Source organism: Mesorhizobium sp. P2_F8 (genome assembly GCF_056403655.1).
This window is the reverse complement of sequence record NZ_JBFUFB010000012.1, coordinates 168348-261121: the sequence shown is the minus strand read 5'-3', so window position 1 is coordinate 261121 and position 92774 is coordinate 168348. Positions and strand designations below refer to the sequence as shown.

78 protein-coding genes (1 of these 78 only partly in view) are annotated in these 92774 nt (G+C 63.5%); 46 read left to right on the top strand and 32 right to left on the bottom strand.

Annotated elements, in window-relative coordinates; all coding sequences use genetic code 11:
- Nucleotides 1-3499 (bottom strand): DUF5801 repeats-in-toxin domain-containing protein (locus tag AC1DZP_RS27495; protein ID WP_477306736.1); only part of this gene is annotated, 3499 nt, incomplete at its 3' end.
- Between the two features lie 362 nt (nt 3500-3861).
- Between AC1DZP_RS27495 and AC1DZP_RS27490 the strand changes: the two genes are divergently transcribed.
- Complete coding sequence (locus tag AC1DZP_RS27490) at nt 3862-4806, top strand: transglutaminase-like cysteine peptidase (RefSeq protein ID WP_477306734.1); 945 nt, start codon at nt 3862-3864, stop codon at nt 4804-4806.
- Nucleotides 4807-4911: 105 nt separating this feature from the next.
- Here AC1DZP_RS27490 and AC1DZP_RS27485 read toward each other — a convergent pair whose 3' ends face one another.
- From AC1DZP_RS27485 to AC1DZP_RS27465, 5 genes are all read right to left on the bottom strand, one after another.
- The gene (locus AC1DZP_RS27485; RefSeq protein WP_477306732.1) at nt 4912-5553 is read right to left on the bottom strand and encodes a ribbon-helix-helix domain-containing protein; all 642 of its coding nucleotides are present in this window, start codon (nt 5551-5553) and stop codon (nt 4912-4914) included.
- A complete protein-coding gene (locus tag AC1DZP_RS27480) occupies nt 5543-6832 on the bottom strand; it encodes an HlyD family type I secretion periplasmic adaptor subunit (protein WP_477228084.1) in 1290 nt (429 codons plus the stop codon). Before AC1DZP_RS27480 ends, AC1DZP_RS27485 begins: the two co-directional genes overlap by 11 nt.
- 41 nt (nt 6833-6873) lie before the next feature.
- Complete coding sequence (locus AC1DZP_RS27475; RefSeq protein ID WP_477306730.1) at nt 6874-9006, bottom strand: type I secretion system permease/ATPase; 2133 nt, start codon at nt 9004-9006, stop codon at nt 6874-6876.
- Between the two features lie 39 nt (nt 9007-9045).
- Nucleotides 9046-10494 carry a TolC family protein gene (locus AC1DZP_RS27470; protein ID WP_477306729.1) on the bottom strand — a complete coding sequence of 483 codons (1449 nt, stop codon included), beginning with the start codon at nt 10492-10494 and terminating at the stop codon, nt 9046-9048.
- A gap of 359 nt (nt 10495-10853) precedes the next feature.
- Complete coding sequence (locus tag AC1DZP_RS27465) at nt 10854-11891, bottom strand: LacI family DNA-binding transcriptional regulator (RefSeq protein WP_477306727.1); 1038 nt, start codon at nt 11889-11891, stop codon at nt 10854-10856.
- A 274-nt stretch (nt 11892-12165) separates the two neighbouring features.
- Between AC1DZP_RS27465 and AC1DZP_RS27460 the strand changes: the two genes are divergently transcribed.
- The 7 genes from AC1DZP_RS27460 (at nt 12166) to AC1DZP_RS27430 (ending at nt 18286) form a co-directional block, all read left to right on the top strand.
- Nucleotides 12166-13173 carry a sterol desaturase family protein gene (locus tag AC1DZP_RS27460; protein ID WP_477306725.1) on the top strand — a complete coding sequence of 336 codons (1008 nt, stop codon included), beginning with the start codon at nt 12166-12168 and terminating at the stop codon, nt 13171-13173.
- Nucleotides 13174-13273: 100 nt separating this feature from the next.
- A complete protein-coding gene (locus AC1DZP_RS27455; protein ID WP_477228079.1) occupies nt 13274-14254 on the top strand; it encodes a sugar ABC transporter substrate-binding protein in 981 nt (326 codons plus the stop codon).
- Between the two features lie 228 nt (nt 14255-14482).
- Complete coding sequence (locus AC1DZP_RS27450) at nt 14483-15433, top strand: ABC transporter permease (RefSeq protein WP_477306751.1); 951 nt, start codon at nt 14483-14485, stop codon at nt 15431-15433.
- A complete protein-coding gene (locus AC1DZP_RS27445; RefSeq protein ID WP_477306723.1) occupies nt 15430-16254 on the top strand; it encodes an ATP-binding cassette domain-containing protein in 825 nt (274 codons plus the stop codon). The genes AC1DZP_RS27450 and AC1DZP_RS27445 overlap by 4 nt, the downstream gene beginning before the upstream one ends.
- 114 nt (nt 16255-16368) lie before the next feature.
- A complete protein-coding gene (locus AC1DZP_RS27440; RefSeq protein ID WP_477306721.1) occupies nt 16369-16680 on the top strand; it encodes a MocE family 2Fe-2S type ferredoxin in 312 nt (103 codons plus the stop codon).
- A gap of 1 nt (nt 16681) precedes the next feature.
- Nucleotides 16682-17464 (top strand): TIM barrel protein, encoded by a 783-nt coding sequence (locus AC1DZP_RS27435; protein WP_477306719.1) that lies wholly within the window; start codon nt 16682-16684, stop codon nt 17462-17464.
- Nucleotides 17465-17473: 9 nt separating this feature from the next.
- The gene (locus AC1DZP_RS27430; protein WP_477306717.1) at nt 17474-18286 is read left to right on the top strand and encodes a 3-methyl-2-oxobutanoate hydroxymethyltransferase; all 813 of its coding nucleotides are present in this window, start codon (nt 17474-17476) and stop codon (nt 18284-18286) included.
- Between the two features lie 25 nt (nt 18287-18311).
- On the opposite strand, the gene AC1DZP_RS27425 is transcribed toward AC1DZP_RS27430, so the two are convergent.
- Nucleotides 18312-19235: a LysR family transcriptional regulator gene (locus tag AC1DZP_RS27425; RefSeq protein ID WP_477306749.1), complete on the bottom strand. Its 924-nt coding sequence runs from the start codon at nt 19233-19235 to the stop codon at nt 18312-18314.
- Nucleotides 19236-19359: 124 nt separating this feature from the next.
- Here AC1DZP_RS27425 and AC1DZP_RS27420 point away from each other — a divergent pair, with 124 nt between their 5' ends.
- The 4 genes from AC1DZP_RS27420 (at nt 19360) to AC1DZP_RS27405 (ending at nt 23434) form a co-directional block, all read left to right on the top strand.
- On the top strand, nt 19360-20271 hold the full coding sequence (locus AC1DZP_RS27420) for an alpha/beta fold hydrolase (RefSeq protein ID WP_477306715.1): 912 nt from the start codon (nt 19360-19362) through the stop codon (nt 20269-20271).
- Between the two features lie 256 nt (nt 20272-20527).
- Complete coding sequence (locus AC1DZP_RS27415; RefSeq protein ID WP_477306713.1) at nt 20528-21991, top strand: phospholipase D-like domain-containing protein; 1464 nt, start codon at nt 20528-20530, stop codon at nt 21989-21991.
- A gap of 110 nt (nt 21992-22101) precedes the next feature.
- Nucleotides 22102-22902, top strand: a complete 801-nt coding sequence (locus AC1DZP_RS27410) for an endonuclease/exonuclease/phosphatase family protein (RefSeq protein ID WP_477306711.1) — start codon at nt 22102-22104, stop codon at nt 22900-22902.
- A 112-nt stretch (nt 22903-23014) separates the two neighbouring features.
- Entirely contained in the window at nt 23015-23434 is a 420-nt protein-coding gene (locus AC1DZP_RS27405; RefSeq protein ID WP_095084469.1) for a hypothetical protein, read from the top strand.
- A 50-nt stretch (nt 23435-23484) separates the two neighbouring features.
- On the opposite strand, the gene AC1DZP_RS27400 is transcribed toward AC1DZP_RS27405, so the two are convergent.
- Nucleotides 23485-23658 (bottom strand): hypothetical protein, encoded by a 174-nt coding sequence (locus tag AC1DZP_RS27400; RefSeq protein WP_477306709.1) that lies wholly within the window; start codon nt 23656-23658, stop codon nt 23485-23487.
- Nucleotides 23659-23739: 81 nt separating this feature from the next.
- Between AC1DZP_RS27400 and AC1DZP_RS27395 the strand changes: the two genes are divergently transcribed.
- The 5 genes from AC1DZP_RS27395 (at nt 23740) to AC1DZP_RS27375 (ending at nt 33571) form a co-directional block, all read left to right on the top strand.
- The gene (locus AC1DZP_RS27395) at nt 23740-25113 is read left to right on the top strand and encodes an efflux RND transporter periplasmic adaptor subunit (protein WP_477306707.1); all 1374 of its coding nucleotides are present in this window, start codon (nt 23740-23742) and stop codon (nt 25111-25113) included.
- Complete coding sequence (locus AC1DZP_RS27390; RefSeq protein ID WP_477306706.1) at nt 25110-28226, top strand: MdtB/MuxB family multidrug efflux RND transporter permease subunit; 3117 nt, start codon at nt 25110-25112, stop codon at nt 28224-28226. The genes AC1DZP_RS27395 and AC1DZP_RS27390 overlap by 4 nt, the downstream gene beginning before the upstream one ends.
- A complete protein-coding gene (locus tag AC1DZP_RS27385) occupies nt 28223-31507 on the top strand; it encodes an efflux RND transporter permease subunit (RefSeq protein WP_477306704.1) in 3285 nt (1094 codons plus the stop codon). Before AC1DZP_RS27390 ends, AC1DZP_RS27385 begins: the two co-directional genes overlap by 4 nt.
- 171 nt (nt 31508-31678) lie before the next feature.
- Nucleotides 31679-32554 carry a hypothetical protein gene (locus AC1DZP_RS27380; RefSeq protein ID WP_477306702.1) on the top strand — a complete coding sequence of 292 codons (876 nt, stop codon included), beginning with the start codon at nt 31679-31681 and terminating at the stop codon, nt 32552-32554.
- A 150-nt stretch (nt 32555-32704) separates the two neighbouring features.
- Complete coding sequence (locus AC1DZP_RS27375) at nt 32705-33571, top strand: hypothetical protein (protein ID WP_477306700.1); 867 nt, start codon at nt 32705-32707, stop codon at nt 33569-33571.
- A 48-nt stretch (nt 33572-33619) separates the two neighbouring features.
- On the opposite strand, the gene amaB is transcribed toward AC1DZP_RS27375, so the two are convergent.
- The 8 genes from amaB to AC1DZP_RS27335 all read right to left on the bottom strand — a co-directional run bounded on the left by amaB (nt 33620) and on the right by AC1DZP_RS27335 (nt 46442).
- Complete coding sequence (amaB, locus tag AC1DZP_RS27370; protein WP_477306698.1) at nt 33620-35134, bottom strand: L-piperidine-6-carboxylate dehydrogenase; 1515 nt, start codon at nt 35132-35134, stop codon at nt 33620-33622.
- Nucleotides 35135-35319: 185 nt separating this feature from the next.
- Nucleotides 35320-36594 carry an RNA polymerase sigma factor gene (locus AC1DZP_RS27365; RefSeq protein ID WP_477306696.1) on the bottom strand — a complete coding sequence of 425 codons (1275 nt, stop codon included), beginning with the start codon at nt 36592-36594 and terminating at the stop codon, nt 35320-35322.
- Nucleotides 36591-36965, bottom strand: coding sequence for a YciI family protein (locus AC1DZP_RS27360; protein WP_095084477.1), 375 nt, complete (start codon nt 36963-36965; stop codon nt 36591-36593). Before AC1DZP_RS27360 ends, AC1DZP_RS27365 begins: the two co-directional genes overlap by 4 nt.
- A gap of 109 nt (nt 36966-37074) precedes the next feature.
- The gene (locus AC1DZP_RS27355) at nt 37075-38166 is read right to left on the bottom strand and encodes a DNA topoisomerase IB (protein WP_477306695.1); all 1092 of its coding nucleotides are present in this window, start codon (nt 38164-38166) and stop codon (nt 37075-37077) included.
- A 99-nt stretch (nt 38167-38265) separates the two neighbouring features.
- Entirely contained in the window at nt 38266-39150 is an 885-nt protein-coding gene (locus tag AC1DZP_RS27350) for a transglutaminase family protein (protein ID WP_477306693.1), read from the bottom strand.
- A gap of 67 nt (nt 39151-39217) precedes the next feature.
- Nucleotides 39218-41629, bottom strand: a complete 2412-nt coding sequence (locus AC1DZP_RS27345) for a circularly permuted type 2 ATP-grasp protein (RefSeq protein ID WP_457153363.1) — start codon at nt 41627-41629, stop codon at nt 39218-39220.
- Nucleotides 41630-41635: 6 nt separating this feature from the next.
- Nucleotides 41636-44995, bottom strand: coding sequence for a transglutaminase family protein (locus tag AC1DZP_RS27340; RefSeq protein ID WP_477306691.1), 3360 nt, complete (start codon nt 44993-44995; stop codon nt 41636-41638).
- A gap of 256 nt (nt 44996-45251) precedes the next feature.
- Nucleotides 45252-46442, bottom strand: a complete 1191-nt coding sequence (locus tag AC1DZP_RS27335; protein WP_477306689.1) for an acyl-CoA dehydrogenase — start codon at nt 46440-46442, stop codon at nt 45252-45254.
- A 154-nt stretch (nt 46443-46596) separates the two neighbouring features.
- On the opposite strand from AC1DZP_RS27335, the gene AC1DZP_RS27330 reads away from it, so the two are divergent.
- Nucleotides 46597-47487, top strand: coding sequence for a LysR family transcriptional regulator (locus AC1DZP_RS27330; protein ID WP_477306687.1), 891 nt, complete (start codon nt 46597-46599; stop codon nt 47485-47487).
- On the opposite strand, the gene AC1DZP_RS27325 is transcribed toward AC1DZP_RS27330, so the two are convergent.
- From AC1DZP_RS27325 to AC1DZP_RS27290, 8 genes are all read right to left on the bottom strand, one after another.
- Nucleotides 47488-49812, bottom strand: a complete 2325-nt coding sequence (locus tag AC1DZP_RS27325) for a Tex family protein (protein WP_477306685.1) — start codon at nt 49810-49812, stop codon at nt 47488-47490.
- A 124-nt stretch (nt 49813-49936) separates the two neighbouring features.
- A complete protein-coding gene (locus AC1DZP_RS27320) occupies nt 49937-51118 on the bottom strand; it encodes a serine hydrolase domain-containing protein (RefSeq protein ID WP_477306683.1) in 1182 nt (393 codons plus the stop codon).
- Between the two features lie 91 nt (nt 51119-51209).
- Nucleotides 51210-52406, bottom strand: coding sequence for a serine hydrolase domain-containing protein (locus AC1DZP_RS27315; protein WP_477306681.1), 1197 nt, complete (start codon nt 52404-52406; stop codon nt 51210-51212).
- A 62-nt stretch (nt 52407-52468) separates the two neighbouring features.
- Nucleotides 52469-53503, bottom strand: a complete 1035-nt coding sequence (locus AC1DZP_RS27310) for an ABC transporter substrate-binding protein (RefSeq protein WP_477306679.1) — start codon at nt 53501-53503, stop codon at nt 52469-52471.
- A 23-nt stretch (nt 53504-53526) separates the two neighbouring features.
- On the bottom strand, nt 53527-54327 hold the full coding sequence (locus AC1DZP_RS27305) for an ABC transporter permease (RefSeq protein WP_477306677.1): 801 nt from the start codon (nt 54325-54327) through the stop codon (nt 53527-53529).
- Complete coding sequence (locus AC1DZP_RS27300) at nt 54320-55240, bottom strand: ABC transporter permease (protein WP_477306675.1); 921 nt, start codon at nt 55238-55240, stop codon at nt 54320-54322. The genes AC1DZP_RS27305 and AC1DZP_RS27300 overlap by 8 nt, the downstream gene beginning before the upstream one ends.
- Before the next feature lie 2 nt (nt 55241-55242).
- The gene (locus AC1DZP_RS27295) at nt 55243-56343 is read right to left on the bottom strand and encodes a polyamine ABC transporter ATP-binding protein (RefSeq protein WP_184876476.1); all 1101 of its coding nucleotides are present in this window, start codon (nt 56341-56343) and stop codon (nt 55243-55245) included.
- A 139-nt stretch (nt 56344-56482) separates the two neighbouring features.
- Entirely contained in the window at nt 56483-58162 is a 1680-nt protein-coding gene (locus AC1DZP_RS27290; protein ID WP_477306672.1) for an amidohydrolase, read from the bottom strand.
- Nucleotides 58163-58419: 257 nt separating this feature from the next.
- Between AC1DZP_RS27290 and AC1DZP_RS27285 the strand changes: the two genes are divergently transcribed.
- Together AC1DZP_RS27285 and AC1DZP_RS27280 are read left to right on the top strand one after the other, a co-directional pair.
- Nucleotides 58420-59073, top strand: a complete 654-nt coding sequence (locus AC1DZP_RS27285) for a TetR/AcrR family transcriptional regulator (RefSeq protein ID WP_095084491.1) — start codon at nt 58420-58422, stop codon at nt 59071-59073.
- Between the two features lie 23 nt (nt 59074-59096).
- Nucleotides 59097-60128 (top strand): histone deacetylase family protein, encoded by a 1032-nt coding sequence (locus tag AC1DZP_RS27280; protein ID WP_095084492.1) that lies wholly within the window; start codon nt 59097-59099, stop codon nt 60126-60128.
- A 92-nt stretch (nt 60129-60220) separates the two neighbouring features.
- On the opposite strand, the gene AC1DZP_RS27275 is transcribed toward AC1DZP_RS27280, so the two are convergent.
- The gene (locus tag AC1DZP_RS27275; RefSeq protein ID WP_477306670.1) at nt 60221-61414 is read right to left on the bottom strand and encodes a TMEM43 family protein; all 1194 of its coding nucleotides are present in this window, start codon (nt 61412-61414) and stop codon (nt 60221-60223) included.
- Nucleotides 61415-61477: 63 nt separating this feature from the next.
- Nucleotides 61478-64387 (bottom strand): M16 family metallopeptidase, encoded by a 2910-nt coding sequence (locus AC1DZP_RS27270; RefSeq protein ID WP_477306668.1) that lies wholly within the window; start codon nt 64385-64387, stop codon nt 61478-61480.
- A 506-nt stretch (nt 64388-64893) separates the two neighbouring features.
- On the opposite strand from AC1DZP_RS27270, the gene AC1DZP_RS27265 reads away from it, so the two are divergent.
- Both AC1DZP_RS27265 and AC1DZP_RS27260 read left to right on the top strand, forming a co-directional pair.
- Nucleotides 64894-65604, top strand: a complete 711-nt coding sequence (locus AC1DZP_RS27265) for a helix-turn-helix transcriptional regulator (RefSeq protein WP_477228060.1) — start codon at nt 64894-64896, stop codon at nt 65602-65604.
- Nucleotides 65601-66371, top strand: coding sequence for a helix-turn-helix transcriptional regulator (locus AC1DZP_RS27260; protein WP_457151607.1), 771 nt, complete (start codon nt 65601-65603; stop codon nt 66369-66371). The genes AC1DZP_RS27265 and AC1DZP_RS27260 overlap by 4 nt, the downstream gene beginning before the upstream one ends.
- A 147-nt stretch (nt 66372-66518) precedes the next feature.
- Here the strand turns inward: AC1DZP_RS27260 and AC1DZP_RS27255 are convergent, their stop codons facing one another.
- The 6 genes from AC1DZP_RS27255 to motA are packed head-to-tail and all read right to left on the bottom strand — an operon-like array spanning nt 66519 to nt 71358.
- Nucleotides 66519-66956, bottom strand: a complete 438-nt coding sequence (locus AC1DZP_RS27255) for a hypothetical protein (RefSeq protein ID WP_477306666.1) — start codon at nt 66954-66956, stop codon at nt 66519-66521.
- Nucleotides 66953-68035: a flagellar biosynthesis protein FlhB gene (gene flhB / locus AC1DZP_RS27250; protein ID WP_095084498.1), complete on the bottom strand. Its 1083-nt coding sequence runs from the start codon at nt 68033-68035 to the stop codon at nt 66953-66955. Before flhB ends, AC1DZP_RS27255 begins: the two co-directional genes overlap by 4 nt.
- Before the next feature lie 9 nt (nt 68036-68044).
- On the bottom strand, nt 68045-69055 hold the full coding sequence (locus tag AC1DZP_RS27245) for a flagellar motor switch protein FliG (protein WP_457151605.1): 1011 nt from the start codon (nt 69053-69055) through the stop codon (nt 68045-68047).
- A gap of 43 nt (nt 69056-69098) precedes the next feature.
- Nucleotides 69099-69485: a flagellar motor switch protein FliN gene (gene fliN / locus AC1DZP_RS27240; RefSeq protein ID WP_477306664.1), complete on the bottom strand. Its 387-nt coding sequence runs from the start codon at nt 69483-69485 to the stop codon at nt 69099-69101.
- Nucleotides 69486-69502: 17 nt separating this feature from the next.
- Nucleotides 69503-70450, bottom strand: coding sequence for a FliM/FliN family flagellar motor switch protein (locus AC1DZP_RS27235; protein ID WP_477306662.1), 948 nt, complete (start codon nt 70448-70450; stop codon nt 69503-69505).
- A gap of 32 nt (nt 70451-70482) precedes the next feature.
- Entirely contained in the window at nt 70483-71358 is an 876-nt protein-coding gene (gene motA, locus AC1DZP_RS27230; RefSeq protein ID WP_095084502.1) for a flagellar motor stator protein MotA, read from the bottom strand.
- Between the two features lie 147 nt (nt 71359-71505).
- Between motA and AC1DZP_RS27225 the strand changes: the two genes are divergently transcribed.
- From AC1DZP_RS27225 to AC1DZP_RS27110, 24 genes are all read left to right on the top strand, one after another.
- Nucleotides 71506-72627 carry a DUF1217 domain-containing protein gene (locus tag AC1DZP_RS27225; RefSeq protein ID WP_457151602.1) on the top strand — a complete coding sequence of 374 codons (1122 nt, stop codon included), beginning with the start codon at nt 71506-71508 and terminating at the stop codon, nt 72625-72627.
- Nucleotides 72628-72634: 7 nt separating this feature from the next.
- A complete protein-coding gene (flgF, locus tag AC1DZP_RS27220; RefSeq protein WP_477306659.1) occupies nt 72635-73357 on the top strand; it encodes a flagellar basal-body rod protein FlgF in 723 nt (240 codons plus the stop codon).
- Nucleotides 73358-73360: 3 nt separating this feature from the next.
- A complete protein-coding gene (fliI, locus tag AC1DZP_RS27215) occupies nt 73361-74779 on the top strand; it encodes a flagellar protein export ATPase FliI (protein WP_477306657.1) in 1419 nt (472 codons plus the stop codon).
- Nucleotides 74760-75629: a hypothetical protein gene (locus AC1DZP_RS27210; protein ID WP_477306655.1), complete on the top strand. Its 870-nt coding sequence runs from the start codon at nt 74760-74762 to the stop codon at nt 75627-75629. Before fliI ends, AC1DZP_RS27210 begins: the two co-directional genes overlap by 20 nt.
- Nucleotides 75630-75711: 82 nt before the next feature.
- A complete protein-coding gene (gene flgB, locus AC1DZP_RS27205; protein WP_256751541.1) occupies nt 75712-76092 on the top strand; it encodes a flagellar basal body rod protein FlgB in 381 nt (126 codons plus the stop codon).
- Nucleotides 76093-76094: 2 nt separating this feature from the next.
- The gene (gene flgC, locus AC1DZP_RS27200; RefSeq protein ID WP_095084507.1) at nt 76095-76511 is read left to right on the top strand and encodes a flagellar basal body rod protein FlgC; all 417 of its coding nucleotides are present in this window, start codon (nt 76095-76097) and stop codon (nt 76509-76511) included.
- Entirely contained in the window at nt 76511-76837 is a 327-nt protein-coding gene (fliE, locus tag AC1DZP_RS27195; protein ID WP_477306653.1) for a flagellar hook-basal body complex protein FliE, read from the top strand. Before flgC ends, fliE begins: the two co-directional genes overlap by 1 nt.
- Before the next feature lie 11 nt (nt 76838-76848).
- On the top strand, nt 76849-77637 hold the full coding sequence (gene flgG / locus AC1DZP_RS27190) for a flagellar basal-body rod protein FlgG (RefSeq protein WP_095084509.1): 789 nt from the start codon (nt 76849-76851) through the stop codon (nt 77635-77637).
- Between the two features lie 5 nt (nt 77638-77642).
- Nucleotides 77643-78179 carry a flagellar basal body P-ring formation chaperone FlgA gene (gene flgA, locus AC1DZP_RS27185; protein ID WP_477306651.1) on the top strand — a complete coding sequence of 179 codons (537 nt, stop codon included), beginning with the start codon at nt 77643-77645 and terminating at the stop codon, nt 78177-78179.
- Nucleotides 78176-79417: a flagellar basal body P-ring protein FlgI gene (locus AC1DZP_RS27180; protein ID WP_095084511.1), complete on the top strand. Its 1242-nt coding sequence runs from the start codon at nt 78176-78178 to the stop codon at nt 79415-79417. The genes flgA and AC1DZP_RS27180 overlap by 4 nt, the downstream gene beginning before the upstream one ends.
- A gap of 3 nt (nt 79418-79420) precedes the next feature.
- Entirely contained in the window at nt 79421-80005 is a 585-nt protein-coding gene (locus AC1DZP_RS27175) for a MotE family protein (protein ID WP_477306649.1), read from the top strand.
- Nucleotides 80002-80709: a flagellar basal body L-ring protein FlgH gene (gene flgH, locus AC1DZP_RS27170; protein WP_477306647.1), complete on the top strand. Its 708-nt coding sequence runs from the start codon at nt 80002-80004 to the stop codon at nt 80707-80709. The genes AC1DZP_RS27175 and flgH overlap by 4 nt, the downstream gene beginning before the upstream one ends.
- A 19-nt stretch (nt 80710-80728) precedes the next feature.
- On the top strand, nt 80729-81223 hold the full coding sequence (locus AC1DZP_RS27165; protein ID WP_477306645.1) for a flagellar basal body-associated FliL family protein: 495 nt from the start codon (nt 80729-80731) through the stop codon (nt 81221-81223).
- Complete coding sequence (gene fliP, locus AC1DZP_RS27160; RefSeq protein ID WP_095084514.1) at nt 81220-81951, top strand: flagellar type III secretion system pore protein FliP; 732 nt, start codon at nt 81220-81222, stop codon at nt 81949-81951. The genes AC1DZP_RS27165 and fliP overlap by 4 nt, the downstream gene beginning before the upstream one ends.
- Before the next feature lie 232 nt (nt 81952-82183).
- Nucleotides 82184-83185, top strand: coding sequence for a flagellin N-terminal helical domain-containing protein (locus AC1DZP_RS27155; protein WP_095084515.1), 1002 nt, complete (start codon nt 82184-82186; stop codon nt 83183-83185).
- Nucleotides 83186-83464: 279 nt separating this feature from the next.
- Complete coding sequence (locus tag AC1DZP_RS27150) at nt 83465-84532, top strand: flagellin N-terminal helical domain-containing protein (RefSeq protein WP_095084516.1); 1068 nt, start codon at nt 83465-83467, stop codon at nt 84530-84532.
- A 135-nt stretch (nt 84533-84667) separates the two neighbouring features.
- Nucleotides 84668-86314 carry a flagellar basal-body MS-ring/collar protein FliF gene (fliF, locus tag AC1DZP_RS27145; RefSeq protein WP_477306642.1) on the top strand — a complete coding sequence of 549 codons (1647 nt, stop codon included), beginning with the start codon at nt 84668-84670 and terminating at the stop codon, nt 86312-86314.
- Between the two features lie 3 nt (nt 86315-86317).
- The gene (locus tag AC1DZP_RS27140; protein ID WP_477306641.1) at nt 86318-86944 is read left to right on the top strand and encodes a hypothetical protein; all 627 of its coding nucleotides are present in this window, start codon (nt 86318-86320) and stop codon (nt 86942-86944) included.
- Nucleotides 86941-88341, top strand: coding sequence for a MotB family protein (locus AC1DZP_RS27135; protein ID WP_477306639.1), 1401 nt, complete (start codon nt 86941-86943; stop codon nt 88339-88341). Before AC1DZP_RS27140 ends, AC1DZP_RS27135 begins: the two co-directional genes overlap by 4 nt.
- Nucleotides 88338-89717 (top strand): chemotaxis protein MotC, encoded by a 1380-nt coding sequence (locus tag AC1DZP_RS27130; protein ID WP_477306637.1) that lies wholly within the window; start codon nt 88338-88340, stop codon nt 89715-89717. The genes AC1DZP_RS27135 and AC1DZP_RS27130 overlap by 4 nt, the downstream gene beginning before the upstream one ends.
- Before the next feature lie 272 nt (nt 89718-89989).
- Nucleotides 89990-91138, top strand: coding sequence for a flagellar hook-length control protein FliK (gene fliK / locus AC1DZP_RS27125; protein WP_477306747.1), 1149 nt, complete (start codon nt 89990-89992; stop codon nt 91136-91138).
- Nucleotides 91068-91655, top strand: a complete 588-nt coding sequence (locus AC1DZP_RS27120) for a transglycosylase SLT domain-containing protein (protein WP_457150823.1) — start codon at nt 91068-91070, stop codon at nt 91653-91655. The genes fliK and AC1DZP_RS27120 overlap by 71 nt, the downstream gene beginning before the upstream one ends.
- A 221-nt stretch (nt 91656-91876) precedes the next feature.
- Nucleotides 91877-92545, top strand: a complete 669-nt coding sequence (locus AC1DZP_RS27115) for a response regulator transcription factor (RefSeq protein ID WP_111547800.1) — start codon at nt 91877-91879, stop codon at nt 92543-92545.
- A gap of 100 nt (nt 92546-92645) precedes the next feature.
- On the top strand, nt 92646-92774 hold the beginning of the coding sequence (locus AC1DZP_RS27110) for a flagellar hook protein FlgE (protein ID WP_477306635.1). 1128 nt of this gene lie beyond the right edge of the window; 129 of the gene's 1257 nt are visible here — the first part of the coding sequence; the start codon lies at nt 92646-92648; its stop codon lies beyond the right edge, outside the window.

Genomic DNA, 92774 nt, shown 5'->3' with positions numbered 1-92774 from the left:
TCACCGTCGCCGTCACGCCGATCTTGCCGGCCAGCGTCAGCGCATCGTTGTAGGCCGCCGCCGTCGAACCATCGACCAGGTGCTCCAGCGCGACGTTCTGCACCACCGTCAGCTTGCCGTCCGAGCCGATCGACACCGTGAACGCCGTGTGCGTCGCACCGTCGTTGTACTGGCCCTCGATCGTGTTGCCGACCTGCACCAGCGTGATCGCATGRTCGCCCTGTGCCGTTGCCAGCCCGGAGTTCGCCTGCGTCACCGACAAGGCATAGGTGGTCGTCCCGGCGCCGTCGGCGCCATAGTTCGACGTCACCGTCACGATCGCCGCAGCACTCGTGGCCGTCATCAGCGCCGGGGTCAGCACCCCGTCCGTCGTCGCACCGTTGTTGGTCTCGTCAAGCGTCACCGAGCTGCCGACTACCGCGCTCGTGATCGACGGGCCGTCATCCAGGAAGGTCAGGTTGTTACCGATATTCAGCGTCGCCGACTGATGATCGCCATCCGCATCCGTCACCGTCGCCGTCAGCGTCACCAGATTGTCGGCGTTCAAGCTGACCGGCTCGTTCGGATCCGTCGTCGGATGGACGACCGCCCGCTGCTGGTCGAGCGTCACATTGCCAGACGCATCGGTGCTGACCGTGAACACGATCACGCCGCCGACGCCCGCACGGCCGACCACCTGGCCAGCCTCGAGGCTCAGCACCACCGCCTGGCCGCTCGCCGTGTCGACCAGCCCGGTCGCCCCGGCATTGAAGCCCAGCGCGTAGGTGATCGTGCCGGCGCCATCGGCGCCATAGTTGGACGTGAAGGCGCTGGCGAAGCTCTGCGTGTCGTTGGTCGTCAGATCCGTCTCGTCGACGCTCAGCGACGGCAGCTTCACATCGGCCAGCGCGACCGTCGGAGCATCATCGTTGAACGTTATGGTCAGCGTGCCCGGTGCCGTCGAGCCATCGGCGTCGGTGATCACATAGCCGAGGTTGACCGTCGCATTGTTCTCGTCGTTAGGACCCTGTGCCTGAAGCACGTTGTCGAGCAGCGTCACCGTGTAGGCGCCGGTGGCCGGATCGGTCACATGCACCGTGAACAGGTCGCCGCGTGGACCCGTCGCCGTCAGCGTGTCGCTGGCGGCGTTCCAGCTGTAGGTGACGTTCTCCTGGCCGACCGTCCCGCTGGTGCCGTCCAGCGTCGCGAACGAGAAGCCGTTGGAACCGGCGCCGTCGCCGCCGACGCTGCCGCCCAGCGTGCCGTTGTAGGTTGCTTCGCTGGCGCTGAGCGGAACCTCGCCGGCATTGGCGTCGATGTCGCCCGCCGTGCTTGCCGCATTGCCGCCGGCAAGCCCGTCATCATCGACCGTGGCCGCCGCCGTGCCGGTCGTCGGATGGTTGGCGTCGGTCACCGCAAAGCTGATGCCGGCCGTCGCCTTGTCGCCATCGCCGTCCGTCACGGTATAGGTCGCCGAGGCCGCACCGGCCCCAATGACCGGACTGTTGGCCGTGAATGAATAGCTGCCGTCGGCCTTGACCTTGATAAAGCCGTCACCGATGTCGATCGCCTGCGAGTAGCCGTCGCCGCCGAAGACCAGGGCGGTGGCGCCAATATGCGTCACCGTGGCGCCGTCGGCGTCGGCGACGAAGTCCAGCGTGCCGGTGATGGTCGCGCCTTCCAGAACATTCTGCGAAGCCTCGGTCGTGGCCGTCGGCACATCGTCGACGATGTTGACCGACAGCGTGCCGTTGACGCTCTGCGCGTCCTGGTCGGTGAGCGTGACGGTGAAATTCTCGAACAGGCTGTTGGTGCCCTGGACGGCGGGATGCGCCTCATTGTCGAGGAGCGTGTAGGTGTAGCTCACCTGACCGGTCGCGGCGTCGTAGGCCGTCACCGTCAGCGTGTTGCCCAGCGCCGTCGTGAACGAGCCCGCCGTGAACACGCCATTGGTGATGAAATTGTGGCCGTCGATCGCCAGCGAGGCGATGCCGTCGGGCGACGAAATGGCGAAGGTGCCGCCTTGTGTGGTGCTTTCCTTGGCAGTGTCGGAGCCGTCCGACTCACCGGATCCACGGTTGGCCAGCAGGTCATTTTCGTTGACGACGACGTCGCCGCCACCGGCCGCCGGCGTCAGGTCGCCGATCGTCGGTGTCGAATTGCCGATCGAGATCGTCAACGTCGTGTGCGAAAGGTCTCCGTCGCCATCCTTGATCGTATAGGTGAACACGTCGTGGACGCCGCCAGGCGTGCCGGCATCGCGCACATAAGTGTAGGAGCCGTCCGCCTGCAGCGTCAGCGTGCCATAGGCGCCATGGATCGGCGTGTTCAGTGTGACCCCGCTGTCCAGATCGGCATTGGTCGTGCCGGCGGCAACGCCCGCAACCTTCGCGTCATCGGCGCCCTTGGTGTCGGCGCCTGCCGCATTGCCGTCGCTGCCGGCGCCGCTTATCACATTGCCGCCTATAGGCGCGTGCGAACCCGCCGCCACCGCGTCGGTGTCGGCAACTGCCGTCGGTGCGTCATCGATGATGTTGATGACCAGATTGCCGCCCGGGGCCGGATTGCCATTTGCATCCGTCACCGCGACCGGGAAGCTCACATTGGTGGCGTTGCCGGCGGTGTTGTCGAGAAGCGTGTAGGTGTAGTGGATGGTGCCGATACCGGTCGCCGCATCGAAGACATAGCTCGCCGTCAGCGAGCCGGTCCCATCGGTGAAGGTCTGAGCCACACCGCTCAGCACATGGCCGTCGAGCGAGACCACCGACACGCCGTCAGGCGAGGTGAAGCCGATGTTGCCCGAGGTCGTCTCCGACGACGCGGACGCGTCCGAGCCGGCGGGCTCGCCGCCACGCGCCGGCAGACCGGCCTCGTTGACTGTTGCCGAGCCTATGAGATCGATCGAGGGGGTGGAGTCTTCCTTTTCCGCAACGCCAATCGTCAGCTCGCGCCGGTCCAGCAACCCGAACTGCAAGTCTGTCGGGGGCAACAAGGCCGAAAGGCCGAACCCGTCACCGATGCCGCCGGGGGGGATTTCGAAATTCCCGCCTGCACTGGGTGGCGAACCGCCCGTGCCGGCCGACATGGAACCGTCGGCGCCGAAGGCAACGTCGACATGGCTTGCCTCGAGCGCGGCCAGCAACGCAACGCGCGGCACCTCGACGTCGCCAATGACGAAGGTCGGCACGTTCAAGGCGCCGTCCTTGATCACGATCACCGAGCCGTCGGCCTGTTCGAGCACAAGGTTGTGGCCGTCGACCTTGATGTTGTCGATGGAAACGTTGGACGGAAGTTTCACGATGTTGCTGGCGTCGGCCACATATTCATGGGGTGCCGCCGCTGCGGGTGCGTTCGCCGTCGCCGGCGCTTCCGGCTTGACAGGTGCTCCGCCACCAACATCGACCGGCACCGGTTCGGCCGCTGTCGGCGCGGGCTGCTGGGTCGAAGTTGCTTGTGCGACCAGGATTTCTCCCGGCGATGCCTGACCATTGTGTTCGCTGGACGCGGAATGTTCGTTCAAGGAACCCGAAGAACTGTCCAACTCATTATTGGTGATCATTGCTGAAACCCCTCCGACATTTCCCGGCAAGAGACATTGGCCACTTCTGCTTTGCAACTGCCCCGCAATCTATTTCATATATTCCGATATGCTTGTCTCGGTTTTTTTTACACGTTGGTAAACCTCGAACATATATCCTGATATATGCTGACTTCTGCGCACTCGCTCTGCCGAGATTGGACGCCGCCTCTTGGTAAATAGGAGTATAAAATCGAATAAAATTTTAGATAAAATAGACAAAGCCATTTGCCGTAAAGTTATCCACCTTTCTTGCCAATAATTTGAGACAAGATTGGTAGCGTCCACAGTCAAAGGTGGGCGCTATGAAAAAAGAAAAATCAGTCCTGGGAAAAACCGGGCTCAAGGTGCTCCTGCTGACAATCGGCCTTGTCGGTCTGGCAGGACCTTCATTCGCAAGTGCCGTTTCCGGGGAGGCTGCCGCTACTGGCACGCCTCTGGAAAGGGTCCTGACGCCACCCTGCCTCGGCGGTGTTTCGCTGGCGAGGCCGCAGCCCTGGCAGCCTTTGGCGCCTTACCGGATCAGCATGGTTTTCGGCAGCTACGGCCCGGCATTTGCTGATCGCGAGGATGGTTCGTCGACGGCGCGAGCTGATGCCGGGATAGATCCGGTGCAAACGGCATCGATTATTCCCGGCGTATTCGGATCGGTCGCCTTGTCGATGCGCAATTTCCCCGTCTCGGCTCGTTGGGCACCCGTCTACCAGGCAATCACCAGCTGCTCGGCAGGCAGCGCCTGCGAGCGCAAGAGTGCGGCTTTTGCCAGCATGGTCTCCGCTGCCCAGGGCAAGGGGTTCAGCGAGAAACTATCCTTCGTCAACAGCAGCGTAAATCACCTGATTGCCTACAGGAAAGACAGCGTCGTCTATGGCAAACTCGACTATTGGGCAAAGCCATCGGAAATTCTCGAACGGCGAGCCGGCGACTGCGAGGATTTTGCCATCCTCAAGATGACGGCTCTGCTGAGGGCCGGCATTCCAACGCAAAGCATGGCGCTCGTTGTTCTCCAGGACCGCAAGCGAGGCTTCTTTCACGCGGTACTGTCGGTGAGCACTGGCAGCGGCACTTTCATTCTCGACAGCCTCAGCAACATCGTCGTGCGCGACAGCGATCTTCCCGACTACGTTCCGCTCTATTCGTTCAGCACGGACCGGGCCTGGATCCACGGCTCGAAACCGGGCGCAGCCCAGATGGCTGAGATCAAAGGCGGCTTCGCGACCGTTGCGCCCGGCGAAGGCGTTCAGCCATAGATTTTCGGTAAGATCACATGTCGCCAAAAGTGATTTTGGGACAATGATTTGCATGAAAACCAGAGCGTGAGCGCATCGGCTGAATCCGGGTGAACGTGACGCGCCTCAGCCGCCGAAGACGAACGCCATCAGCAATTCCGGCTCGACCACCGGGGCTCGCACAACATTCAATTGACCCCGGTATCGACGTTCACCGGCGCCGATGACAAAGCCGGTAGCCACCGGCGCTTGGCCATTGGCGTCGAGCCGCGCGAAAATGTCGGCTACATTGAGGTCCAGCGCCAGCTTGAGGTCATGGCGCGCATCGTCGTTTGGAGCTATCGGCAATTGACGCTTGACCAGTTGCTGGAACGGCGCGTTGAACGTCAGGATCTTCTTCGACGATGCCAAGGCAAAGGCTGGCGACGGGCAGGCGACCACTATGGCGTTGATGGTGTTGATCGACGCAAGCCTTCGCAAGGTCAGGTTTTCCTCCCCCAATCCACGCATGCAGGCCACCCTGATCGCAGATGTCAGGTTACCTGTCTGTGCCTGACTTTCGGCGATCTCATCGATGAGCATCCCGATCGTGCACTTCCTGCTTTCGGCCATCTGCTTCAGCGTGACCCAGAAAGCCCGTTCCAAACGGATGCCGCGTCGTACGCCGCCGCGTGCCACAACCCGAAATTCCAGCCCAAAATCCTCAGCCGTGACAGGAGGCAGCAGCCGCTCGTGATCGGGAAGAGGAGAGCTGGCGCTACCGCTCACTCATCGCCTCCTGACGTGCCTTGTTGATCGGCTTCAAGAGGTAATTCAGGATCGTCTTGCGCCCGGTCTTGATGTCGACGGAACAGATCATGCCCGGGATAATCGAATAGGCCTTGCCGTCTCGCTCGAGTGTCGATTTGTCCGTCGACACGCGCACTTGGTAATAGGGTTCGCCTGTCTTCTGGTCGACCAGGCTGTCGGCTGTGATGTTGGAGACCTTACCCTCGATGCCCCCGAAGATCGAGAAATCGTAGGCGGTGACCTTGATGAGTGCGTCCTGGTCCGGCCGGATGAAGGCAACATCTCGCGGTGAAACCCGCGCCTCGACCAGAAGGGTCTCGGAGGTCGGGACGATGCCGGCCACGACCGCGCCAGGCTGGACGAAGGCGCCGACCGTGTTCAGCTCCAGCGTGTTGACAATCCCATCCACCGGAGACCGGATATCCGTGCGCGCGACCTTGTCGGTGGCGCCACGTATGGTCTCATCCACCACCGAGAGATCGGCCAGCGCCTCCGTCAGGTCGCTCAGGGCTTCCTGCTGCAACTGCAGACCTAGCTCGTCGACCTGAAGCTGGGCTTCCGTGATAGCCCCCTTGGTTTTCTTGATGGTTTCACCGGCGAGGTTCAACTGCCCTTGCAGTTCGGTATGCTCACGCTCGACGCGGATCTGCTCGGTCCTCGCCATCAGCCCCTTCTTGACCATGGAATCGACCAGCTCCTTTTCCTGGTCGCTAACGGCCAGGTTCTTGGTGAGGCGATCGAGATTGGCGGTGGCTTCGTCCAATTCATTCTGGCGCTGATCGAGGCGCGACTTGAGAACCGACAGCTTGACTTCGAAGTTTTCGCGGCGCGCGACGAGCAGCTTCTGCTCGTTTTCGCAGATTTCCGGCGCTGCCTTCTGGATCTCGGGCGGACAGGGAAATGCGCCTTCGAGATTGCCGCTCTGCTCGAACTGGAGCCGCGCAATGCGCGCCTGCAGGGCTCGCGCCTTGGCCTGCTGCTCACCAAGGCTGGAGGTGTTGAGCGTGTTGTCGAGGCGAATGATGAGATCATTCTTCTTGACGACCTGGCCAATCGTCACTGCGATTTCCTGGACGACACCGGCTTCGCTCGCCTGAATGATCTGGGTCTTGGACGCGGGTATCACCTTGCCGTCTCCCCGCGCGATCTCATCGACTTCGGCAAAGGCTGCCCAGGCGACAAATACAACGAAAAGCGCTCCTATGATGAATATGGACGCCGACGCAAAGAGCGGCGGCCGATCTTCCCTGGCAAGCATTTCCTACGCCCCAACGCATTGGATGCATTCAATTTGTTCGATCAGGCGCTTGTTTTCTGCAACGCCTGTATAATCTGGTCCTTCGGTCCGTCAGCAACGATCTTGCCCTGCTCGATAACGATCAGGCGGTCGGCCAGTTCAAGCATGCTGAAGCGATGTGTGGACACGATCAGCGTGGTGTCGCGGTCAAAGGCGACCTTGAGCTGCTTTATCAACTGGCGTTCCGATGCAAGATCCATCGAGCCCGATGGTTCATCCAGAAAGACGATTTTCGGCTTCGTCAGCAGCAGGCGTGCGATCGCCACTGTCTGCCTCTGGCCGCCTGAAAGATTGGTGCCACGCTCGCCGACATTCATGTCGTAGCCACGCGGATGGCGTGAAACGAAATCGTCGACGCCAGCCGCCTTTGCCGCGTCGATGATCTGCTCATCGGTAGCCTCCGGGCAAGCCATCAGGAGATTTTCCTTGATGGTCCCCGAGAACAGATCGCCAGCCTGTGCAACGATACCGACAGCGGCCCGAACTTCTGACGGGTGATACTGGCGAATATCGATCCCATCCAGCAGCAGCTCACCCGAGGTAGGCAGGAACAGCCTGCCGACCAGACGACCCATCGTCGTCTTTCCCGATCCTATGCGACCGATGATGCCGATGCGTTCTCCCGGCTTCACCGTGAAATTCAGACCGGTCAAAACCTCGTTTTCCGCGCCGGGATAGACAAACCCGACATTCCTGAACGCCATCGCCCCGTTGCGAATGGGCCGATTGACGAAACCCACCGTGTCCGGCCGGTCCTCCGGTTGCTCCATGATGGAGTTCACCATCCTCAACGAGAGCATGGCCTGGCGAAACCGGGACAGCGTGATGGCGATCTGGCCGAGCGGAGCCACCGCCCTGCTCGCCAGCATGACCGTTCCTATGATTGCTCCTGTCGAAACATGCCCTTCCGAGAAGGCGTAAGCGCCGGCCACCACCAGGGCGACTGTCACCAGCTGTTGTATCGACTGGGTTATGTTGCCTGCGGCCGCCGACAGTTGCTTGATCTTCTCGGACGTGTTGGCGGCGTTCTTGGAGTGCTCACCCCATTTTCGCAGCAGATACGCCTCGGCGCGCAGCGACTTGATCGTCTCCAGCGTCGAGATGGATTCGACCAGCAAGGCCTGGCGTTGCGAAGCTTCGTTCATCGAGGCAGCGACGCGCTTGCCGATGCGGCGCTGGGTAATCAAGCCGACGATGACGGACATCACAAAGGCCAGCGCCGGTATGATCACCAGCCAGCCGCCTATCGCATAGATGACGAGAAGAAAGACGAAGACGAATGCGGTGTCGATGAACACGCTGATGGTGTTCGAGGTGAAGAACTCTCTGACGAACTCATATTGCGTGACCCGGTTTGCGTATTCACCGGTCGAGTCGGGACGCGCCGACAGTGACGAGTTCAGCACTTTTTCGAACAGAAGATACGATATCCGAAGATCCGCCTTGCGCCCGGCATAGTCGATGAGGGAAGCCCTGGCCGTCTTCAGAAGCAGATCGAACAGGATGACGGCACCGATGCCGATGGCCAGAACCCACAGTGTGGATATTGCCTTGTTCGGCAGGATCCTGTCGTAGACGTTCATTGTGAAGATGGGTGAGGCGATGGCCAGAACATTGATGAATATCGCTGCAAGGACGACTTTCGAATAGGTGCGCCAGAAGGCGCCCATCGTCCCCGTCAGCCAATGGCGCCTTTCGATCTTCTGTGCCGAGCCGACCTTCATCGCCTCGGTGGCATTGGCATAGGTGATCGAGAAGGACGCGCCGCCGCTGATATAGCTGGCAGCCAGCTCGGATCTGCTGATCGTGGTGCGGCCGTCTTCTTGGGGCRCAGTCAGGTATTCGCCCGCTTCAATCTCCGCGAGCAGGGCGACAGGCAGCTGGCTGGCGCGAAACAGAATGGCGGGCAGATCGACGCGCCCGCGCAGGAAATCGCGATGACTGACGTCCTTGACCTCGAGGCCGATGCGCTCGGCAAGGTGCCGAATATCCTCTACCTCAATTCGCGTCTCTGAAATCGGCACCCCGGCAAACAGCACTGTCTCGGCGCTCGGCCTGCCAAGATAGCCGGCGACCGCTGAAAAGCAGGCTTTGAATGCCTCCTTGGGGGAGAGGATGTTGGGTTGCTGGTTCACGATATGCCCGTAAGGACCCTCGCTGGACCCTGCACCGTCCTACTTCTTCCTCACCGGCGCAAGGATATCGAAAGGCAGGTCGTTTTTCTGCTCCGATGGCGTCCGCGCATAGGTTTCAGTGTCCGCGGTTTCTGGTGCGTTGAACTCGGATCGTGCATAGGCCGTCGCTTGCATTGCCGGCTGAAGACCCATCGTTTTCAGCAATTGACCTGTCGCGGCCAGAAGTCGGTATTGGGCGAACAGCGATGCATAGGATGCTGTGTCCGCCAGCGTTGCCGTGTTGAACCGGGTATTCTGCGCATCGAGCACGTCGAGCAGCGACCGTTGCCCTACCTTGAATTGCTCGCGGTAGGACGAAACCAGCTTTTCACTGGAAGCGGCTTGCAGCCTGAGCGTCTTTGCCAGGTCGGCTTGCCGGAAACGGCGATCCCATGATGTGCGGACAGCCTCCTCAATCTCACGCAAGACCTGGTGATAGGCAAGCCGCTGTTCGCTGGCACGGCGGATCTGCTCCTGTTCATTGGCCTTGTCTATGCCGCCTCGATACAGGTTCCAACGCAGCACCAGACGCGCCTGCAGGTCACTGGCGTCGCCATTGTCGCCGTCAATATCATACCCTCCCCTGGCACGGCCTTCGGCCAAAACTTCGGGGCCGTATTTCGCCCGGGCCGCATCCACCATGGAAGCAGCAGCGGCGATATCGCTGGTGGCCATGTGAACGCGTGGATTGTTCTGTCGTGCCAGGCCCAGCGCATCGTCAAGTGACCTCGGCAGTGCGGCGGCGACATCACCGGGCCGCGAAGCATTGACCAGCGGTTTGCCGACGGTCTTGAAGAACCGGATCCTGGAGGCCTCCAGTTCTTCGCTCGCCTCCTGCATGCGTGCCTGGGCTGCGAACAGACGCTCTTCGGCCTGCTGCCGGTCGGCCTCGTTCAGCGCCCCGCCCGAGATGCCTTGCCGGATGTCGCCGAGTATCGCCTGATGGAAACCGAGGTTCTTCTTGGCTTCGGCGACGATCGAAGCCTGCAGCATGTATTCAAGGTAGTCTTGGACGACCGACAGCCCGATGAATTCCGAGCGTTCCAGGACCCGAAAGGACGCTCCGTCGACCCGCGATGCCTGGCGGTTCAATTCCGCCCGCCGCGCGCCGCTGTCAAACAGCTTCTGTGTGACCACCAGATCCGCTTCCGCCGGATAGAGCGAATCGTCCTCTATCGACAGTGCGCGCCGGGACGTATTGTCGAGGCGACGAACTCCAGCCGATGCCTCGACATCGACACTGGGAAGATAAAGGCCCTTGGCCTGTCGCAACTCGAACTCGATTGCTTCGCGGTTTTCAATTGCCTGTCCAATCTCGGGATTGGATTCCACCGCGACAGCCATCGCCTCCTTGAGCGTGAGCGCATGAGCACTCGCGCAAGTCAGCATTGTAGCCGCCATCAAAAGACCAAGGCGCTTGCCGACGGCCGAGATGCTTGTCTTATTCATATAACCCACCCTAAAGTTTCCCCCAGCACCCTTATTCGAGAGCGCTACGCCAAGCCAAGGCCTGCCTCCGAGAACTATCCACAGTTTCACGAAATGTGTGAGGAATTATTGAATTAGCTCCTGCTAAATCGATGATTCAGGCGACAAGATTGTTAGATGTAGCAAAAATGGCACATAAGCATAGACCCCCTGCGATCGTATCCTGACGCTGTCAGTTGGGAAAAGGACCAAAAACGGAAGGTGGTTAACCAAGGCAGGGAGAATCAAGCAGGGATAGCCGCTATTTGCGACCAAACCGAAGGCAGATCGCTGTTGCGGCAATCTTTTCGGGGGATCAAGGATTGCGACGGCGCCGTGAACTAGATGTTCTCGCGGGTGTAGATCTCGAAGGGCAGGATCGTCGTGAAGTTGCCGCCTTCGTTCGGGGCCGAGACGGCGCGGACCATGCCGGCCAGCGCTTCTTGGGCGATGCGGGCCAGCGGGTGCGAAATGACGAAGGTCAGCGTGCCGTCGAGAAGTGCGGCGCGGGTCGTGTCCATCAGTTCATAGCCGACGACCACGACGCTGCCGGCCCGACCGGTGGAGCGCAGCGCCGCCATGGCGCCGGTGATGCCGCCGCCGGCGACATAGAGGCCAGACAGATCCGGATGTTCGTTCAGCAGCTTTTCGGTCATTTCCTGGGCGATGGCGCTGGATTCGAAGGTCAGCAGCGGCTCCAGCAGCGTGAAGCCAGGAGCATGTTCGCGGAAATAGGAACGGAAGCCGCTCTCGTTCATCTCCTGGCAGCGGTAGCGATGGTTGCCGACCAGGATGCCCAGTCTGCCGGGCGCCCGGCAAACATGCTCGAACACCCAGGCCGCGGTGCGCCCGACCTTCCAGTTGTCCAGGCCGATATAGTTGATATGGCCGGTCGCCGAGATCTGCGAGATTAGCGCAAAAACCGGCACGTTGCGGGCCTGCAGCGCGTCCACCGCCTGGGTGACCAGAGGATGGACCGCGGCGACGACGCCGACGGCGTCGCATTCGGCGCCCAGTGCCAGCATCCGCGAGGCGACGTTCTGCGGCGACAGATCGTCGAGAAACTCAGTACGCAACTCTATTTCGCAGTCGGGCATCGTTTGGGCCGCAAGGCGCAGTGCCTCGGCCATGTTGCGGTAGAAGGCTCGGCCGGGCTGGTGCAGCAGGAAACCCAACCGGTAGCGCGGCCGGGCGGCCGCTATACGGCTGCGCAGCGCGCCCATGCCGTAGAAACCGATCTGCTCCGCCGCCAGCATGACGCGCTCGCGCGTGCCCTGGCGCACGGCGCCCGAGCCGCTCAGCACCCTATTGACGGTGGCTACCGAAACATTGGCCTCGGCGGCAACATCCTTGATGGTCGGCCGCTTGTTCTGATCCATTTCGTGTCATCAGCCTATAGCAATTGATACGATGATATCATTCGTCGGGCAGTCCTGAGACGAATGATACAATTAATTTGGAATAAACATTCTATTCTTGATTCATTTTGGATCAAGATGTTTATCTCGGGAAGAAGCAAAGAAGGCGCAAGCACCGCCAGCCCAGGGATAGAAGCAGCACAGCGCAGACAAGGTTCTGACCCTCCGCCCGACGGCGGTGTGAGGCAGCGTGCGCGTGCGAGCCATCCCAGGCACTGCGGGTGGAGGATCCGGGATGGACGATCTCAAATACGGCGTGCGCGACAAGCGCGGCGACTGGAAGCCGAACGGGCGCATCGAGGCCGTGCCGTTGTGGAACTGGCCACCGAGGCTGCCGAAGATCCTGGCGTGGCTGCCCGGGTATATCTGGCCGTGGAATGCCTTCCACATGGCCACCGCCCTCCTCTACTGGTTCTATGTCGTTCCCGGCGTCGAAACGATGAAGACGCTCAGCTGGGGTTGGGCGCTCTGGCTCTACGCCGTCAACGCCTCGGCGATCCTCGTCTTCTACGGCATTTTCGAGCTGCGCTATTACGTCAGGCGCACGCAAGCGACGCGCTTCAAATACAACCACAAATTCCCCGCCGATGCGCCCTCCGACGTGTTCTGGTTCCAGAGCCAGAACCTCGACAACTTCCTGCGCTCGTTCTTCATCACCATCCCGCTATGGACGGTGGTCGAAGTCATCTTCCTGTGGTGCTTTGCCAAGGGCTACGTGCCGTGGGTCGGCTGGCAGGACCACCCCGTCTACCTCGCCGCGCTGGTGCTGGTCGCACCGGCCATTCACGAGGTGCATTTCTTCTTCATCCACCGCCTGATCCACTGGGGTCCGCTCTATCGCTGGATCCACTCCGTCCACCACAATTCGATCAACCCGTCGCCCTGGTCGTCGCTGTCGATGCACCCGGTGGAAGGGTTCCTCTATCACGCGGTCGCCTTCTGGCATCTGCTGATCCCGTCCAACCCCATCGTCGCACTGTTCCAGCTGCACGTCGCCAGCTTTGGTGCCGTCAACGGCCATCTCGGCTTCGAAAAGCTGGAACTCACGCAGGACACAGCCGTATCGAGCCACGCCTACGCGCATTACCTGCACCATAAATATTTCGAGGTGAACTACGGCGGCGACGGGCTGATCCCGCTCGATAGATGGTTCGGCACCTTGCATGACGGCACCAGAGAGGGCGACGCCATGATGGACGCCCGGTTCCAGAAAAAGAAGCAGCGCATGAATGCCAGGGCGTAAGCGACGCCGGGCGAAGCATTGATCACGCGACGCGCCGGGAGGGGAGCGTCGGGACCAAGTTTTCCAATCCGTCTGATGACGGCAACCGGGAGGAAATGAAATGAACCATATCACGAAGCTTTTGACTGCGGCGATGACGGCAGCCTTGGTGGCGACAGGTGCCACAGCCGCAATGGCTGATGGGGCGAAGATCTTCGTCATCGGCGGCAAGGCGGACGACCCGTTCTGGTCGAAGGTCAAGAAAGGTGCGGACGACGCCGGAAAGGTCGCCGAACTGACCGGCGGCTCGGTGACTTGGCTCGGCCCGCAGAACTACGACAATCTTGGCCCGGACGCCGCCAAGCTGATCCGCACCGCGCTCAGCCAGAAGCCGAGCGCCATCGTCGGTCCCGACTGGGTGCCCGAGGCCATGGATGACGCCTTCAAGGAAGTCGTTGCCGCCGGCGTGCCGCTCATTATCTACAATTCCGGCGGCATGGACGCAGCCAAGCGGCTCGGCGCCATGAACTATGTCGGCAACGAGGAATACGTGGCCGGTGTCGGCGGCGGCGCCTATTTCGGCAGCCATGGCGCCAAGAATGTGCTGTGCGTCAACACCTTGCCGGGCTCCACCAACACCGAAGACCGCTGCAAGGGCATCGCCGACGCCATCGCCAAGAGCGGCGGCAAATCCATCCAGCTGCCGCTGCCTTCATCCAGCTTCGGCAACCCGACCGCGGTCGCCGAGGCGATCAAGGCCGCCGTGCTGAAAGACAACACCCTCGACGGCCTCATCACCATCAGCGCCGGCGACGCCAACAGTGCGGCCAACGCCATCAGCCAGGCCAATCTTGGCGACAAGGTCAAGCTCGCTTCCTTCGACATGGACGAAACCGGCCTGCAGCGCATCAAGGACGGCACGCAGATGTTCTCGATCGACCAGCAGCCTTATCTGCAGGGCTATCTCGCGGTGTCGCTGCTCAACGGCTTCGTCAACTACGGGCTCGACCTGCCGACGAAGCCGGTGCTGACCGGACCGGGGATCGTCGATGCCGCCAACGTCGGCGCGACGATGGGTGGTGCGGCGGCGGGCGCCCGCTAATTCGCGCAAACCGAGTGTCCGGCCCCGCCGTGGGCCGGACATCGCCGGCCGGCGCCCCTCCGAGGGCCGCGCCAGGCACCCCCATTGTTCAAGCCAGGGACCACTTCGATGACATCCCAAGCCCATGACCAACCCGCCGTGGTAGCGACTGCGCTACCCACCCCGCATTCCTCGATACCCTCGATCGGCAGGCTCGTCCGGCGTCCGGAGGTCGGCTCGCTGATCGGCATGATCGCCGTGCTGGTGTTCTTCTCGATCTTCGGCGGCGCCAACTTCATGTCGGCCGGCGGTGCCGCGAGCTGGCTCAACGTCGCCTCGGAACTCGGGATCATCGCCCTCCCGGTGGGGCTATTGATGATCGCCGGACATCTCGATCTCTCTGTCGGCTCGATGATCCCCGCCAGCTCGATGACCATCGCCATCATCTCGGGCCACTACGGCCTGCCGATCATCGTCGGCATCCTCGCGGCCCTCGCCCTTGGCCTCATCGTCGGCTTCATCAACGGGCTCCTGGTAATCCACACCAAAGTGCCGTCCTTCGTCGTCACACTGGCAACGCTGTTCGCGCTGGCCGGCCTGACGCTCGGTCTCTCGATCATCCTGTCCGGCAGCACCAGTGTTGCGCTGAAGAGCGGACCGATCGCCAAGCTCGTGTTCGGCGACTATCTCGGCGGCAAGTTCCAGGTGACCCTGTTCTGGTGGATCGCCATCGTCCTGGTCGTCGGGTTCGTCCTGAACTTCTCGCGCTTCGGCAACTGGATCCTGGCCATGGGCGGTGACGCGGTCAGCGCCCGCAATGCCGGCATCCCGACGGACCGGGTCACCATCGCGCTGTTCATGAGCAGCGGCCTGTGCGCGGCCTTCGTCGGCATGTCGCAGGCGATCCTCTACAACAGCGCCCAGGTGGCTGCGGGGCAGTCCTTCATCTTCAACTCGATCATCGCGGTGGTCATCGGCGGCGTGCTGCTCACCGGCGGCTATGGTTCGGTGGTCGGCATCGTGCTTGGCACGCTGACCTTCTCCATCGTCAACCAGGGCATTTTCTACACCGGCTTCGACGCCAATTGGGCAAGCCTAATCATCGGCGTCCTGCTGCTGGCGGCCGTGCTGATGAATAACACCTTCCGCACCATGGCGCTGACCTACGCGCCGCGTACCAAATCGAGGGTCCGCTCATGACCACGCCCCTGCTCAGGCTGACCGGGATCAACAAGTCGTTCGGTCCGATCGACGTGCTTCACGACATTTCGCTGGAGGTCAACAGAGGCGAGGTGCTGTGCCTGCTCGGCGACAATGGCGCCGGCAAGTCGACGCTGATCAAGATCCTCTCCGGCGTCCACAAACCGACATCGGGCACGATGGACATGGACGGCAAGGCTGTCGCCTTCGACAGCCCGCGCGACGCCAGCGACCACGGCATCGCGACGGTGCACCAATTCGGCGGGACGTTCCCGCTGATGAGCATCGGCCGTTCCTTCTTCGTCGGCGCCGAGCCGACACGGCGCTGGGGACCGCTCACCATCTACGACCGCAAGCGGGCCAACGAGATCGCCGTCACCGAGATGCGCCAGCTCGGCATCACCCGCATCGACGACGGCGATCGCCTGGTCGGTGGACTGTCCGGTGGTGAGCGCCAGGCGCTGGCGATCGCGCGCGCCGTCCATTTCGGCGCCAGCGTGCTGATCCTCGACGAGCCGACTGCGGCTCTTGGCGTCAAGGAGGCGGCGCATGTCCTGCGCATCGTCCTGCAGGCACGCCGCAAGGGCATCGCGGTCATCTTCATCACCCACAATGTCGTTCATGCCCTGACCGTCGGCGACCACTTCGCCGTCCTCATCAGGGGCGCCAAGGCCGCCGACTTCCGCAAGGGCGAAAAAAGCCGTGAAGCGATCACCGACCTGATGGCAGGCGGCGAGCAGATGGCTGAACTCGAAGCCGAGATCGAGAGCTTCTCGGCGGCTGACGACAGGCATGCGCCGCATGGCGCAAGCCATGCATGAACTCAGTGAAGACGCCCATCTCCTCCTCCCGGGCATCTTCCTGTGCGGCCGGCGGAACGCGTGGTTCCGCCGGCTGTCTTTTCGACCACCCCAAGAACAGACTGCAGGGCGACAATGGCAAAGTGGATTGATGCGTGTGCGGCCGATGATATCGAGGAAGAGGACGTTATCCGCTTCGATCACGAGGGCCGGACATTCGCCATCTACCGCAGCCCTGACGATGCTTTCTTCTGCACCGACGGGCTGTGCACGCATGAGAAGGTGCATCTGAGCGACGGGCTGGTTATGGAATACAGGATCGAATGCCCCAAGCATAATGGCGTGTTCGATTACCGGACCGGCGAAGCGCTGCGCGCACCGGTCTGCGTGAACCTTAAAATCTACAGCACCAAGGTCGAGGACGGCCGCGTGTACATCGAGGTCTGACATGTCCGATACCTTCACCCTTGCGGCCTGCGCCGAGATGCTCTGGCGCGACCGGCCGATGGAATGGCGCGTGCGTCGCCTGACCGAAATGGGCTTCCAGGTCGGCCTCTGGAACTGGCCCGATCACGACCTCGCAATGCTCGAGAAATCCGGCGCGACCTTCTCGATCATGAACGGCTATCTGCGCGGCCGTCTCTCCGATGACGAGGGCGCCGCGGAACTGCTGAAGACGGCAAAAGAGACCGCGGCGGTCGGCAAACGCCTCGGCGTCGCCCGGCTCAACCTGCACGGCACCGGGCTGGGCGAAGGCGGCCTGCCGGTCACGCCCTGCGAGACCGTCACCGGCGCCATGTGGCTCAAGGCACGCGACACGCTGAACCGGATTGCCGACCTTGCCGAGGCTGAAAGCGTGACATTCACGCTGGAGAATTTGAACCTTCCGGTCGACCATCCCGGCGTGCCGTTTGCACGCGCCGAAGACACGCTTGCGCTGGTGTCGAGCGTCAACCGGCCGGGCCTGCGCCTCAACCTCGACCTCTACCATGCACAGATCGGTGAAGGGAACCTGATCGAGCTGTGCCGCGCTTGCCTGCCATGGATCGGCGAGGTCCAGGTGGCCGACGTGCCGGGACGAATGGAGCCCGGCACGGGCGAGATCAACTATCGCGGCATCGCCCGCGCGCTGAAGGACATGGGCTACCGCGGGCCGGTGGGCATGGAAGCGTTTGCCTCCGGTGATCCCGAAGCGGCACTGCACGCCTTCCGCGACGCTTTCACCATCTGAGGAACAAGAATGGTCACCAAGAACAGCCGTCCCACCGTCGCCGACATCCGCGCCATGAAGGGCCGTGGACAAAAGATTTCCATGCTCTACGTCACCTCTCTCGAAGAGGCGGCGGCAGCTGATGCGGCCGGCATAGACATGCTTTCGATCGAGGGCCGCTTCTTCTCGCCCGAGATGCGCGAGGCGGCCGGCCGATGCTTCGTGCAGGTCGGACTGCCCTACGGTCCTGCCGGCAATCTGGTCACCTCGGAGGACTATCTGAAAACCGCCTACCAGTTCATGCGCATCGGCGGCGACTGCTTCTACTGCGCCGCCTCGCTCGATATCCAGAAGGCGCTCTGCGACAACGCCGTGCCGGTCGTCGCCCATGTCGGCCTGATCCCCTCGCAATGCACCTGGACCGGCGGCTTCAAGGCCGTCGGCAGGACGGCCGAGAGTGCGCGTGCGGTGTGGGATCACGTCAAGCGCCTGGAGGCCATAGGCTGCTTCGGCGCCGAGCTGGAGGTGGTGCCCGACCAGGTTGCCGAACTGATCACGAGGAATACGCCCCTGATCATGCTTGGCATGGGCGCCGGGCCGCATGCCGACGCGCAGTATCTTTTCAGCGAGGACGTGCTCGGCCACACCGCCGGCCACAGACCGCGCCACGCCAAGACCTACCGCAACTTCGCCGCCGAATATGAGCGGCTGCAGCGCGAGCGCATCGCCGCCTATCGCGAGTTCATATCCGACGTGCAGACGGGCGCCTACCCCGAGCCGCAGCACGTGGTCCCCGTCACCGACGACGAGCTTTCTGCTTTCAAGATTGCCCTGGGTCTTTAGTGATTTGCCTAGATGGAGCGGATAATCATTTGTCCGTCGGGCGGCTATCAGGCACATCCCAGTAGGGCGGATCACCGATAGCCGTGATCAGGCATTCCGCGAACGCCTTGAGCTTGGCCGATGGCGGCGGCCCTTCAGGATACGCGATATAGATGAATTCGCCTTCGGCCTCGACGCCGATATCGACGACCTTGAGTTCACCGGTTCTGATCGCTCCTCCGGCAATGAATGTCGGCAGCAAGGCTATTCCTAGACCCGCGATCGCAGCCTCACGCATGACGTCACCATTGTTGACGAGCAACCCGATCCGACCCCGGACAATCGCAGCGCCGTCGGGGCTGGGAAAGCGCCAATCGGCGACGCCGCGATGGGTGTAGAAAATGCCCCGATGGCTGGCCAGGTCAGCCATTGACGTAGGCGCACCGTTCCGGGCGATATACTCCGGCGACGCGACGAGAACGCGTCGGCTCGCCGCGAGGCGCCATGCTATCAGCCGCGAATCCTGGATCGCACCGTGTCGCACAACCGCATCGTAACCATCTGCAGCGGCATCGGCGCGCCGGTCGTCGAGATCGAGCGTCAGTTCGATCCCTGGATGGCGCGCCAGGAAAGGGTAAAGCGCCGGCCCGAGATGCATGCGTCCAAATGTGACCGGCGCGGAGATACGCAGCGGCCCGACCAGTTCGCCGCGTCGTTCCGCCATGTCGGCGCCGGCGTCCTCCACTTCCCTGACGATGCGGCGCGCTCGTGCGAGGAAAGCTATCCCATCCTCCGTCAGGGTAAGTCTGCGCGTCGTACGATGCAGCAATGTCGTGCCCAGGCTTCTTTCGAGCTCGGCCAAACGCTCGCTCACCACCGATTTGGACAATCGTTGACGCCGGGCAGCTTCGCTGATCGAACCGGCTTCCGCGACGGTGACGAACGTGCCGATGCCTTCAAGCTTCATGATTGTCCGCATTTTCCGAAATCGAGTTCCCGAATTATATGGCTAACCAGAACGAAAGTCCTGCGCCATACTCAAGCAGGTACAGATGATGGTCACGAGACTGGGACCAATTGGCGGAGATTAAGAGATGTTCAGGTTCCTGCTTGGCCTGTTTGGCATGCTTGTGATTTCATTGCCTGCCGCAGCGCAGGTTCAATCGTTGCCCCCTGGCTTCCAGACGCAGGATATCAAGCCGGGTGACGTGACGCTGCATGTCCGTGTGGGCGGACAGGGCTCCCCGGTGGTTTTGATACATGGTTTCGGTGACACCGGTGATATGTGGGGGCCGCTGGCCACTGAACTGTCCCGCGATCACCGCATCGTCATTCCGGATCTGCGGGGTATGGGTCTGTCGTCCCATCCAGTCGATGGCTACGACAAACGGACACAGGCGGCCGACATCCGCGCAATTCTGACCGCGCTTGATATCGACCATGCCATCATTGTCGGGCACGATATTGGCACGATGGTCGCCTACGCCTATGCGGCACGTTATCCGGACAAGACTGAAAAGCTGGTGGTGATGGACGCGCCGGTTCCCGGCATTCCGCCCTGGGATGAGGTCGTGCGCAGCCCGGCGCTGTGGCATTTCGACTTTGGCGGGCCGGATGCAGAGCGGCTGGTGGCGGGACGTGAACGCATCTACCTTGATCGTTTCTGGAACGAATTCGCAGGCGATCCGTCCAAGATCAACGAAGCAACGCGTGAACACTATACGAAGTTCTACGCCCTTCCGGGAGCGATGCGCTCGGCCTTCGCGCAGTTCCGCTCTATCCGGCAGGACGTCGAAGACAACAAGGTATCCATGATGACGAAACTCACCATGCCAGTGCTGGCAATCGGCGGCGAAAAATCCTTTGGAGCAACCGAGGCGGTCGTCATGCGCAATGCCGCGACGGACGTGACCGAAGTTGTGGTCCCCCATTCGGGACATTGGCTGATGGAAGAGCAGCCGGAGGCCACGATCGCAGCCGTGAGGACTTTTCTCGACCGGAAGTGAGGCGCACAAGTCTTCGCCCGGCGAGTTCCTTGGTTTGATCCTCAATCGTATCGCTGACTGACAGAAAGATTCCGAAGCCGGTAAAAGCAGATGGAGGTGCCAGCCTGCTGCTCCGTACCGAGATAATTCAGATAATGCCTCGGCTGCGCCACTCGCAACGGTTGCAGACACTTACCCGGTAACGCCGATCCGTGGATTCGCCCCGCACGCCGGGGCCGCATTGCCTTCTGCAACCGCTCGCTGGATAGTCCCAGCAATGTTCGAGACTCTGGCGACTCACTGGCCCCAAATCCTTGCGATCATCTCGGTGGTGATGGCGACAGTCGGCATCATCCACGTCGTCATGACCAAGGAAGATGTCCGCGCAGCCACCGGCTGGGTCGGCGTGATGGTGCTGTCGCCTATCATAGGCGTGCTGATCTATGCCGTCGCCGGTATCAACCGCATCCGTCGCGCCTCGATCAGCGCGCAGCGCCCACTTACCGGCGGCGCGGTGTCCGCCAAGCATGAGCGCGACGTTGCCGCCGAAGAGGCCCTGATCGTCGAGCTATACGGGCAGCGGTTCACCGGTCTGCGGACACTGGGCGACAGGGTGGCGCGGCGCGCGCTCCACCCTGGAAACGCAATCGATGTGCTGGAGACAGGCGACGAAGCCTATGCCGCCATGTGCGCGGCGATTGACGGCGCCGAGCGCAGCATCCTGCTCGAGACCTATATTTTCGACAATGATGCCGTCGGCATGCTCTTCGTCGAGGCGCTCGCCGGCGCCGTCCGGCGCGGCGTCACGGTCCGCGTACTGATCGATGCCGTCGGCGCCCGCTATTCCGTGCCGAGCATCCTGGGGCATCTGCGCAGCGCCGACATCACCGCCGATGTCTTCAACGGCAACATCGTCATGGGCCTGCGCCTGCCCTACGCCAATCTCAGGACCCATAGGAAGATCCTGATCATCGACGGTAAGGTCGCCTTCACCGGTGGCATGAACATCCGCAAGGGCTTCTCGGCCGAGTTCGCAGGTTCCAACTGCGCCAGGGACACGCATTTCCGGGTCACTGGTCCGGTCGTCGCCGATCTCTTCTCGGTCGCCGCCGAGGATTGGCGCTTCGCGACCGACGAACCGTTGAAGGGCGATGCCTGGCGAATTGGGCCGCTGTCGCCTGCGCCCGGCCTGCCCATGCTGGTGCGGGCGGTCGCGTCCGGCCCGGACGCCAGCATCGAGACCAACCACAAGCTGCTGATCGGCGCGTTCTCCGTCGCTCGCAAATCGATCCGCCTGATGTCGCCCTATTTCCTGCCGGACCGTGAACTGATCAGCGCCTTGGCCACAGCTGCAAGGCGCGGCGTCGAAATCGACATCGTGGTGCCGGCGGTCAACAACCTTTTCCTTGTCGACCGCGCTATGACGGCGCAGTTCGATCAGCTGCTGAAGAACTATTGCCGCATCTGGCGCACGAAGGGACCGTTCGACCATTCGAAGCTGCTTTCGATCGACGGCGTGTGGGCGTATGTCGGCTCTTCCAACCTTGACGCCCGGTCGCTGCGGCTGAATTTCGAGATCGACCTCGAGGTCCTCGACGCCGGCTTTGCCAGCGAGATCGGGGCACGGATCGGATCGGCGCTCGCCACCGCAGTGCCGGTGACCCTCGACGCCTTGCGGGCCCGACCTTTCCTAATCAGGCTGTTCGACCGGGTATTGTGGCTCGGTTCGCCCTATCTCTAGCCAAGGTTGGCGCGTGTGAAGCCTGCCTGTCATGGAATATATGCCGACGGCGCCTATTTTGACTGTAGCCCGGTTCCGAATTGAAGCCAGCGAGGACGAGCAGCACGGATATGCACAGAACTGGACGCAGCCTTCCGGCAAGCATGCTTCTATCCATTCGCGACCGCAGGATGCGGAAGGCAAACGCCGGTGCGCCCAAGCGGACAGGCACAACCGGAACGCTGGTTGCCTCCTACAACGTCCACAAATGCATCGGCCTCGACAGGAAGTTCGATCCCGACCGGACCAGCCGCGTCATCCGCGAAATCGATCCTGACGTGATTGCACTGCAGGAAGCCGACAACCGCTTCGGCGACCGTGACGGGCTTCTCGACCTGTCTCGCCTGGAACATGAAACCGGCCTGGTACCGGTGCCGATCGCAGCCAATGGCAAGGGGCATGGCTGGCATGGCAATGTCCTGCTGTTCAAGAAGGGCGTCGTCCGCGACGTGCATCAGATCAGGCTGCCGGGGCTGGAGCCGCGCGGCGCCGTGGTGGCGGAGATCGATCTTGACGGAAATCGGACCCTGCGCGTCATCGCCGCCCATCTCGGTTTGCTGCGCCGGTCCCGTTCGCAGCAGGCCCGCGTCGTGCTGGATATCATGAACAGCCCCGATGCCACGCCGACGCTCCTGCTCGGCGATCTCAACGAATGGCGGCTCGGCAACCGCTCCGCGCTGAATACGCTGCATGTCACCTTTGGCCCGCTGCCGCCGGCAGTGCCCACCTTCCCGTCGAACCTGCCGCTGCTGGCGCTCGACCGCATCATGGCCAACCGGCACGGCATGATCTCGGCCGTGGAGGCGCATGACACGCCGCTTTCGCGGGTAGCGTCCGACCACCTGCCGCTGACGGCATTTGTGCGCCTGTAAGGCAAATTGTCCCGCCGATGACGGCCAACCTGGCGTCCACGGCTATGAAAAGCGATATTGGAACGCTAAGTCTTCCCGCGAGTTCATAAGATTGAACCTAGGAGGACAAGATATGAAAAACCTATTCCTGGCTTCGGTGATGGCATTGGCCGCAACGGCCGCCGTCATTGCGCCAACGCAAGCCGCAAGCTTGATTATCCAGTCCGACGACAACCAGTACTCATCGGACGATCAGCCCGACAACGGTGGCCAGATCATCATCCGCCGCCATCATGACCGTCATTACGATGACAACCAATATGGTGACGATCAGAACGACGGCGCGCAGTTTGGCGACTATCAAGGTGGTGAGTATCGCCGCCACCACCGGCGCGATTACGATAACCAGTATGGTGACGACAGCGTACAGTTCGGTGATTACCAGGGCGGCGAATATCGCCGCTACCACCGGCATCACCGCTGTCATATCGAACTGGTCAGGACCTGGCGCCACCACCACAGGGTGATCGAGGAAGTCCGCGTCTGCGGTTGATCTCGCCCGGAACAACCGGTCGGCACAAGCCGGCCGGTTTTCGCTTTGCCTCATCGGCCGATGATCAGCTGACGAAAATAACGCTGCCATTCGAAGTCGGTGATTTGCGACGGCATCGAACTAGCCGTCGGCGGCGGCCTGCTGATGCGCATGTAACAGGCGCGCCGGCCGTCATGACGCGACAGCAGAAACAGCAGAAACCGAGGCGAAAGACCGGCCGGCATGGCCGGTCAAACCTGTCCAACTGTTAATTCGACTTGGGTCGGTTTCGGCCATATTGGTTGATGGGGGTGAGAGATGCCGCCATGGACCAGCAGTTGGAAATACCCCTGCAGACGCCCCTGCAAACGAATGTCGCGCAACGCCGTTCGCGTGGCTGGATCCCGTGGCTGATCTTTATTGCAATTGTCGCCGCCACCGGCACCTATCTCTACCAACGCCCGCATGTCGAGGCCAGGCAGCCCGGTGGCAGAAGAAACGCGCAACCGATGTCGATCGGCGCCGCCACCATCGAGAAGGGCACGATAGACGTCACCCTCAACGCGCTTGGCACGGTGACCTCGCTCTCCACCGTCACGGTCAAGCCGCAGGTCATCGGCCCGCTTGTCCAGGTGAACTTCAAGGAGGGTCAGGACGTCGCCAAGGGCGATCTGTTGGCTGAGGTCGATCCCCGTCCCTACCAGGCAGCACTCGCCCAGGCCCAGGGCCAGCTAGCGCGCGACCAAGCGATGCTGAAGGACGCCCAGCTCGACCTTGCACGCGACAAGACACTGGTCACCCAGGGAGCGGCGACGCATCAGACGCTCGACGCGCAGGTCGCCCTGGTTGCGCAGGACGCCGGCTCCATCCAGGTCGACCAGGCCTTGGTTCAGACAGCCACCCTCAATCTCGACAATTGCCGCATCCTGGCGCCGGTCGACGGCCGCGCCGGCTTGCGCCAGGTGGATGAGGGCAACTACGTGACGCCGGGCGATGCCAACGGCATTGTCGTCATCACGAGGCTGCAGCCGATCAGTGTCCTCTTCACCGTGCCCGAGGACGACTTGCCGGAGATCGCGCAGCGCCTGCAGCAGGGCGCCACGCTGCCCGCCACCGCCTTCGACCGCGCCGGCAACAAGAAGCTCGCCGACGGCCAGCTTGAAACCTTCGACAGCCAGATCGATCCGAGCACCGGCACCATCAAGCTGAGGGCGGGTTTTGCCAACGAAACGCGCATTCTTTATCCGAACCAGTTCGTCAACATCAAGCTGCTGGTGGACGAGCACAAGGACGTGGCAATCGCCCCGATCGCCTCGATTCAGCGCGGCCAGCCCGGCACCTTCGTCTATCTAGTCAATCCCGACAGCACCGTCTCCGTGCGCAAGGTCACGCTTGGCGTCACCAATGGCGAGCACGTCGAGATCCTGGCGGACCTGACCCCCGGCGACCGCATCGTCGTCGACGGCGCCGACAAGCTTCGCGACGGAGCCCATATCAACCTGCAACAGGACGGCCAGACACAGGCTCCGTTACAGACAGCCCCGCAGGCCTCGGCGCCTGCACCGGCAGGGACAGCGCCTCAACCGCAGACGCAGCCACCCGATCAGCCGGTATCCTCGACGCTGAAGCCGGACGACACCGGGAGGCACAAGGGCCAGGGCCGCAAGCATCGCCATGCGGAGTCCGGGCAGCAGCAATGAGCCCGTCGCGAGCCTTCATTCTGCGGCCGGTGGCGACATCGCTGTTCATGGTCGCCATCATGCTGTCAGGCCTGCTGGCTTACCGCTATTTGCCGGTCTCGGCGCTGCCCGAAGTCGACTATCCGACCATCCAAGTGCAGACCTTCTACCCGGGCGCAAGCCCGGACGTCATGACATCCTCGGTCACCGCGCCGCTGGAAGTCCAGCTCGGGCAGATCGCCAACCTGAACCAGATGAATTCGGTCAGTTCGGCCGGCTCCTCGGTCATCACGCTGCAGTTCAGCCTGGCGATCTCGCTCGATGTCGCCGAGCAGGAGGTGCAGGCGGCCATCAACGCCGCCGGCAATCTGCTGCCGGCTGATCTGCCGGCCCCACCGATCTACGCCAAGGTCAATCCGGCCGATGCGCCGGTGCTGACGCTCGGCCTGACATCGGACACGATGCCGCTGCGCGATGTGCAGCAGCTTGCCGACACAAGGCTGGCGCAGAAGATCTCGCAACTGGCGGGCGTTGGTCTGGTCAGCCTCAGCGGCGGCCAGCGCCCGGCCGTGCGCGTCCAGGCCGATCCGCGCAAGCTCGCCGCCTATGGCCTCAATCTCGACGATCTGCGCACCACGCTGGGCAGCGCCAACGTCAACACGCCGAAAGGCAATTTCGACGGGCCGTCGCGGGCCTACACCATCAACGCCAACGACCAGCTAAAAAGCGCCGAGGAATACCGCTCGCTGATCGTCGCCTACAAGGACGGCGCCCCGGTGCGGCTGAGCGATGTGGCAACGGTGGTCGACGCCACCGAGAACAACAGGCTGGCGGCCTGGATGAACAGCACGCCGGCCATTATCGTCAACATCCAGCGCCAGCCCGGCGCCAACGTCATCGAGGTGGTGGACCGCATCAAGGCGCTGCTGCCGCAATTGCAGGCCTCGCTGCCAAGCACTGTCGACGTCAAGGTGCTGACCGACCGTACCACCACCATCCGCGCGTCCGTGCGCGACGTCGAATACGAACTCACGCTCGCCGTCATCCTCGTCGTGCTGGTCATTTTCGTCTTCCTGCGCAGCGCCCGTGCGACGCTCATCCCGAGCCTCTCGGTGCCCTTGTCGCTGGTCGGCACGCTGGGGGTGATGTACCTGTTCGGCTTCAGCCTCGACAATCTCTCGCTGATGGCGCTCACCATCGCCACCGGCTTCGTCGTCGACGACGCCATCGTCGTCATCGAGAACATCGCGCGCTATGTCGAGGAGGGTGCGACGCCGCTGCAGGCGACGTTGAAGGGGTCGCAGCAGATCGGCTTCACCATCATATCGCTGACCGTCTCGCTGATCGCCGTGCTGATCCCGCTGCTTTTCATGGGCGATGTCGTCGGCAGGCTGTTCCGCGAATTTTCCATCACGCTCGCCACCACCATCCTGATTTCCGCCGTGGTGTCGCTGACGCTGGTGCCGATGGCCTGCGCCAAGCTGCTCAAGCCGTTGTCGGCGGTGCGCGAGAACGCCCTGCAGCGCGCCAGCCGCGACTTCTTCGACTGGGTGATCAGGGGTTACGGCCGCGCGCTGACCTGGGTGCTCGACCGGCAAACGCTGATGCTTCTGGTGGCGGCGGCCACGCTGGTGTTGACGGCAGCACTCTACGTGGTCATCCCAAAGGGTTTCTTCCCGGTGCAGGATACCGGCGTCATCCAGGCCATCACCGAGGCGCCGCAATCGGTGTCCTATGCCTCGATGGCCGAGCGGCAGCAAGAACTAGCGGCGATCATCCTGAAAGACCCCGATGTCGACAGCCTGTCATCCTTCATCGGCGTCGACGGCACCAACACCACGCTCAATGTCGGCCGCATCCTGATCAACCTCAAGCCGCATGAAAAGCGCACCGCCGACATCACGCAAGTCATAGCAAGGCTGAAGCAGGCGACCGCCGCCACGGCCGGCGTCACCCTCTACATGCAGCCGGTGCAGGACCTGACCATCGACGGCACGGTCAGCCGTACGCAGTATCAATTCGTGCTGCAGGACGCCAATCCAGACGAGCTGACGCTATGGACGCCGAAGCTGCTGGCCAGGTTGAACACGCTGCCGCAGATCGCCGACGTCGCCAGCGACCTGTCGGATGCCGGGCTCGCCGTCTTCGTCGACATCGACCGCGACCAGGCGGCGCGCTTCGGCATCACGCCGGCGACGATCGACAACGCGCTCTACGACGCCTTCGGCCAGCGCATCGTCTCGACCATCTTCACCACATCCAGCCAGTACCGGGTCATTCTCGAAGCAGATCCCTCTTTGCAGGATTCGCTCAACGCGCTGTCCTCCGTCTACCTGCCGTCATCGAGCGGCGGCAGTCCGGTGCCGCTGGCCGTGGTCGCCAGCACTCACGTCGCCACCGCACCGCTGCAAATCTCCCATATGGGGCAATTCCCCGCCACCACAGTGTCGTTCAACCTGGCACCCGGCGTGTCGCTTGGCGAAGCGGTCACCGCGATCCAGCAGGCGCAAAGCGACATCGGCATGCCACTCAGCGTCATCACCAATTTCCAGGGAGCGGCGCGCGCATTCCAGGCTTCGCTCGACAACACGCTGTTCCTGATCCTGGCGGCGGTGATCACCGTCTACATCGTGCTCGGCGTGCTCTATGAGAGCTTCATCCACCCGATCACCATCTTGTCGACACTGCCTTCGGCCGGCATCGGCGCGCTGCTGGCACTGATGATCGCCGGCGAGGACCTGACCATCATCTCGATCATCGGCATCATCCTCTTGATCGGCGTCGTCAAGAAGAACGCCATCATGATGATCGACTTCGCGCTCGACGCACAGCGCAACGAAGGCAAGGCGCCGCGCGAAGCCATCTACCAGGCCTGCCTGCTGCGTTTCCGCCCGATCCTGATGACGACGCTGGCGGCGATGCTGGGCGCGCTGCCGCTGATGCTCGGCACCGGCGTCGGCTCGGAACTGCGTCATCCGCTGGGCCTCACCATCGTCGGCGGCCTGCTCGTCAGCCAGTTGCTGACGCTGTTCACGACGCCGGTTATCTACCTCTGGTTCGATCGCCTTGCCGCCCGGCTGCGAGGCGTCCACACCGACCTTCCGCCTGCGTATGGTGCGGACGCCGCGCCATGAACCTGTCGGCTCCCTTCATCCGGCGCCCGGTCGCAACGACCTTGCTGACCTTCGGCCTGCTGGCGGCAGGACTGGTGGCGTTTCCGCAATTGCCGGTGGCGCCGTTGCCCGAGGTCGACTACCCCGTGATCTCGGTGCAGGCGTCGCTGCCGGGCGCCAGTCCGCAGGTCGTGGCAAACACGGTCGCCAGCCCGCTCGAACGGCATCTCGGCGAGATCGCCGATGTCAACGAAATGACGTCGTCGAGCAGCGTCGGCAGCGCGCACATCACGTTGCAGTTCGGCCTCGACCGCGACATCGACGGCGCCGCGCGCGATGTCCAGGCGGCGATCAACGCGGCGCGCGCCGACCTGCCGTCGAGCCTGCATTCCAACCCCACCTATCGCAAGGTCAATCCGGCCGACGCGCCGATCCTCATTCTCACCCTCACCTCCGACACTCTGTCGAAGGGGCAGCTGTACGATGCCGCCAGCACCGTGCTGGCGCAGAAACTCTCGCAGGTCGATGGCGTTGGCGAGGTGTCGGTGGGCGGCAGTTCGCTGCCGGCGGTGCGCGTCGAGCTCAATCCGCAGGCGCTCTATGATTACGGCATCGGGCTGGAGGATGTGCGCGCGGCCCTCGCCTCGGCCAACGCCCACAGCCCCAAGGGTGCCATCGACGTCGGCCCGCAGCGCTATCAGATCTACGCCAACGACCAGGCCAACCATGCGGACGCCTATCGCTCGCTGGTGGTGGCCTATCGCAACGGCGCCCCGGTGCGGCTTTCAGACGTCGGCCAGGTCAACGATTCCGTCGAGAACATCCGCAATGCCGGTCTTGCCAACGGCAAGCCGGGGGTGTTGATCATCCTCAACCGCTCGCCCAATGCTAACATCATCGCCACGGTCGACCGCGTAAAGGCGCTTATGCCGTCGCTGCGCGCCTCGATCTCGCCGGCCATCGATCTGTCGCTGGCGGTCGACCGCTCGACCACCATCCGCGCTTCGCTGCGGGAAGTCGCGCAGACGCTGATGATCGCCATCGGCCTGGTGATCCTGGTCGTCTTCGCCTTCCTGCGCGACCTGCGTTCGGCACTGGTGCCGATCGTGGCGGTGCCGGTGTCGCTGGTCGGCACGCTGGGCGTCATGTACCTACTCGGCTTCAGCATCGACAATCTGTCGCTGATGGCGCTGACGGTGGCCACCGGCTTCGTCGTCGATGATGCCATTGTCGTGCTCGAGAACATTTCCCGCCACGTCGCTTCGGGCATGGGCCGCATAGAGGCGGCGATCAAGGGGGCGCAGGAAGTCGGCTTCACCGTGCTGTCGATGAGCCTTTCGCTGATTGCCGTCTTCATTCCCATCCTGCTGATGGGCGGCATCATCGGCCGGCTGTTTCGCGAGTTCGCAATCACGCTGTCGGCCGCAATCCTGGTCTCGCTGGCGATTTCGCTGACCACCACCCCGATGATGTGCTCGATCCTGCTGCGCGGCGAAAAGGGTCGCAGCCATGGCCGTCTCTACCGCTTCAGCGAGCGCGTCTTCGACGCCATGCTGAGCGGCTACCGCCGGTCGCTCTCCTGGGCGCTGGACCATCCGCTGCTGATCATGGCTGTGCTCGCGGCGACGCTTTGCCTCAATGCTTATCTCTACATCACCATCCCCAAGGGCTTCTTTCCGCAGCAGGATACCGGCCGGCTTGTCGGCTCGATCCAGGCCGACCAGGCAACCTCCTTCCAGCTGATGTCGCAAAAACTCAGCCAGTTCGCCGGCATCGTCAGCAAGGACCCTGCCGTCGATGCCGCTGTCGGCTTCACCGGCGGCGGCCAGACCAATTCCGGCTCGATGTTCGTGTCGCTGAAGCCGCTGGCCGAACGCAAGGTTTCCGCCGACCAGGTGATCGCCCGGCTGCGGCGCGAACTTGCGGTGGTGCCGGGCGCCACCCTCTTCCTGCAGGCGGTGCAAGATATCCGCGTCGGCGGGCGTCAGTCGAACGCGCAGTACCAGTACACGCTGCAAGGCGACAGTTTCGACGACCTCGCGCAATGGGCGCCGAAACTCGCGGCGGCACTGCAGACCGAGCCGAAGCTGACCGACGTCAACAGCGACCAGCAGAACAAGGGCCTGGAGGCGGATATCGTTATCGATCGCGACACCGCGACGCGCCTTGGCATCACCGTCGGCCAGATCGACAATACGCTCTACGATGCCTTCGGCCAGCGCCAGGTTTCCACCATCTATGTCGCGCGCAACCAGTACCACGTCATCATGGAGGTGGCGCCGCAATACTGGCAGAACCCCGAAGCGCTGAAACAGGTCTATGTCAGCACGTCGGGCGGATCAGTGCATGGTTCGCAGGCGAGCAATGCGGTTGCCGGTACATTCGTCGCGCCGGGACAGTCCGGCAGCGCCGCGGCGGCAGCGACGGATGCCGCGCGCAACCAGGCGACCAATTCCATCACCAGCACCGGCAAGACTGCCGCATCGACCGGATCGGCCGTCAGCACCGGTGCCGAGACGATGGTGCCGTTGTCGTCGGTCGCGAGCTATGGCCCCGGCAGCACGCCGCTTTCGGTCAACCACCAGGGCCTGTTCGTCGCCACCACGCTGTCGTTCAATCTTGCGCCGGGCGTCGCGCTCAGCGACGGGGTCGCGGCCATCAACGCGGCGGCGGACCGCATCGGCATGCCGGCCACCATCCACGGCAGTTTCCAGGGCACGGCCCGGGTGTTCCAGGATTCGCTCTCCGACCAGCCGCTGCTCATCCTTGCTGCGCTCATCGCCGTCTATGTCGTGCTCGGCATCCTCTACGAGAGCTACGTCCACCCGCTGACCATTCTCTCCACGCTGCCTTCGGCCGGCGTCGGCGCGCTGCTGGCCCTGTCGGCCTTCGACATCGAATTCAGCATCATGGCGCTGATCGGCGTCATCCTCCTGATCGGCATCGTCAAGAAGAATGCGATCATGATGATCGACTTCGCGCTGGCCGCCGAGCGCAACGAGAACAAGTCGGCGCATGATGCCATCTACCAGGCGTGCCTGCTGCGCTTTCGCCCGATCATGATGACGACCATGGCGGCACTGTTCGGCGCCGTGCCGCTGGCCATCGGCCTTGGCGAAGGCAGCGAACTGCGCCAGCCGCTCGGCATCGCCATCGTCGGCGGCCTGGAGCTGAGCCAGATCCTGACCCTCTACACGACGCCGGTCATCTACATCTATATCGACAGCTTCGGCCGCTGGTGCCAGAGGCTGCGGTCGCCAAAGTGGCGCCCCTGGCAGCCAAGTGCACAGCCGGGAGAATGAGAAACCGGCCGCCGCCCGAACTCCTCTCTGCGATCAACGGCCTGTACCCTGGCCCGCCTCGGCTGCTTGCCATGCCTGTGGACCGGATGGAACGTCTGGACACAAGCAGCGAACGCTGAAAATGTGGTTACGTCGTCTGGGTTGCAGAGGCTCGCTCGGAACACAAGGAGGATGGCGCTGAATCTGGAAGACATTGCCGGCCATCCGGCCCTGCATCGCCATGTTCAGGCACAGTCGCTGGCGCTGATCCGCATCTATGAAGAGAGCCCCCGGTTGGCTTCCATTTTCGCCACGCAGCAGCGTTGGCTGATGGGCCATGTCGGACTTGCCATGCATTTCAGGCGTGACCCGCACGATCGCAGCAAGGAACTGACGGTGTCGCGTTTCATCGAGGTCGTGCACCAGCACGCGGTGGCCAGCCGCAACACCGCTGACGCTTTCATCAAGGAGATGCTGCACTACCACATCGCCGAATATGTGTCGGGTGGCGACGGCCGCACGCACCCCCTGCAGCCGACGGCGGCCACCGTGCAAACGTTTACCGGCTGGGTCCTCGCCCATCTGCAGACGCTGGATCAGCTCGACGGCGGCGATCGCCTGACGAGGTTCCTGGAGCGGCCCGAGATGGTTGCCAGGCTGCAGCCTCTTGTCGCGGATGGCCTGCTTTCCTCCAAGCCGGTGCGCGAACCCAACCAGACCTTTTCCCTGTTCATCTGGCTCAACAATGGCGGCATCGTCATGGACTGGCTGATGTCCGGCATCGATCCCGATCATGCCGGCCTGGACCGCATTCCGACCAGCGTGGTTTCGATCGGCGAGTTCGCCAGATGGCTCAAGCTCTCGAGGACCCATCTTGCGCGCAAGCTGCGCGCGGCCGAGAATCTCGGCAGCATCGGCTGGCTCGGCCCGCGCGGCCATTCGGTGATGTGGGTGTCGAAGACGTTCTTCCAAGAGTACATGACCGTCCAGGCCGCCAAGCTGGCCATTGTGGATGCCGCTTTCAACGCCTGTTTTCCGCCAAGCGAGGCCCGCCGACAATCGCCGTGACATCGGCCTGCCCAGGGAAATCGTAGGTCATGCACCAAACCCACGATGCTGTGAACCGGCACCGGCGGACTGCTTCTGGACATAGAAGCGGAAGGCTGAAAATGTGGTTGGGTCTTCGCAGCCGTCAGGCCGAATCGGAGCAGGGGGAGAATGGCGCTGACCTCGGAGCTTATTGCCGGCCACCCGGCATTGTATCGCTGTGTCCGTGCCCAGGCGCAGGCGCTGATCCAGGCCTACGGAATGAGCCCTCGGCTCTCGTCGGTGTTCGCCACCCAGCAGCGTTGGCTGATGGCGCATATCGGCCTCGCCCTGCATTTCAGGCGGAAGCCTGATGACTACCGCAAGCAACTGACGGCGGCACGTTTCATCGACGTGATCCGCCAGAACGCCGTCGCCAGCCGCAACACCGCTGACGCCTTCATCAAAGAGATGCTGCATTACAATTTCGTCGAGCTTCTGCCGACGGCGCAGGACGGGCGCATCCGCCCGATACAACCCACAGCAAACACGCTGGAGACGGTCGCCGGCTGGATGATGGCGCATCTGCACACGCTGGACAGCCTCGACGGCGCGAACCGTCTGGCGACGTTCCTCGAACGGCCCGACGCGCTCGCCAGGGTGCAGCCGCTGGTGGCCGACGGCCTGGTCTCCTCCAACCCCGTCCGCGAGCCCAGGCAGACCTTTTCCCTGTTCACCTGGCTCAACAATGGCGGCGTCGTCATGGACTGGCTGATATCGAGCGTCGATCCCGATCATGCCGGACTTGATCAAATCCCGACCGGCATCGTCTCGATCGGCGATTTCGCCAAATGGCTCAAACTGTCGCGAACCCATCTGGGGCGCAAGCTGCGTGATGCCGAGGACCTCGGCAGCGTCGGCTGGCTCGGCCAACGCGGCAATTCGGTGATGTGGGTGTCGGCCGATTTCTACCGCGAATACATGACCGCCCAGGCCGTGAAGCTGGCCATCATCGATGCCGCCTTCGTCGAGGCCTTCGGCTCGACGGCAGGCAGATAATCGGTGCAGCATCCCCCGTGCGGGGGATGCATGGGAACCCCGGCGTCCTTAATCGATGTCGAACGAAACGCCCTGCGCCAGCGGCAGTGCCTTGGAATAGTTCACCGTGTTCGTGGCGCGGCGCATATAGGCCTTCCAGGCATCGGAGCCGCTCTCACGGCCACCGCCGGTTTCCTTTTCGCCGCCGAAGGCACCGCCGATCTCGGCACCCGAAGTGCCGATGTTGACGTTGGCGATGCCGCAGTCCGAGCCGTCGACGCCGAGGAAGCGCTCGGATTCCTGCAGGTCGCGGGTGAAGATCGACGACGACAGGCCGGCGCCGACCGCGTTGTGCTCGTCGAGCACGGCGTCGAAATCCGAATATTTCATCACATAGAGGATCGGCGCGAAGGTTTCTTCCGTCACCGGCGAAACCTGTTCCGGCATTTCGACCAGCGCCGGATGCACATAATAGGCGTCCGGATGGCCGTTCTCGACCCGCGTGCCGCCAGTCACCTTGCCGCCATGTGAACTCGCCTCCTTCAGCGCCTTCTGCATGGCGTCGAAAGCAGCCTTGTCGATCAGCGGCCCGACCAGTGAAGAGGTCTCCAGCGGATTGCCGACCGAGACGCTTTCGTAGGCCTTCTTGAGACGTGGAACCAGGGCGTCATAGACGCTGTCATGCACGAACAGGCGCCGCAGCGTCGTGCAGCGCTGTCCCGCCGTGCCCATCGCGCCGAAGGCAATCGCGCGCAACGCCATGTCGAGATCGGCGGTCGGGCAGACGATGCCGGCATTGTTGCCGCCGAGTTCGAGCACCGCGCGGGCAAAGCGCTTGGCCAACCGCGGGCCAACGTCGCGGCCCATGCGCGTCGAGCCGGTGGCCGATACCAGCGGCACCTTGGGATGATCGACCAGGATCTCGCCGACGGCGCGGTCACCGATCAGCACCGGTGCCAAGCCTTGCGGCGCGTCGGTGCCAAAACGCTTKACCGCRCGGGCAAARATCGCTTCGCAGGCGAGCGCCGTCAGCGGTGTCTTYTCCGACGGCTTCCACACCACCGCGTCGCCGCAGACCAGCGCCAGGGCAGCGTTCCATGACCACACCGCGACCGGAAAGTTGAAGGCGGAAATGACGCCGACGACGCCGAGCGGATGCCAGGTTTCCATCATGCGATGGCCCGGGCGCTCGGTGGCGATGGTCAGGCCGTACAATTGCCGGGACAGACCAACGGCGAAATCGCAGATGTCGATCATCTCCTGCACTTCGCCAAGCCCCTCGGACGGAATCTTGCCGACCTCGATCGAGACCAGCCGGCCAAGCTCGGCCTTGTGCGTGCGCAGCTCCTCGCCGAGCAGCCGCACCAGCTCGCCGCGCCGCGGACCCGGCACCATCCGCCACGCTTGGAACGCCTTGTGCGCGGCGTCGATGGTCTTGGCCGCGTCGGCAGGCGAGATCGTCTTCAGCGCCGCGATCTGCTCACCCGTCACCGGGCTGCGCACGATCAGGTCGCCGCCGACAAGCGCGTCCTTGGCCACACCCAGTTTCGCCAGCAGCTCGGCCGTTTCCTTCGCTATGGTCATTTTTTGTCCCTTTCAGATCCCGTCGCCATCATATGGCGCCGGATCAAGCCTTGCGCCATGTCGCCTGCGTGCCGAAAAGGCACCTCAGGCACTGTCATGGCGTGGCATTACTCGTTCCAGGGGAAAATCGCCACCCCGGCATGGTCCAAGCCGAGAGCAGACCGTTGAACCAGCCCAAAAGTCAGTCATTTCGCCGTGCGGGCAGGTCCCCGTACCGCACCGTCTTTCATCAGCCGGTCGATATGCATGCGGATATGGGCGGCTTCCGCGGCCGTGTTGGCGAGCGCGATGGCGCGGTCGAAGGCGACACGCGCCTCTTCGCTCCGGTCAAGCTGCATCAAAAGGCCACCCTTGAGGCCGAAGAAGTGGAAATAGCCGGAAAGCCTCTGTTCGAGCGGCTCGATCATGGCAAGCGCCTCTGCCGGTCCACGCACCTTTGAGACCGCGACCGCGCGGTTGAGCGTGATTACCGGCGACGGCTGCATCTGTTCGAGCAGGCCATAGAGCAGATCGATCTCCACCCAGTCGGTGTCCTCGGCCTTGTCGGCTCGCGCATGCAGCGCGGCAATCGCGGCTTGCACCTGGTAGGGACCGGGTTGGCGATGGCGTAGCGCCTTGTCGACCAGCGCCAGCCCCTCGTCGATCATCTTGCGGCTCCACAGGCTGCGATCCTGATCCTCAAGCAGCACGATCTCACCGTCTTCATCGAAACGGGCCGGCGCACGCGCATGCTGCAGCAGCAACAGCGCCGTCAGTCCCATGATCTCCGGCTCGGTCTGGAACAGCCTGAGCAAAAGCCGCGCCAGGCGGATCGCCTCCTCGCACAGCGGCGTGCGGGCCGGCGCCTCGCCGCTGTTGGTCGAGTAGCCCTCGTTGAAGATCAGGTAGACCATGGCGGCGACAGCGGCGAGCCGTTCCGAGCGCTCGACCGCGCCTGGCGTTTCGAACGGCACGCCGGCGTCGGCAATGCGCGCCTTGGCGCGGGTGATGCGTTGTTCCATGGCGCTTTCGCCGACCAGGAAGGCGCGCGCGATCTGCTTGACAGTGATGCCCGAAACGATGCGCAGCGCCACCGCGATCTGCTGCGTCGGCGACAGATCGGGATGACAGCAAATGAACAGCAGCCGCAAGATGTCGTCGCGGTAATGCGCGCCGTCCAGCCGCTCGGCCATATCGCTCTCGGCATCTTCCAGGTCGGAGATCTGGTCTTCCTCCGGCATCGGCCCCTGCTTGGCACGCTTGCGCACGGCATCGATGCCGCTGTTGCGGCCGACAAAGATCAACCAGGCCGCCGGATCACGCGGCGGCCCGTTCTGCGGCCAGTTCTTCAGGGCTCTGAGACACGCATCCTGGAAAGCTTCCTCCGCCGTATCGAGATCGCGGAAATAACGCAGCAGCGCGCCCATCGCCTGCGGACGGGCGGTGTTGATTGTCGAGCTTATCCAGGCGAGTTCGGTCATGCGGGAATCTTGTTGGTGTGAAACATTTGAACCGGCCGGATCTCGTAGGAGCCGCCGCTCGGGTTGACGTCGGACAGTTCACGGGCGAACTCGACAGCCTCGTCGAGATCCGCGCATTCGAGCGTATAGAAGCCGAGGAACTGCTCCTTGGTCTCTGCGAAAGGCCCGTCGATGACGACGGCTTCGCCCTTGACCTTTCTCAGTGTCGTTGCCGCCGTGGTCGGCAACAGCCGCGCCACCGGGCCAAGTCGTCCGGCCTGGACGTACTTTTCCTGAACGTTGAGAAGCTTGCCTATGACTTCATCGTCCTGCGCCTTGCTCCACGAGCTGACGACGTCTTCGGAGGCATAGCAGAGGATTGCGTAGAGCATGGTTGGTCCTTTTCTCTGTCAAAGGACGAAACACTAGGACCGATCCCGACACGACGTCGATAAAAAAAGTCTGGGTTGCCGCGCATTTGGCAACCGCCCTTGCCGCCGGTTAGCTTTCGCGCACCTTCAGCCATCTCAGCACGAGAGCTTCCTCGCCATCGAGGCCCTCTATCGAGCGCTTGCGCTTGTTGGCTTGCGCCATTTCGTCGAGCAATCGTCCTTGCGACCAGGCCTCGAAGACCTGCGGATGGATATAGCATTTGCGGCAGACGGCGCGCGTATTGCCCAGCCGCTCGGCGACCTTGTCGATGACGCTGTTCATCACCCGCTTTTGCTGCGCCTGGCTTTCCGGCAATTCCGTCTGCGCAAACAGTGACGCGGCGTGGATGGTGCCGCCCCAGGTGCGGAAGTGCTTGGAGCTGAACGCATCGCCAACGGCCTCCCTGATATAGCAGTTGACGTCCTCTGAACGGACCGGCCGCCTGTTGCCGTCTTCGTCGAGATACTGGAACAGTTTCTGGCCCGGCAGGTCCTGCGCGCCGCGCACGATCCGGGCGATGCGGCGATCGACCAGTTTGAGCTTCCACTCCTTGCCGGACTTTCCCTTGAAGGCGAAGCGCAGGCTTGAACCGACGATGTCGACGTGGCGGTCGCGCAATGTGGTCAGCCCGAAACTCTTGTTGTCGCGGGCGTAGGCGGCGTTGCCGACGCGGATCATCGTGTTGTCGAGCAGCCAGACGACGGCGGCGACGACACGCTCGAGCGGCAGGCCGCGACGGCGCAGATCGCTGTCGATCCGGCGCCGCAGGGCCGGCAGACTTTCGGCAAAGGCGACAAGGCTAGAATATTTGGCGCCGTCGCGTTCTTCGGCCCATTGCTGATGGTAGCGGTACTGCTTGCGTCCGCGCTGGTCCCTGCCGGTCGCCTGGATATGGCCGTCGGCGTCCGGCGAAATCCACACATCCGTCCAGGCTGGCGGAATGACGATGGCCTCGATGCGCGCCCGCGTGACGTCGGGAATTGGCCGCCCGTACGGTCCCTTGTAGGAAAACCCCTTGCCTGTCTTAAGCCGCCTTATGCCGGGCTCGGCATCGCTGACATAGGTAAGCGATGCATGATCGGCCGAGGTTTGCGCCCCGTTCTTCGGCACAGCATCTTCGTCAGCCGGCCGGCCGTGCGACGATCCGGATTTTTGCAGCATGTCTGCTCCACGCAAATATCCGTAGATAAGCTGCGGGCCGATTGCTGGTTCCAAAGGTCGTGCGAAAAGCCGGCGACAGCGCTGGCGCCGAGCCTGCTTTCAGGCTTTTTCGAGCACGACCGGAATGACGTCGACAGCCTGTTCGCCGACCTGTCCGCCGGTGGTCTTGAGCACGCCGACGATCGGCGCCACGTCCGAATAGTCGCGGCCATAGCCGACGGTGATGTGGTCGTTGCTGGCCCGCATGCCGTTGGTCGGATCGAATTCCTGCCAGCCGGCGTCGCGCCCGCACCAGACCTTGACCCAGGCATGCATGGCATCGGCGCCTTCCAGCCGAGGCTTGCCCTTCGGCGGGATGGTGCGCAGGAAGCCGCTGACATAGCCGGCTGGAATGCCGAGCCCGCGCAGGCCGGCGATCATGATGTGCGAAAAGTCCTGGCAGACGCCGCGCTTCAGCCTGAAGGCGTCGCTGGCCCGGGTCCGCACCGTGGTCGCTTCGCCGTCATAGGTGAAATCGCGATGGATGCGATTGCACAGGTCCATCGCCGTGCCGGCTGCGGAGCCGCCGACGCTGCCTTGCGCATAGAGGGTGATCGCACCATCGATGCCGGCATGGGTGCTGCCCGTCAGGAAATGATGCGGTGCATCAGGCGCCAGCGACCGCACCGCTGCGAGCTCCTGCCTGAGCCGGCCGATATCCGGCGACACGTCGAGCCCGGGCTCGGGCCGCGACACCGATACGCGTGCGCTCATCCTTATGTCGAGCGCATCATGCGCGTCGCGAAAGGCGATCGAGGTGACGTTGTTGCCGAAGAAGTCCGAAAAATCCGAACGCTCATTGGGTGCCGGCGCGAAGGACAAGGACGCAGCGATGACGCGCTGCACGCCTGATATCGTCGATGGCAGCACGCGGATCTGGTGGCGGCCGCCGCCCGCCGCCGCGGCATAGTCGTAATGGAGATGGAGCCGGATGTCGTAAAGCATGCGCTACTTTTCTTGTCTTGGCGCAGGGTCTTGTCGCAAAACCATGTGACCCTTTTGCGGAACCTGCCTAGCCGAAATAGGCTTTGGCGAGGCTGTTGTAGAGGCCGCCGATTTCATAGGCGAGATCGTCCAGCGCCTTTGCCGTCATGTCCGAAGGCTCCTTGATGGCAATCTGGGTGTTGAGCTGCAGGATTTCCTTGGCCGCTGGCGACATGTGCCCCTCGCCGCCGAGCGACGGCAGCAGGCCGATCTCTGCCTTCAGCCGTTCGAGCTGGAACAGGATGGAGCGCGGATTGAGCGGGTCGAGCGCCAGGAGGTCGACCACCGTGCGCCGGCCGGCCTGCACCGGATATTGCCGGCGGTGGGTCATCACGCTGTCGCCGATCTCCAGCATCATGTCGAGCGCGCCGTCCGGCGCCTTGGCGCCGGTCAGCCGGGACAGCGTGCGGGCGATCTGGATGCCGCGCTCCAGCCGCCGGCCGATCTCGAGGAAACGCCAGCCGGCGAAGCGGTACATGTTCTCATGCAGCAGGCCGGAGAAGCCGGCGAGCTTGCGCAGGATCACCGTCATGGCCCGTGTCGCGTCGTCGCCGGGCGCCACCGTCGTGGCGAACTGATGGATGGTCTTCGACAGATCCTTGAGCGCCAGCCAGCCATCGGGTGAGAACCGGTCGCGGATCTGCCCGGCGCTGTAGACGGCGCTATCCAGCGTCCCGATCAGCCCCGACGGGATCGCCGTCTCGACATCGATGCCGAAAGGCTCGAGATAATCCCGGATGTCGGCGAGCAGCGGCATATCGGGGTCGGACGTCTCGGCGAGCCGCACATGATAGGCGCGCAGGATGCGCACCGTGTCTTCCGAGCGTTCGATGTAGCGGCCGAGCCAGGTCAGGTTTTCCGCCGCGCGGCTGGGCAGGCTGCCCGGTCTGGTGCGGATGAAGCTGTCACCCTCTTGCGGCAGCAGCGTCTCGCGCTCCACCGGTCTGTCGCTGACCACCCAGACGTCCGCCGCCTGGCCGCCACGTTGCATGGCGATCGCCGTCGGATCGAGCGACAGGCCGACGCGGGCAAAACCGCCCGGCATCACCGTCCAGCCCTCGGGCGTGCGCGCCAGATAGACGCGCAGGCTCGCCGGCCGTGGCTCCAGCCAGCCGCCGACAAAGACGGGTGTCGTCGAAAGCGTAACCGCTTCCTGGCCGACGAAGGCGCCGCCTTCGCCTTCGATGCGCGCCACCAGCTCAGCCCGCTCCCCGGCGGAAAGCGCCGAGCCGAGCTTCGTCTGGTTGTCATCCTCGAAGGCAAGCCGTGTCGACAGCGCAGGACCGATCACCATGCGGTCGATATTGGCCAGCACATGCGCGCGCTCCGTCGCCTGCCCGCACCACCACGTCGCGACGCTAGGCAGCAGCAATTCCTCGCCCCGCAAGGCGCGCGAGATCTTGGGCAGGAAGGCGAGCAGCGCGCGCGTCTCCATCAGGCCGGAGCCAAGCGCATTGACGGTCGCAACCGCGCCCTGGCGGATCGCCTCGACCAGGCCCGGCGTGCCGATCTGCGAATCCGGGCGCAGTTCGAGCGGATCGGCGAAGGCAGCATCGAGCCGCCGCCACAGCACGCTGATCGGCATCAGGCCGGAGACCGTGCGCACCATCAGCCTGCCGCCGGAGACGGTCAGGTCCTCGCCTTCGAGCAGCATGATGCCGAGATAGCGGGCGATATAGGCGTGTTCATAATAAGTTTCGTTGAGCGGCCCCGGCGTCAGGATGGCGACACGGCCGTCGGTTTCCTTGGCCATACCGATCAGCGCATCGCGAAAACGGCGGAAGAACCCGGCAAGGCGGTGCACATGCATCTCGCCGTAGATATCGGACAGCGCGCGTGTGGTGGCGACGCGGTTCTCCAGCGCAAAGCCGGCGCCGGATGGCGCCTGGGTGCGGTCGCCCAGCACCCACCATTGGCCGTCGGGCCCGCGGCCGAGTTCGAACGCACAGAAATGCAGGAAATGGCCACCAGCCGGCCTGGTGCCGACCACTGGCCGCAAATATTCAGGGCTGGCGGCGATCAGCCCCGCCGGCAGGATGCCTTTTTCGACCAGCCGGTTCGGCCCGTAGATATCGGCGATGGTTTCCTCGAACAGTTCGGCGCGCTGCACGAGGCCGGCGCTGATTGCGGCCCACTCGCTGTCCTCGATGAGCAGGGGAATATGCGCCAGCGGCCATTCGCGCTCATTGGCGCCGGCCTTGTCATAGACGCGGTAATAAACGCCGGCGTCGCGCAGATACTGATCGGCGCGGGCGAAGCGCTGGCCGAGCTTTTCAGCCCCGAGTTCGTCGAGGGCCTCGATGAAGTGCTTCCAGACCGGACGGGGAGTGCCTGACGCATCGACCATTTCGTCGACGACGCCGTCGATCGGCTGGTAGTGCTCCAGCAAGCTGTGGATCTGCGGCTTGCCGCGTACCCTTTTGTGATTCCCCTTTGCCATCGTTGATCAGAGTCTTGCCGGCCGCCGAAGGTCAAGGGTCATCGGGAAATCTTCCGCCGGTTGTTCCTCACGCAGCACATAGAAGGACGGCGTATGGCCGCGCGGTTCGAATCGGGCGAGCCGCCGTGCCTCCGCCTCGTTGCCGTTCACAGGGAAGGTGTCGTAGTTGCGCCCGCCCGGATGCGCGACATGGTAGACACAGCCGCCGACCGCGCGGCCCGACCAGCGGTCATAGATGTCGAACACCAGCGGCGTGTTGACCGGCAGCGCCGGATGCAGGCCCGAAGCCGGCTGCCACGCCTTGAAGCGGACGCCCGCCACCGCCACTTCGCGGTTATCGGTGACCTTCATCGGCACGATGCGGCCGTTACAGACCACCGCATGACGCTCGGGGTTCAGCCCCTCGGTCTTGACCTGCAGCCGTTCGACCGAGGAATCGACGAAGCGCACGGTGCCGCCGATCGCCCCTTGCTCGCCCATCACGTGCCACGGCTCCAGCGCCTGCCGTAGCTCCAACTTGATGCCGGCATGCTGGACCTCGCCGCAGAACGGGAAGCGGAATTCGAGCTGGGCATCGAACCATTCCGGACGGAACTCGAAGCCGCTGAGCTTGAGATTGTCGAGCACGTCGAGAAAATCCGCCCAGACATGATGCGGCAGCATGAAACGATCATGCAGCGAGGTGCCCCAGCGCACGAAGCGGCCGTCGAGCGGGTTTTTCCACGCGCGGGCAATAATGGCACGGACCAAGAGCTGCTGCGCCAGGCTCATGCGCGCATTCGGCGGCATCTCGAAGCCACGGAACTCGACCAGGCCGAGCCGGCCGGTCGGTCCGTCGGGCGAAAACAGCTTGTCGATGCAGATTTCCGAGCGGTGCGTATTGCCCGTGACATCGGTCAACAGGTTGCGGAACAGCCGGTCGACCAGCCACGGCAAGGGTGCCGCGCCCTGGTCGGGATGCGGCACCTGCGCCATCGCGATCTCGAGCTCGTAGAGGGAGTCGTGACGCGCCTCGTCGAAGCGCGGCGCCTGGCTGGTCGGGCCGATGAACAGGCCGGAGAACAGGTAGGACAGCGACGGATGCCGCTGCCACTGCAGCACCAGGCTCTTCAACAAATCGGGCCGGCGCAGGAACGGACTGTCATTGGGTGTCGCGCCGCCGACCACGACATGATTGCCGCCGCCGGTGCCGGTGTGGCGTCCGTCGATCATGAACTTGTCGGCGCCAAGCCGGGTCTGACGCGCCTCCTCATAGATCGCTGTCGTCGTCGCCACGCAATCCTGCCAGTTGGCGGCAGGATGGATGTTGACTTCGATGACGCCGGGATCGGGTGCGACGCGGATGACGTTGAGGCGCGGATCGTGCGGCGGGCCATAACCCTCGATATGCACCGGCAGGCCGATGGCCCGCGCCGCATTCTCGGCGGCAGCGACGAGTTCGAGATAGTCTTCCAGCGCCTCTACCGGCGGCATGAACACGCAGAGCCGGCCGTCGCGCGGCTCGACCGAGAGTGCGGTGCGCACCGCGCCGCCGATCTCGGTGATTTCCTGCTCGACCCGGTCCTGTTGACCGCTTGCCGCGGTGAACGACACCGCCTGCTGGCGGCGCGCCATTTCATCCGCGCCTTCGAGTTCGGCCGGAGCCGCTACCGGCAGGATCGCCTCGCGCGCCGGCAACTGCCCGCGCGGCAATGACGGATCAACCGGCACGATGTAGGGGAACTGTGCCGGCGGCACATAGGGAAGCGTACCGAGCGGCAAGCGATAGCCGACGGGTGAATCGCCCGGCACCAGGAACAGCCGGCCGCGCCGCGTCTTCCACTTTTCCGAACGCCAGCGCGGTCCCGACGCCTGGCTGTTCCAGCGCTGTACCGGCAGAACGTAACCGGACGGCTTGGTCAGCCCGCGTTCGAAGACTTTCGCCATGCGGCTGCGCTCTTCCGGATCCTCCAGCTTGGAGTTGGACGGGTCGACATTGTCCGGCAGCTTGCCTTCCTTGAGTAGCCACTCGGCCGGATCCTCATAGGCTTCGCTGACCATGGATTTTTCGATGCCGAGTTCGCCGGCAATCGCGGTCAGCAGGCTTTCGGCCTGTTTCGGTCCGACATCGGCCGCGCTCTTTTCGCGCGCGATCAGCGACGGGTCGCTCCACACCGGCTCACCATCGGCGCGCCAGTAGAGCGAGAAGGTCCAGCGCGGCAGGCTCTCGCCCGGATACCATTTGCCCTGGCCGTAGTGGAGAAAGCCACCCGGCGCGAAGCGCTCGCGCAACCGCCGGATCAGCGCATCGGCCTTCTCACGCTTGGTCGGCCCGACGGCAGCGGTGTTCCACTCCGCGGATTCGAAATCGTCGATCGACACGAAGGTCGGCTCGCCGCCCATCGTCAGCCGCACGTCACCTTCCGCAAGTGCTGCATCGACCTTGTTGCCGAGTGCATCGAGCGCCTGCCAGCTTTCATCCGAGAACGGCTTGGTGATGCGCGGATGTTCGGCGATGCGGTCGACCCGCATCTCGAAACCGAAATCGACATTGGCAAAGCTCGCCATGCCGGAAATCGGCGCCGCATTGCGGAAATGCGGCGTGGCGGCGAGCGGCACATGGCTCTCGCCGGTCAGCAGGCCGGAGGTCGGATCGAAGCCGATCCAGCCGGCGCCGGGAAGATAGACCTCGCACCAGGCATGCAGATCGGTGAAGTCTATCGCCGTTCCCGGCGGTCCGTCCAGCGCGACGAGATCCGGCTTGAGCTGGATCAGATAGCCGGACACAAAGCGCGCGGCGATGCCGAGATTGCGCAGGATCTGCACCAGCAGCCAGCTTGAATCGCGGCACGAGCCTTTTTTCGCGGCCAGCGTCTCTTCCGGCGAGAACACACCGGTTTCCATGCGCACGATATAGGCGATTTCGCGCTGCAGCCGGGCATTGAGGTCAACGAGGAAATTGACGGTGTTCATTGCGCTGCGGTCGATGGTCCCAAGCAAGGCCGAAAGCAGCGGACCGGCCGGCTCCGGCGTGCGGTAAATGGCGAGATCGTCGCGGATCTCTTCCGGATACTCGAACGGAAACGCCTCGGCCGACGGCTCGACGAAGAAATCGAACGGATTGTAGACCGTCATGTCGGCGACGAGATCGACCTCGATCTTCAGTTCCATAACCGGCTCGGGAAAGACGAAACGGGCGAGGAAGTTGCCGTAGGGGTCCTGCTGCAGATTGACGAAGTGGTTGGCCGGTTCGACCTTCAGCGAATGGCTCAACACCTTGGTACGGGAATGCGGCGCCGGCTGCAGCCTGATGATCTGCGGCCCGAGAACCACCGGCCGGTCATATTTGTAGTGGGTCAGATGGTAGACAGCTGCAAGAATTGCCATGGGGCCCCGGAATTCAGCGTTTCAAACGAATTCGCTGAACCCTGACACAAATGGCGGCCATTCTCCAAGCAGAGATGTTGCGGTGCACCTAATTTAAGCAGGTGTTGCCGGCTTAAGCTGTGCCGGGATTCAGGTCAGGCCGAGTCGAAAACGATGGGTTCCGAGAACCGGAGCGGAGCGTACCTAAAGTACGTGAGCACCGGAAGCGCAGGAAACCAACGTTTGCAGGCCGGCCTCACCTGAATATCGGCGCAGCTTAGAAAAACGCCTGCAGGCCCGTCTGCGCCCTTCCCAGGATCAATGCATGCACGTCATGCGTGCCTTCATAGGTGTTGACCGTCTCCAGGTTCTGCGCGTGGCGCATGACGTGGTAGCCRATCTGGATGCCGTTGCCGCCATGCATGTCGCGGGCCTGGCGGGCGATGTCGAGCGCCTTGCCGCAATTGTTGCGCTTGACGATCGAGATCATTTCCGGCGCCATCTTGCCTTCATCCAACAACCTTCCGACGCGCAGGCTGGCCTGCAATCCAAGCGCGATCTCGGTCTGCATGTCGGCGAGCTTCTTCTGGTAAAGCTGCGTGCCGGCCAGCGGCTTGCCGAACTGCTTACGGTCGAGACCGTACTGGCGGGCGCGGTGCCAGCAATCTTCGGCGGCACCCATCGAGCCCCAGGAAATGCCGAAGCGGGCGCGATTGAGGCAGCCGAACGGGCCTTTCAGTCCGGAAACATTGGGCAGCAGCGCGTCCTCGTCGACCTCGACGCCTTCCATCACCACCTCGCCGGTGATCGAAGCCCGCAGCGACAGCTTGCCGCCGATCTTCGGCGCCGAAAGCCCCTTCATGCCCTTTTCCAGCACGAAGCCGCGGATCTGGTTGTCATGCGCCGATGATTTCGCCCAGACGACGAACACATCGGCGACCGGCGAGTTGGAAATCCACATCTTCGAGCCGGAGAGCCTGTAGCCATTGGCGGTCTTCTCGGCGCGAGTCTTCATGCCGCCCGGGTCGGAGCCGGCGTCCGGCTCGGTCAGGCCGAAACAGCCGATCCACTCGCCGCTAGCGAGCTTGGGCAGGTACTTCTTGCGCTGCTCATCCGAGCCATAGGCGTAGATCGGATACATCACCAGCGACGACTGCACGCTCATCATCGAGCGATAGCCGGAATCGACGCGCTCAACTTCACGCGCGACCAGCCCGTAGGTCACGTAGTTGGCGCCAAGTCCGCCAAACTCCTCGGGAATGGTGATGCCGAGCAGGCCGGCCTCGCCCATTTCCCGAAAGATCGCCGTGTCGAACGTCTCGTTGAGATAGGCGTCCTCGATCCGCGGCGCGAGCTTGTCGGCGGCGAAGGCCGCGGCACCATCGCGCACCATGCGCTCGTCTTCCGAAAGCTGGCTCTCGATCAGGAACGGGTCTTCCCAGACGAATGCATTCTTGTCGGCGGCCATGGCTCTCTCCCAACTGATGCAGGTCGCCCAAAAGTGTCAGCGGTTTTGGGATGACGACATGCATGAAGCAAAATCTTGGCCCGGCTTATCGACCCGCGGCCTGAAAAAATCAAACGAAATTGCTTCACCGATCAATGAGCGTTAGTAATGGATCATGAGTGTCCAGCGCCGCCTTCTACCCAACACAAGTGCCCTTGCCGCCTTCGAGGCGGTGGCCCGCCTCGGCAGTTTCACCGCCGCCGCCCAGGAACTCGACCTGACCCAGGGCGCGGTCAGCCGGCAGATCAGGCTGTTGGAAGACCAGTTCGGCCGCCGGCTGTTCGAACGCGACAGCCGCAACGTCAGGCTGTCGACGGCAGGCGAAATCTATGCCGACGCGGTGCGGTCGGCGCTTGGCCAATTGCGTGACGCCGCCCTTGGATTGATGAGCAATCGGCATAGTGGCATCTTGAACCTCGCCATCTTGCCGACCTTCGGCACGCGCTGGCTGATGCCGATGATCCCCGATTTCGTCGAAAAAAATCCTGATATCACCATCAACTTCGTCACCCGCGTCGGCCGTTTCGATTTCGCCCGCGAGCGGTTGGATGCCGCCATCCACTACGGCCTGCCGGACTGGCCGGAGGCCGACTCGACGCTCTTGGTGCGCGAAACGGTGGCGCCGGTCGTGTCGCCCGAATTCCTCGCCGGCCGCGCCATCGCCGCACCGGCGGATATCGGTCGCTTGCCGCTGCTGCACATGGCGACGCGCCCTGGCGCCTGGACCGAATGGTTCGAGCACCAGGGCCTGAGCGCGCCGACCGGACCGGGCATGCAGTTCGAACAGTTCGGCACCGCCGCCCAAGCCTGCATGGCGGGGCTCGGCGTCGCCTTGCTACCGCTGATCCTCATCGCCGGCGAATTGCAGCGCGGCCAGCTGGTGCCGGCGCCCGGCCAGCCGATGCAAAGCCGCAGCGCCTACTATCTCGTCGTCCCGCACGACAAGCGCGGCCACCCGCCGGTCGCCAGCTTTCGCGACTGGCTGCTGGGTCACCTGACCAGGTAATTACTTCCGCTTCAACGCATCGGCCAACGCCGCGCCGAACGCGCCTTGCTGCGCCGGTCGTTCCGGCTGGCGCTGCGGAGCTGGCGAACGCGGCGCTGGCTTGCCACCCGTGGTGTCACGTGGCCCGCCGCGCGAGGCGCTGCCCTCACCACCATCCCTGCGCATGGAAAGGGCGATGCGCTTGCGCTTGATGTCGACATCGACGACGCGCACCTTGACCACATCACCCGCCTTGACCACCTCATGCGCGTCCTTGATGAAACGGTCGGCCAGTTGCGAGACATGCACCAGCCCGTCCTGATGCACGCCGATATCGACGAAGGCACCGAAGGCGGCGACATTGGTGACGGTGCCTTCCAGCAGCATGCCGGGCTTCAAATCCTTGATATCGTTGATGCCGTCGGCGAAGGTCGCGGTCTTGAAACCGGGGCGCGGATCGCGGCCGGGCTTTTCCAGCTCCGCCAGGATGTCGCGCACCGTCGGCAAGCCGAAACGCTCATCGACGAAGACACGCGGATCGAGTGCCTTGAGCACGGCGCTGTCGCCCATCAGCGCGCGCACGTCGCGGCCGCAGGCGGCGACGATCTTCTTGGCCACGCCATAGGCTTCCGGATGGACCGACGAGGCATCAAGCGGCTCGCTGCCATTGGCGATGCGCAGGAAGCCGGCGGATTGTTCGAACGCGCGAGGTCCAAGGCGGGGCACCTTGAGCAGATCCTTGCGGCTGGCAAAGGGTCCGGTCGCATCGCGATGCGCGACAATGGCGTCGGCCAGCGATGCACCAAGGCCTGAAACGCGCGCCAGCAGCGGCGCCGAGGCGGTGTTGAGATCGACGCCGACGGCGTTGACCGCATCCTCGACCACCGCTTCCAGCGAGCGGCCAAGCCGGTACTGGTCGACATCGTGCTGGTACTGGCCGACACCGATCGACTTCGGCTCGATCTTGACCAGTTCGGCCAGTGGATCCTGCAGGCGTCGAGCGATCGACACCGCACCGCGCAGCGACACGTCGAGGCCGGGGAATTCCGCCGCCGCCGTCGCTGAAGCCGAATACACCGAGGCGCCCGCCTCGCTGACGATCACCTTGAGCGGCTTAGGCCCGCCATCCGCCGGCATATCGGACAGCATGTCGGCCACCAGCTTTTCGGTTTCGCGGCTGCCGGTGCCATTGCCGATCGAGATCAGCTCGACCTTGTGCAGGCGAATGAGTTTGGCCAGCTCCGCCTGCGTGCCGCGCACATCGTTCCTGGGTGGAAACGGATAGACGGTCGTCGTCGTCAGCACCTTGCCGGTGCCGTCGACCACCGCCACCTTGACGCCGGTGCGGATGCCGGGGTCGAGCCCCATCGTGGCGCGCGAGCCGGCGGGCGCGGCAAGCAGCAGATCCTTCAGGTTGCGGGCAAAGACATGGATCGCTTCCTCTTCCGCGCGCTCGCGCAGGTCGCGCATCAGGTCGAGCGTCAGATGCAGCGACAGTTTTATCCGCCAGGTCCAGCCCGCCACCTCCATCAGCCAACGGTCGCCCGGCAGGCTGCCGCCGATGGCATAGGCGTTGGCGATCATGCGCTCGACCGGCTTCACCGGCGACGTGTCATCGGCATCGACCTCGATGTCGAGCGACAGCACCTCTTCATTGCGGCCGCGCAGCATCGCCAGCGCGCGATGGCTCGGCACGGTAGCCCAGCGCTCGACATGGTCGAAATAGTCGGAGAATTTCGCGCCGGCCTCCTGCTTGCCGTCGACCACCCTGGCGCGCATGAAAGCGCGCTCCTTCATGTAGGCGCGCAATTTGCCGACAAGGTCGGCATTCTCGGCGAACTGTTCCGACAGGATGTCGCGCGCGCCCTCGAGTGCCGCCTTGGCGTCGGCCACCTCATCGGTCACATAGGTCAGCGCCAGTTCGGCCGGCACCAGAGACCGGTCGACCAGGATGGCTTCGGCCAGCGGCCCCAGCCCGCGCTCCCTGGCGATTTCAGCCTTGGTCCGCCGTTTCGGCTTGTAGGGAAGGTAGATGTCTTCCAGCTCCGCCTTGGTGGTGGCGGCGACGATCTTGCCTTCAAGCTCGTCGGTCAGCTTGCCCTGCTCGCGGATGGAACCAAGGATGGTGTCGCGGCGCGCGTCGAGCTCGCGCAGATAGGCCAGACGCTCCGAAAGCAGGCGCAGCTGCGTGTCGTCCAGCCCGCCCGTCACCTCCTTGCGGTAGCGCGCCACGAATGGCACCGTTGCGCCCTCGTCGAGCAGTTCGATCGCCGCGGCGGCCTGTTCGGGCCGCGCGGTGATCTCGGCCGCGATGATGGCTGCGATGCGCTTGATGTCGGATGCCATGTCGTTCCTGCTCTCGTCGAAAAGAGCGGCGACCATAGGCGCAGACGTTCAGTCCGCCAACCGCCGCGTTTTCATCAGCCCGGCGGGTCCACAGGAAAGCGCGCGGCAATTGGCGGGTAGGAGATTAGACCATCCGGCTCAGCGCCTCGAAAAAGGCGACGATCTCGATATCGAGCGGATCATCGACCGGCACCGGCTGCGACGACATCTTGGCGATCACCACTTCGGTCCTGGGATCGACATAGAGCCACTGGCCGTGGATGCCGATGCCGCAATAGGCGCCGCCCGGCAGGCCCGTCTGGTACCATTTGTTGCGATAGCGGCCCTTGGGGAACAGCGGCAGCATCGCGCCACGCTGCCAGGCTTCCGAACTGCCGCCGGTGGCAATCGTATCGCGCACCCATGCCTCCGGCACGATGCGGCGGCCATTGGCCGTGCCGCCTTGCCGCATCATCTCGCCGACACGCGCCAGGTCGCGCGGCGTCACCGAAATGCCGCCGGCGGTGCGCGCCGTGCCTTCCATGTCGACGCCGATCGAGGCTTCGTTGACGGCGCCGAGCGGCAGCCACAGTTTCTCGCGCATCAGGTCGGTGAAGCGCTGGCCCGAGGCACGTTCGAGCAGGATGCCGAGCAGGTCGGAATTGGGCGAGCGGTAGCGGAAGGTCTGGCCATGCGGCTCGGCAAGGCGCTGCAAGGTCAGGATGAATTCGCGCAGGCTTTCCGTGCCACCCCCCGGATTCCACAGCGTCGCCCGGCGATAGCGGGCAAAGGCGCTTTCCGGATCGAGATAGGCCTCTTCGAAGTCGAGGCTGACGCCCATGTCGAGCACATGCCGAACGCTCGCGTCGGCGTAGGCCGAGCCGGCGGCTTCCGGAATGTAATGCGTCACCGGCGCTTCTGGATCGAACAAGCCCTCGCCTTCCAATATGCCGGCGACAATGGCGGTCAGTGACTTGCTGATCGAAAAGATGATGTGGCGGGCGCCGAAATCCATATGCGGTGCGAACCAGTCGCCGACGACCGTGCCGCCCCTCATCACCGTCAGCGCGTCGGTGTTCGAGCGTACAAGAAAATCAGCCACCGTCTCAGGCGCGTTGGAAATCGTGACTTTGTCGTCGAGCAACCCGCCCAGATTCCGCACCGGCGCCTCGATACCACCCGGCACTGCTGCCACGGGTGCCGTCGGCACCAGCTCGCCGAGATTCTGGAACGACCACCGATTGAACGGGTTTTCGCGCCAGTTGGCGAGCAGCACCTCATTGCGGCGGAAGCCGTAGCGGGTCTCGAACGCGGTCTTGCCGGTCATGGCGTATCCTTCTGGATTTCTTTGGGTTTCTTGGAGGCTGTTTCGAAAGGTGCTCCGGCGATGGCCGCCGGAGTGGGTTTCAAGCAGCCTCTCAGGCAAGTCCCGCGGCGATGGCATGCACGGCCTTCACCGTCGCCACCGAATAGGCGACATTGCTGAAGTCCGGATAGGTCGAAAGCTTCACCACGACCATGCTTGTGTTCCAGTCGATGTGGATCATCTGGCCGAACACCCCCCGGCACATCAGTGCGCGCGAGCGCGGATCCTCGATCCAGAACTGGTTGCGGTAGCTGCCTTCGGGCAGGCTGGGATTGAAGTCCGGCCCGTGCCTGCCGTTGCGCGTCGCCTCGATCCAGTCGGCCGGCACCACGCCGCCGCCATTGTCGAGGATCAGTTGGCCGAAACGGCCATAGTCGCGCAGCGTCGCGTTGAAGCCGCCATCGGCGACCGCATAGCCGGCACTGTCGACGGTGAAACAGGCGCTTTCATCAGCGCCGAGCTTTTGCCAGAGTTCTTCCGACACCAACTGCGGCAGGCGCTTGCCCGTCACCCGCTCCATGATGAAGGCGAGCACATCGGTCTCGATCGAGCGATATTCGAAGGCCGCGCCATGCGGGCGGATCGTTTCCGTGAGGCCGAGGATCAGCTCGAACATATGCGAAGGCCAGCGAAAAGCCGGATCGCTGTCCGGCGGCACCGGTTTCCAGCCGGTCGCGACATCGACCTGGCCGATGTCCGAATAGCGGTCGGTATATTCCTCGGAAAATCGCACCCCGCTGGTCATGTCGAGCACGTGCTGGACGCTGGCTCCCGCCCAGCCGGTGACGCTGAGTTCCGGCAGGTAGTCCGTCACCGGCCTGGCCGGATCGATCAGGCCGCGCCCGACCAGTATGCCGAACACCGAGCCGGTGACCGACTTCGCCATCGACTGCGACAGGTGCAGCGACCGCTCGCCCATGCCGTTGAAATAGCGCTCATAGGCTATCCTGCCGTCCTTGAGCACCAGGAAGCCGTCCGTGTATGTCTCGTCGAGCAATCCGGCGAGCGTCGTCGGCTGGCCCGTGCTGTCCTCGACCGCCAGTCCGTCGAGATCGACTTCGGCGCGTTCGAAGCGATGGCGATGGCCATTGCCGCGCCAGACTTCGGCGGTTGGCAGAATTTCCCTGATGTGCTGGAACGCCCAGCGGTTCCATGGCGGCCGGTCCCAGTCGAGCTTCGGTGGCATCATGGCGGGCGGCGAGCCCTGCATGATCGGCGGTCGCGGATCGCTGTTGCGATAGGAGTCCATGAAAAGCCATTCCCGGAAAAGAAAAGACCCGGCGGCGTGCCGCCGGGTCCGTCATGCAGCGATTACTTCTGCAGTTCGGTCCAGATCTTCGTGTAGAGTTCCTGCGTTTCCGGCGCGCACATCTTCTGGAATTCGCCTTTCGGCTTGGCGTCGGCCGGAATGACGACTTCCGGCGCGTCCTTCATGTCAGCCGGCATGTATTTGTCCGAGCCGACGATGGCGTTGGCGTAGCGGTGGAAGGCCGAGAGGCCAGCCGCGTTTTCCGGATCCATGATGAAGTTCTGGAACAGCTTGGCGTTCTCGACGTTCTTGGCCTCCTTCAGAACGACCACATTGTCGCTCCACAGGCCAAAGCCTTCCTTCGGATAGTTGTAATGGATGGCCGGGTTGGCCAGACGCTGGCGCAGCGCCGAGCCGTTCCAGTCGCTGGTCGCCTTGAAGTCGCCGGGTACCATCTTTTCGATGGTGTTGTATTCCATCGCGATCCAGTTCGGCTTGGCCGCCACCAGCAGGTCGCGCACCTTCTTCAGCACCGTCTTGTCGTCGGTGCATTGCTGGCCGCCGACATATTTGATCGCCGCGAAGATGACATCGTTCATTTCAGGAACGACGTTGACCTTGCCCTTCAGCTCGTCGGGCGTGTTGAAGACGATGCCCCACGTATCGGCCGGCCCCTTGTAGGCATCGGTGTTGACGACGACGCCGATCGTTCCCCACGCCCACGGCACCGAATATTTGCGGCCCGGATCGAATTCAGGATTGGCCCATTCCGGCGCCACGTTCTTGAAGTTCTCCATCTTGCCCGGATCGGTTTCGAGCAGGAGGCCTTCCTTGATCCAGATCGGCACGTAGGTCTGCGATGGCACGGCGATGTCGAAGCCGGTGCCGCCCTGCCGGATCTTGGCGAGCGCGGTGTCGTTGGAATCGTAGTCGGTGATGGTCACCTTGATCTTGTATTTGTCCTCGAACTTCTTGATCACATCGGGGCTGGTGTAGTTGCCCCAATTGTAGATGTTCAGTTCGCCATCGGCGCGAGCCAGGCCCGTCGAAGCGAGCAACGCCAACCCCATGGCGGTCGCTGTTGTCTTCCAGTTCATCGTTCTAACTCCCATTGTTGGTTTCAGTTTCGTTTCCTGCTGACGAAGAAAAACAACGTGACGATCGCGACCGAGAGCAGCAGGAAAGCGGTCGATATCGCGTTGATCTCGGGTGTTACGCCACGGCGGATCTGGCCGAGCATGTAAGTGGGCAGCGTGTCCTGGCCACCGGATTTGACGAACTCGGTGATGACGACGTCGTCGAGCGAGATGACGAAGGCCAGCATCAGTCCGGCCAGCATGCCGGGCCACAAAAGCGGTAGCGTGATGCGGCGAAAGGTCTTCCACGGCGTCGCGTAGAGATCGGCCGCGGCGCGCTCCAGCGTCAGATCCATATTCTCCAGCCGCGCCCGGATCGGCAGATAGGCGAAGGGAATGCAGAACGCCGTATGCGCGGCGATCAGGTAGCCGAGGCCGGAATAGCCGGTGAAGATCTTGATGCGCGAGAAGAAGATCAGCAACGCCACGCCGGTGACGATCTCGGGCACCATCAGCGGCTGGTTGATCGCCGCATATTTGAACGTCAGACCCGGATAGGGCGCCGTGCGCGTCGTGGCGAGCGCAGCCATGGTGGCGAAGATGGTCGAGAACACCGCGGCGGTGGCACCGATCTGGAACGAGCGCAGGGTCGCATCGATGACCTGCGTGTTCTGCCACGCCGACTGGAACCATCTGAGCGAGAAGCCGCCCCATTCCGATGTAGAGTTCGCCGCATTGAACGCATAGACGACCAGCACGATGATGGGCAGGTAGAGCAAGACGAAGCAGGTCGCCGCGATCGCGGTAAAGCCCGGCTGATGCTTGATTGAGAAATTGCTAGCCATGACGCACCCCTGACGTTCCGGCATTGCGCACATAGGCAAGCAGCGCCACCATGACGATGATCATGACGGCGATCGACAGCGCTGATCCGAGCGGCCAGTTGCGGCCTTGGCCGAACTGCAATTCGATAAGGTTGGACAGCATCATATTCTTGCCGCCGCCCAGCACGACCGGCGTCACGTAGGCGCCGAGTGCTGGAATGAAGACCAGGATGGAGCCGGCGATGACGCCGGGTTTGACCAGCGGGAAAATGATCTTCCGCAGCACCTTGAAGCGTGTCGCGTAGAGATCGTAGCCCGCCTCGACCAGCCGGAAATCGAGCTTCTCCATGCTGGCGTAGATCGGCAGCACCATCAGCGGCAGATAGACATAGGCCATGCCGATCAGGATCGCCGTATCGGTGAAGAGGATCTGGATCGGTGCCGAGATGATGCCGAGCTTGAGCAGGATCGTGTTGACGATGCCTTCGTTGCGGATGATCTGCAGCACGGCAAAAGTGCGGATCAGAAGGTTGGTCCAGAACGGAATGGTAATCAGGAAGAGCCAGAGATCCCTGGTCTTTTCGCTGCGTGTCGCCATGAAATAGGCGGTCGGGAAACCGAGCGCCAATGTGGCGAGCGTGGTCACCACGGCAAGCTTGATCGAGCGCCAGAAGATGGTGACATGCGCTGCCGCGAGAGAAAGCGTATCGTCGAAAATGTCGCGTTCCATGAACACCGACAACCAGGCATCGGATGAAAACTGCCACTTCACGTCGCCATAGGCGCCGGGCGTCAGGAACGAATAGACAAGCACGATCAGCAACGGGCCGGTCGCGGCGAGAAAAATGACCAGCAGTGCTGGGGCTGACAAAAGCCAGCGATCGCGGATATCGCGCCGCTCTGCTGCCTTGGCGACTTCCTCTGCGGTCGCCATCGTCAGTCCTTCAAGACCTGGGCGGCGTCGCCGCCAATCAGGATGCCGACCTTGCCGCCCTGGACGATACCGTCGCCGGTGCCACGGCTGTTCTGGCGCCGCACGATGAAGGGCTCACCATCGGCGAGGCGCAGATGGAAATGCGTGTCGGTACCGAGATAGACGATGTTCTCGACCGTGCCCGACAGCGAAGCACTGGGGCTTGCGGCGCTCAACTGCGCATGTTCGGGGCGCACGACGATGGTAACCTTGCCCTTGGGAACCAGGCCCTCCGGCAGCGAGGCCGGGATTTCCGTGCCCGACGACAGTTTTACCGTCGCGCGGCCTGCCGAAACACCAACCACCTCGGCCTTGAGGAAGTTCGACTCGCCGATGAAATCGGCGACGAAGCGTTCCGACGGCCGGTCGTAGATGTCGCGCGGCGAGCCGACCTGCAGGATCTTGCCGGACGACATCACCGCGATGCGGTCCGACATGGTCAGCGCTTCCTCCTGGTCATGGGTGACGAAGATGAAGGTGATGCCGGTCTCGTGCTGTAGCCGCTTCAGCTCGATCTGCATTTCCTTGCGCAGCTTGTAGTCGAGCGCCGACAACGGCTCATCGAGCAGCAGCACTTTCGGCTGCGGTGCGAGCGCCCTGGCCAGCGCCACACGCTGCTGTTGGCCGCCGGAGATCTGGCTGGTGCGGCGCGCGCTGAGCGCTTCCATCTTGACCAGCTTCAACATCGCGTCGACGCGCGCCTTGATCTCAGCCTTCGGCTTGCCCAGCATCTCCAGGCCAAAGCCGATATTCTCGGCCACGGTCATGTGCGGAAACAGCGCATAGGACTGGAAGACGGTGTTGACCGGCCGCTTGAACGGCGGCAGCGGCGCGATGTCCTGACCGTAGAGCAGAATTTCGCCGGCGGTTGGAAAGTCGAAGCCGGCAATCAGCCGCAGCAACGTCGTCTTTCCGCAGCCCGACGGGCCGAGCAGCGTAAAGAATTCGTTTTCGCGGATGGATACCGAGACCGTATCGAGGGCAGCGACTTGCCCTTCTCCTGATCCGAAAATTTTGCTTACTTTGACAACTTCAATCGCATTCCGATCCGGTTTGTCCGGCACGATTACGCCTCACTGTTGACCCCGCTCTTGCTGGCGGAATTTTCCCCTGTTCGATGTGAACACAAGGCCGGTATGTTGGCAAGCCCGGCACTGAATCACAGTTCAATTCGTAATTTGGCTAGCAAGCCTCATGCCACAGTCAGGCCTGATAGGTGATCTTGCCACCACAGATCGTCGTTACCGGATGCACCTTGTGCAACGCCTCCGGCGCGGTCGCCTCGATATCGGCCGAGAGCACCACCAGATCCGCCATATAGCCAGACTTCAGCATGCCCTTGTGGTGCTCGGCGAATTCGGCATAGGCGCCTTCGACAGTGTAGCCGGCGAGGGATTCATGCAGCGAGAAACTCTGGTCCGGGTCGCCTTCTGCCCACGGTTTGCGCAACACTGCCGCCTGGATGCCCAGGATCGGATCGATCGGCGACACCGGCCAGTCCGACGCGAAGACCACGCGCGCGCCGGCATCCTTCAAGGTCCGCCAGGCATAGCTCAACGGCCACCGCGCCGGCCCGATGCGCGATACGGTCGGCTCCAGCGGAAAATCCATGGCGCCAGGCGGGTGCGGCGGCTGCATGGAAGCGATGACGCCGAGTTCGGCAAAGCGCGGAACGTCGGCGGTGGTGGTGACCTCGATGTGCTCAACCCGGTGGCGGCTGTCGCGCTTGCCATTGGCCTTCTGCGCCGCTTCGTAACCGTCGAGCACCGCGCGCACGGCGCCGTCGCCGATCGAATGCACGGCGATCTGCAGCCCGCGTTTGTCGACGGCGACAGCCAGGTCGATGAATTGTTGCGGCGTGAACAGCGGCTCGCCGACCCAGTCCTGACGGTCGGCATAGGGCTCGACCATGACCGCTGTCCAGGAATCCAGCACGCCGTCGTAGAACACCTTGACCATGCCCGACGACAGCCACTCGCTGTTGTAGCGCTTGGCCATGTCGGACGCCTTTTCGAGCATGTCGAGCGTCATGAAATTCTTGTAGTGGAACGGTATCTGCACGCGGCAGGGCAGCCCTTCCTCCGCTTCGATCTCGGCCAGCAGCTCGAGCTGATAGAGATTGCCGTCCATGTTCTGGATCGAGGTGATGCCGTGGCGCGCGCACCAGGCCAACCCGCGCCGCATGATATCGCGGTCGGCGGCCCGCTCGGCCGCGGTCGGCATCGGGTCCGGCTCGCCGCCGGTGGCCAGGCCCAGCCGCACCCGGCTCTCGCCGGCAAGATCAAGCACCGGACCGAAGGCTTCGCCCTCGCGCAATTCGCCGCCGGCCAAGCCATCATCGCCCATGACGATCTCGTTGCCGGGGCCAAGCGTGCGCCCATGCAGGATGCCGGCCATTTCCAGCGCCCTGGTGTTGGCCCACATGGTGTGATGATCTGGCGCCGCCATGCAGAAGGGGCGATCGGGCAAAATGGCGTCGAGATGGTGTCGTGTCACCCGCTCGCTGCCGAGCACTGTGTAGTCGACGCCCTGCCCGACCAGCATTTTCGCATCCGGCTGGGTTGGCGCGTAGTCGCGGATCGCCTTTTGCAGCGCCTCGAACCCGTGAATACCCGTGAGCTGGAGGTGGGCAAGTTCAGCCCCGCCTGAAAACAGATGCATATGGGCTTCGATGAAGCCCGGGATCACCGAACCGCCCTTGGCGTCGATGACCTTGGTGGCCGGTCCCTTGAGCTCTTCGATGGAGGCGCGGCTGCCGATGGCGATGATGGCGCCGTCCTTGACGGCAACAGCCTCTGTGACGGGATTGTCATGGTCCATGGTCAGCACGCGACCGTTGATGACGATCAGATCAGCATTATGACCCGCACCCGTGACAGACATCGCGACTCCGCGCTTTTGACGACTGACTGAGACCGACAACCCTGTGCCCACGAGCGGCCACTCCACTGGAGCGGCGCTACGGACAAAAAACGATGCCAGCATGCTGTCTTCGAAATTCCCCTTGTTATCCCTGAAGACAGCGTGGATAAAGAATGCGACTGTTTATTCGCGTTTGTCAACATGCGGAATTTGGAATGTATTGTGGACAGCACCCTCCCCGTGTGTTGGGACCGGGCGGGGAACGGGGACATCAGGCAGTGAAGCGCAGTCTCGACCGCAAAACCAGGATAGCGCTCGAACCGCGCAAGCAGCCGCGCCAACAACGGTCGAGCAAGGTGGTCGACCGGATTCTCGACGCGGCACTGATCCTGACGCGGGAGCAAGGAACCAAGACGCCGACGACGCTCGCCATTGCGCAGCGCGCAGGCCTGTCGGTCGGTTCGGTCTACCAATACTTCCCCAACAAGGAAGCCATTCTTCTGGACCTCGCCCGGCGCTGGCTGTCCTCCTTTCCCGAAGTGATCGAGAAGCGCATCAAGGTCCCCCGGCCCACCAACCGCGAAGAATTCCGGCGCGAAGTGCGCAAGCTCTTTATCGACACGTCCAGTATCTATCTCGAGAACGCGACCCTGATGCCGGTGATCGAGGCCATTTCTGGCAATGCCGATCTCAGGCCTATCCAGGACGAATATGACGAGCAGATCATCGCGCTTTACGCCGCCTGGCTGCGGCATGTGAATCCTGTTCTCGAAGACAAGATCGCCAAACGGCTCGGCCTTGTGATGATGGAGGTCGGGCACGCCTGCCGGCTGGTCGGACTGAAGAGGGATCGCAGGACATACAACCTCATCGAGGACGATGTGGAAACCATGTGGCTCGCTCTGGTGAGCCCCTATCTCAACCTTGACTGATTTCGCACTTCGAGAGGAATTTCATGAAGACTGTCTATTCGCCGCTTCATGCTGGCCATGCCGGCCAGATGGAACTGGTCACCGCCGCGATCGTGCCGGGTTTCGAAATGCCCTCGCGGGCCGAATTCATCAAGGCGCGGGTCGAAAGCGAGAAACTGGGTCCGATCGTCCTGCCGCTCGAGCACGATCTTGCCGCCGCCAGGCGTATCCACAAGGCCGACTACATCGACTTCCTGCCGACGGTCTGGCCGCAATGGGTGGAAGCCGGCTTCAAGGGCTCGGCGATGCCCTTCACATGGCCGACCCGCGGCCTGCGCGGCGACGTGCCGCCTAAGCGCATCGACGCCCTGCTCGGTTACTATTCCTTCGATGCCGGGGCTACCTTCGTCGAAGGCACATGGGCCGCGATCAAGTCTTCCTATGACGTGGCGCTGACCGCCGCCGGCCTGGTCAAGGGCGGCGAGGCATCCGCCTTCGCGCTCTGCCGCCCGCCCGGCCATCATGCGGGGGCCGGATTCATGGGCGGCTATTGCTTCATCAACAACGCCGCTGTCGCCGCGCAATGGTTCCTCGACCAGGGCGCCAGCCGTGTGTCCATCCTCGATGTCGACTACCACCATGGCAACGGCACGCAGGAGATCTTCTATGACCGCGCCGACGTGCAGGTCCTCAATCTTCACGGCGATCCGATGGTCGAATATCCCTTTTTCCTCGGCCATGCCGACGAACGCGGTTCGGGCGCCGGCGAAGGCTTCAATATCAACTATCCGATGCCGTTCGGCACCGACTGGGACGCCTGGAATGCCTCGCTTGAAGATGCCTGCGCCAGGCTTGCCGCTTACGCGCCGGACGTCGTCGTCGTCTCGCTCGGCGTCGACACTTTCGAGAAGGACCCGATCAGCCAGTTCAAGCTGAAGACATCGGACTATCCCAAGATCGGCCGCCGCATCGCCAGGCTCGGCCTGCCGACGCTGTTCGTCATGGAAGGCGGCTATGCCGTCGAGGAGATCGGCGTCAACGCCGTCGGCGTGCTGACCGGCTTCGAGGGCAGGTAAATGCCGTCGCCCCAAAAGCGTCAGCGATTTTGGGGCACCGACGGCAGAAGCAAAACCAGGGACAGGGCGGCGTTGCCGCCCGGTTCTCGCGATCAGGTTGCGGCGCCGGTGCTCGGCACGACCGCCGGTGCGGCTGCCTTGCGTGAGCGGCCGAAATAATAGACCGCCGCCGCCGCGATGACGCCGGCGGCCAGGATGCCCGCCGCCAGAACCGGCCGATACCAGAACCAGGCGATGGCGATCGTCGTCGTGCCGACCAGGATCGCCAGGAAGAAGGCGATGATGCCGGTGCCCATCCGCGCCATGCTGCCAAGGAACGGAATGACGTCGAGGATCACCCCGATCGGGCTGAGGAACAGGGCAAAGCCGATGGTCAGCAACAGCAGGCCGGCAGCGCGCAGCAGCCAGGTGATCAGCGTGTTTGCGCTGACGACTTCGGCAAACATCTTGTCGGCCGGGACAGTGCCGGTGTCGACCATCAGCAATTCGTCGCCGGCCACCGTCTGGTAGGGTTCGAACCGGCTGCCGGCCTGACGTGCCACGATGCTGACCACGCCGAGCGGCGCCAGTTCGTAGCCGATGCGGTAGTCGCCCAGCGCTGGCGTCGTGGTGTCGACGCCGAGATAGATCCTGCCGTCGACGATGCTGAGCGGCCTGCTGCCGGTATAGGCGGCCTTGATCGCGGCTGACTGACTGGCCGACAGCGAATAGTCCTTGTCACCCTCGATACGATCGAGCACCGGCTGATCGAGCGTGAAAGCACTGAGCTTGCCTTCCGGAATCTGGAAGGTCCGGCTGTGGATCGCCATCGGCGGATTCTGGTGGCCGTCCGGCTTCTTGAAATCCGAGGAGTCGATCTGGCTGTCGTCCCACACCTTCGAATAGCTGTAGGTGGTGACCGTCTCTTCGCCGCCGCCAAGTTTCTTGGTGGTCTCGGATTTGGACTCTTCCTTCCACTGGTACATCTCGACGTCGCGCGACAGGCGCAGCCCTTGCGCCGCGATACCGAAATCCGGATCGGACAGGCCGCTGTCCGCCGTCACCGGCCCGCTGACATGCACCAGCCTGCCGTCATTGGCGGCATCGACACTGTCGGCGCTGATAGAGACCACGGCGCCAGCCCCTTCGGCGAGCGAGCGTGCCGTCTGCACCGCGCGGCCCTCGTTCCAGAACAGGCCGATCACCATCAGCACGATCAAAAGCAGGCCGAAGATGACACCACCGACCGCGCGCTTGATCCGCCCGAACCACGAGACGGATGTAACTTCCCGAAATGAATCGCTCATCGTTTCCCCCGAAACCAACAGTGCCAAGATTTGCGCGCGGCCGGCGGCCGCGCATTGAACCGATCAATCGGCGTGGATTTGCGCACCGCAATCCTTGGCCGAAGCACAGGAATGCACTGCCCGCGTCGTGCCACCGTCGCCGACCCGCCATGGCGAGGCGGACAGCGGCGCTTGCTGCTTGCCGCCGAAAAGGTCAAGCGCCCGCATCGCCGTCTGCTCGCCTTCCTCGTCGCGCTTGACGATCTCGACATTCCTAAGGCCGATCGCGGCAAGCTGCGGCATCACCACATCCGGGTCGCCCGCCACCACGATCAGCGATCGATCGAGCGAAGACAGTGCCCGCGCCTGCTTCTGCACCGCACCGAGCGTCAGCTGGGTGCGCGCCGTCATCCGGCTCTGCTGGTCCTCCAGCGTCGAACCGGAGCCGACGGCACCGATCAGCGAACCGAACAGGCCGGCCGAAGTCTCCGCCGATCCGGCCAGCGCCCGGCGATAGACCGTCACCGTGCGGTCGACCTCGTCCTGCGCCACCGGTAAGGTGGTCAGGCCGGCAAAGCCTCTCAGGATCTCGGTGATCGCCGGACCGGTGTTGGCTCGCTCGACGGTGGTTGCCACCACCAGCCCGGAACCGGCTTTCATCGGGCTCAGTAGATAGCTCGACACGCCATAGGAATAGCCCTTCTCCTCGCGGATCACCGAGTTCAACCGGCTGGAGAAATCGTCGCCAAGCAGATTGGCGACCGCGGTCGACTCCGCGCGCTCGCCCTCGTCGGTGCCGGGCGCCGGCCGCGCCACGAACAGCGCCGACTGGCTGGCGCCGGGCTCGGGCACCAGCAGCACTTTTTGGCCGTCATTGAAATGCGCCGCCGGCGATGGCTCGACCGCATAGCCGACGGCGTCATCCGCCCACGTGCCGAACGCCTTTTCAAGGCTTGCCGCCACCGTCGCGACCGGCATCGGACCGACGCTGTAGAACGTCACTGCCTTCGGCGTGAACTCCGTCTTGAAAGCGGACCTGGCATCGTCGAGCGAGATCGAGGCCAGCGCCTTGGCCGACCAGTCGATCGCTGCCTTGTCAGGCGCCTGTGGAATAAGCGCCGTCTTGGCCGCGCGGCCGGCAACGCCCGGCAGGTCCGCCTCGCGGCCATTGAGCCAGTCGACGGTCTGCGCCATCAGCACGCTCCAGTCGGCTTTGTCGAAACGCGGCTTCAGCACCGCATCGGCAAGCAGACCGACACCTTGGTCCAGTTTTTCCGGAGGCACGCCAAGCGTCATCGCGGTGGTCAAGTATCCGGCCTGGTAGCCGACGCTGGCGCCGATATCGCTGGTGGCCTTGGCGAAGTCGGCCGAGCCGCGCTCGCCGGCGCCGCGCGTCGCCATACTTGCGGCAAGTTCGAGCAGCCCTTCCTTGCCTTCCGGCACACTGTTCCAGCCGCCGTCGGCGCTGGCCGCCACATAGACCATCGGCGCTTCCGGCATGGTATAGTGGACGAGCTTGATGCCGTTCGTCAGCGTCGCCGTTTCCATGGCGGGCAACACCGCCGAAGGCGCCTCGCCGGCCTGGTGCTTCGGAATATCGATCGCTGCCCGCTCCGGCGCCGTGAACGGCTGCGGCGTGCCGGACGATCCGATCAGCGCGTCGGGGTAGCCGCCGCGCGGACCCGGCTTCAACACCAGCACGCTGGCATCTTCCGGCCTCAGCAGCCGCTTCATCGTTGCTTCGACATCAGCGACGCTGGCGTTCTTGACGCGCGGATCGTCGACCAGCGCGCTTTGCGCGTCGCCGAGAATGTCGGCGTTGTAGGAAACCGTGCCGGCGCGATCCTTCAGCGCTTCGCTGCCGAGCCGCGTGGCCAGCAATATGCCGTTGCGCGCGCGTTCGACATCGGCCGGATCGAGCGGCATCTTCTGGAAATCCGCGAAAGCGGCTTTCATCGCGCCTTCCAGCGCTTTGGGCGTCACGCCTGCCGCCGCGCCCGCCTCGAAGGTGAAGCGGCCGCCAAGCAATCCGCCGGTCCAGCTCGCGCTGGCATAGGTGGCGACGCCCTGTTCCGAGACGAGGCGATTGCGCAGGAAGCCATATTCGCCATTGCCGAGCAGTTCGGCGGCGATGCTGAGCGCGCCATTGTCTGGCGATTGCGCCGCCGGGCCGCTGAACCCGATCACGACGACGGGGCTCGGCACACGGTCCTCGAGCACCAGCTTGAGTCGGGCCTGCGTCGGCTCGGGCACTGCTGGCCGCGCCACATCGGCGCCGCGCGGCACCCGACCGAACGTGTCGGCAATCAGCGCCTTGGTGTCATCGACCTTGAGGTCGCCGACCAGCACCAGCACCGCATTGTTGGGCAAATAATAGGTGTTGAAGAAACCGCGCACGTCGTCCAGCGTCGCCGCATCGAGGTCGGCGACCGAGCCGATGACCATGCGGCTGTAGGGATGCGGCTTCGGGAACAGCCCTGACCAGAAGGCCTCCCAGCCGGATGCGCCGGCCTTGTCGAGTACATTCTGGCGCATCTCGTTCTTGACCACCGAGCGCTGCAGGTCAAGCTTGGCCTGCGTCACCGAGCCGCCGAGATTGGCCATGCGGTCGGCTTCCAGCGATAGGATCATCGGCAGCGACGACGACAGCCCGTCGACATAGAACACGGTGCCGTCCTCGGTGGTCCAGGCATTGATCTCGTTTCCGAGCGCGGCATGCGCGCCGAACACGTTCGGCCAGGCCGGCGTGCCGGAAAACATCAGGTGCTCGAACAGATGCGCGAAACCCGAGCGGCCGGCGGGTTCATTCATCGAACCGACGCGGTAGCGCAGGTTCATCACCACCTTCGGCGCCCGATGGTCAGGCACCAGCACCACCTGCAGCCCGTTGTCGAGCGCATAGGTGACAACAGGCTCGGCCTGTGCGGGGGCTACCGCCCACGCACCGATCAAGATCGCAAGCATCACCGTGAACGCCAGGAAAACCCGCTTCATGATCACCCCCCATGCCGATGGCCGCGAACAAGCGCTGCCCATCTCGCCCAGCCCGACCGAAGGGACGCCCATCCCTGCCGGTCAGCGGAAACCTATCGGAATCGATCGGCCCTCGATATGCCAACTTAACAACAACGTCTGGCTTTTTCGTGTCGGCGTTTCCGTGAGCCAAGGGTGGTGAAAGGGCTTGGGAGTCCGCCTCTGAGTCGCATGCGAGTCCATCGGATTCGATTTTGTCAAATCGCGTTTGATGTCAGATTCAACTGCGGGTAGATTAGACCCGAATCAGCCGGTCCTAGGGGGGCGCGGCAACCACCCAAAGTCTCTTGTTCCGGAGTTTTCCGGCACCAGACGCGGACGGCTTCGCGTTCCCTGAATGGATTCGGATCTGGTTGGCGCAGCCCTGCGCCAAGCGTGTGTCTTCGTCAAAGTAATGCGTATTCAGGTTCGGCGGCTGGCACCCAGCATCCGGACAGCAGAAACGATTCCGGCCAAAAGCAACAAGAATGAGCAGTCCCGCCGCGCTTCTTCAATCCGATACATTGGGCTCGCGCCTGACGTCGCGCGGTGATCTCACAAGCTTTTTCATGCAGCTGACCGCCGAGATCGGCGCCGACAGCTACATGCTGGTTGCCATTGTCCACGACCAGGACCGCAACGATGCTCGCATCGTTTCGTCCAACTGGATTTTCGACGCCATCGAGCTGATCGGCAAGCGGCTGATCGCCGGGCTTGCACAAGGCGCGCTCACCGTCGCCCCCGGCATCCGCCCGAGACCGCTGGTGGCATCGCAGGCGCCCGAGACAGACGGGTTGATCACCGGCGAGGAGGCCCGCCTTCTCGATGTGCTCGGTCATGCCGAGGTCTATTCACTCAAGCTGAATGTCGGCCGCCAGCGCCTGTTCGCTCTGTTCTCGGCAGCGACTGCCGGCAGCATCGACCAGCCGGCGCTGATGAGGGCGCAGCTGAAATGCTGCTACGCGCTCTCGCACATCCCGCAGCTGATTGCCGCCGCCGCCATGCAGGATCCGCTGTCGGACCGCGAGCGCGAATGCCTGTTCTGGGTCTCCGAAGGCAAGACCACCGACGAGGTCGCCGTCATCCTTGGCGTCTCCTCCAACACCGTCAACAGCTACATCACCCACGCCATCCAGAAATTCGCGGCCAGCAACCGCGCGATGGCCATCGCCACGGCGATCAGGAGCGGCATCATTTGAAACAGGCCGATATCAAGGAGGCTGCCGAAGCCCTTTTCAACGAGCAGCGCAACCCGTTCGGCGCCTTCTCGCTCGGCTCCGAGACCCATCACGCCGTCACCATTCCAGACGCCGTGCGCCGCTGCCGCTGGATCGCCGTCGACATCAACGCCTCGGCCTTCGGCCTGTTCTTCGTCAGCCCGTCGGCCGAACGGGCACGGCTCGTGCCCTGCCTCGATTCCGACTATCCCGGCGTTGCCGTGGCGACCAAGTTCATTTCAGGCGCCAATGGCGAGGAGATCGTGCGCCACACCCGCAACTCGACGGAACCGCGCTGGTGGACCGACGACGGCATCGCCGCCATGGCGGAGACGTTCGGCAATCTCGCCTGGACCGAGCAGATGGCACCGCTGGCGCCTGGCACGAGCGGCATCGCCTTCCCCGTCCATGCCGAGCGTGGGCAATGCGGCCTTGTCGTCTTCCTGGGGTCCGAGATCGTCCTGCCGCAGGACGCGCTCTACGAGATCCATGCCCGCTGCTTTTCACTGTTCGCCGCTGTCGCCCTCATGCGCCCAAGCGATACCGGCCGCATGCGCGCGATCTCCAAGCGCGAGCTCGAATGCCTGAAGCTGACCGCCAATGGCAACACCAGCGAGGAGATCGCACGGCTGCTGAAGCTTTCGGTGCACACCGCCAACCAGTACCTGACGCAATCCACCCAGAAGCTCAACGCGGTCAACCGCAACCAGGCGGTGGCCAAGGCGTTGCGGCTGGGACTTATCGAATAGGGCAATTCGAGGATCTTGCGGCTGATGCGTGTCGCTCAAAAGCGGCCCGGTTTTGGGAAAACGACATGCATGGAAGCAAAGGCTTAAAGCGGCTCGCATGAGTCCGTTTCGACGAGACGCGCTTTAAAGCTCGGAAGCGGCCGATGTTCAGCGAAAGGCCAGCGGCTCGACCCTGCGGATGCGCGCCTGTTCGATCACCGCCTCGAGCAGGGCCGTGTTGTGCTCAGGGTCTTCGCCCGGCTTCTCGAACGAGACATAGTTGACCACCACGGAAGCACCGTGCTCGCTCAGCGTCAGCTGGAAATAGACGGTGACACCCGGCGGCCTCAGCTCCAGATCGAGCACGATGCGCGGGCTGCCCGTCCAGTCGACATGCGCCTCGCCGCCATGGCCGAGCCGCAGCGTGCCCGGCATGAAGAACAGCTCCACCGCCGAATCGACCAGATCCGACAGGCACGCGAAATGCTCCAGCCGGATGAAGGCGATGTAGTCGGCGACATCGATCAGCCGGAGTTCCCCCACCACTTGCTCGATGGCGCTGGCGACGATGATCTCGCGGGAGTTTGCGTGCGGTTGCCGGTTCATGAAATCTGTCTGCGCTCAGCCTTTTTCGAGTAGACGACCCGCACCAGTTCGGCGACGGCCTGATAGAATTGTGACGGGATCACATTATCGACCGAAACTTGCTTGTACATGGAGCGAGCGAGCGCCACGTCCTCGAAGATCGGGATGTTGTGTTCCCGCGCGATCTCGCGGATTTTCAGCGCCACCAGGTCCTGTCCCTTGGCCAGCACGATCGGCGCCGAATCCTCGTCGCGCACATATTTCAGCGCAATCGAGAAGTGGGTCGGGTTGGCGATGATCAGCGTCGCGCGCGGCACCGCCGTCATCATCCGTTTGCGCGCCCGGTCGCGCGCCAGCGAGCGCAGCCGCGACTTGACGATCGGGTCACCCTCGGACTGCTTGAACTCGTCCTTGACCTCCTGCTTGCTCATGCGCAGGTCCTGCTTCCAGTGGAAGCGCGACCAGACGATGTCGACCGCCGCGATCAGCCCCATGACGAAGACGATCGCCACCAGGATGTCGACGGCGATGCCACGGATGACGAGGCCGAACGCAACCGGATTGGTAATCATGCCGGCGAGCAGTTTGCGGTGGTCTTCCGACAGCGTGAAGCTCAGCACGACGATGGCGAAACCGACCTTGCCGAGAGACTTCAGGAACTCGACCCAACCCTGAATGCCGAACAGCCTGTTCCAGCCCTTGGCAATCGAGATGCGCGAGAGTTGCGGCCGGATCCGCTCGCCGACGAATTGCGGCATGTTCTGGAACACCGAGGCGCCGACACCGGCAACGCTCAACAGCACCAGCAGACTGACGATGGCGCGGCCCACCTCCAGGAGGACGATCTTGTAGAGCGCGATGACGTCGGTCTCGGTGTCCATCGGCCAGGCTTCCGGCTTCTCCAGGAACATCGACAGAAACATGCCGAGATCGATGATGGCGTCCTTGGCGTAGAAGACAGTGAACACCAGTATGGCGACGAAGGATGCCAGCAGCGCCGTTTCCCGCGAATGGGGCAGCTTGCCCTGTTCGATGGTGTCGCGGATCTTCTTTTCCGTCGCCTCTTCGGTTTTAGAATCCTTGTCGACCGCGTCAGCCATGTCGCGGTCTTAGGCGGCGTTCTGGGTCGAGGGAAGTTCGAAGGCGCCTTCGCGCGACAGCCGGATCGTCGTCGACACGATCGACTTGCGCGCTGCCATGATGTCGGCAAGGGCAACGCCCTCCGACCCTTGTCCGAGCTCGGCTTCGATCATGCGCCGCGACCGCGCGCCGATCGCCGACAGCGCCGCCTCGGCAAGCGCGGCCGAAGTGCCGCGCAAGGCCAGCGTGACCAGTTCGGTCGACAGCCCGTCGAACAGCAGCACCCGCGCTTTCTGGGTCAGCAGCGGCAAATCGTCGAAGGCGAACAGGCGAGCGCGGACGCCGTCGAGATCGGGCGTGCCGGCGGCTTCCAGGTCCTGCATGACCTCCTCGAGCAGCGGCTTGTCCAGTTCGTTGAGAACGCTGGCGACGCGCGCCTGCCCGGCCGAAGTGTCCTTGGTCGAGGTTTCCGTCAGCACGCTGCTGCGCAGCCGGTTTTCGACGATCCTTGTGGCGGCGTCCGGAACATTGGCCATCGTCACCATGCGCTTGATGATTTCGCCGCGCGTCGGCTTGGTCAGCGTCAGGAGCACGCTCGCCGCCGCTTGCGGCGCCAGCTTCGACAGCACCATGGCCGCGGTCTGCGGATGTTCGCCGGCCAGGAAGGCGCCAAGCCGCGCCGGTTCGAGCTTTTCGAGCTCGGGCCAGATCGGCAGCGGGGCTTCCGGCGCGACCTCGAATTTCTTGTCGCCCATGATCGCGCTCATCTCTTCGGGCGAGAGCGATTCATTGAGGATTGTGTCCATCCTGTCGGCGGAATCGAGCAGTCCCGCCCCTTCGGTGAACTCGGCCTCGAACTCGGCGACGATGCGCTCTAGATCGCTTTGCGGAATGGTCCGCAGCAGCCGGGCGCCCTCGATCAGCGCCTTCAATTCTTCCTGCTTGAAGAATTTCAAGAGACGGCTGGCCGACGGTTTGCCCATCGCCACCAGTATGGCGGCCGCCTTCTGCGCGCGGGTCAAGGTCACCGGCGTCGTCATGCCTCTCGCCTCCGCTGCCACCGGCAAGCCCCGCAATCCATGTCTAGGCGCCCTTCGTGCCGGCGATGATTTCGGTCAGCCTGATGCCGAAGCGCGACGGATCGCTTTCCAGCACGGTGATCTCGCCGCGTGCGATCTTGCGGCCGTTGACCACGACGTCGACAGGTTCGCCGATGCGCCGGTTGAGCGCCACCGTTGAACCTTTCTGCAGCGCCATCAGGTCGGAGACCGGCATCTCGGTGCTGCCGAGGATGATCTGGACATCGACGGGGATGTTCATGATGACGCTCGAATTGGCTGATGAAGCGGCCCGGAACGCCGCATCCGGGCGCTGCTCCTCTTCATGCAAGACCCCGCGCAATTCTTCGATGGCGCGGTCGAGCTGCTCGTCGGGCTGGTCGAGGTCGGCTTCCGCCTTGGTCTGGGCCATGAATCGTCTCCAAATGCTCAGGCGCGTCCGGCGGCAGCCGGCATCAGCCCGTCGATAAAATCCTGCCCGGCATCGTAGGGATGCCTGATTCGGACGGTGTAATTCTGACCCAGTTTGCCGAACTCGCATACGAACAGGGTCTTGCCGCGCGCGCTGAGACGCGCCTGCGACTGTGCCGTTTCCTCGAATTCGATGACCTGGCCGATTTCGAAATCGGCAAGGTCGCCGAGTGTCAGTCGTGCAAGCGGCATGGTGGCCTCTAGTGCCACCGTGGATCGCATCACTTCTTCCGAAAAGCGCGCGCGCCAGCTGGCGCTGTGATCGTCCTGGCTGACACCGGCGGCGCTATCGCGGCTGGCCAGCACGATACGCTGCGGCATCGTCACCGTGACGGTGCCGCTATCGGCCGGCGTCGAGATGCCAAAGACGATGCGGACTGCAGCGCCGTCGCGCAGCACGTGCCGTTTGGCTTCGGTGCCCGACATCGCCCGCGACACGGGCAGGCGCAGATCGAGCGAGCGCCGTCCGGATCCGTTCAGGGCCTGTGCGACCTGCTGGAACACCATGGTCGAGACATCGACCTCGATCTGCGACAGATCGCGCTCGATAGGCGATGCCGGCATCTCCGGGTCGCCGCCGAATAGTGTGCAGACCGTGATCGCGATCGCCGGCGCATCGATCACCACGGTCATGGCATCGGACGACGTGGCTGATGCGACGATGGTCATGGCAAACGTATCGCCGGCATGCGAGCGCGCCTCCGCGACGCGGCTGATCTCGACGGCCCTGAGATCGACGGTGACCGGAACGCCAAGCTCACTGGTCAGGCTCTTCTGCAGCAGCGGCGCGGCGCGCTCGGCCATGCCCCGGCCGGTGCCGATGACCTGGGCGGCCTCGCCGCTGTCGCCGACCAGGCGCTCGATGATCAGCGAGCGGGCTTCCGAGGGGCTTCCCGGGCTTGTCATGACAATGCTGGGACCGATCTCTGGCGCATCGTTCAGGCAGCCTTCTTCTCGGCGGTGCCGGTGTTCATCGTGCTCTGCTCGACGGCGTCGATCGTTGGCCGCTCATAGGACGAGATGGTCTTGCGGCCGAACTCGATCGCCACCTGCGGCAGTGCGCCGTTCATGTAGGCCAGCAGCGTCTGCTTGACGATGATGTAGAGGCGGTTGTTCTTCTCGCGCACGGTCTTGATCTTGGTGGCGACCGGCCCGACCACCGCATAGGAAAGGAAGATGCCGAGGAAGGTGCCGACCAGGGCCGCGCCAATCAGGCCGCCGAGGATTTCCGGCGACTGGTCGAGCGCGCCCATCGCCTTGACCACGCCAAGCACGGCGGCGACGATGCCGAGCGCGGGCAGGCCGTCGCCGACCGCCACCATCGCGTGATAAGCCTTCATCTTGTCGGACTTGATGGTCTGGATTTCCTCGTCCATCAGTGCCTCGATCTCGTGCGAGCGGGCATTGCCGATGATGATGATGCGGCAGTAGTCGCAGATGAAATTCATCAAATCGTGGTTCTTGAGCACGGTCGGAAAGGCCTGGAAGATCGCCGATTCCTCCGGATTGTCGATATGCGCCTCGACCTCGCTGCGCGATTTTGAGCGCAGCTCGCGCATCAGGCTGTGCAGCACGCCGAGCGTTTCGAGGTAGTTCTGTTCCTTCGGCACCGCCTGCTTGAACGCCTCGAGGATGGCCTTGCCGGTATCCTTGACCGTCTTCATCGGATTGGCGACCAGAAACGTGCCGAACGCGGCGCCGCAGATGACCACAGCTTCCCACGGCTGGACCAGCACATGAAGATGGCCGCCCATGGCCATGAAGCCGCCAAGCACGCAGCCGAGCGTTACCACCAGTCCAATCAGAATGCCCACAACAGGTCCTTCCGCATTTCACGTCGGAAGCAAGGGATAGCCCCCGTGCCTTGTGTGAGGCTTGAATCGAAGCCGCTGGATCCGATTCAGTTTCGCGCAAGGAAGTGGGGGTATTGTGCCGGCATAGCTTCGGCCGGAGGCACGTCTTTGCTTAATACCTTTACCAGCTACCAGCTCATCACCAAGGACATCTCGAAGTCGCTCGACAGGATCGAGCAGCAGCCCGTGGTCGACCGCGATACCAAATATTATCTCGCCAACATCACCAAGGTGAAATCGATCGACGATTTCGTCAAAAATGACCGGTTGTTCAAATATGCCATGAAGGCCTACGGCCTCGAGAACATGGATTACGCCAAGGCCTTCATGGTCAAGGCGTTGAAGGAAGGCGTCTCCGATCCCAACAGCTTTGCCAACAAGTTGACCGACAAGCGCTACGCCGAGTTCGTCAGCGCCTTCAACTTCGCCGCCAACGGCGCCGATGCGACCATCTACAACAAGACCCAGCAGATGGTGACCAAGAACTACGCCACGCAGGCGGCAATCGCCGGCCTCGATCCGAACTCCGACTATGTGAAGGGCGAGACGACATATTATCTCGCCAACATCACCAAGGTGAAGTCGATCGACGACCTGATGTCGAACAACCGGCTCTACACCTACGCCCTCGCATCATTCGGCCTCGATGCGGCGACGCAGGACAAGGATCTCATCAAGCGAGTTCTGCAGGGCGGCGTCCGCGACCCCGACAGCGTCGCCAACAAGATGACGGACAAGACCTACGCAGCACTCGCCTCGGCTTTCAATTTCGAAGCGAATGGCGCGAGCGCCACCACCATCGTTTCGGCGCAGCAGCCGACCGTCGACAAGTACATGCGCCAGACGCTCGAAGAGGATGCCGGCAACACCAACCAGGGCGTACGGCTGGCGCTCTATTTCGATCGCAAGGCACCGACCATCACCAGCTGGTACGACGTGCTGGCCGACACTGCCCTTGCCAGCGTCGTGCGCACCGCGCTTGGGCTGCCCGATTCCTTCGCCACCGCCAACATCGACAAGCAGGCGCAGCTGTTCGAGCAGAAACTCGACATCTCGGATTTCACCGATCCCGAGAAGCTCGGCAAGTTCCTGACCCGCTTCACCAGCATGTACGAGATAAACAACCCGACCTCATCGGCGGTCAGCTCGGCCAGCGTGCTGTTTGCCCAGCCGATCACGGTCGGCATCTCCACCGACCTGATGATGGCCATGCAGAAATTGAGGTTCTGAGACCATCATGCGGGACAGCCTGTACGTCGCCCTTTCCTCACAGATCGCGCTCGAGCGCCGCCTCGACACGATCGCCGACAACGTCGCCAACGCCTCGACGGTCGGCTTTCGCGCTACCGGCGTGAAATTCGAGGATGTCGTCTCCGGCACCGGGCCGAAGTCGGTATCCTTCGCGTCTTCGGGCAAGACCTATCTTTCCGGCGCGCACGGCGCCTTGACCGAGACCGGAAATCCGTTCGATTTCGCCGTCCAGGGCGATGCCTGGTTCGCCATCGATACGCCGGTCGGCACCGTCATGACCCGCGACGGGCGCTTTTCGATGAACGAGAATGGCGAGCTGATGTCGATCGAGGGCCACCCGGTGCTCGATGCCGGCGGTGCGCCGATACAGCTCGACCCCCGCAACGGTCCGCCCAAGGCCGGGGCCGACGGTTCGCTGCGTCAGAACGATCAGCTTGTCGGCTCCATCGGCCTCTACAATTTCGATCCCGGCGAGAATTTCGTCCGCTACGGCAATTCCGGCATCATTCCGGCGCGCACGCCGGAGCCGGTCACCGATCGCTCCGATACCGGCATCGCCCAGGGTTTTCTCGAAGAATCCAACGTCAATCCGGTGCTGGAGATCACTCGGCTGATCCAGGTGCAGCGCGCGTTCGAAAACACCGCGGCCCTGATGCGGCAGACCGACTCCTCCACCGACGAGGCGATCAAGACGCTCGGCTCGAAATAGTCCATGTCGCTCGACCAGCCATCCCTGCGCGCACCCGAAAGACAGCTCCAGCCGGCTCCCGAAGACCGGCTTGCCGCGCTGGAACGGGTATGGCGACGATTCGCGGGCACCGAAGCGCTGCTCAAGCGCGGCGGCCGCGTCGTCGAAGTGACGTCCACGCACTACAAGGTGCGCGGCCTTTCCGACTTCGCCAGGCTGGGCGACATTGTCGAACAGCGCGGCCATGCCGGCGCACGCCGTGGCGAGATCGTCAAGATCAGCCGTGACGAGGTCGTCGTGGCACCCTTCGAACGCAGCGCCGATGCCGGCATCGGGGATGCCGTGTTCCGTCGCGGTCCGCTCGCGGTGGCGCCGCACGCCTCATGGCGCGGCCGCACCATCGACGCGCTCACCAGGGCGATCGATGCGGGCCCGTCACTGGTCAGGGGTGACGACCTGCCGAGCGGTACACGGACCACGCCCGGCGCCATGGCGCGGCAGCGTGTCGGCACCGCCTTCATGACCGGCGTCAAGGTCATCGACATCTTCACGCCGCTTTGCTTCGGCCAGCGCCTCGGCATCTTCGCCGGCTCCGGCGTCGGCAAGTCGACGCTGCTTGCCATGCTTGCCGGCGCCGACGCCTTCGACACCGTCGTCGTGGCGCTGATCGGCGAACGCGGTCGCGAAGTCCGTGAATTCCTCGAGGATACGATCGGCGACAGCATGGCCAAGACCGTCGCCGTCGTCGCCACCAGCGACGAGAGCGCCATGATGCGCCGGCGTGCACCGGACACCGCCATGCGCGTCGCCGAGCATTTTCGCGACCAGGGCCACCGCGTGCTTCTGGTGCTGGATTCGATCACCCGCTTCGCCCATGCCTTGCGCGAGGTGGCGACGGGAACTGGCGAGCCGCCGGTCGCCCGCGGCTATCCCGCTTCGGTGTTCACCGAACTGCCCAAGCTGCTCGAGCGCGCCGGACCGGGCGCCGAAGGCCCCGGGGTTGAAGGCAGGGGATCGATCACCGCCATCATTTCCGTGCTGGTCGACGGCGACGACCACAACGACCCGGTCGCCGACTCCGTGCGCGGCATCCTTGACGGCCATGTCGTGCTCGACCGTGCGATCGCTGAACAAGGTCGCTATCCGCCGGTCAATCCGCTGTCGTCCATATCGCGTCTTGCCGGCAAGGCCTGGAGCGCTGAACAGCGCGCGCTGGTGACGAGGCTGAAGTCGATGATCGCCCGCTTCGAGGACACGCGCGACATCCGCTTGCTGGGCGCCTATCAGGGCGGCGTCGACGCCGAGCTCGACATTGCCGTGCGCCAGGTGCCGCTGATCTACGAGGCGCTGACGCAATCGCCCAAGGACCGTCCGTCCGCCGAACCGTTCTCCGATCTCGCCCGTCACCTCAAGGGTAAGCTGAATGCCGATGCAGGAGACTGAACGCCAGTACACCGAGCGTATCCTGCGCGAGATGATCGCGGAGGCCAACGCTGCGGAACAAGCCAGGGCTGACGAAGCCAGATTCGCCAAGGCAAAGGCTGCCCGCGCCATAGCTGCGAAAGCCGAGGCTGTTCTAGCCCGGGCTGCCAAGCCAATCCTGCCCAGGGCCGCCAAGCCAATCCTGCCGAGGGCTGCCAAAGCCGAGCCTGTTCGGTCCAAGGCTGCTGAGCTCGCCCTGCCCAGGGATCCCCAGGCAGAGGCTGGCGAGATGACCCAAGCCAGCCGGGAGTCGCTGATCGACGGCCTGTTCCCCCGTACAGAATGGCCACAGCCGCCAAGGGCACAGTTTCCCAGGCTGAAAAAACAGTCCGACCGCCGCAGCGATTTCGTCGTTGCCGCGCTCGGCCTCACACTAGGGCTGATCTGCGCCCTGTTTCCCTGGTACATCTTCTTCAACCAGGAACAGTTTGGCGTCCAGGCGATCAAGTTCGGCGGCACCGGCACCAATTCGGGACGGGCGGGCGGCGGCGTGGTCGCCGAACGCAGCGCGCCGCTGACGGTAAAGGACGTTCCGGCGGCCAATCTCGATCTGTTTGCCACGGGAACGGTGCAGGATGACGCCAATCCCGCGCCCGCGCCCGACGAGCAACCCTTCCCGGCCGACGCCGCGAAATTCCGCATGGTTCATGTCGCCAACGGCCGCGCCATGATCGAGGACGATGCCGGACTATGGATCGTCCAGCGGGGCTCGATATTGCCCGACTCCAGCCAGGTGTCTTCCATCGAGCAGCGCAACGGCAAATGGGTCATGGTCACCAGCACCGACCAGGTGATCGAACTCTCCAGGTAACGCCCCGTCTCGGCGTCCGGCCATCCGCAAGGTCCGCGCAAGACTGGCGGCCTAGTCTTCGGGAACCCGCCCGGAGATTCCCATGGAGCCCGTTTCCCTTTTCGATCTCGCCGCCAAGCAAGCGCAATGGCTTGCCGTGCGCCAGTCCGCTATTGCCGGCAACATCGCCAACGCCAACACGCCGGGCTACACGGCAAACGATGTCGAGCCGTTCGAAAAAGTGCTCGACCGCACCGCGGTGTCGCTGCAGGCCACGCAGGCCGGCCATCTCGGCAACGCCGCGACCAATGCCGGCTTCACCATCAAGCCGCAGGAAGATGACGGCGTTGTCATGCCGTCCAAGAACTCGGTCGTGCTGGAAGATCAGTTGATGAAGGCCGGCGAAGTGCGCCGCTCCTTCGAGCTCAACACGGCGATCGTCAAGGCGTTCCATTCGATGATGATGATGGCGGTGAAGAGCTGACCATGGACGCGCTGATCTCAGCCCTTAAAGTCGCAGCATCCGGCCTCGGCGCCCAATCGGAGCGCTTGCGTGTGGTTTCGGAAAACCTGGCCAACGCCCAGTCGACCGGCACAACGCCAGGGTCCGATCCCTATCGCCGCAAGACCATCAGCTTCGTCTCCGAGCTCGACCGGACCTCCGGCAGCTCGACGGTCGAAGTGAACTCGATCGATCGCGATCCAAGCGACTTTCCCGTCGAGTTCCAACCCGGCAACGAGGCCGCCGACGACAAGGGTTATGTCAAGATGCCCAACGTCAACGTGCTGATCGAAATGGCCGACATGACCGAGGCCAACCGTTCCTACGAAGCCAATCTCCAGGTCGTCAAGCAGGCGCGCGACTTGATTTCCATGACCATCGACCTGATGAGGAACCAGTAATGATCAGCGGTATCGGAGCCCTTCAGTTCAAGTCCTCGGTCGGCGGCGACGACACGGTGACAAGCCTGCTCCAGGGCGGCGCGACCCCCTCGGCCGGCGGCAATATCGGCACCTCCTTCGCCGAGGCGCTGAGCCAGGCGGCCTCCAAGACCGTCAGCACGATGCAGAATGCCGAGCAGGTATCGGTGCAGGCGCTCAAGGGCGACGCCGACACCCGTCAGGTGGTCGACGCCGTGATGAGCGCGCAACAGGCGCTTCAGACCGCCGTCGCCATCCGCGACAAGGTGGTTTCCGCCTATCTCGAAGTCAGTCGAATGGGCATCTGAGGAATTCCGCCATGAAAGCACTCGCCATCGCCGCCACCGGCATGAATGCCCAGCAGACAAATCTGGAAGTCATCGCCAACAACATCGCCAACATCAACACCACCGGCTACAAGCGCGCACGCGCCGAATTCTCCGACCTGCTGTACCAGGTCGACCGCACGCAGGGCGTGCCCAACCGCTCCAATACCTCGCTAGTGCCGGAGGGCGTCTCGATCGGCCTCGGCGTCAAGACGACGGCCGTGCGCAACGTCCACACCCAGGGCGAACTGACCAGCACCGGCAACAGTTTCGACCTGGCGCTGACCGGCAGGGGCTGGTTCCAGATCGAAGGCGCCGACGGCGGCACGCTCTACAGCCGCGCCGGCGCCCTCAACACCAACGCCACCGGACAGCTGGTGACGGTGGACGGCGCCAGTGTCATTCCGGCAATCACCGTTCCCACTGACGCCGTTGAGGTTATCGTCAACAAGACCGGCCAGGTCTTCGCCCGCATCGATGGCCAGGCTGACCTGCAGAACCTCGGCCAGATCCAGATCGCCAATTTCGCCAACGAAGCGGGTCTCGCCCCGCTCGGCGACAATCTGTTCCAGGAAACCACGGCTTCCGGGCCGGCGAATGTCGGCGTGCCGGGCGATCCCGGCTTTGCCACCATCCAGCAGGGCTATCTCGAGGCCTCCAACGTCGACCCGGTCAAGGAAATCACCGAGCTGATCTCAGCGCAGCGCGCCTATGAAATGAACTCCAAGGTCATCCAGGCCGCCGACGACATGGCCTCGGTCGTTTCCAAGAACATCAGGTAGGGATGATGGCCATGCCGATCTCCTGCTCCGCATTCCGCCGCACCGCGCTTGTCCTTGCGCTGGTGGCCGGCTGCATGCCGGCTTTCGCCCAGGAATCGGCAGATCAATCGGCGGACCAGTCGGCCACTCAGATCGCCAGCAACCAACCTGCCGGCGAGGTTGTGTTGATTCCCAACCGGGTTATCTATCCCGGCGAAACCATCGAGCTTGGCGCGCTCAAGCGCGTGACCCTGATCGCCGGCAAGCACAAACCGGACGCGGTCGCCACCCGGGCCGAGGAACTCGACGGCAAGGTCGCCAAGCGCACGCTGCTGCCCGGCCGCTACATTCCCTCCGCCGCCGTCCGTGAGGCCTGGCTGGTCGAACAGGGTGCGTCCGTGCAGGTCTTCTTCATCGCCGGCGGACTGACGATCTCGGCCACCGCGGTGACGTTGCAGCCGGGTTCCGCCGGCGACCTTGTCAAGGTCCGCAACATCGACAGCGGCAAGATCCTGTCCGGCACGGTGATGGCGGATGGGACCATCCAGGTCAGCGCTTCATGATGCGCGGACTTGCTCTGATCCTGGCAGCCGTGCTCGGCCTGCAGCCGGCGCTGGCCGACGGCCTGACGCCCAAGGCCAAGCGCGAGCTCGCCGCCAAGAATGGCGGCGTCTACGACGATCCCGAATACAATCCGGCCACCACCAGCCGCATGTTCCGGGTTTCGTCGGGGCCGAGTTCGCTGCCGCCGGGCCAGGTCGCCTCGCGCATCAAGGACATCGCCCAGCTGCAGAGTTCGCGCGACAACCAACTGGTCGGCTACGGCCTGGTCATCGGGCTCGCCGGGTCGGGCGACAGCCTGCGCAACTCTCCGTTCACCGAACAATCGATCCGCGCCATGCTCGAAAATCTCGGCATCGCCACCGAAGGCGGCAGCGCACGCGCCAAGAATGTCGCCGCCGTCATCGTCACCGCCAACATGCCGCCCTACGTGCAGTCGGGCGCCCGCATCGACATCGACGTCTCCTCGATGGGCGACGCCACCTCGCTCGCCGGCGGCACGCTGATCATGACGCCTTTGAAGGCGGCTGACGGCGAGATCTATGCCGTCGGCCAGGGCTCGGTCATCGTTTCCGGCTTCACCGCCAAGGGACAGGCCGAGCAGCTGACGCAAGGCGTGCCGACTTCCGGCCGTGTGCCGAACGGCGCCATCGTCGAGCGCGCGGTCCAGGCCGAGTTCGACGATCAGGCGACGCTGACCCTGCAATTGCGCAACCCCGATTTCTCGACCGCCATTCGCATCGCCGACGCCATCAACGACTACACCAGCCAGCGCTTCGGCGCGCGAGTTGCGGCCGAGCGCGATTCCCGCACCGTGCAGATCAGGAGGCCGAAGGGTGTTTCGGCGGCCCGCTTCTATGCCGAGATCGAAAACCTGGTGGTCGAATCCGACACCCCTGCCCGCGTCGTCATCGACGAGCGCACCGGCACCATCGTCATCGGCAACGACGTCAAGATCTCGCGGGTTGCCATCAGCCACGGCACGCTCACCGTGCGCATCACCGAAGCGCCGCGCATCGTCCAGCCCGAGCCTTTCTCCAGGGGCGAGACGGCCGTCGAGCCGTTCACCGCGATCGACGCCAGCCGGCCCGATGCCCGCGTCGCCGTGCTTGACGGACCCGATCTCGAAACGCTCGTTTCCGGCCTCAACCGTCTCGGCGTCAAGCCGGACGGAATCATTGCCATTCTGCAGGGCATCAAGTCGGCCGGCGCCCTGCAGGCCGACCTGGTTCTGCAATAGGCGATGCCGATGACGCGCTCCCTCTCACGCCAAGAAAGACGCCGCGCCGCCGCAATCCTGTTCGCGGCCAGTGTTGTCGCCATGTCCTTAGCCGCCGGCACGGCGCGCGGCGAAGAAACGGTTCGCCAGGTCCTGCCGGGCGCGCCGGCGGCCGAGCCACCGCAGCAATTGACACGGGAAAAGGCGCCTGATCAAAGCGAGATCGAGCGCTTCTGCTCCAACATCGCCGACGCTGCCCGCGACCGCCGCTATGCCTTGCAGGCGGAAGAGATGAAGCAGCTGCAGGCCGGCATCGACCAGCGCATGAAGGCGCTGGAGGAGAAGCGGGCCGAATACGAGACCTGGTTGAAGCGGCGCGAGGTTTTCCTGGCCCGCGCCGAGGACGGCGTCGTCCAGATCTATGCCGGCATGAAGCCCGACGCCGCCGCCGAGCGGCTGGCCATCGTCAATGCTGACCTGGCGGCGGCCATATTGATGAAGCTCGATTCACGCAAGGCGAGCGTCATCCTCAACGAAATGGACCAGAAGGCGGCGGCAACGCTCACCGGCATCATGGCCAGCGCAGCCCGAAGGGTAGATCCGTCATGATCCGCAAGTTGCTCGTCGTGTGCGCGGTCGCCGGGCTGTCCGGTTGCGGGACCAACCTGAAGGAGGTCGGCAAGGAGCCGGCCTTGTCCCCGGTCGGCTCCGGCATCGACGGCGGCAACACCTCGTCCCTCTATCGCTATCCGCAAACGCCGCCCACGCCGGTCAAGAAATTCTCCTTGTGGGATGACCGCCAGAGCCGGCTGTTCACCGACCCGCGGGCGCTGTCGCAGGGCGACATCCTGACCGTCAAGATCAAGATCAACGACAGGGCCAACTTCAAGAACCAGAACGACCGGAGCCGCACCGCCAACCGCAAGCTCGGCTACGACCTCAGCGCGCAATGGGACAACTGGAGCACCGCCGGCAAGGGCGCCGGCGCTCTCAGCTCCACCACGGACACGACGGCCGACGGCGAGATCAAGCGCTCGGAAACGCTTGAACTCAATGTCGCGGCCATCGTCACCGATGTCCTGCCGAACGGCAATTTGATGATCACGGGATCGCAGGAAGTGCGCGTCAATGCCGAGCTCAGGGTGTTGACCCTCGCCGGTATCGTGCGGCCGGCCGATATCGGCGCCGAGAACACCATTCCCTACGAACGCATTGCCGAAGCACGCATCTCCTACGGCGGGCGCGGCCGTATCACCGAGGTCCAGCAACCTGCCTACGGCCAGCAGATTCTCGACCAGGTCCTTCCGTTCTAGGATTGGGGAACACGGCACCATGGCAAACGTCGAACAGGTCCAGCCGCGCAAGGGTCCCTCCTTTGCCATCCAGGCCGTCATGCTGCTTGTTGTGACCGCAGCCGCCATCGGCATGGGCTGGATGTCCGGCGGCTATCTCAAGGGCGTCGGGGCACCGGCGTCGGTGCCGGTCGCGCCCGAGAACGAAGGCAAGACCGCACAGCCCGCCGCGGCCGGTGAGCCAGGCGTGGGGCCGACGCTCGTCGTGCTGGCGCCGATCACCACCAACATCGCCTCGCCTGCCGATACCTGGATCAGAATGGAAGCGTCCGTCGTCTATGACGGGCCGCAGCCCCAGTCCATGACGGATGACATCCACCAGGACCTTCTGGCCCTGGTGCGCACCTTGAAGATGCATCAGATCRAGGGTGCCAGCGGTTACCAGCACCTGAAGGCCGATCTCGAGGAACGCGCCTCGATCCGCAGCCAGGGTCACGCCAAGCAGATTCTTATCAGGACATTGCTGCTCGAATGAGAAAGTTCCTTCTCGCCACGGCGATGATCGCCGCCGCCACCTCCGTCGCGGCGGCGCAGCAACTCGACCTCGGTGGCATCGGCAAGGCCGATGGCACCACCGTCGGCTACATCATCCAGATGTTCGGCTTGCTGACGGTGCTGTCGGTGGCGCCGGGCTTGCTGATCATGGTGACGAGCTTCACCCGTTTCGTCATCGCCTTCTCGATCCTGCGCGCCGGCATCGGCCTGCAGTCGACGCCCGCCAACCTCATTCTCATTTCACTGTCGCTGTTCATGACCTTCTATGTCATGGCGCCGACCTTCGATCAGGCCTGGAACACCGGCGTCAAACCGCTGATGGACAACCAGATCACCCAGACCGTAGCCTTCGACAAGATTTCGGATCCATTCCGCACCTTCATGTTGCGCAATGTGCGCGACAAGGATTTCGACCTCTTCGCCGATCTCGCCCGCGAGCGCGGCCAGACCGTTTCGCGCGACACCGTCGACCTGCGCATCCTGGTGCCCGCCTTCATGATCTCGGAAATCCGGCGCGGCTTCGAGATCGGCTTCCTGATCGTGCTGCCATTCCTGGTCATCGACCTGATCGTCGCCACCATCACCATGGCGATGGGCATGATGATGCTGCCGCCGACAGTGGTGTCGCTGCCGTTCAAGATCCTGTTCTTCGTCCTGATCGACGGCTGGAACCTGCTTGTCGGCAGCCTGGTGCGCTCCTTCAACTGAGCGCTTGCAGCTGATCCCTGGCGGCTGGTCGCTATCGCGGTTCCCCAGCGCAGAATTCAAGCAATATATTTTCGATTAACCGTCCGGTTTAGCCCTTTGGTAGGGACTTGCCCGCATATTCGCTCGCAGATGGCGGGTGATCGATTTCGAAGATCATTGGCATGATGCCGCACCGTCATACCGGGAGACCCGGTATGTCAAAAAAAACCTGTAAAATCAAGGTACGAGTACCATGTCCAGCATCATGACGAACTCCGCCGCGTTGACGGCTCTGCAGAGCCTTAACGCCACCAGCAAATCCCTCCAGGACACCCAGGCCCGCATCTCGACCGGTTACCGCGTTTCGCAGGCCTCGGACAACGCCGCCTATTGGTCGATCGCCACCACGATGCGCTCTGACAACCAGGCAATGTCCACCGTTTCGGACGCACTCGGCCTCGGCGCTTCGAAGGTCGACACCGCCTACACCGGCATGAACAGCGCGATCTCCACCATCAACCAGATCAAGGCCAAGCTGCTGGCATCCTACGGCCAGACGGACGCCTCGAAGGAAAAGACCCAGGTCGAAATCGCCGCCCTTCAGGACCAGATGAAGTCCTTTGCCACCGGCGCCACCTTCTCAGGCACCAACATGCTGTCCGTAGACAGCGGCGCAACAGCCACGACAGCGGCCGATGTGAAGATCCTTTCGGCCTTCAACCGTGACGCCGCCGGTGCGTCTTCGATCTCGACGATCGACGTCAAGGTGGAAAACATCAAGCTCTATGAAGCTGGTACCACCGCGACACTCAACAAGGGCATCCTGGACTCGCAGCGCACGGGCTCCACCGGTGTGGCCACCCTCACGGCCGTTGCCGTGACCCTGGGCGCCGCCGCAACGGCCACCGACACCTACTCAGCCGCCAGCCTGAAGATCTTCGACACCGCAACGGGCAAAGCCGCGGGCGACGATCAGATCAAGCAGATGATGACCGTCATCGACTCCGCGCTCGCCGACATGACCAACGCCGCCACCACGCTCGGCGCCGCCAAGAGCAGTATCGACCTGCAGAAGACCTTCACCTCCGACCTGATGGACTCCATCGATCGCGGTGTCGGCCAGCTCGTCGATGCCGACATGAACAAGGAATCGACCCGTCTGCAGGCCCTGCAGGTCCAGCAGCAGCTCGGCGTCCAGGCGCTGTCGATCGCCAACGGTTCGTCGCAGTCGATCCTGTCGCTCTTCCGCGGCTAATCACCTTCGCCTGATCACAGTTCGCACTAAACATCGGGCCGCGCCAAAAGCGCGGCCCGATTTGCGTTTGCTCGACTTGCCCTTGCAAGCCTCGCACAATGCTCGTTCCTTAACTCTCAAAGGCCAGCTTTTAACAGGCTGTTAACCATGCCGCGCTAGTTATGGTTAACCAATAGCTTACGACCGTTGGCGAATCGGTCCGACCGGCACGATGCCACCCGTTGAACAGGCCTGTCCGGCATGTCTGAGCATGTCGGTTTTTGAGAAGGAGCGACTTTCTTGGCGAGCATCATGACAAACGCTGCGGCGTTAACCGCACTTCAAAGCCTCAGCGCCACCAACAAGTCGCTCGAACAGACGCAGGCTCGCATCTCGACGGGCTATCGGGTCTCGCAGGCCTCGGACAACGCCGCCTACTGGTCGATCGCCACCACGATGCGCTCGGACAACTCGGCCCTGTCGACGGTGCAGGATGCACTCGGCCTCGGCGCCTCGAAAGTCGACACCGCCTACACCGGCATGAACAATGTGCTGACCACGATCGGCCAGATCAAGACCAAGCTGCTTTCGACCGTCGGCCAGACGGATGCCGCCAAGGCAAAAACCCAGACCGAGATCAATGCGCTTCAGGCGCAGATGAAGTCCTTTGCCGATGCGGCGACCTTCTCCGGCTCGAATTTCCTTGCGGTGACCTCCAAGCAGACTGCCGCCCCCAATGACGGCGTCCAGGCCGACTCCCAGATCGTGTCCTCGTTCAATCGCTCCTCGTCGGGCGCCGTCTCGATCGGAACGATCGACATCGATGTCGAGGGCACCAAGCTTTTCGACTACGGCCTTGCCACCGAGGTCAAAAATCGCGGCACCCTCGATCGCCAGACTTCGATTTATGCCACGGGAGCCGCCCAGACCCTGTATGACAACGCCTATGCGACCGCACTCGCTGGCGGAGCAACGGACATCGCGGCAAATACTGCTGGCCAGGCGGCGGCGGGAGCGGTCGTCCCCAAGGTCGACAATATCTCCGCCTACAACCTCGACATCACCGCGGCCGGCGTAACCGACGACATCATCACCCAGATGGTGACCAGGATCGACAAGGTCATGGCGCAGTTGACCGATTCCGCAACCATCCTCGGTTCGGCCAAGAGCAGCATCGACCTGCAGAAGACCTTCACCCAGAGCCTGATGGACTCCATCGACCGTGGTGTCGGCCAGCTCGTCGATGCCGACATGAACAAGGAATCGACCCGGCTCCAGGCGCTGCAGGTTCAGCAGCAGCTCGGCATCCAGTCGCTGTCGATCGCCAACAGCGCTTCGCAGAGCATCCTGTCGCTGTTCAAGAACTAGTCGCGGGCGCCACCGGCACCGTCCTTTTCACACTCCGATTGACGGGCCGCGCCACAAGCGCGGCCCGATTTCATTTTCGCACAAGCTTCGAAGACTACTGTTCCGGCGGACAGTCATGCTGGGAGTCGTCGAACCGTGCCGGAACAGATCCAGAGCATCATCTCGAATCTTCGCGGCTTTGGCGTCAAGCGCCTTGCCATGCTGGCTGGCATCGCCGTTCTGGTGATGGGCGTCATCGGCATCGCCTCGGTCTATCTCAACCGTCCCGCCTACGACACGCTCTATGTCGGGCTCGACCGCGCCGACGTGAACCAGATCGGCCTGGTGCTGGGCGAAGCCGGCATCGGCTTCGATGTGGGCGCCGACGGAACCTCGGTGCTGGTGCCGGCCGGCACAACCGCGCAGGCGCGCATGCTGCTTGCCGAAAAGGGCCTGCCGACCAGCGCCAATGCCGGCTACGAACTGTTCGACAATGTCGGCTCGCTCGGCCTCACCTCCTTCATGCAGCAGATCACCCGCGTGCGCGCGCTGGAAGGCGAGATCGCCCGCACCATCCAGTCGATTTCAGGCATCAAGGCGGCGCGTGTCCACATCGTCATGTCCGAACGCGCCAATTTCCGCCGCGACGAACAGCAGCCTTCGGCATCGGTGGTCATCCGCTATGCCGGCATCGACGCCGAGAAGAGCGCCATGTCGATCCGCCATCTCGTCGCCGCCGCTGTCCCCGGCCTGTCGGCCGACAAGGTGACGGTGCTCGATTCCAGCGGCAATCTGCTGGCCGCGGGCGATGATCCTTCCAACACCAGCGCCGCCCGTACGCTCGGCGTCGAGCAGACCGTCGAGGCGCAGATCGGCGACAACATCCGCCGTGCGCTGACGGCCTATCTCGGCCCCGACAACTTCCGCGCCAGCGTCAAGGCCGAGGTCAACACCGACACCCGCCAGACGGAAGAAACCATTTTCGATCCGAATTCACGCGTCGAGCGCTCGGTGCAGTCGGTGCGCGCCAACGAAAACAACAACCAGAAGCAGGCCTCGACCCCAGCCAGCGTCGAGCAGAACCTGCCCGAGACCCAGGCAACCGCCACCGACGGTCCGCAATCCTCCTCGCAGAACGACCGCAAGGAAGAGATCACCAACTACGAGATCAACTCGAAGAAGATCGCCACCGTCTCCAACGGCTACACCGTCACCAAGATGTCGATCGCCGTCGTCGTCAACCAGCAACGGCTGGTGACCATCCTCGGCAAGGACGCCACGCCGGAGCAGATTGCCAAGCGCGTCGCAGAAATCCAGAAGATGGTGACCTCGGCCACCGGCTTCGACGACAAGCGCGGCGACGTCATCGACGTCTCGGCGGTCGAGTTCATCGACGGGCTGGACGGCGAGGCGATCCCGCAGGCTGGGATGCTCGATTCCATCGGCCAGCATGCCGGCACGCTGATCAACGCCGGCGCCTTCATCGTCGTGGTGTTCCTGGTCGCCTTCTTCGGCCTGAGGCCGATGGCGGCGGCGCTGACGGCAAAGGCGACGCCGGCCCTGGCAGGCCCCAGCTACGAAGACGTCCAGCGCTCGCTACCGACACCCGAAGCAAGCGCAAACGCCGAAAGCGCTGGCGTCGGCGCCTTGCCCGGTGCGCGCTCCGGTCCCACACCGCTCGACGATCTTCGCCAGAAGATCAGGCCGGCGCCGCAGGAGCGGCTTGCCCGAATGGTCGACCTCAACGAGGAGCGCACCGCGCAGATCCTGCGCAAATGGGCCGCTCAGGAAGTCGCGGCTTAAACCATGCCCTCCGTAGCCCTTTTCGACCTTCTGCCTGATTTCGGTACCCGCACGCAACGTGCCGGTCAGCCCCGGGCCGCGGCCGATCCCGAACACAAGCTAGACGCGCCGGCGCCGCAAGCCGACATCGGCACGCTGATCGCGGAAGCGGTTGCCCAGGCCGAGGCGGCACTCGATGCACGCCTGTCGATTGCCCATGAAGCCGCGCTCGAAGCCGAACGCCAGGCCAATGCCGAGGAAGCAAGGGTATTTCTCGAAAGCCTCGGCGACGATCTCGGCAAGGCGGTCTCGTTGCGCATCGATGCCATGGAGGCGCGCGTGACCGGGCTGGTCGCCGCCACCGTCGCCCGCATGATCGGCGGCATCGTCAGCGACGATCTGCAGAAACGCTCGATCGAGGCGCTTGCCGGCGCGATACGCGAAGCGGTCGGCGATGCCGAAGCCGTGCGCATCGCCGTGCGCGGCCCGCTCTCGCTGTTCGAAGCGCTGAAGGCATCGCTCGGGCCCCGCGCCGCCAATCTCGACTTCACCGAGGCACCAGGCTTCGATCTCACGGTCGCCATCGAYGAGGCGGTGTTCGAGACGCGCATGGCCGAATGGTCGACGACCCTTTCCGAGGTCCTGGCATGAGCGTCGCCGATGCCGGACAGGTTCACCAGGAGATCATCATCGTCCGTCGTGGTCACGACGACCACGATGAGGGTCACCATGGCGGCGTCTGGAAGATCGCCTTCGCCGACTTCATGACGGCGATGATGTGCTTCTTCCTGGTCATGTGGCTGATCAATGCCGCCAACGAGCAGACCAAGGCAGCCGTCGCCAGCTATTTCAACCCGGTCAAGCTGGTCGACCGCAATTCGAGCCGCAAGGGTTTGGAGGATCTCGGCGACGGTCCGCGCGCGATGGGAACGACGGCCGACAACCCGCAGAAGGCGACCAACAAGGCCGGCCAGGACGGCGATGGCTCCGCGGACCGCAAACAGGAGAAGCAGGAACTGCCGCAGGCAGAACACTCCGACGAGCATCTGTTCGCCGACCCCTACGCGGTGCTTTCGGAAATCGCCACCGATACCGGCGTCATGCAGAATGTCAGCCAGAAGGGCGATGGCGGCGCGCAGGCTGCCGGCCCGGCGACCGGTGCTTCCGGCGGCGCCTCCTATCGCGATCCCTTCGAGCCTGATTTCTGGTCGCAGCAGGTGGCGGCGCCCGGCGCCGAAGCCAGTGCCCAGCGTGCCAAAATCGAGGGCGATGCGCTGAAGCCCGGTGACAAGGTTGCCGAAACGCAAGTGCCCAAGGTCAAGTCCGTGCCACCCGTCGCGGCCGCACCTGTCGAACCGCCGGCAGAGGACGCGACCGGCAAGCAAGCCGCGAGCCCCGCCACGACAATGGCCAAGGCCGGCGACACCAAACCAACAGACACGAAGCCAAGCGACGCGAAGCGGGGCGACGCGAAGCCGGACGAGACCAAACCAGACGACACCAAAGCCGCGGACGCGGCCAAGGCCGAGGCCGAGGCGCAAGAGGAAGCCAAGCCCGACACCGGAGAGAAGGCGCCGACCGCCGCCGCCGTCAAGGCTGCGGCCGACGTCAAGCGGCAGTTGGCCGATGCCTTCAAGCCGGGCGACAAGCTGCATGACGGCGTCTCGGTGGAAGCCACCGACAAGGGCGTCGTCATCTCGATCACCGACCAGCTCGACTTCGGCATGTTCGAGGTCGGCTCGGCGCTGCCGCGCCGCGAACTGGTGCTGGCGATGGAAAAGATCGGCCGCATCGTCAACAGCCAGAAGGGCACCATCAGCATCAACGGCCACACCGACGCACGGCCATTCCGCAGCGACAGCTACGACAATTGGCGGCTGTCGACGGCGCGCGCGCATTCCGCCTACTACATGCTTGTGCGCGGTGGAGTCGATGAACGCCGCATCACCGAAGTCGCCGGTTTCGCCGACCGCCAGCCCAAGGACCCGGCGAATCCATTGGCGGCTGTGAACCGCCGCATCGAAATCCTGATGGCAGCCGGCGGATGAGGCGGGCGGCCGTCACCTGCCGGTTGATTGGCCTGTTGCTGCTGGCCGGCGGATATCCGTCAGCCGGCTTCGCCCAGGACGCGTTGCAGCCGTATCAGCTGGTGCGCTCGTTGCAGCTCATCCAGGACCGCATCGCCGCTGGCGATCATGCCGCCCTGCCGATGCAGGCCAAGCTGCTCGAGATGGTGGATGCGCGGCTGCGCGCGGCGGATGCCGAGGATTTCAAGGATCCCAAGAACTTTCGCGCCCTGCTTGTCTACGGCATGAGCGGCGGCAATCCGGTGACTGTCGAGGCCGCCACGTCGCGCGCCACGACGGACCCACAAAGCCTTGCCGTGGCCAAAGGGGTGATCGACTATCTCAATGGCCGGCCCGGCGAGGCGATCGAAGCGTTGAAGCCGATCGATCCGATGACGCTGCCTCCCGACCTCGGCGCTTTCCTTGCCCTGGTCAAAGGCTCGCTGCTTGCCGGCGACCAGCCGGCTGCGGCGCTCGGTTTGCTCGACGAGGCAAGATTGCTCAGCCCCGGCACGCTGGTCGAGGAAGCAGCACTGCGCCGTTCGGTCGGCATTGCGGGTGCGCAGGGTGACGCGGCACGCTTCGCACGCGCGTCGACCCAGTATGTCGAGCGCTACCTCTATTCGCCCTATGCCAGCCAGTTCGCCGACTCCTTCGTCTCCGGCGTCATCGCGCTGCACATGTCGATCAGCCAGGACAAGCTGGCCGACATCACCTCGATGATGGATCCCGAGCGCGAGAAGGTGATCTATCTGCGCATCGCCCGCCGTGCCGCAATCGACGGTCTGAACGACCTGTCGGCCTTCGCTTCGGCGCGAGCCGAGCAGGGTCGCGACGGCAACACCAACCAGGACGATCCGCGCGCCCTGCTTTACGCCAGTCTTTCCACCGTCACCTCGGGCACCATCGAAGACGTCCGCGCCAAACTCGGCAAGATCGACCGCAGCAAGCTGTCGGAAGGCGACCGCGCCTTGCTCGACGCCGCCCAGGCCATTGCCGGCGAAGTCGTCGCCCCGCCCGCCCCCCTCCCTGAGGAAAAGCCAGTTGTCGCGGCCGAGCGGCCGCCGGCGCCTGAAACCGTCGCGGCGCAAGGCGCCGACGCCAGCGGGCTGCCACCCGTCGAAGGCGCCATCGCCGAGCAACCTGCTGTCACTGCAGCCTCCGGCGGACCGGTCGCCAGTGCTCCGGAAACGCCGACGGCTGCGGTTGCACCGGCCGATGCGGCGACCGTCGTGCAGGCGTCGGCGCCATCGCCCGCAGCCAGTCCCGAGCCCACCGACCCGACCGATGCCGCCATGAACAAAACACGTCGACAGCTCGACCTGATCGACCAGATGCTTGGAGCCGCCCCCAAATGACCACCAGCCTCGGCTCGGCCTTGCCAGGATTTGCCGCCGCGCGCGCAACGCCGGAGCAACCGGCGGCGAACGGCAAGAAGGACAACGCGGGCTTTGGCAAAATTCTGCATGGCGAGGCCAGTCCGGCCCGCCCGGAACGGCATCCGACGACCGAGGCGGGATCGCGCGAGCAGCGCTGGGGCAAGCTCGCCGCCAACCTTGCCGGGCATGGCGGCAAGGCCGAGCCGACACCGGCCAATCCCGGAAAGATCGTCTCGGCCAAGTTGCCGGCCGTGAAGAGCGGCGAGGACGATTTGGAAGCCAGGGACGATTTGGAAGCGAAGTCGCACAAGGACGATACCGACGCCGAAGAGACGGCGCCTGACGCGGATGCCGTGCCGCTTCAGGACCATCTGCCGCTGCTGATCGCGTTCCATGACCTGCGCCATTTCTCGACATCGACCAAGGCAAGCGGGCGCGACACGGCTAACAGCGAGAGCCCACCGGACCCGGCGCTCAACGCGCAGGCTCCGCTCCCAAAAACCTATCGGTCGAAGTCCACGGCCGGAAACGAAATCGTCGAAACCAAGTCGAAGCCGGAGCAGGTGTCGATCGTCGACGGGCCTTTGACAGAGCTAGATGGCCAGCCGCCGAGCGCTGACGGCGTTGCCTCCAGCACGCCGAAACGCGAGACTGTCGTAACGGCCCAGAAGCTGCCGGACGCCACAACCGCCGATGTGCCCGGCGTGCAATCGAAACACGCCGCGCCGACGATGAAAAGCATCGAGGATGTCCAGTCCTCGTTACGGCCCGAAGCCGGAAAACAATCCCTGTCCGCCACACGCATCGACGTCGTTTCGCAACAGAGTTTCCCGGCGCCACCGCAAAGTTCCATCAGCCAGGCAGCCCTCAATGTGGTCAACGCCATAGCCGCCGATGGCGGCCCGCAAAAGGCCCTTCCAGCCTCATCCGCGGCCACCCAGCTGGGCAGCCCTGTTGCCGTTCCGACACATGTGTTGAAGATCGAACTTCACCCCGCCGAACTCGGCATGGTGACGGCCAACCTTCGCCTCTCGGGAGAACAACTTTCGATTGAATTGAAGCCCGCAACACACGACGCTTATCGTCGTTTGTCCACCGACAGCGAGGCCATCGTCAAATCGCTGCGCGGGCTCGGCTTCGAGGTTGACAAGGTTACGATCCTACAACCCTCGGTAGCGGTTCCTGCTGCAACCCGCACCGATGCGACCGCCCCTTTGCCGAGCGCGTCGGGCCGCGATCCATCATCCTTCCAACCTGGAAACCCGGGCAGCGGCAATGGTGGAGCGGGTGGTCAGCACCCGGGTCAGCAATCCTCAGGAAACCGCAATGATGACGCGCAGGACTACGGCCGCGGCACTTCACCTTCTCGCGAGCGCGCTGGCGGCGATATGTTTATCTAGCGCAGCAGGCGCTGCCGCTGCCGCCACCAACCCTTGCGAGCCGGAGATCCTGCGTGCCGCCGACCGCTATGGCGTGCCCGCCGGCATCCTCTATGCCGTGGGCCTTACGGAAACCGGAAACAAGGGCAGCCTTCAACCCAACGCCTTGAATATAGAGGGAAAAGCGGTCTTTCCGAGAAGTCGGACCGAAGCCCTTGCCGCCTTCGCCAATGCCCGGCGCGAAGGCAAGACGCTCATCGATCTGGGCTGCATGCAGATCAACCATCACTACCACGCGTCGCATTTCCGCAGCGTCGAGGACATGCTCGATCCGCGTCAGAACGTCGACTATGCGGCGCGCTTCCTGGCCAGCCTCCATGCCCGTCACGAGACCTGGTCGATGGCCGTCGCCCGCTATCATGCCGGTCCCGACAACGATCCGGCGCAGAAGATCTATGTCTGCCGCGTCATTGCCAACATGGTCGCCACCGGCTTTGGAAAATGGACCGCGAACGCCCGCGGCTTCTGCAACCCGTAGGCGTAGCTTCGGCATCCAATACGCCGTTCGCGCGGTCCTTGGTTGTCGTTTTGACTTGGCCAGAACTTGCCGCCGAAAGCATATCTGGTTGCAGGCTAATGCAACCGGCGCGATTCCAGACTCCCAAGAAACTAGCTACAAGAAATGACGGTTGTTCAGGATTCTCGCCAGCGGATACGCCTTTTCTCACGGGGCAAATGATTTGATTCGGAGGCGGGCCGATGATTGTAATCGTTGACGAGCGCGAGCTCGTAACAGAGGGATACAATTCACTTTTCGACCGTGAGGGTGTCGCCTGCGCAGGCTTCGCGCCGGGCGAGTTCGGGGAGTGGGTAAGCTCAGCGGCGGACACCGACCTGAGGTCGGTCCGAGCCTTCCTGATCGGCGACTGCCGCGAAGGCTCGATCTCTCCCCGTCAGATCCGCGACCGCACCGGCGCACCGGTCATCGCCTTGAGCGAACAGCACTCGCTGGAAAACACGCTGCGGTTGTTCGAGAGCGGCGTCGACGACGTCATTCGCAAGCCCGTGCACATCCGCGAGATCCTCGCCCGCATCACCGCCATCCGCCGCCGCGCCCAGGAAGATGTCGCCTACACCGAGATCGGCGCCATGCGCATCTTCATGGATGGCCGCGACCCCGAGATCGACGGCCAGCCTTTGCCCTTGCCGCGCCGCGAGCGCCGCATCCTCGAATATCTGGCCAGCAATCGCGGCCGCCGCGTCACCAAGACCCAGGTTTTCAACGCCATCTACGGCATCTTCGACGAAGAGGTCGAGGAGAACGTGGTCGAAAGCCACATCAGCAAATTGCGCAAGAAGCTGCGCGAGAAGCTGGGCACCGACCCGATCGATTCCAAGCGCTTCCTTGGCTACCGGCTCGTCTTCTGATGCAGCCCCGCGCCAGCCTCGCGCAAGACAGGATGCGTAGCCTCGTAGCCAGTGGCATCCGCATTGGAGCCAGCGGCATCCACATTGGGGAGACGTTTCGATGAGCCTCTACGGAATGATGCGGACCGGCGTTTCCGGCATGAATGCACAGGCAAACCGGCTGTCCACCACGGCCGACAACATCGCCAATTCCGACACCACCGGCTACAAGCGATCCTCCGCTGAATTT

Coding starts and splice junctions, on each gene's coding strand:
- AC1DZP_RS27490 (WP_477306734.1), top strand. CDS start 3,862: ATGAAAAAAGAAAAATCAGTCCTGGGAAAAACCGGGCTCAAGGTGCTC.
- AC1DZP_RS27480 (WP_477228084.1), bottom strand. CDS start 6,832: ATGCTTGCCAGGGAAGATCGGCCGCCGCTCTTTGCGTCGGCGTCCATA.
- AC1DZP_RS27470 (WP_477306729.1), bottom strand. CDS start 10,494: ATGAATAAGACAAGCATCTCGGCCGTCGGCAAGCGCCTTGGTCTTTTG.
- AC1DZP_RS27465 (WP_477306727.1), bottom strand. CDS start 11,891: ATGGATCAGAACAAGCGGCCGACCATCAAGGATGTTGCCGCCGAGGCC.
- AC1DZP_RS27460 (WP_477306725.1), top strand. CDS start 12,166: ATGGACGATCTCAAATACGGCGTGCGCGACAAGCGCGGCGACTGGAAG.
- AC1DZP_RS27455 (WP_477228079.1), top strand. CDS start 13,274: ATGAACCATATCACGAAGCTTTTGACTGCGGCGATGACGGCAGCCTTG.
- AC1DZP_RS27450 (WP_477306751.1), top strand. CDS start 14,483: ATGATCGCCGTGCTGGTGTTCTTCTCGATCTTCGGCGGCGCCAACTTC.
- AC1DZP_RS27445 (WP_477306723.1), top strand. CDS start 15,430: ATGACCACGCCCCTGCTCAGGCTGACCGGGATCAACAAGTCGTTCGGT.
- AC1DZP_RS27440 (WP_477306721.1), top strand. CDS start 16,369: ATGGCAAAGTGGATTGATGCGTGTGCGGCCGATGATATCGAGGAAGAG.
- AC1DZP_RS27435 (WP_477306719.1), top strand. CDS start 16,682: ATGTCCGATACCTTCACCCTTGCGGCCTGCGCCGAGATGCTCTGGCGC.
- AC1DZP_RS27430 (WP_477306717.1), top strand. CDS start 17,474: ATGGTCACCAAGAACAGCCGTCCCACCGTCGCCGACATCCGCGCCATG.
- AC1DZP_RS27420 (WP_477306715.1), top strand. CDS start 19,360: ATGTTCAGGTTCCTGCTTGGCCTGTTTGGCATGCTTGTGATTTCATTG.
- AC1DZP_RS27415 (WP_477306713.1), top strand. CDS start 20,528: ATGTTCGAGACTCTGGCGACTCACTGGCCCCAAATCCTTGCGATCATC.
- AC1DZP_RS27410 (WP_477306711.1), top strand. CDS start 22,102: ATGCACAGAACTGGACGCAGCCTTCCGGCAAGCATGCTTCTATCCATT.
- AC1DZP_RS27405 (WP_095084469.1), top strand. CDS start 23,015: ATGAAAAACCTATTCCTGGCTTCGGTGATGGCATTGGCCGCAACGGCC.
- AC1DZP_RS27400 (WP_477306709.1), bottom strand. CDS start 23,658: ATGCCGGCCGGTCTTTCGCCTCGGTTTCTGCTGTTTCTGCTGTCGCGT.
- AC1DZP_RS27395 (WP_477306707.1), top strand. CDS start 23,740: ATGGACCAGCAGTTGGAAATACCCCTGCAGACGCCCCTGCAAACGAAT.
- AC1DZP_RS27390 (WP_477306706.1), top strand. CDS start 25,110: ATGAGCCCGTCGCGAGCCTTCATTCTGCGGCCGGTGGCGACATCGCTG.
- AC1DZP_RS27385 (WP_477306704.1), top strand. CDS start 28,223: ATGAACCTGTCGGCTCCCTTCATCCGGCGCCCGGTCGCAACGACCTTG.
- AC1DZP_RS27380 (WP_477306702.1), top strand. CDS start 31,679: ATGGCGCTGAATCTGGAAGACATTGCCGGCCATCCGGCCCTGCATCGC.
- AC1DZP_RS27375 (WP_477306700.1), top strand. CDS start 32,705: ATGGCGCTGACCTCGGAGCTTATTGCCGGCCACCCGGCATTGTATCGC.
- AC1DZP_RS27365 (WP_477306696.1), bottom strand. CDS start 36,594: ATGACCGAACTCGCCTGGATAAGCTCGACAATCAACACCGCCCGTCCG.
- AC1DZP_RS27360 (WP_095084477.1), bottom strand. CDS start 36,965: ATGCTCTACGCAATCCTCTGCTATGCCTCCGAAGACGTCGTCAGCTCG.
- AC1DZP_RS27355 (WP_477306695.1), bottom strand. CDS start 38,166: ATGCTGCAAAAATCCGGATCGTCGCACGGCCGGCCGGCTGACGAAGAT.
- AC1DZP_RS27350 (WP_477306693.1), bottom strand. CDS start 39,150: ATGCTTTACGACATCCGGCTCCATCTCCATTACGACTATGCCGCGGCG.
- AC1DZP_RS27345 (WP_457153363.1), bottom strand. CDS start 41,629: ATGGCAAAGGGGAATCACAAAAGGGTACGCGGCAAGCCGCAGATCCAC.
- AC1DZP_RS27340 (WP_477306691.1), bottom strand. CDS start 44,995: ATGGCAATTCTTGCAGCTGTCTACCATCTGACCCACTACAAATATGAC.
- AC1DZP_RS27330 (WP_477306687.1), top strand. CDS start 46,597: ATGAGTGTCCAGCGCCGCCTTCTACCCAACACAAGTGCCCTTGCCGCC.
- AC1DZP_RS27325 (WP_477306685.1), bottom strand. CDS start 49,812: ATGGCATCCGACATCAAGCGCATCGCAGCCATCATCGCGGCCGAGATC.
- AC1DZP_RS27320 (WP_477306683.1), bottom strand. CDS start 51,118: ATGACCGGCAAGACCGCGTTCGAGACCCGCTACGGCTTCCGCCGCAAT.
- AC1DZP_RS27315 (WP_477306681.1), bottom strand. CDS start 52,406: ATGGACTCCTATCGCAACAGCGATCCGCGACCGCCGATCATGCAGGGC.
- AC1DZP_RS27310 (WP_477306679.1), bottom strand. CDS start 53,503: ATGAACTGGAAGACAACAGCGACCGCCATGGGGTTGGCGTTGCTCGCT.
- AC1DZP_RS27305 (WP_477306677.1), bottom strand. CDS start 54,327: ATGGCTAGCAATTTCTCAATCAAGCATCAGCCGGGCTTTACCGCGATC.
- AC1DZP_RS27300 (WP_477306675.1), bottom strand. CDS start 55,240: ATGGCGACCGCAGAGGAAGTCGCCAAGGCAGCAGAGCGGCGCGATATC.
- AC1DZP_RS27290 (WP_477306672.1), bottom strand. CDS start 58,162: ATGTCTGTCACGGGTGCGGGTCATAATGCTGATCTGATCGTCATCAAC.
- AC1DZP_RS27280 (WP_095084492.1), top strand. CDS start 59,097: ATGAAGACTGTCTATTCGCCGCTTCATGCTGGCCATGCCGGCCAGATG.
- AC1DZP_RS27275 (WP_477306670.1), bottom strand. CDS start 61,414: ATGAGCGATTCATTTCGGGAAGTTACATCCGTCTCGTGGTTCGGGCGG.
- AC1DZP_RS27270 (WP_477306668.1), bottom strand. CDS start 64,387: ATGAAGCGGGTTTTCCTGGCGTTCACGGTGATGCTTGCGATCTTGATC.
- AC1DZP_RS27265 (WP_477228060.1), top strand. CDS start 64,894: ATGAGCAGTCCCGCCGCGCTTCTTCAATCCGATACATTGGGCTCGCGC.
- AC1DZP_RS27255 (WP_477306666.1), bottom strand. CDS start 66,956: ATGAACCGGCAACCGCACGCAAACTCCCGCGAGATCATCGTCGCCAGC.
- flhB (WP_095084498.1), bottom strand. CDS start 68,035: ATGGCTGACGCGGTCGACAAGGATTCTAAAACCGAAGAGGCGACGGAA.
- AC1DZP_RS27245 (WP_457151605.1), bottom strand. CDS start 69,055: ATGACGACGCCGGTGACCTTGACCCGCGCGCAGAAGGCGGCCGCCATA.
- fliN (WP_477306664.1), bottom strand. CDS start 69,485: ATGGCCCAGACCAAGGCGGAAGCCGACCTCGACCAGCCCGACGAGCAG.
- AC1DZP_RS27235 (WP_477306662.1), bottom strand. CDS start 70,450: ATGACAAGCCCGGGAAGCCCCTCGGAAGCCCGCTCGCTGATCATCGAG.
- flgF (WP_477306659.1), top strand. CDS start 72,635: ATGCGGGACAGCCTGTACGTCGCCCTTTCCTCACAGATCGCGCTCGAG.
- fliI (WP_477306657.1), top strand. CDS start 73,361: ATGTCGCTCGACCAGCCATCCCTGCGCGCACCCGAAAGACAGCTCCAG.
- AC1DZP_RS27210 (WP_477306655.1), top strand. CDS start 74,760: ATGCCGATGCAGGAGACTGAACGCCAGTACACCGAGCGTATCCTGCGC.
- flgB (WP_256751541.1), top strand. CDS start 75,712: ATGGAGCCCGTTTCCCTTTTCGATCTCGCCGCCAAGCAAGCGCAATGG.
- flgC (WP_095084507.1), top strand. CDS start 76,095: ATGGACGCGCTGATCTCAGCCCTTAAAGTCGCAGCATCCGGCCTCGGC.
- fliE (WP_477306653.1), top strand. CDS start 76,511: ATGATCAGCGGTATCGGAGCCCTTCAGTTCAAGTCCTCGGTCGGCGGC.
- flgG (WP_095084509.1), top strand. CDS start 76,849: ATGAAAGCACTCGCCATCGCCGCCACCGGCATGAATGCCCAGCAGACA.
- flgA (WP_477306651.1), top strand. CDS start 77,643: ATGGCCATGCCGATCTCCTGCTCCGCATTCCGCCGCACCGCGCTTGTC.
- AC1DZP_RS27180 (WP_095084511.1), top strand. CDS start 78,176: ATGATGCGCGGACTTGCTCTGATCCTGGCAGCCGTGCTCGGCCTGCAG.
- AC1DZP_RS27175 (WP_477306649.1), top strand. CDS start 79,421: ATGCCGATGACGCGCTCCCTCTCACGCCAAGAAAGACGCCGCGCCGCC.
- flgH (WP_477306647.1), top strand. CDS start 80,002: ATGATCCGCAAGTTGCTCGTCGTGTGCGCGGTCGCCGGGCTGTCCGGT.
- fliP (WP_095084514.1), top strand. CDS start 81,220: ATGAGAAAGTTCCTTCTCGCCACGGCGATGATCGCCGCCGCCACCTCC.
- AC1DZP_RS27155 (WP_095084515.1), top strand. CDS start 82,184: ATGTCCAGCATCATGACGAACTCCGCCGCGTTGACGGCTCTGCAGAGC.
- AC1DZP_RS27135 (WP_477306639.1), top strand. CDS start 86,941: ATGAGCGTCGCCGATGCCGGACAGGTTCACCAGGAGATCATCATCGTC.
- AC1DZP_RS27130 (WP_477306637.1), top strand. CDS start 88,338: ATGAGGCGGGCGGCCGTCACCTGCCGGTTGATTGGCCTGTTGCTGCTG.
- AC1DZP_RS27120 (WP_457150823.1), top strand. CDS start 91,068: ATGACGCGCAGGACTACGGCCGCGGCACTTCACCTTCTCGCGAGCGCG.
- AC1DZP_RS27115 (WP_111547800.1), top strand. CDS start 91,877: ATGATTGTAATCGTTGACGAGCGCGAGCTCGTAACAGAGGGATACAAT.